Here is a 115,343-nt window from a genome sequence, read left to right as displayed (position 1 = left end):
AGGGTTTCAGATAAGAGCTTTTGTGTTTGTTCGATACCAGGATGCCGTCAGGGCTGGCCGCCACCACAAGGTCGGCAGTTCCTAACACTACCATCGGAATATCCAGCTCGTTGATGACATGGGTGTTTATAGCGCCTTCCCCGATCGTCACCGGACCGATCGCCGCTTCTTGCATTTCTTCCGTCAGCGTATTCCAGGTCCCCAGATCTTTCCACTTCTCCTGGTAGGGTACCATGGCTACGGAATTGGCCTTTTCTACCACCTCATAGTCAAAGCTGATCTTTTTTAAGCGCCCGTAATTCTGCCGGATTCCTTCGAAGGTGCTGCCCGCCTGGTATTTTTCCACGAGATTCATAAGATAGCCCAGTTTATATGCGAAGGCTCCCCCGTTCCAGAAAGCGCCTTCGGCAATTAACCTGCCGGCCTCTTCCTCTGACGGTTTTTCCGTGAACCGCTCTACCAGGTAAAGAGACCGGTTTTCCCCGTCCCCGGCGGCTTCCTGACCGCATGCGGGAATGATATATCCGTATTTGGCTGAAGGGTAGGTAGGCTTGATTCCCATCAGTACGATGTCCGCCGCATTTTGCTGTACGGCCTCTTCCATTCTTTGGATTACGTGGAAATATTCCAGCTCCGCGTAAGGGTCTACAGGAAGGACAAGTACCGATTCTTCGGGGTCCACCTTCTTTTCCAATGCCAGATAGGCACTGGAGAGCGCGATGGCGGGAAAGGTATCCCTGCGCTCGGGCTCTACTACAATATCGACGTTCTCTCCCAGCTGGGTCTTGATGAAATCCACCTGAGAATTATTGGTGGCTATGACGATATTTGCCTTGATGCCGGCTTCTTGGATCTGGCGGTAGACCCGCTGAACCATGGATTCATAGCTGCCGTCTTCTTTTTTTAATAATTTCAGAAATTGTTTGGATCTGTGGTCATTGGATAAGGGCCACAGTCTTTTTCCGGAACCTCCGGATAATAAGATAATATTCATGGAATGTCTTTCCTTTCTGTCTGGCAGTTCTCACATGATGTTACAGTTCTAATAATTCCTGTACCTGCTGCTGTATGGTCCGGAGCCTTTTTTTTGACTGGTCCCGGCCGCTGCCGCAGATAGAATAGTAAAATTTGATTTTGGGTTCCGTTCCGGAAGGCCTGGCGGCCATCCAGGAGCCGTCGGCCCAGAAAAATTTTAACACATCGGATTTGGGCAGCCCTTCCGTTTCCTGCAGATAGTCTGTCATTTTTATGGTACCCGGTATCGCGCGGATCCCTTCTTTCCGGAGCTTTGCCATGCTGTTTCGGATCTGTTCCACCCCTTTGGCTCCTTCCAGGGTATAGGAGGACAAGGCATCCAGAAAATATCCGTATTTCTCATACAACCGCTCCAGCTCATCGATCAGGGTACTGCCTTTTGCTTTGCAGGCGGCCGCCATCTCACTGATCAGCAGGGAAGCCACTACCGCATCCTTGTCTCTGGCATGGGTACCCACCAGATAACCATAGCTTTCCTCATAGCCTATGACAAATTTCTTTTCTCCTGTCCGTTCATATTCCGTGATCTTGTCTCCGATAAATTTGAACCCGGTCAGAGTATTTACCACCTGAAGGCCATAATCCGCAGCGATGCGGGCTCCCAGATCATTGGTCACAATGGTTTTGACCAGTGTACTGCGCGCCGACAGGGCGGAGGCATTCTTTTCACATACATAGGCCACCAGGAGCGCGCCGATCTGGTTTCCTGTGAGCAGGCGGTATTCTCCCTGGTGGAGCACTCCCACTCCGACTCTGTCGCAGTCAGGGTCGGTTCCCAGCACCAGATCCGCCCCTTCCCGCTCCGCCTGTGCAAGGGCCAGATTAAGCGCGTCCCTTTCCTCCGGATTCGGAGACCGCACAGTGGAAAAGTCACCATCCGGTTCTTCCTGGGCGTCCACTACAGAAACCTGCGTAAAACCTGCTTTTTTCAGAACTTTTCGGACAGGCCGGTTTCCGGTTCCATGCAGCGGCGTATATACGATGCGAAGAGCCGCCTTCGCTTCTCTATCTTTCAGACCGGATTGTTTCAGCACAGCTTCCAGGAAGGCTTCCAAAACCTCTTCACCCAACAGTTCGATCCGTCCGTCCTGAAGCGCTGTCCGGTAATCCGCATAGGGTATATTCTGCAGCTCCCTCACTTCTTCCACATAGCGGATCACATATTCGGCCTTCTCCGGAACCAACTGGCATCCTTTTTCGTCATAGATCTTGTAACCGTTGTATTCTTTTGGATTATGGCTGGCCGTGATTACGATGCCCATCTGACTGTTCAGATAGGGAACTGCGAAGGATAACACAGGGGTAGGCATCAGGGTGTTGAACAGGGTCACGTGTATTTTGCATGCAGCCAGCACTCCGGCTGCTTCCATTGCAAACTCCTCGGAATGGTTTCTGGAATCGTAGGCGATCACTGCCCGAAGAGGTGACCGGGCGTCTGCATAGCGGGCTTTCAACGCGTTTGCCGCGCCGCAGGTCGCCTTGCGGACCGTATAGCGGTTCATCCGGTTTGTCCCCGCTCCCATTTTTCCCCGCAGGCCGCCTGTTCCAAAGGCCAGGTCTTTATAGAAACGATCCTGTATTTCTTCTTCCGTCAGATTCTTCAGCTCCGTTTTTGTGTTCTCGTCGATGTAGGAGGCTTTCAGCCACTCTTCATAGATATTTTTGTAATCTCTCATTTTTACCTCCATGCTGATAAGGTATGGGGGAACACTTTTTTACCGTTCCGCCCTGACTTTACTATTTTTGAAATCTTCATAAGCCAGCCGGATTCCCTCTTCCAGTTCGGTCTGGTAGGTCCAGCCCAGCGCCTTGAGCTTGCTGACATCCAGAAGCTTTCTGGGTGTCCCGTCGGGTTTGGAGGGATCATAGGTAATCTTTCCTTTATATCCTACCGCTTCCTTCACCAGTTCGGCCAGCTGGGCAATCGTCACTTCTTTTCCGGTTCCCAGGTTGACCGTCTCATTGCCTGAATATGTGTTCATCAGGTAAACGCAGGCATCTGCCAGATCATCCACGTACAGGAATTCCCGCAGCGGTTCACCGCTCCCCCAGATTACCACCTCTTCTCTTCCCGCCTCCCTGGCTTCATGGAAACGCCGGATCAGGGCCGGAAGTACATGGGAATGCTCCGGATGGTAATTATCATTAGGACCGTACAGATTGGTAGGCATGACGGAAATGTAATCCGTTTTGCACTGCCGGTTCAGATACTCACAATATTTTAATCCTGATATTTTCGCCAGAGCGTAAGCTTCATTGGTCTGCTCCAGGGAACTGGTCAGCAGACAGCTTTCCGGCATAGGCTGGGGGGCCAGCCTGGGATAAATGCAGGAGCTCCCCAGAAACATCAGTTTTTTCACTCCACTTTCGTAGGCGCTGTGGATCACATTCATTTCCATGATCATATTATCGTACATAAAATCGGCGGGATAGCTTTGGTTGGCCATAATGCCGCCTACCTTTGCCGCAGCCAGAAATACATATTCCGGCTTTTCTTCTTCAAAAAAGCGCTCCACCTCGGCCTGCCGTCTCAGATCCAGTTCTTTTGAAGTTCTTAATACCAGGTTCTGGTAGCCCTGTTCATGCAGCCTGCGTACAATCGCAGAACCTACCATTCCATGATGTCCGGCCACATAGATCTTACTGTTCTTATCCATCAGTGTTCACCGGCCTCTCTGAATTCCTTTGCGCTGATTCCGGCAATTGTTTTCATATCCTCATCCACCATCATGGACACCAGTTTCGGGAAGCTGACCCGGCGCTGCCATCCAAGCTCGGTTTCGGCCTTGGTACAATCCCCCCAGAGGAATTCCACCTCAGCCGGCCGGAAGAACCGGGGATCCACATCTACCAGCAGCCGGCCGGTCTTTTTGTCAAATCCCTTTTCCTCAACACCGCTTCCCACCCATTCGATATCGATTCCAACTTCCGCAAAAGACAATTCCACAAATTCCCTCACCGTATGGGTCTCATTGGTCGCCAGCACATAATCGCCCGGTTTCTCCTGCTGCAGGATTCTCCACATTCCTTCCACATAGTCACCGGCATATCCCCAGTCCCGTTTAGCGTCCATATTGCCCAATGATAATTTCTCCTGTTTACCCGCCATGATAGAAGCCACGGCCAGCGTGATCTTCCTGGTCACGAAGTTCTCGCCTCTTCTGGGTGATTCGTGATTAAACAGAATTCCGTTGCAGGCAAACAGATCATAGGATTCCCGGTAATTTACCGTGATCCAGTAGGAATACAGCTTCGCCGCCCCATAAGGACTCTTCGGATAAAACGGTGTTTTCTCGCTCTGGGGGGCCGTCTCCGGCAGGCCGCCGAACAGTTCCGACGTAGACGCCTGATAAAATTTGCATTTCAGATCGCTTTCTTTTATAGCGTCCAGGATTCGGAGTGTGCCGATTCCGGTAACCTCCGCCGTATATTCCGGCACTTCAAAGGAAACCGCCACATGGGACTGGGCAGCCAGATTATAAATTTCCGAAGGACGGATTTTTTCCAGCAGACGGTTGAGACTGCTGGTGTCGGTCAGATCTCCATAATGAAGGAAAAAAGTTTTACCATTTATTTCAGGATCATTGATCAGGTGATCGATTCTCTCCGTACTGATACTGCTGTGTCTTCTGATAATGCCATGCACCTCGTACCCTTTTTCCAGCAACAACTCAGCCAGATAAGATCCATCCTGTCCTGTAATCCCTGTTATTAGCGCTGTGTTTTTCATCCTTTTAAAATCCTCCTTGATTGCAAAATCATTCTATTTTTCCATATTTGCAAAAGAATATTCTTATCTTGCGATATTTATTTTTTAACTTTTGCTTTTCTTTGTGAGTATAAAGTAGTATACTCGAATTGTATACGTGGAAAATTGACTTGTATAGGTAAAATATTGCTATCGCTAATGATTGGGCAATATTTTACCACACAAGCAAGATACTACTGACGCTGCCGAACGCCAATCTTGAACGCGTAAAACCGGCTTCCCCCTCATCCCGACCCCAAATACCAAAAATATTTCAAATAAATGGAGGCAATAATATGAGTACAGATGACAAAAACCCAGTCCGAAAAACGATGTTTGACTCCTATGCGACTTCCGATATCATAAAATCCCATAGGGTATTGAACACTCCCAGTGAATTCGCCCGGGGAAATCTCTTCTACGTTCAGGAGGTCGGGTATCTGAAAAGCCTGAAGAGCCACACCAGCCGCAGGGAGCACTTGAATTCCTATCTCTTTTTCACAGTCCTGTCCGGAAGCGGGCAGTTCACTTACTGCGGCCGGCAGCACACGCTGCACGCCAGCGATTGTATTTTCATCGACTGCAACAGGCCCTATTCCCACTGCAGCAGCGAATCCGATCCCTGGGAACTGATGTGGGTACATTTTAACGGCAGTCAGGCTTCCTGCTACTATAGTTTCTATGAGAGCATACTGCCCCACGCAGTGTTCCATACGCAGCTGCAGACTGATTTTATCACCACATTACAGACCGTTATCCAGCTTCAGAAAATCAATGATCTGCGCTCGGAATTCCTGATTTCAAAGCTGCTGACAGATCTTCTGACCCTTTGTATTACCCGCAATGACAGTCCCAGCAGCCAGGAAAGTACGGAAAAACTGGAACAGGTCCGGGATTATCTGGATATCCATTTTGCGGAAAAAATCTCTTTGGATACGCTGGCGGAAGAATTTTATATCAGTAAATTTTATCTTTCCCGGGAGTTTAAGAAATATTATGGCGTCACCATCGGTGATTATCTCCGTACCAGGAGAGTGACCCACGCAAAAGAACTGCTGCGCTTTACAGACAAGCCGATCGATGAGATCGCGGGGCTTTGCGGCATTCCAGACAGCAACTATTTTTCCAAAATGTTTCGAAAATCCGAAGGCTATTCCGCATCAGAGTATCGGAAGAAGTGGTAAAACCCAGTGCATGCCCTTCGGGCGGGCGTGCAGCTACGCTGCACGGCAAGGTATACCATTTCTGGCACCCCGCAATGCATGCCCTTCGGGCGGGCGTGCAGCTACGCTGCACGGCAAGGTATGAAAATCACAAAGACCGCAGATACTATGCTCGGAAAATATATCATATCGAATGGAGGAAATACCATGTCTTTAATAGGCAGAACTATTTGTGATTTTCAACTGCAGGCATATCATGACGGAAAGTTTATGGAAGTAAAAAAAGAAGATTTACTGGGGAAATGGAATGTCCTGTTTTTCTACCCGGCAGATTTTACATTTGTGTGTCCCACCGAACTGGAAGACCTGGCCGATCATTACAGCAAATTCAGAGAGCTGAACTGCGAGATTTATTCCATATCCACCGATTCCCACTTCGTGCACAAGGCCTGGCACGATGCTTCAAAGACAATTCAGAAAATCCAATATCCCATGCTGGCTGATCCAACCGGAATCCTGACCAGGGATCTGGATGTGTATATCGAAGAGAGCGGCATGGCGGAGCGCGGCACTTTTCTGATTAATCCGGAAGGCGACGTGGTCCTGTACGAAATAAACGCCGGCGGTATCGGCCGTAACGCGGAAGAATTGATCCGGAAAATTCATGCTGCACAGTTCGTGGCGGAACACGGGGACGAGGTATGTCCTGCCAAATGGCAGCCTGGCGCGCAGACCTTAAAACCCAGTCTGGATCTGGTCGGTATGATCTGACCGGGTGAAACGTATGAATAAAAATCCTAATTTTTATGATATGATCATCATCGGCGCCGGGCCGGCCGGCTTAAGCGCAGGAATATACGCCGCCCGGGCAAAATTTAAAACCCTGCTGATCGAAAAAGGGGACATCGGCGGTCAGATTACTATTTCATCGGTGGTTGTGAACTATCCGGGAGTGATCCGTACGGACGGGAAAAAGCTGACGGAAGACATGAGAAAGCAGGCGGTAAATTTCGGAGCCGAGTTTTTGAACGCTATTGTCCTGGATGTGGATTTTAAAAGCCCGGTTAAGAAGATCAAAACATCCGCCGGTGATTACGAAGCCCTTGGGGTCATACTGGCTACAGGAGCCAATCCCCGCACTCTGGGCTTCCCGGGCGAAGAAGAGTTCAAAGGACATGGTATCGCCTATTGCGCCACCTGTGACGGCGAATTCTTCACCGGAATGGACGTTTTTGTGGTAGGCGGCGGATACGCGGCTGCCGAAGAATCCGTATTTCTAACCAAATACGCGAAAAAAGTAACGGTTCTCGTGCGGGAACCTGAATTCACCTGTGCCAGGGGCGTAGCCGAGCAGGTGCAAAACCACCCCAAAATTGACGTCAAATTCCATACCGAAGTACTGGAAACCGGCGGCGATCACTGCCTTAGATGGCTGAAATACCAAAACAATGAGACCGGGGAGATCACAGAATATCATCCGGAAGGATCAGACGAAACCTTCGGTATCTTTATCTTCGTCGGATATGCTCCGGCCTCCGCACTCTTTCAAGGTAAAGTGGATCTGGACCGGCAGGGATACATTCTCACCGATCAGAATCTGCAGACAAATGTCCCCGGCGTGTTTGCCGCCGGAGACATCTGTGTCAAGCCTTTGCGCCAGGTAGTGACTGCCGTATCCGACGGTGCTCTGTGTGCCACGAATCTGGAACACTATGTGGAAGAAAGGTATCGGGCCCTTGGATGGAAGCGGGAAAATACGGATGCTGACGCCCCTGCGCGTCCCGGAGAAGCTTCGGAACCTGGAGATTCCCGGCTTGAACAGTCCGCAAATCCCCCTTCCGAATCTTCTGAGGGTTTTGTAGATGAAGAAATGCGCAAGTCCCTGATGGGAATCTTTGCTAAATTCAGCAGGCCTGTAACCCTAACCGCCTTTTTAGAAGAAACAGGAACACTTTCCCTGGAGATCCGACAGCTATTCTCCGATCTGAAAGGGTTGTCCGACAAGCTATCCCTGTGTTTATTCCAAAAAGGCGAAAAGCCCGCTTTGGAAAAGCAGGCTGCTGTGACACAGTATCCCTGTATCGCCCTTTTTAACCACGCCGGTGAATTTACCGGTATCAAATTTCACGGGGTACCGGGCGGGCATGAATTCAATTCCTTTATCATCGCTCTCTATAACACAGCCGGTCCCGGTCAGCCGCTTGACGAACCTCTGCTGCACAGAATCCGGAAAGTGACCGGGCCGGTAAATATAAAAATAGCGGTTTCCCTATCCTGCACCTTCTGTCCCGACGTGGTGACGGCCTGTCAGCGGATAGCTCTGGAGAACCCCTCTATTACGGCAGAAATGTTTGACATCAATCATTTTCCTGATTTCAAAAACAAATACAGCATTATGAGCGTCCCCTGCATAATCATCAACGACAACCGGACAGTGTTCGGCAGCCGCAGTATAGAAGAAATCGTGGAGTTGCTGGAAAAGGGATAAGGTCTGCCTAATTTCTCTTCCAGGTAGCCGGTTTGAATAAAATCAGCAGCGGAAACAGTTCCAGCCGTCCAGCCAGCATATCAAAGATCAGAACCAGCTTGGAGAACCCGGAGAACATCCCGAAATTCTGGGATGGTCCAACCATCTCCAGGCCGGGTCCGATATTATTCAGGGTGGCAGCTACCGCTGTAAAATTAGATGTCAGGTTGAATTCATCCACACTGATCAGTAAAACGGAAAATGAAAATACCATGACATAGGCGATCAAAAATACATTGACCGAACGAACCACCTCGTGTTCCACACTTCGCCCATTGATCTGTATTTTTTTAATGTTTCTGGAGTGAATTAAAGTATTCAGCTCTTTTTTTACCGTTTTCAGCAGAATTACGAACCGGGATACCTTAATACCGCCGCCGGTACTGCCCGCACAGGCTCCGACGAACATCAGCATAACCAGGATCGTCTTCGACATCTGCGGCCACAGGTCAAAGTCCACGGTAGAGAATCCTGTGGTGGTGATAATAGAGGCTACCTGAAAGGAGGCATGCCGAAAAGCGCTCTCCCAGTTGGGGAACAGCCTATGGATATCAAATGTCACGATCAGGATCGCCACCAGGATGATACCCAGGTAATATCTTATTTCCTCGAATTTAAACGCCTGCGCAAACTTCCGGATCAGCAGTAAAAAGTACACATTAAAATTGATCCCGAACAATATCATAAACACGGTAACAACGTATTGGAGGTAAGGGGAATAGGACGCAAAACTGTCATTTTTCACACCGAAGCCTCCGGTACCGGCAGTCCCGAACGTACTGCACAGCGCTTCAAACAGCGGCATTTTCCCTGCCAGCAGGAACAACACCTCAATGATCGTAATCACGATATATATTCCGTATAGAATCATTGCCGTAGACCGCACCTTGGGCACAAACTTGCCGACAGACGGACCGGGGCTTTCCGCCCGCATCAGATGGATATCATTTCCACCGCCAAAGGGCAGAACCGCCAGGACAAAGACCAGCACCCCCATGCCGCCGATCCAGTGAGTAAAGCTTCTCCAGAAAAGAACACAGCGGGACATGGATTCCACATCCGACAGAATACTGGCTCCGGTCGTTGTAAAGCCGGATACGGTTTCAAACAGCGCGTCTACGACTCCTTTTATTTCCCCGCTGATCAGAAACGGCAGGGCTCCAATGATACTCATCACAATCCAGCACAAGGCTACTGTCACAAAACCTTCTTTGGTATAAAATATCTTATTCGAAGGTCTCTTCATCGTCATGATCTGCCCCAGCAATAAGCTAAGAAGCATGACCAGCAAAAAGGCATACCCGCTCTTTTCCCGATAGATCACCGCTACCAGACAGGGAAGGGTCATAAAAACCGCCTCTATTTTCAGGACCATTCCCAGTATATAGGTTATCATTTTATAATTCATAGCGAACCTCTTCAGTGTTTTAATATGTCCTTTAAATCATTCAGGCCAGTGTTTGTGGTTACCACGATCACCGTGTCCCCCACTTCAATGGTGTCCTGTCCGTTCGGGATGATGATCCTTTGCTCCCGGTTAATACAGCAGAGCAGCAGGTTTTCCTTCAGATTCAGTTTTTCCAGCGGAATCCCCACTACCGGTGAGTTCTCATGCACACAGAATTCCAGCGCCTCCGCACGGTTTTCGATGATCCGGTACAGGGTTTCCACATTACTGCCGATAGAATTCTGCATAGCCCGCACGTACTGGATAATATAGCTGGCTGTAATGTATTTCGGATAAATAATACTGTCGATATCCAGCTGATCGATAATCTGATCGAAGGATATCCGGTTCACCTTCGTGATTAATTTGGCTTTCGACTGGCTCTTGGCATACAGGGCCAGCAATATATTCTCTTCATCCAGGTTCGTCAGCGCCACAAACGCGTCTGCCTGGCGGATTCCTTCTTCTAACAGAATACTCTGATCGGTTCCGTCTCCGTATATGATCGTTGCCTTCGGCAGCAGCTCGCTTAATTCCTCGCAGCGGCCCCTGTCCATCTCTATAATTTTAACAGATATCCCCATGGCTTCCAGCTGCTTCGAAAGGTAATAGGATATTTTCCCGCCGCCTACTATCATCGCATTCTTGATCCGGTTAGTGGCGATCCCGATTCGGTGGAAGAAATCGGCGGACTGTCTCGGCGGCGCCACGATGGACACGATATCCCCTTCCCGGAGGATAAAATTACCGGACGGAATAATCACATCGTCTCCTCTTTCCACCGCGCAGATCAGGATATCACAGCGGAATTTTCCTCTGATGTCGGTGATCCTCATCTGATCCAGATGATACTCCGGATAGATTTTGAATTTTAACAGCTCCACCTTCCCCTTGGCAAACGTATCGATCCGTATGGCTGACGGAAACTTCAGGATGCGGGAGATCTCCACGGATGCCGCGAACTCGGGATTGATCACCATGGACAGTCCCAGTTCCTCTTTTATGTACCGCACTTCCTTATTATAGATCGGGTTGCGCACCCGGGCGATGGTCTGGCAGTTTCCAGCTTTCTTGGCGAACAGACAGCACAGCAGGTTCAATTCATCAGATCCGGTCACTGCGATCAGAAGGTCCGCCGTCTCCACTCCGGCCTCCATCTGGGTACTGTAGCTGGCACCGTTTCCCGCCACGCCCATCACATCAAAGGTATTGGCAATCCGCTGCAGCTTGTCTGCGTCCCGGTCAATCAGGGTGATGTTATGTCCTTCCCGGCTGAGCTGTTCTACCAGCGTCACCCCTACTTTTCCGCCGCCTACGATGATAATTTCCATGATATCCTCCCATCAGATGTATACCCGTTACACGAAAATGATGCGGAATAAATTCCCACATCAAAAGGTATTCTTCATCTCTTATCAAATCGCTTACCTCTATTATAGCCCCCCTTTGTCCTAATGTATAGACTTAACAGACAGAGTATTTGACATTTTAGTATAATTTAGAACAATATTTGGCAAAATATCTCCGGTCTACTATTCTACTGCCAGCAATCTACTCTTCTTCCAGAATACCGACGATTCTGGCCATAGATTCCTCAAACTCTTCATCCGATGAATTATAGAACAGGAGCAGATCATCCTTCACCGTTGGATTATCCAGTTCCACCGGTATGTCAAAATCCACACCGGCAATATACTCATCCCAGTTCTCCAGTTTCCATGTGTCCCGGTCAGAATTTCGCGCGATCATACGCTGATGGCATACTTCAGGATCTGTCACCACCCATACGATCACTAACTTCGCATTGCGTTTTGCAAGCTTGCGTCCGAATTCATCGATATACTCCTTATCCCGAATCTCCTTTGTAAAAGGGGCATTGATTAGAACGATATCATCGTAGGTCAGCGCCTCCAGCCCGATATCGATGATTGCCTCATATTCATAATCCCGGATGTTTTTTTCGAAAAAATCAGAGCTTCTGTTTTTTTCTTCATTCGCCACCGCGAATATTTGATTCGACAGTACGATCAGGGTGTCCTTATCTAAATAGACGACATGTTTTAAATTCTCAGCCAGTTTTTTGGAAATGTAAGTTTTCCCGCAGGCAGGCGGGGAGGTGACGAGGATCATTTTTTTCATCATACGGCGTTCGCTTCCTTTCTCTTTATGGTGTTCTTCGATTCACTCTATCAACAGTATCTCCATGTTTCTTCCGAATATAGCTCATAATCCCAATTCCCGCAAAAATTCCTGCCAAAGCTCCCGCGCTGTCGATCAGAACATCCTGAAAACGCCCGCTGCGGCCCGGTATGAAACGCTGATGCAGTTCATCCGTACATGCATACAAAAAGCACGCCAGCTCACCTCGCCAGGCCAGCGGCCAGACCGGCCGCCAATATTGGGATAACGCAAGCAGCAGAGTCAGGGCAAGTATCGCATACTCGGTCATATGCGCTCCTTTCCGCACCACAAACTGCAGCCGTTCGTACAGCTCCTCCCGTTTTTCGGGGGCCATTGGACTATTTCCTTCCACGATCTTCAGAATCTGTTCCACTATAACTCCGCTGGTCGATCCGGAATCCTCCCCATCTGCTGCCGAAAACGAAAATATTAGAATCATAACCAGGGAAGCCGGAATCCAACGCAGAATCCTATTGCGCACAATATCCCTTCTCTCTGATTTTCTCCACCACCTGTTCCACATAATGCCGGCATATTTCCTGGGTTTTTGCTTCTACCATGACGCGCATCACAGGTTCTGTCCCGCTTTCTCTGACTAGGATCCGGCCGGTATCTCCTAATTCTTCCTCTATCGAGCGGATCAACTCCCGGATATCCAAATCCTGCTTAACGTCTGTCTTATTCCTGACCCGGATGTTCTGCTGCTCCTGCGGATAGATCGTCACCGGACTGATCAATTTGCTGAGCGGCATCTTCTTCTCCAGGATAACTTCCATAACCTTCAGCGCCGTGAGTATCCCGTCTCCTGTCGCCGCGTAACGGCTGAAAATTACATGGCCGGTCTGTTCTCCGCCGATACAGTAATCATTTTTTGCCATACTTTCATAGACATATTTATCTCCCACCTGGGTTTTGACAAATTCGATCCCCGCTTCCTCGAACGCTTTATACAGGCCCAGATTCGATACGATGGTGGTGGCCACCGTATTATTTTCCAGCATGCCGTTCTCCTTCATATAGACCGCGCAGACATAGAGAATCAGATCGCCGTTCACTACAGTTCCCTGATCATCCACGGCGATACAGCGGTCTGCGTCTCCATCAAAGGCAAAACCGGCATCTAATTGATTTTGTATTACGAATTCCTGCAATTCTTCTATATGGGTTGAGCCGCATTTTTCATTAATGTTGATACCATCCGGTTCCGCATGTATCACATATGTCTTGGCCCCCAACGCTTCAAATACACTCCTCGCTATCATCCAGGCGCTCCCGTTCGCACAGTCCAGACCGATCCGCATGTTCCGGTAGGACCTGGTGGCGAGGGATATCAGATAACCGATATACCGGTTCCGGCCAATGACATAGTCTACCGTACGGCCAATCCCGGCACCGGTGGCATAGGGCAGATCCGCCGGTTCTCCGTCCAGATAAGCTTCGATCTTTTCTGTCGTTTCTTCCTCCATCTTTTCCCCCTGGCCGTTTAAGAGTTTAATGCCATTATCATAGTAGGGATTGTGACTGGCGGAAATCATGATCCCGCAGTCGAAATCTTCTGTACGGGCCACATAGGAGATGCTGGGAGTCGTCGTTACGTGAAGCAGATAGACATCGGCGCCGGAGGCGGTCAGGCCTGCCACCAGTGAGTATTCGAACATATAGCTGGATCGACGGGTATCTTTACCGATTACCACTTTGCATGTTTTGCCCGGCTGATTGGAATAATACCAGCCCAGGTAGCGGCCCACTTTATATGCGTGTTCTACAGTAAGGGTGACATTTGCTTCTCCGCGGAAGCCGTCGGTTCCAAAATATTTTCCCATATGAGTCCTCCTTTTATGTTCCTTTATTTTATTGGTGCTGTCTTATCATCAATTCTATATAAATTTTGCCCTATTATATCATTTGAAGAAGTAAATTACCATGTTTTTGTGAGGATATAGTTTTCTGGATATAGTTTTCTGCCTATAGTTTTCTGATGTAATTTCTGTTGTAATAACCTGCTATAATTTTCTACGTAATTTCCGGATATAGCTGCCTTGTAATTGCAATTTAAACGTGTAATTAAATTCGCCATACGAAATTGCCCAGTGCTATTTAGTATTTCAATAGCAACGCCTCATTACATTCGACATTTTTCGACATTCTCTTGTTGCTTTTATGCCTATAAATTACTATACTTTTATTTATGTGATCCATTGACATTATAAAATTACGACAAAAGACAAGGAGGTTATAAAATGAAATTTCATTATCAATCCCAACAGGATTACCTGGAAAGATTCCTGACACACCTTACTGTGGTTCGGAATCTGTCTGAAGCCACTTTAAAAGCTTACCGATGTGATTTAAATGGTTTATTTACCTGGCTTGCGAGGGAGAATACTCCGGTATTGGATCAACAAACCCTGCTGCAGTATTTTGAAATGCTGCAGCAGGAGCGAAATCTGAAAGCAAAATCTTTACATAGAAAATTTATATCGATCCGGCAATACTGTGAATTCTTAAATCAGGAGAATATTTCCAATGAAACTTTTTTCCGCTTTAATTCCAGGAAATTCATTTTGCCAAAGGCACTGCCCAAAACGCTCTCCATGCGGGAAGTCCGCAATCTGATCGAGGCGACACAGGATGAATATGAGGCGCTGGAAAGCGAATATCACAAAAAAATCTGCCTCAGGGATTCGGTCATTCTGGAACTGCTCTTCTGCCTGGGCCTCCGGATCGGGGAAATCAGCCAGATGAATGTGGATGATTACAACCGCGACGAGGAAACCCTTCTGATACATGGCAAGGGTCGGAAGGAGCGGATGCTCTTCCTCTCCTCTCCCGCTGTGGTCAAGAAACTGATGGGATGGCTGAAATTCCGGGACTGTTTCCAGCCCAGCTGCAACGCACTGTTTGTGAATAAATACGGGGATCGTTTGTCTATCTACAGCGTGGAAAATATTTTCGAGAAATATAAAAGGAAATCCATGATCAATCCGATGGCCACCCCTCATTATCTGCGGCATTCGTTCGCTACCCAGCTTCTGAATAATGGCGCCACGATCCGGGATGTCCAGGAACTGCTGGGGCACAACAGTATCGTGAGTACCCAGATCTATACGGAGGTGTCTTACGCAAGGAAGAAAGAGGTAATGATGCGGTATAATGAGCGGAATTTTCTGTTTTAGACACGTTTGGAACGCTTATTTTTCTTCTTGCCTGCCGGCCGCATAAGCCGAAAGACAGCGGACATTACAAAATAGAGAAACCATCCCATGAATGTTCCAAGTGTGTTCATAATTAAGTCGTCCAGCTGAAAGAAACCTCTGTGTGTCAACAGCTGAGTGGTCTCTATAAACAGGCTGGCCGCCAGGCCTGTCGCAGTGCACAAAATGGGATTCCGGCACCGGCGGATGAGCAAAGGCAGGAGAATTCCCCAGGGAACGAATAAAAGGATGTTCTCGATGACGTAGGAATAGGCTCTGGGCGTGGCGGTTATGGTTCCGAAAACAGTCAGGCTTACTGCATCCCTGGAACCGGCTTCCCGTGAGAAAAGGGTCAGGTACAGGACAACAATAATATAAATGGTGTATAGGATACTCTTTATGATGGGTATCCTGTTTTTTTGCGCTTTTTTCCGGTGGATGTTGAACAGCAGCAGGAATATGGCTACCAAAAGGCCGATTAGGAGGCCTTGGGGAAAATATCGGAAGGCGTTTAGTACGTCTTTGATTACCAGGGTTAGGGTATCTGTGAGCAAGGGGGATGTCCTTTCTGGAATGTGTATTTGGTTTATTGAAATGGGGTTTTGGGGTTTCGTACTTGATATTGGGTATTTTAGCATTTATGGGGGCTGAGGGCAACGGGGGAAGGCTTATTATTTTCTTATTTTTGGGGTGGAAAATCTTAAGATTTTGGATGGTTTTGAGTTTCATATGGAGTTTCAAATAATAGCAATTATTTGGGAGGTCAGTTGATCGGCCTGTGTTTTTTGGGGTTATATTTAAGATTTTAATAGACGGAATATAATGCAGTATTTTATTAATATTTGCCTGTGATTATATGTAACGTCTTATAGCGCTTGGCAATCATTATACTTTGTAATTTGTGACTGGAATATGTAAGTTATCCGGGGAAAGATTAGATTTTACTATGTGTTTATACAATAAAAACTATCTTAGACAAGTAAATAAGCTCGAGATACCTGTATGCAATATTTTGGGAGTAAATATTGCCGCTATTAATATGGAATGGTTAATGAATTATTTAGAGAAACATATTACACCGGAACATTGCAATGATTTGTCCGGTGATTATATCTGTATTTCTAATGTCCATACCACTGTGACCTCATATGAAGATAAGAAATACTGCGCCATCCAAAATGGAGGTTTGATGGCAATACCGGATGGTGGTCCTTTGAGTACCGTCGGCCATTTAAGAGGATATAAAAACATGAGCCGCACAACGGGACCGGATCTTATGGGTAATATATTCAAGATATCAGCCGAAAAAGGATACCGGCATTTTTTCTATGGTTCTACTCCGAATACATTAACAAAACTATCCGACAAGTTAATGGAGAATTATCCGGGAATTGTGATAACCGGTATGTATAGCCCTCCCTTTCGCCCTTTAACGGATGAAGAGGATCAATACATAATTAATAGAATAAATTCCTTAAATGCAGATTTTATCTGGATCGGCCTTGGAGCTCCAAAGCAGGAATTATTTATGGCTGAACATCAAGGGAAGTTAACCGGGCTAATGATCGGTGTAGGGGCAGGTTTTGATTATTATGCCGGTAACCTAATGCGAGCGCCGCAATGGATGCAAAAAATGAATCTGGAATGGTTATATCGCCTGATTCAAGATCCATTCAGGCTGTTTTATAGGTATTTCCACACAAATAAGAAGTTTATATGGGAAGCAATAATAAGGGGGAAATAAGGAATTGCATTATGGAGACGAAGCTAAGAATTCTTATAGTTCATAATTATTACCAGATTCCCGGTGGTGAAGATATTGTTGTTGAAAATGAGAAAAAGTTGCTGGAAAATAACGGGCATGTGGTAATGCTGTACAGCAGAGATAATTCAGAAATAGAAAGTATGACTCTCTTAAAAAAAATATGCCTGCCCTTCTCAATGATATTTAGTTTTAGAACTTACAAAGAGGTCAAACAATTAATTCAGGAACACAATATCAATATTCTGCATGTCCATAACACCATGAATTTAATCAGCCCATCCGTTTATTATGCCGCCTTTCATTGTAATATACCAGTCGTACAGACCATGCATAATTTCCGGCTTTTATGTCCCGGAGCTACGTTTTACCGCGATGGACATATATGTGAAGAATGCATCGAACGTGGTCTGGGATGTGCGATTCAATATGGCTGTTATAGAAATAGTAAGCTTCAGACATTTATTTGTGTCCTGACGACTAAAATACATCGTTTATTAAGAACATATAAAAAAGTAAATTTTATTTGTTTAACGGAATTTAATAGTAAAAAATTATTGCAGTTAAACCGACCTGTAAAAAATAACATTGTTGATCCAGATAAGGTATTCATTAAACCTAACTTTACTTTTGCGAATACCGGTCAATTCTTCCAAGGTGAATACTATCTCTTTGTTGGAAGAATCGAAAAAATTAAAGGTCTGGATATTCTTATAGAAGCATTCTCACAGATTCCGGACCGGAAACTGTTAATTGCGGGAACTGGAACAGAATTAAATAAATATATGCTGCTGGCCAGAAGTTACAACGCCCAGAATATAAAATTCACAGGTTTTCTGAAACATGGGGAAGTAGGCAAAGCATATAACAGAGCCATTGCAGTTATTGTTCCATCCCAGTGGTACGAAACTTTTGGCATGATTATCGCCGAAGCATTTGCCAGCCATGTCCCTGTTATTGCGGGTGACATCGGTAATATTGGTAGTTTAGTTGTAAATGGTAAGAATGGACTTACATTTAAATATAATTCATGTGAAGCATTAATAAATACGATCGAGCATTTTGAGAAACTGGACAGGGTGTCTTATGGGGAAGCTGCTTACCAAACATACATAAACCAGTTTTCTCCCGAGAGCAATTACAAACAATTATTAAAAATATATGATCAGATTAAATAAATACAACAATTCTAGAAGAGTCAATGCTGCCCGAATCAGGGCTTGCTTACTCTTGGTAAGGAGATTTAGTTGAAAGATTCAGAAATATTAGAGCAGGCAGTAGATATTGAAGCTGTTTCACATAAAAACGCGACTCACTTTGCTTTATGCGATAAAAGCAGAATCCGTTACCTCATCTCGGTTAACGGTGGGAAAAAAAGGTTAAGCAGTAATCTCTCTACCTATTCCAATAAGCTTAGGTTTTTGATGTGGTATCTCGAATATTTCCCCTTATCTACGCTCGCGGCAGGCAGCCTTGGCTATTTTGTAAAGGCTACATTGCATCCTGCAATTATGGAAATATTCAGCAAAACGGATTCGACGGCTTGGAACATGATTGCCGGTACTTACAATGAAAAGCAAAAATTAGTGTTTCAATGTTTTAACTCTAAGCGAACAGCATCTTTATTTATTAAGGTGGGAAATAAAAATACTAACACCGAGCTATTAAATGAGATTGATTTTTTAAATGGAAAGCGGAAATATTCAAAATTTAATATCCCAAAGCTGGTTGACAGCAAAACATTAACAGATCAATTCCCGTTTAATATCCTGGTAACAAAAGAATTCGCAGGTGATAAAGTGAAACCTGTTATGACGGATGACATTTATGGAATCTACCACGAAATATCAGGAAGGCCTCTATACTCGGACGATATTGATTATGAATTCTCACATGGTGATTTTGCTCCCTGGAATATTAAAAAGGGTAAAGACCGTTATATTGTTTTTGATTGGGAACACTGTGGTGTTAGGTTTCGAGGATATGACCTGATCCATTATACTTATATGATTGAAAGAAAATTACATCATAAATCTGAGAAAGAAGCCATTCAAAATGCAATAAAAAAGGCTATTGAATATGATCCTTGGCTTGGAAACCAAAATTCTCAAGAACTTGCTGAGTTATTTTTTAATACCATGTACGGGGTGTTGGGATCCGTATAGATTATACTGATTAGATTGGGAGAATAATATGAATTCAAAGGATGTTTTCCATCATATAGTAAATACTTTTTGCTCTATGAATATAAAATTTGTAATATTGCACTCATATCAAAATCTACCCGAAGAGATTGATTCAGATATCGATTTTGCTATAAAAACAGATAAAATTGAAACAGCGATTCACTTGTTAGATTCAATACTGCAGGGAACTGGGTGGCGCATGATACAGTTTTGGAGACATGAATATTATGCTGCAGATTGTGTGATTTCCAATGATGAAGAATTTATTCAAGTGGATTTTTGTATACATTATGAAAGAAACGGCCGTATTTTAATTCCAATAGATGAATTAATTGCTGACAGAAAAAAGTATAATAATTTCTTTATACCATCAAGTCATACTGAATTTTCATATATTTTGATTAAAAAAATCTTGAAAAGAAACTTTTCAGAAAGAAGCAAGATACAATTGAATTCTCTATGGCTTGAGATGTCCGCTCAAGAAAGAGAACTGGTAAAATGCTTTTTGCACAGGTTCTTAAACACAGATAGTATTGAATCTGTTCTCACAGCCATAGAGCAAAAAACTTTTCAAAAGCTTAATATAGATTATTTGAGGAATGAACTGCTGCTGAAGTCATCTAATCTAAAATCAAATATTCATTATATTTTATTTGATATATTAAGAAAGATGGAACGGATTCTTCATCCTACCGGTATGTTCATAGTGTTGATGGGGGTTGATGGCGCAGGTAAGACTACAATTGCGGATGAACTGATTCATAAATATGAAACCGCCTTTCGACGCGTGAAGCATTATCATTCAAGAGTTCGAGTGCTTAACGATATCTCCCGGATCGGTAAGGGTAATACACCCATTGATGCCAGCGACCCCCACGGCAAAACTTTTAAAGCCGGAAGAATTCTATCTTTACTAAAGTTTGGATATTACTTCATTGACTACATGATTGGCAATCTTGTCATTACAAAAGCCAAAATACAAAGTTCCCTGGTCCTGATTGAAAGGTATTATTATGATTATTACGTCGACAAAATTCGATATAATATCAATTTGCCCACCGGTTTTCTCAAGTTTTTTAGCTGTTTCATGAAAAAGCCGGATGTTATTTTTATACTTACAGGTGATAGTCAAATACTGTTCAACAGAAAGCATGAAATTACGATAGAGGATATAGAAGCGCAAAAGGAAAAATTGGAGGAACTTTTTCTGAATAACAACAAAGCGTTTTTTATTGATACAACAGTAAATAGCGTAAGTGATTGTGTTAACCAGATGCTTACCATATGCAATGAAAAAATGAGAGGAAGAAGACGATGGTAAAGCCGGTTAAAAGACTTAGAATATTACTATCGGCATATGCCTGTGAACCGAATAAGGGTTCAGAGCCAGGAGTGGGCTGGAATTGGGCACTCCATTTGTCAGAAAAATTTGATGTGTTTGTTATTACCCGTTTAAACAATAAAACCAGCATTGAAGACTATATTGCGAAACACACAAATAAGCATCTCCACTTCTACTTCTATGACTGTGCAGAATATATGCTAAAGGTAAAACATTTACCAAACGGTGTTTTTATCTATTATAAAAAATGGCAGAAAGAAATTCTTACAATCGCCCGCAAAATAGTAATCGAAGAAAAAATTGATATCATACATCATATAACATTTAACGAATTCAGAACGCCTGGTAAGTTATATAAAATAAATGTTCCTTTTGTTTGGGGACCGATCGGGGGAGGACAATTTTACCGATCAGTTTTTAAAAAAGCTTATATTCATAAAAGAAATATAGTAAAAGAAATTATCAGAAACATTATAAATTATATTTACATATATTTCTCCAGGGATATTCACAATGCCATAAAAAGCGCTGCGGCAATTTTAATTGCCGACCAGTCCACAGAAAAAATTATGCCTTCATCCAGAAATTACGTACGGTTGTTAGAAACAGCATACAACCCGGAACGAAACCAGATTAAAGTTTACAGCCAATCCATGTCAGACACGATCAAACTTCTTTGGATTGGGGGTATATGGCCCCGCAAAGGTTTGAAAATTCTGCTTGATGCATTGGGACAATCTGATTTTAAGGATTTCTATTTAGAAATTATCGGGGATGGGGAAGACCGTCAGGCATGTGAGCGTCTTGTTAAAGTATATGGGCTGGAAGACAAAATACATTTTACCGGTTCTTTATCCTATCAGGATGTTAATGGGCACTATGATAATGCGGATGTTTTTATTTTTACCAGTCTGAGGGACACTTCCGGTAATGTTATATTAGAAGCTATGTCTCATGGACTTCCTGTTATCACTCTGAACCATCATGGGGCAGGCGAAATCGTTACCAACAGCACCGGAACTCTTATAGAAATTAGTGACTACGGTACTATAAAAAAAGATATTATGAAAGCCATAAAGATATATTCCAAAGACAGAAAACTGGTTGAATTGCAGGGAATATCAGCTCGGAAGCGTATCGAAACAATGTACTCGTGGGAGCGCAATATGCACATCATATCTCAAGTATATGAACGTGTAATGATTGATCTTGGAAAGGATGCAGCATATGTTGATCGCTAAATTGAAGAACCAGCTGGGTAATCAGATGATGCAGTACGCCGCTGTAAAATCAATAGCGGAGGATAAAAAATTCACATTCCAATATTACAGGCAGCCAATGGCGGAGCGGTACATAAATGACAGAGATACAAAATATGGCAATGATATTAGAACTCTGTTTCTCTTACCGGAGGAAGAGTACCTCCAAAGTATCCCCGCAGATATGGCAGTTTATAATGAAAATACCTATCGTATCGGTAATAGGGGAAAATTTTATTTCGATGAAGCAATAAACATAAATGATAATGTAGTTATGGATGGATTATTTGAATCCTTTCGATATTTTAAAAATAGGCGCAATGATGTCATAAAATGGTTTAAGTTTCAAAGTGATACGGTAAACCATGCCCAGAAAAAGTTAAATGAAGTACATAAAAAATATTATGGCCGGCCTGTTATCTCCGTGCATTTTAGGGTAGGTAAGGATTATACAACACACGGATTAACTTTAAAATCATCGTATTGGATGAACGCTGCGCGTAAAGCGCAGAAAGATTTTGAAAATCCTATATTTCTTTGCTTTTATGATACTAAGACAAGATCCGTCACTAAATTTATGAAAAAATTTGATTCGTTAGATGTACGTGGAAGCTTGATCGAGGATATGTGTCTGATCTCGATGTGCGATGCTCATATCATCTGTAACAGTACATTTTCAACTATGTCAGCCTTTATAGATCCAAAATTCGGTACCACTTATTGTCCGATCCGTTATCCCAGTTACTTATGTTACCGCAATAATGAGGATTGCTATTTAACTGAATGGGTTAACATCAAAGGGGGCAGCAGAAATCTTATGTCTAATTTCTTTACGGTACTGCAATTTATTGGAGATATATTCAGAGGTTAATTTTTATAAAATAATTTCAAACAGCATTAAGAACTATGAATAAAAACAGTGAAGGAATATTGTAAAAATGTCAAAGCTGTCTATTATTACACCGACTTATAACTGTGAAAAATATATAGAAGATTGTATATTGTCAATTAAAAACCAAACGAACCTGAATTACGAGCATATTATCGTTGATGGAGGTTCCACAGATGCAACACTGGATATCGTTAAACATTATTCCGGTACTTATAACATGCGATGGATTACAGAACCGGACAATGGAATGTACGATGCCATATGCAAAGGATTTAGCATAGCTACTGGGGACATACTTGCTTGGTTAAACGCAGATGATATGTATCGTCCTTATACCGTTAACATGGTTATAAATATTATGTCAAATCCTGACATACTTTGGCTTACGGGCTATCCTGTAATATACACGGAAAATGGAGTTATGTATTCTGCCAATACTATTCTGCCAATACCATTCCGTTTTTTTATGAAAATTGGGTATCCCGGAAAAGGTGGCTGCGGATTCCAGCAGGAATCTACTTTTTGGAAAAAATCGTTATGGGAATCTGCAAACGGTTCTGCTATACGAAAGTATAAATATGCAGGAGATATCCTGCTATGGAAAAAGTTTGCGCATCATAGTGATATCTATATTACAGATGTTATATTATCAGGCTTTAGGAAACATCCCGGTCAAAAATCAGAGGATAAAATAAGTTACAATAGAGAACGAGGCAAATGGAGTGTTATTAATATTTTCCTGAAAATTTTTCATATTCCAGAGTTCTGTTCTAATATATATGCATTACATGGAGGAAAACGCTTAATCAGATTGAAAAATTTAGTATAAACAGGTGAATAAGAATGGCAATATCAAAAAAGAAAATTAAATATTTATTTTTATTTTTCCCAATTATAAATATTTATTTTTATAATCAACCATTAATTAAAAGTATAAGAATTTTATATTTAATATTAATATTTACATATCTTTTTTTAGGTATCACAGTCTCCCTCATAAAAGGGAAAAAAAAGCTTACTTTCATTTCCTGCATAGTACTGTTGTTTATATTTGTCCAAAGCATCTCTACTTACCTGAACAATAGAGATTTAATATCTTATTGGGGTTCCTGTTTAGTGGTGCTAATATCAATTTTTATATTAGAACAATGTCCTAAAGAAGAATTTTACTATATGTTAGATGCAATTTGTTCTCTTTGTTTAATCTATTTATTTATAAACGCACTTTTGATTTTGGTGAATCCACAAGGATTTCTCACAATTACAAATGGTTTTGGATGGTCGGATCATATCTATTTTTTAGGGCAGACTTATAATTACTATTTGCTAATTTTATTAGCTTATTTTTTATCTTTTATAATGGCTCATTTATATCACAAAAAGTTATATATAAAAATGGCTAATGTATTACTCGTCTTATATATTTTCTACGGAATATTTATGTTTGACGACCGGGATATGACCTCTGTTGTTGTGCTCATGTTAATACTAGTATTTTATTATCTCGACCGAATACATGTATTAAATAAATTAAGAATTAATTCTTATGTTGTTATGGGAATCAGCATTGTGATATATTTTACTGTCACAGTAACAAATTCTTTATTAAACAGCTCCATCGTATCTTTTATTGTTGAGAATATCCTGCATAAAAGTATTACATTTTCTGGCAGGACCTATATATGGACTATTACTATGAGTAATATATTAAAATCACCAGTGTGGGGGTATGGTGTGGGTGCAATGGTTACAAGATATACGAATAGCGTCCTTATAAGTGAACACAATCAAATATTACATATATTAGTTGAAGGCGGTATCATTTCGCTTAGTGTGTTTTTATTATTAATAGTAACATATTGTCATAATCTAATTAAAATAAATGATCAAAATCTAAATAATTTTTCGATCGTTATATTTGTTTTATTTATGCTAACCTTTTTGTTTTATTCATACGGCATGGCCAGCTGTTGGTCTTTTTATTTTTTCCTGGTTTTATGCGGACACTTAATAAAAATGAAATCACAGGATTTTGTTAGGAAAGGAACAGACAACTAGTGAATTATAATAGTATCAGTAAAAAACAGACAGGCTTGAATTTGATGAGCAATACCGTTTCATATTCAGCTAATCTTATCATCTCTTTTCTTTTAACACCATTTTTAATTAACGCTTTAGGAAGAGAAACTTATAGTTTTTATCCGGTAGCAAATACGATCGTGAGCTATATGTCCATTCTAACTAACGCAATGAATTCGATGGCCAGCAGATTTGTAACTGTATCACTGGTTAAAGGGGATGATTTAGAAGCCAACAAATATTACTCATCCGTTTTAATATCAGATCTTATAATAAGTATCATTTTGTTGGTGCCAATGTTTTTGTTTGTATTTTTTATAGATGCTTTTATGGATATACCGATTAACTCTTTAGCAGCTATAAAAAGTTTATTTATTTTAGTGTTTTCATCAGCATTAATTAATATTCTTGCAACAGTATTTGGAATAGCCACTTTTGCTAAAAATCGAATTGATTTAAGATCTATTCGAGAACTAATTTTAGCAGGGTTGAAATTAGTTCTTTTTTTTGTTTTGTACAAATTTTTTATTCCATCTATTATTTATATTGGAATAGTCGCTCTGGCGATCTCCAGCTTAAATATTCTGATACAAATTAAATATACGAAAATGCTTTTACCTGAAATTAAAATTTCTAAAAACTATTTTTCCTGGAAACACATAAAAATTTTATTTACTTCCAGTATCTGGAATGCAATAAATACATTAGGCAATAACCTAATAGTAGGCATGTCGATTATACTTGCTAATATATACTATGGGGCGGGGGCCTCCGGAACATATTCAATTGCGAATACCATACCACAGTTTATAAATGGTGTTATTACAATGTTGATTGGTGTTTTTTTCCCAGTAATTACGTACAAATATGCATTGAATGATAGAAATGGATTAATAAAAGAAATTATTAATTCACAAAAACTGGTTGGAATTTTAGGTTGTACCATAATTTCGGTATTTATAGCTTTATCCTCAAATTTTTTCACATTATGGACTCCTGGTGAAGATCCCTATTATTTATCAACGTTATCACTAATCTCTATTTTGCCGCATTTTTTTATTACATGTACTTGGACCCTCGTGAATTTAAATGTTGTAATGAATAAAGTGAAAGTACCTGCTATTGTTACTATGTCATTGGGTATTTTAAATATCATAATTGTCTTTCTGGTAAATTACTTATTTAAACCGGATTTAATCTCACTGCCTTTTATAAGTTCAAGCATACAAATAATATCAGTTGGTCTTTTTATACCATTATACGCTTGCAAAAATCTAAAACTGAAATGGTATACATTTTATCCTACCGTTATTAAATCAATCCTATGCTCCTTAATTATTATATGTTTTCTATCCTATTTTAAAGAGTTTTTTGTCATAAAATCATGGTTTGCGTTAATCATATTCGCAGCTATCTCAGGTTGTATTGCTCTTTGTTTCATTTCATTAATAGTACTTGGGCCACTCAATATTTTTAAATTATTAAATAATTTAATTACTCGATTTTCAAAACATAAATGATTCAACCATGGAAATTCAAATATGCAAAGCAGGTGGATAATGAAAACTGAAAAATCAAACTTAAGCATAGTATCAGGAGATTATTTTAATAAAGCATACCATCTTAGTAACTATTTGATTGAAGAAACGATAAATAATCAGACTTTACCGGTAGCTGTTATATATTTTTCCTCAAGCGCTATATATTATCCTAATACAATCGACGCATTTAAAAAAGCATTTATTGATAGTGAAAATAAATTCGAATTTTATAAGTCTGATTTAAAAATAAAAGCTGATAAAAATATCTATATTCGGGATATAGCAAAGCAATTTTATATAACAGGTATTAACCATACTCTACCCAGCATGGACGCTGTATTAAGTTTTTTAAAAAAAGAAACGGATGGTTATGAGTTATATACCGTAGGATCTTCCGCAGGTGCTTATGCCGCTACATTAGCAGGAAGTATTTTGGGTGCAAAGTTAATTTATTGTTTTTCAGGATACTTTAATTTAAATGTTGTGGATTCTCAAACTTGGTTTTATATTGATAAGTTTAAAAATGATAAAAATAGATGTAAATATTATAATCTGATTGAGTATGTGAAAAACAGCTCATCTTATATTTTATATTTTTATCCCGGACGATTACCAAATGATGTTGAACAAAGTAAATATGTAAAAAATATAGATAATGTAATATCTGTTAAAATGTTTTCTAAAGTGCATGGTATGTGTTGTTCCCGAAGCGCTGTCAAATGTCTCATGAATATGGATTCAGATAAAGTGATTCGCATAATGAAAGATTTTAGTGCGAAATATTCCAATCAGGAGATTAAATGTTCTACGATTCTAAAATATTTATACAATAAAAAATGGTTTTTATATTATATGAAGGATATCGTTGACAAATATCTAAAACAAATAAAACGAATCTCGAAAAAATTATCATCTATCTGGTAAAAAAGACTTTAATGCGAGGTATGAAGATGAAAAGAAAACTTTTGATTTTTTTGTATTATGGCTTCGCCAGGAATCTGCCTTATCAACCGCTTCCGGGATACAAATTTGGGAACCGTCTGAGAAGTTGGATTTGCAGCCGGTTATTTAAATCTGCTGGAAAAAACATAGTTATTAAACATGGCGCATATTTTGGAGACGGCCGCAATGTTATTATGGGTAATTTCTCACAGTTGGGAATTAACTGTAAGATCGAAAACGATTTGGTTATGGGAGATTATGTCATTATGGGACCAGATGTTGTGATTTATTCGTCTATGCATGCTTATGATAAAACGGATACACCAATTATGCTACAGGGTGTAACAAAAAGTAATCCCGTCATAATTGGAAATGACGTATGGATTGGAATTAGATGTGTAATTATGCCAGGCGTGAAAATTGGTGATCATGTAATTATAGGTTCCGGCGCAGTAGTAACAAAAAACATTCCCGATTATGCCGTAGCAGGAGGAGTACCTGCTAAAATAATACACTTTCGAAATTCTGAAGAAACCAGGAACCAAAGCAATTGAAGGTGCTATAAAAAATGCCTCAAGGTATTGCGGATTTTGAGGCATTCTGTAAGAAAGCTCTTTAGTTTAGTATACGAAAGGCGTGACACAGGTAGCTATGTCGGCGCTCATTTTTACCGGTAATGATTTTAATAGAGTATTTTATAAAATGCCTATTTCACACGGCATAGGATAAGCGCCTATTCTTTTCCCGAATGTGTCCGCGATTTCATTATCTTCAACAAATACGATCTTTTTACCTGCCCTGTACGCATGCTCTAATTCAAAGGTTGTCGATACTCCGATATAATTATCATAATTACATGCGATAACAAAGTCACACTTATCAATCGCTTTTAAATGTAATTCTTCTACCGCCCATGTATTGTGATTCACAATAATATCATTTTTAAATAACACAAAGTCGTTTTCAGAACCAATTACCTCTGTACTCCGCGGACTTAAAACGGAGATATCATTCCGGTTTAGTTTTCGGATTAGATGATCTATTTGCCTCAAATGCTTGTTGAAGCTGCCGCAGATAACCACATGATTCGCTTCCTGAACATGAACACCGTCGATCAAATTAGAATCTGACGGAATGACAGTTTTAACTTTATAATATTGAAGGATCGCTTGCGCAAGTGCAGAACATGCTCTTGCGCCACCCATCCATTCCGGATTCTGCGGCATCATATTTTTAAGCTCGGTCATTGAAATTTCTGAAAATATAGCCTTATTTCGTTGAAAGTAATCGCTTGTGTGAATCATATACGGATGAACAGAATCTTCTATTATGGTGTTGGATATTAAGTTATAATCTGCACATTTCATATAAGACAATTCCCCACCTGTATATATTGCAATATTATAATCTATATTACTTGGAGGCAATTGGCTTTTCATATCTTCAAGTATATCTTTTACAACTGAGTCAACGGAATACTCACTATAAGTATCATTTATTCCAGGGTATTTTTTTAGTACTGTACCTACCCCAATCGTGAGTTTTTTAGGCTCATCTATCATCGTACCGTTTTCATACAGCAAAATTTCCGTTGTTTTCCCACCGATATTTATAACGATCATCCTGCCAATATTTTTACATGATTTATGAATCCATGCCCTCTCCAAATAGAACGCTTCCAAATCATGAGAAATAATATTAAAATATAGACCTGTCCGGGCAAAAAAATCTTCAACGAATAATTTTTTATTTATGATGTCGCGGAAAATACCGGTCGCATAAAGCTTCGTATTTCTGTTTGTTAAAAAATATTTTTTACTCAAGTAATTGAAATAATCAATTAATTCAGCTTTTTTACAAGCTGACAGCCCGTATTCAGTAAAACCTTCCTTGAATCCGATGGTCTTTTGTTCCATTAGCATTATTTTCTTATTTTCCTGTTTATAAAACTTGACAGTTGATGAGCCTATATCTATTAAGTATTTATTCATAGAAAAATCCTCCAACTTAATCTTCATTACCTTGTAAAAATCTCATTAAATTCCACCATTCCTCGTGCGGAATGTACTCTAACCGTTCGACATTATCCGGTTCTCTCCAAAATGCAATTGGCTTATTTAATAAATATGCCCCATATATTTCTCGGCCGGTTTGATCACCGATATAACCATCCTTATTGCTGATAAAAAGCAAATCACATTCTCTTATGGCACCCGCATGCCTTACATCGGTCGCAAGGGTTTGTTTTGACAGTTTTCCGTTCACGATTCGCGGGCTTAGCACTGTAGCCCCCATTTCTGTCATAAGCTTATGGGCTTCTATCATATATTTTGCCCTATCCCCTTTGGAGCTTCCGCTAATGGCTACATTAAATATGTATGCATTCAAACTCCCGTGAATACTTAATTCATCAGATGGTATGATTGTTTCCGTAGCGATACATTCAAAGATTGTTTCCAAAATAATATGGCCATTTTTAAAACCGTATAGTCGATTGGCGATTGATTTTTCAGAAGTTGCTGTATCCACCTCATTCCTATAATCTATACTGAATAAAAATTCTCGGTTAGCCTTTTTGTAATCTTCAAAGGTTATACAATCACATCCGCCTTCAAACTTTAATGGATATCCCAGATTCCGCATGAATTTCAGTTCATCTTTAATAATTACCACATTTTTCGCTTTGACGCGTCCGATCTCATCGATTAGATGATCCTTAATAAATGTCTTAATTTTCAAAATAGCTGATTCATTCCAAATTTCTGGAATAGCGTGTTTCGATACATAGTCCGATACATCTTTTAGTGTAAATTTTAAATTATACATATCGAATTTATTTCCATGTTTCACCAAAATGTATATAAATTGGGAACCGATATTTACAATCGCCGTGCCATTCTCAAGTTTTTTAAAAAGTCGTCTTAGATTTTCCTCGGTTTGTTTTTGGGATAATATATTAAAATACAAATTCGTTTCATTATAAAAATCCATAATAAACTCGTTTCTTTTTGCATCATTTATAAAAACTTCCGAAAAACATGCATCTGCAAATGTTTTTAAAAAAATCTGGTTATGATTTTTGTTTATGGATGGAAGAATCTCATTTCTTACATGTTCTATGATACCCTTTAAATATTTAGGGCTTTTGGGGTTAGATTCATCATAGCTTATAACCTTACATTCTTTTAAAACCCTTTCCCCCCTCAATACTTTAAATAATCTGCATGTGGTAATACCAAAGTTAATAAAATACCCAATAATATTTTCACGGTTATTTGTTTCCTCAAGATCTGCAGAACTATTATGACTGCTTTTTGTGTCTAATTTAGGAATTTTCTCAAATGCTTCCGGGCTGGTAAATATATGATTCAGAAACGAAACAGCGGATTCCGCCGCAATCATTTGATTCTGATTTTTATTCTCTGATTTTGTTCCATCAGCCCAGTCACATATAGCCTTTACAATAATCCATTCGTGTATATTTCTATTCCGGCAGGCACCATAAGCTCCCCGCCCCTCCATTTCCCCGCCAATGGCGCGGGGATACCTTTCAATGAGTTTCTCTTTAAAATTTCTATCGTCTACCACCTTATCTCCAGACAATATTATGCCGAACTCATAATTCGCTTTTCTTCCATTTATGTCAAATTTCCATGTTTTTGCATAATATTTGAAAGCTGATAGTAATTGTCTGCCGCTTTCGGCAACAAAACCATCCGATAAAACTTTTCCTTCTTTCATTTTTCCGCTTTCATAATCTGCAACCTTCTCTGAAATCAATACATCTCCAATTTTTTGACCCTTCGGACTATCCCTGAATTCCTTTCCGAATGCTATTCCCACAAGTATCACGGCGTCAGGGTGAAAGCTGTTTATCGCGGATACGATTGCTAATTGCGATGCATCTGAACCGACAGAACCTTGATCAGTTAGTTCAAAATGAACAATATCATAATGCCCGTATTTACCAATATTATAAAAAGCAGCATCGTTTGGATCATCAGACCGATCCGTTTTATATGTAAAGTCAGTATCATTCAGCAATGCTTTTGTTTCATTTTCATTAGCAGTTACTAATAACAAACGAATCCCTTTTCCCATATTCTACCTTCTCCATCCTACTGTATTTCTAAGAACTTCCGTTCCTCCCTTACCCCTGCATCCAGCACCAACCTCCCGGCAGAATGCGCAGGCCATTTCCGTTACCAGTTCACGGACAATGATGACGCCTTTCAATCGGGCCTACCGGACAAAGTCTTATTCCAGGTCGTAGGCGATGAGTCCTATGGACATTCCGCTACCCGATGCTCATTTCTAATATCGCTCAAAGTAACCTCTGTCCAACTCATCCACTCGGTCAACTACAATATTTTTCCGTATTACAAAACATTACCGGAATATTTACATTATTCTTTTAAACATATTATAACAAATACAATGATCACTGTATACCGTACATTGAAAATAGGCAATAGGATCAATAGTTTGAATATGAAACCTGGCGCTACTATTTTATATTCAATACGTACCTTGAATTCTTCCCCTTACCTTCCACTTTCAATTGTCCTCGTTCCACGAGCTGTTTCAAGATACGAAATGCTTTCGTTGATTTCGATCCCAGCAATTCTTCTGCAATCTTACGCGTAACATATCCCTTATTTCCTACATATTCAAGAAGAATCTGTTCACATGTGTAGGGTAATAATATTTCTCTGGGCTCTGTCTTAGTCTCTTCCTTTACGGATATGCTGGTCTCATTTTGGTTAGGCAAGGTTACCCGAAAAGCTCCCGGGGCCGTCTCAAATTTGGGTTTTTCCGTCCGATCATCATATAGACGCTGTATTTTCCCTATTCCAGTTCCGTAGCTTTCTATTAAGCGCATACGGTAGAAAACCGCCGCCAGGTCCGGATTCCTGGACTGGGATACCCCCATAAAAATCGCTTCCATAACAAGGCCAGGTACCAAACCGCCTAACGACACAAATTCCATACGATCATCGTAAATATGAATGAGCGAACTACCGCTGAAGGAATAATCCCTGTGAACAATACAGTTCAGCAAGGCCTCTCTGACCGCCTCCTCCGGATAATCCCGCGTATCAATTCTGTTCAGTCCAAAAAAAGTTGCTTTTGTCTTATTATATAAATTTATTAATTGATAGACCTCTTCCAGCTGTTGGAGCAAAGATCCAGTAAATTCCTTTCGGTCACGAAAAACCGCTTTGTCTGTTCCCTGGAAAACGGCCACTTTTATGGTGTGTTCACACTGGTCCGACAATAATAAAGCCAGATTCGTATAGAGTCCATCCTCTCCTATCATTCGCAGCGTCCGCATCTGGGCCGGGCCGGATTCCAGATTTCTTTCCCTCATTTCACGTTCAAATGAAAAGAATGTTAATTCTTGTATGAGGCTGCGTCCTCTCTCGAAAGACTTCCCGCTGGTCTGAACGATCATTTCGCGTATCCCCTCATCGCTTAGAGGTTGGGATGCACTCCCTCTGCGCACATATACACCGGCCGGTTTCAGGCCTTTGCTCTGCAGATAATAGGGCCTACCGGTTCCGGTCTGTACAGATATTTCAATAATTGGTTTTTGTTCTTTTTCAATTGTTTTGATCTGTACAAATGGCATGATATCCGGTCTGATACTGTCACGCAGCGCATTCGCCACTTGTAACATGACATGGTCAGGGTCTTCTACTCCTGCAATGGTCCCATCTTTACGTATTCCAACATATACCGTGCCGCCGGATGTATTCGCAAATGCAATAACCTCCTTTTTGATATCATCTACATAAATTTCTTTGAATTCAATATCCAGATTTTCATATGCTTTCATTGCAGCTCCTCCCTAATTATTATATTTAAATTTCTAACGCGTTCTTTCTCACTCATTCTAACTTTTTCTTTCCTCTCTTTGACAATATATCAAAAAGAGAGAATAGTCAAGGGGCTATCACAGTAAATGCCTTCTCCAGATTATCCGCGAGAAGGCATTACGCAAATATTTAATGAGAATACAACCTATAGAAAGCAAGCCGGAGTCTCATAACTTTATTGTATTAACTTTTTAGTACGAACGCTTCTATCGCCTGATCTACTTTTTCACGAATAAGGGATCTAAGCTGCCGGTCAGCCAGTTTTTTTCCCGTAACGATAAGCAGATCAATATCCCATCCGCAATACGACATGGAGCCCTCTTTTGTATCGATCCGGCAGAGGCAGTTCATTAATAGATACACTGTTTTGTGTTGCTTCCGCTTCGTTGATTAAAATCGTGATCAGCTCCTTTTTCTATATCTTTTCTATGATTTTATTACAAATACGAATCGTCTGCCATACTTATCCGCAATTATTATGCCTTCCTATTTTACTTCATCAATTCATATGGCGTTAATGCAAAAAAACATTTTCACCTTAATTGGAATGATATTTGTAGAAAGTAAAATGCCTTCTCCAGGGGAATTAGCGAGAAGGCATTACGCAAAGATTAATAGATTAAGGTATCTGTTATTGTTTATATCATAAATTGATAGATTTGTATATCCCCTAAATATCGTAAAAGTTTCTAAAAGATACTATTGTGTAGTTTATATGTAAATAGTAGCAATTATTTGGACGTTAGGGCAGATTAATACCATGAACATATGTACATTCCCTATATAAAGATCCACTTTTATGGTAATCAGATAATTTTATCAACATTCTCTCATTCTCCAAAAGATCTTATAAGGCAAAAGGTTATTCAGTGCTATGCACTAGAATTACGAACAGCAGGAAGACACAATGTTGCAGATGAAAAAAAGACTTTTAATATATGCACATTATTATGTGCCTGATACAGCATCCACAGGCCAGTTACTTAAAGAACTGGCTGAGGGAATGCTGGATACCTTTGATATTACGGTTATTTGTGTAGTGCCGAGTTACTTAGGTGTGATCGAAGAAAAATACAAAACTCATAAATTCTATAAAGAAAATATAAACGGTGTAGATGTGATACGTATCCGAGTGCCGGAGTTTCGTAAATCAAATAAGTTCAGCCGTATTAAGAATATTATTTCATATTTCTTTGGAGCTGTTAATGCCACTTTCAAGGTCGGAAAGCAAGATTACATACTCTCAATATCTCAGCCACCTATTCTCGGCGGTTTGATTGGCGTTTGGGGCAAGTGGCTTAAGCACGCCAAGTATATCTATAATATACAGGACTTCAATCCAGAACAGGTTTTAGCAGTTGGCTTCAGCAAGAATAGGATAATAACAAACTTCATGATGTGGCTTGATAAATTCAGCTGTAGAAGTAGCGACTTGGTTATAACAGTGGGACGGGATTTGATAGACACATTAAATGGTCGATTCAAAAAGAATCCGCCAATGTCTGTCCTGATCAACAACTGGATAGATGAAAAGGAAATCTATCCGCTGGAAACGAGCCACAAGAATGTAGAAGCCTTTAAGGAAAAATATTCTCTGGATGGTAAATTTGTTATTATGTATAGCGGTAATCTAGGGTTGTACTATGATCTTGAAAATTTAATGAAGGTCATTAAGAAATTCAAACCTGGAACTAAGGCTGCCGATGGCAGAGATGTTGTTTTTTCTTTTATTGGCGCTGGTGCGGTATTAGAGAGCCTTGTAGCATATAAAGAATCGAATCATATGGATAACGTAGTGTTTATTCCATACCAGGAAAAGGCCAATCTAATTTACGCTCTGAACGCTGGAGATGTCCATTGGTGTGTGAATGCAAAAGGGATTAAAGGTGTTTCCTGCCCCAGTAAATATTATGGTGTGGCCGCAGTAGGTAAACCGGTACTTGGAGTTCTTGCGAATGGGTCCGAGGTAAGATGTCTTATCGAAGCGTCAGACAGTGGACTTTGCTGTGAACCAGGAGAATACGAGAAAATTACAGAGAACATTCAATGGTTTATTGATAAGGCTGACCGCGATGAATTGAAGGCTATGGGCATGAGAGGTTATAAGTATCTGATCGAACATCTGACGAAAGAGAAATCGATATCCAGATATGTTGAGGAGATTTTGAAGTTATAGAGGAGAACATAGGGATGAACAGTAACTGGTTCAAAGCAGTGATGAAGTTAACAAGGGTTAAATACGGAAAAAACCTGTTACTAAAGGGAATGCCTGTTATCTTTAATAAGGCTGGGGCAAAAATCAGCATAGGTGATAACGTTACTGTTAAAAGCAGTTTCCTATCTAATCTTGTGGGCCTTTATAGCCGAACAATTATTGTGACAAGAGTCCCAGGCGCAGTTATTGAAATAGGTGATAATGTAGGAATTTCCGGTGTGACTATTTATGCGCGAAAAGGAATTTATATAGGAGAAAATACTGCGATTGGTGGTAACTGTAAGATTATTGATAACGACTTTCATCCCATTGACGCGGAGGATCGGTTAAAATTATTACAGGATGTTAATGGTGGTGATAGTGACTTGATTCCGTGCAAAGAAATTCATATCGGCCGCAACTGTTTTCTTGGATGCAATAGTATTATTCTGAAAGGTACCATCATAGGCGATGGATGTGTAGTAGGCGCTGGTACTGTAGTTGCCGGGAAATTTGAAGATAATTGTGTGATTGCTGGAAACCCAGCAAGAGTGATTAGAAAGATCTGAGGTAACAAATACAATGCAGCTACTATGGATTGGATGCCTTGAAAGCGACGAAGAGTTTATGAATAAGGTAAAAAAGGGGTATGAACTTGCATCAGCACAAGTATCTCAACAAAATTTAGTGTCTGGACTGGAGCAGGTGAGCGGATTATTTTTTGACTCGATTAATGGTAGTGTATTGCCACCGTATCCTTTATATGAGGATCGTATAATCGCACCGGTTACATGGAGCCATGTAACCGGTGCCTATGACATTAGTGTAGGATACAAAAATGATCAATACATTAACCGCATCAACTGTAAAAACGCCATGCTTAAGGCGGCAGATGATTGGATTGAGAAAAGGTACAAGCAGGATGAACTGATAGTGTTTGTATATTCGATGCGTTCTGCGCCTATGGCCGCAGCCTGTAGAATCAAAAAAAAAATTGATAAGGCAAAGATTTACCTGATCGTCTCAGATCTGCCACAGTTCATGGATTTGGGACAGAGCAGGTTAAAAGCGATGTTAAAGCAGGTTGACTGGATATTTATAAAAAAAATGTTGAAAGCATTTGATGGAGCAATTCTTTATGCGTCAAAGATGGCTGAATTCCTTAAGCTTCCAGATGATAAGTGGATCTTAATGGAAGGGAGTTTTGACCCTGGTGAGAAAATGGACATTGATGAAAGGGAGAAGAAACAGAGTAAAGCCATCATGTACTCCGGTAAACTGGACAAAGAATATGGTATTCAAATGCTTGTAGATGCTTTTATGCAGATCGAAGAGGAACAGATCGAATTGTGGCTCACGGGCGGCGGAAATGCAGAATTATATATTAAACAGTGTGCCCAAAAGGACAAGAGAATAAAATTTTATGGCTTTTTACCTACACGTGCTGATGTACTTAAGAAGCAAAAAGAAGCAGCACTTCTGATAAATATGAGATTACCATCCGAACAAGCTTCAGCTTATTGCTTTCCATCGAAGCTATTTGAATATATGGTTTCCGCAGTTCCGGTTATTTCATTTAAGTTAGATGGTATACCGGAAGATTACTTAGAGTATCTGATCATTGTAGAAGATGAGACAGAAGAATGCTTAGTAAAAACAATTAAGAAGGCACTTGATATGAGTTGTGAAGAGCGGGTATCTATAGGGAAAAGAGCAAATGCCTTCATTTATAGCCAAAAAAGTAATATCGCACAGAGTAAACTCATCTGTCGGTTTGTAAATTTGTAAGAATAAGAAACAGATAGAAGGTCTTAAGAGAATATTTTTTCATTACAAAAGTATCCCAAAAGAGGTTAGTCATAATGAATAGTTCCAAAGAAACGATCAAAAGTATAGCAAAGGATTTTGTATATTTCATTTTAATTTATGTAAGTAAAATTCTTGAGCTTTTCCCTAAAAATAAAAATATATGGGTATTTGGAGCGTGGCGAGGAAAGTTATATGCAGACAATTCCAAATATATGTTTGAGTATATAAACAATATCCATCCAGATATTAATGCTATTTGGATCAGCCGAGAAAAAAAAGTAGTAAAAGAAATACGCCAAAAGGGATACAAAGCATATCATCGGAATTCGCTGATGGGAATATCGTCATGTTTGCGGGCGCAAGTAGCATTCTTTACAGAAGATCGACACGATATCAGTAGAATTCTGATATCAGGGGCAACAATTGTTCAACTATGGCATGGGATGGGAATTAAAGACATAACAAGAATCTCACCGAAAGGACGTAGTGCTGTCCAGGAAAGATATGATAGGATTGTCCATTCACATCAAGATGAATATTGGATGGTAGCTTGTGAAGAAGCTGTGAATAAGTATTCGAATGCTTTTTCACTGTCTAGGCAACAGATGTTTATTACTGGGCAGCCGAAAGACGATACTTTTATCAACGTTGCCGGTAATAAGTTTATTGAACAAATCAGAAAATCGCATTCTAACTGCTTAGTAGCCGTTTACTTGCCAACACATCGAAACTTTGGTGAAAAAGGAACGTCTAATATTCTGAGCTACGATGTCCTGAAGGAGGTAAATAATAAACTTGCCAAGAAAAATATAGTCATGATTTTTAAACCTCATGCGCACGAATTTAAAAACTATGAGGGAATAAGTGTTGATTTGCCAAATATCGTTTTTGCTACAGATTCTCAGGTATATGGAGATATATATGAGTTTTTACCTGTGTGCGATATGATGATAACTGATTACTCTGGAGTAATGCTTGGGTATCTGGCAAGCAAAAAACCAATGATATATTTCGCTTACGATTTGGATGAATACATATCATCAGATGCCGGTTTTTGTTATACATATGATGAAGTTACTGCTGGACCGATATGTAAGACATGGGATGAAGTTATTGACGCCGTGTGGCAATTGGCTCAAAAAGATCTTTACGTAAAAAAACGAGAACAGCTCCGAAAGAGATTTTGTCCTATGGCAGATGGAGAAAGCTGCAGCCGCATATTTAATAAAGTACAAGAAATAATACAGGAGAATGTTTGAATGAAAAAGTATAAAGTAGGATATACACAGGGAGTATATGATATGTTTCATGTCGGACATCTGAATTTACTCCAAAATGCTAAAGAATATTGTGATTACCTGATTGTTGGTGTTAATACGGACTCCCTTGTACAAGATTATAAGAAGAAATCCCCTGTAGTTGCTGAAAAGGATCGTCTTGCCATAGTATCAAATATTCGATGTGTCGATAAAGCCATACTGGCCACAACACTTGATAAGTTAATAATCCAGAAAGAAATTGGATTTGACGTTATTTTCATTGGAGATGACTGGAAAGGAAATCCTAGATGGGAAACGACAAAGAAGGAATTGGAAAAAATAGGTGTCGACCTTGTTTTTCTTCCTTATACACAAGGCGTCAGTAGTACATTAATGCGCAGACAGGAAAAGGATGCTGTTTATGAATAGACACGATTTTTTATTGAGGCACTCTAAAATTGATTATTTGCAGCAGTGTCTGCGTCATTTTAATGACCGCGAATTTGTAGATACCGTGAATGCTATTAACCGTGATCCAAACTTGTTATATTTTGTAGCAAATGGTAATTTGTATCCAAATAATCTGTTCTATGATATATATCTGGATTATCCATCCAAAGGTTTCTTTGCATTGTTCATTCAAACCTTAGATGCCCTGCGCTATGCCGACCGTTTTCATCTGATTCCGATCGTGACTTGGAGCAACCGCTGCCTTTACAAGTCGGAACAACCTGTAAATGGAACGGATAATCCGTTTTGTTATTATTTTGAAGCAGTCAGCGATTTTGATCGGTTAGAATTAGCTGAGGCGATGCATGTTTTAAATTATCGGGATTCTCAAAGAGCTTTTGACAAAGAGCATCCCTTTGGAGTAGTTTCGAAGACAATTATAGAAAATGACTACTACGAAGAGTACATTAGTGAAAATGCTATTATCTATAAAAAATATATAAAAATGAAGAAGTCCTTACAACAGATGCTTACAAGCTGCTTGAAAGAAATTGGATTTCAAGGCAGAGTACTGGGTGTTCATGTTCGAGCCACTGACTTTAATAAGGGCTATGTAAACCATGCACTGGCTGTCGAGCGTAGTGAATATTTGGAACATGTTATGCATGCGCTGACGAATCAGCATTTTGATCATATTTTTCTGGCCACTGACGATGTTTCTGTTGTGGAAGAGTTTCAGTTGGAATTTGGATCTAAGGTCATTTTTTGCAAGGATGTTTGCCGTTCCTCTGATGGTACGGCTGTGCATTTTGGAAATAGTGATAACAAATACAAATTAGGATTAGATGTGATTCGTGATATGTATATACTTTCATCATGTGCTGGACTGATCGGCGGCTTATCTAATGTGTGTATAATGGCACAAATAGCCAAAAGAAGTTATGGATGTGAATATGAATACTTAGATATTATTAATAAGGGATTTAATACTGTAGGCAAAACAACTTATCAGGATCATTTCAAATAATGGGAAAGATTACATATGGATGTTTATACTAAAACAGCAATGAAAATAAAGGCATTAAAACAAAAAAGAATCTTAAAGGAGCGTGTGAAAATTGGACGCTGCGTGGTGATGGATGCTGCGGTAGAATTTGAAGGTGCAAATTCATTAGCGATGGGATGTACCTTTATAAGCTCCAAACTAGGTTTTGGTTCCTATGTTGCCTCAAACTCCTTTATAAGGCATACGGAAATCGGGAGATATTGCTGTATAGGCAAAAATGTGCGTGTGGTAGACGTCACACACCCGAGTAATACCTTCGTTTCTGTGCATCCTGCATTCTACTCAGTGAATAATATATCCGGAAAATCATATATAGAAAAAGAGAAATTTCAGGAAAAACTGAAAATCAATTCAGATTCCGATAGGGCGGTAATTATAGGAAATGATGTCTGGATTGGCGATGGAGTTCAGATCATAGGTGGGCACAAAATTGGTGATGGCGCAATTGTAGCGGCAGGTGCTGTAGTGACGAAAGATGTTCGCCCTTATGCCATTGTTGGCGGCGTTCCTGCTGGAATCATCCGCTATCGATTTGATGACGATGATATTTCTTACCTTATGCAGCTGAGATGGTGGGATAAAGATCAAGATTGGATAGAGAAACATGCTGTTTATTTTGAAGATATAAAACTTCTTAGGCGATACACTGCATTATAAATTAGGAGGATGTTTTTTTGAGTGATTGTATCATTGTCTATATGAAACGACTGTATCATATTTTAAAAAGGAACAAGATTCATAAATCAAAAAGACTAATTTGTACAAAAAAAGAACTATTGCAAAAGCATATATTTTACGATGATTACGTTGAAACAATATATAAAGAAATAGTAAAGTATCAGAAAACCTTAAAACATCAGTTGAATGAACCGTCAGTATATTTAAATGAGTTTAAGATTTTAAGCTATAACGGGGATAGGATGGGGAAAGTTCTGGGTAAGGACGGGAAGATTTATAGAGGTATTTATCCGGAAAGTGTCTCCTCTTTTCGAAAACTTTGGAATACGGGCTTGCTGCAAATTTTAGGAGAACATAATTTAATCCCCAGAACCCAAATTACAGATTATTATACTGAGGAATATCCGCTCATACTTGAACATCAATCTGTGGATATTTCTGTTTCCAGTTTATGGAATACAGAAATGATACGAGATGCTGCAATTTTAATTTGTCTGATTAAACAAATAGCTCAACGAGTGGGGTTTACTCTGCATGACGGTCATATTAATAATGTATCATTTGAGAAAGGAAGACCAATCTTTACAGACATAGGTTCAATCGTTGAAGATCAAGGACAGGCTACCATATGCGATAGAGAAATTTTATTTACTGCGGTTTATAGACTTCTATTCCATTTCCTTGGAAATTGCCTGCTAAGACATATCCAATTATATGATGAAACCAATAATGCAATCTGGGTAACCCCCAGGTTCTATGACGATTTGGCAAGGGAATATATACATGCCCTGAATGTGTATGAGAGATATCATTTGTTCCACAGTTCGTGGCAATGCAGCAGAATAATATATCGAATGTTTAGACGTTATGAAGTCCTTCCGGAATATATCGATTGTTTGTTTCCCATAACTGTGGAAAAAGAAAAAGAGTTAGATGAATCCACACATATGGATATAGATATATTGGCCGATGAGTGTGAGAAAGCGAATATAACGATCACATCTATAGTTGACGTGGGTGGGACTTCCGGAATACTTGTAAGGAAATTTCATGACAGATTTCAATGCAAGGCTATTGCATTAGAAAATGATGATGTCGGATCTGGAATTACTTACCGCCAATTTAGGAAAGATCAAATTCCAATAAATACGTTTGTGTTTCATTATTTATATGGAGCCAGCGACGAGAAAATAGAATCGCTTCGTGCGGACATGGCTGTTTGTTTGGATGTAACACATAGGATTGTGGCATTTCAGCGGTTTAAAGCAGATTCTATTTTTAACTCATTATGTAAGTTAAGTAATGAGTATGTTGCAATATCATACTATCCGAATAGGGAGAAAGCACTAAAATATGATCCGTATTTACGCAAGGATGGAACAGAAGATATCGAGATGTTCGAGAAGATATTTAGATCTTTTTATGATATGGTTATTCGAAAAGAGCTAAGCGGTCAAACCAGCATAAATTATAGGATTTTGTATGTCGGAAGGAAGAATGGATGATGAGATTTTTACGAAATATTTTTGCGAAATATGAAAAAATTTCAGCACCCGTAAAAGCTTCTGTCTGGTTCACTGTTTGTGGCATTATCCAGAGAGGTATTTCGCTTTTCTCAACGCCGATTTTTACACGTCTGCTAACGCCGGAACAATATGGAGTCTTTTCTGTATACAATTCATGGTATGATATCATTTCTATCTTTGCGACGTTAAACATATTTTATGGCGCGTATAATAATGCAATGACAAAGTTTCAAGATGACAGAAGCAGAATTACTTCCAGTATGCAAGGGTTGACTACGATATTGACTGTGATTCTCTTTGTTATCTATACCGTAGCCAGTGATTTTTGGAACAGAATATTGAATTTGTCTACTTTATACGTATATGCTATGTTTGCCGAAATGCTGTTTTTACCGGCATACAATTTTTGGGCCGCTAGCGAAAGGTATGATTATAAGTATAAGCGCCTCGTTATCATGACTATTGTAATTGCTGCAGGCAGCCCTCTTTTAGGTGTTATTGCGGTGATAAATACATCATATAAGGCAGAGGCACGTATCCTTTCCTATGTTTTCGTTCAAGTATGCGTTGGCTTAGCCTTTTATATTTATAATCTATGTAAGGGGAAAAGCTTTTTTAATAAACAATACTGGAAATATGCCTTGATATTGAATATACCGCTTTTGCCTCATTATTTATCAAGCACTGTGCTGAATCAAGCGGATCGAATTATGATCAATAATATGATTGGGTCCGGAGAGGCTGCAATTTACAGTGTTGCTTACAGTGTTGCCAGTATAATGACTATTGTCACTACAGCAATCAAAAATACATTTACTCCATTCATGTACAAATCACTGAAAAGCCAGAGCTATGAAAAACTGAGAAATATATCAAATTTTCTGATTGTTCTTGTTGGGGGCTTTACATTAATTGCAATGGTGATGGGGCCAGAGGTTATCTATTTCTTTGCCTCAAGTGCATATCATGATGCAATTTGGGTGATTCCTCCGGTCGCTTGTGCGGTCTTCTTTAAATTTCTTTATCCAATGTTTAGTACCGTTGAATTTTATTATGAAAAAACAGGATTTATACTTGTAGCATCTTGTGCGGGAGCAATCATCAATATAATTTTAAACTATTTCTTTATTAAACTTTATGGATATTATGCAGCGGGATATACTACGTTAGCTTGCTATATTCTATATTCAACCGGACATTTCGCATTTCAGAAATACGTATTTCGAAAATACGGAAACAATGGCAATAGCCTGTTCGATATAAAATTTATCCTTATATTTTCTCTATTTTTATTGGGCCTGATGGTGGGTGTTACATTCCTTTATCCCTATACTTTACCAAGATATGTAATTCTTCTTATACTTGTCGTTGTGTTAATAGTTAAACGGTCGGCAATCATGCGATTACTGGCTGCGATGAGGGGAAAAGAGTAGGAAGGTGAATCACTTCTTTTGAGGATAGGAAATACGTGTTTATTTATCATTGTTAATTTAAGGAGGAGTTCAATGAGTAGTCGTTTACGTTCTCGTCTTGTCATACATATACGCAAAACTGATGTTTTCTTTTTGATCGGTTGGTTTTTATTCTTTGCACCTCCCATTTTTTATCGTATATCAGGTATGGTTACTTCGATGCTAAGATATGGAGGATGTGCCTATATAATTTTATTGCTTTTATTAAATCGAAAACGTAGCATATATAAGATTAAGCCCCTATTTATGAAATGTTTTTTTGTATTTTTTATGTGGGCTACTGCCATGGTTGTCATAAAAAGTCCTGGTCAGATTACAACATTCTTTTATGAGCAGCTAATGCCCGTTATAGGGGTTATGTTGCTGATCAATAGCAGTGTGAATGATCGACATACAAATAAGTTGAACGGTCTTGTATCTTTATATTGGCTGAGTGTTATTTACATAGTTGCAAATTTTTTGACAATTGTTCTATATCCCAATGGTATATTTCGAAGTAATGTGGGGTCGTCTGTAGAAAGAGCGAATTGGCTGCTTGGTTCAAAGAATAATCAAAGTACTTACCTAATACTTGCGGTACTTATCATACTTTTGTTCATGAAAAAGAAAATAATGAGCCGATTTATGCAGGAAATTTTGATTATAATAGGCGCCCTATCTATTTGCAGCACAGGTGAAAATGGAGTTGAATTTATGGGCGGTTCATCCAGCGGTATGATCGCAATAGCCTTTTTACTTGTTATATCAATATTCATGCTTCTGGAAAAAAATATCCCTTTTACTAATTTAAAATTTAGATGGATATATCTTATTATCATAGCTGTCTATTTGCTTGTTATTACGGGTTCAACGATGCCCACAATCCAAACATTTGTGGAAAACGTATTGCATAAAAGTATGACATATAATAGCAGAACATTAATATGGCAACAGGCCTTATTATATATTGCAAGAAAACCCTTTACTGGATATGGTGAGATTCAAATTTGGTTATCCGTTCGTTTGTCAAGTTGGTTAAATGGCACAACTAATATATACAATCTGATTTTGAAGCAACTGTTTGATTTTGGAATTATTGGTTTGATCTTATTCTCAGTCTCCTTTATGACACTACCTAAATTTGATGACCGAAAATATCATATTGTAATTATTGGTATTATAGCCTTTTTCATTTTGGGCCTGATGAATGAAATTGATTGGAACTATCTTGCATTTTTCCCTTTTCTGATTGCGAAGGTATTCTGCAGTCAAAATAATGAGCCTGTAAAATGCTAAGGTTTTAGATATGTCCAGATCAGGTACTTTAAACCGCTAGTCAATTTAAAGGAGGCAAAGATAAATGGTTACCGGGAATAGGTATAGCAGAAATAAAGTGATTGATTTTTACAAAGGAATGCTAATGTTCGGGGTTATCTGGGGGCATACGATCACTGCTTTGCGCGCAGGGATGGGAGAAAGTGTGTGGTTATTGACCTTTTTCCGAACATATGATATGCCATTTTTTATGCTGCTGAGTGGTTTCTTCCTTGCACGTAGTATGGAGAAAAGAAGTTGGACTCACGAACTTGTTAATAAGGTTCGCCACCTTGCTATTCCGGTAATATTGTGGGAAATCCTGATCAATATTTGGGGGCCTGTTTTTGAATCCATTCGTAATTTGTTTTCTTTATGGTTTTTGTGGTCAGCAATTGGATGTTCCTTTATTATGATTATCCTTTGCGGAATCATTAAAAGAAAGCGCTGGCAAATTTTAATATCTATTTTACTTATTCTTGCATTCCACATGACCGATCTTATTCCGTTCAATTTAGGTTATATGTTCCCTTTTTTTGTGATAGGGTATTATCTTAAAGATTTATCTGATTTCATCAAGGGCAGAACAAGAAGAATTCTTATGATATGTGCTATGATAGGCTTTATTGTTTTGCAGTGTTTTTGGTCTGGGCAATATAATGTATGGAATGCGGGAACATCTTTGTTGAGTGGAATCGAAAATATAGAATTTATTATCTTCATGCGAGGGATGATTGGTATTACCGGCTGCATAACTATGAAGGTTGTATTTGATGCATGCTATTTATATCTAAGTAACAAAAATTCAGTGCTTATCGATTTTTGGGTCAAGGTTGGGCAAAATACGATGCCGCTATATATTTTGCAGTCTGTTATCATTGAGAATCTTCTTGGGAAATTTATCATGTTTTTATGTACTCAAATTGGATATAATCCTTTGGTTATAAACATGAAATTGTTAGGAGTAATGATTGCTCCATGTTTAGCTTTAGCTGCGATTGTACTAGAATTATATATAGTAAAGTTTATTAAGAAGATTCCTCGTATATCTGCCTGGCTTTTGTAAATATTCAAATACGAATATTAGATGCTATTTACAAAAAACAATACTGTTAAAGCGAAATACTTGCTTGTAGTAGGTGATAGGAACCGGATCTTATCACTCTGCTACAAGAGAATTTGGTTTTAAAGGATCGAATGATATCCATGTGTGACTATGAACTAATTGGCAGATGATAGATACCATCAGCGGAGCGAAATCTTCCGCTATCATTTACAGCCTTGCAGAAACAGCAAAGGCCAATAACTTAAAACCATATGAGTATTTCGAATACTTATTATCCGTCATCCCGGAACATATGGAAGATACAGATACCGGTTGTCTGGAAGGTTACTTCCCTGGTCGAAATCTCTACCGGAAAATATAAGAAAACCAAAACAGTAATATTATAACACAGCCGCATCATCGGCTTGTGGTCCGGGCAGAACACTGGGGCAAGATTTTGGAGGAATGCATGAACAGTGGCATGATAAAAATGTCTGATGCAAGGCAAATGGTATCTACATACACTATCAGAAGAACAGTTAACGGAAATCTTTGGTACAGTGGGTGGAAGAAGCCGCCGGACGAAATCTCGCACGATAAAAGCGTTAAATTATTCCGAAAATTTACCCAATTGGTTGGAATAATTAAACGCTTTTATCGTGCGAGATCAGTCTGTTAATATACCTTTTAAAATAAATAATTTCTGCAATTTCAAATGGCATTAATGCAATAATATTAGCCAAAATAACACCTGTCCAGCTGTTTAAGATCTTCACCAGGATAATGGCAATCGGGATATCTATAATAGCAGCAATCGTCATCCATATAAATTGAACTTTAAAATAAGACATTCCATTCCCAATGCTTGTATTTACACTATGCAAAAAAAAGATTGATGAAGAGACAGCTAATAAAACCGCATAAGCCGGAACCACTTCTATATAATTTTTACCTAACCAAATATCGATGATAGGCTGCATAAAAGGAGTAATGAGTAACTCTAGTAGCAAAACACCCGCACTTGCAAGCAGTAATAAATGATTTAATTTCTTTATCCAGGTATATCTTTTTTCACCGGCAGCTTTTGTCACAGCAGACCAGATCGGCGTTAATGCCAAAGCAAAAACTGAACTTACTGTATTAAAAATTTTATAATAAGCTTGAAATTCAACAACATGGGCGGCCGACGTTAGCTTCGTAATCAGTAATTCATTCGTACTCGATATTACCATGAATACGAGCTGAAGCCACAGTATAGCGACTCCAATGTTAAGTACTTCTTTGACACAGCGTATTGTAACATCCCGGATAGATGGTATCAAACTTCTTAGCTTATATCTAAACACCAATAAAGTAGCTACTAAATAGGGAACAATTGCTGCTATAACATTTATAACAGACATGCGGATTAGATTTTCATCACCATTTCCGCCGGGAGTAACGCTAACTAGGACAAGTGTAAAAACAGATATAACAAGAGATAATAAATTAACCAGCGCAGATTTTTGAATTGCATAAAGTATGGACGTAATGATTTTCAAAAAGAACTGTAGCATAATTCCAATAAAGACAATAGTAATAGCCATGCTTAGCCCCTTGGACGAAACGGTATTGCTATTAATGTTCAATACCGTATGCCAGTTTACATTCGGTATTAAAATAGCACCGATAATCCCCCATACGAATACAACTCCAAAGGTACCTGCATATGTTGCGGCTATATATGCTTTTCCGCCAGCCTCATCATGATTGGCTATACAAAGGGGTAATTTATTTCTAAGTCCGTTTCCCAATCCCAAATCGAAAGTAAATACCCAATTTAATACGGATAAAATTGTATACCAAATCCCCAATGATTCCTGGTTTGCAAAGAAATGAATATAGACTGGCATCGTAAATAGCGAGACAATCAACGATCCCCCTCTTACGATAAAGGCTCCTATAATATTTTTTAATACTGCTTTATTATTTTCCGAAGTTTTTAGTAAGTAATTGATTCGCATCATAGTATTTTCCTATTTCCAAAGAACTTTCCATAAGATGATTTATTCTTCCTCAATAAACGGTTCTATTTTGCTGCATATTTTTTCAACTATGTGGTTGGCATACTTATATAGTTTATTGTTTATGGGATCTGTTAATCTTTCCCGTACGTGATCTATAGCAACTGCAACCCCAAATAAAACAATGGCTAACAAAACAGAAAATATTGGATATAAATAAATACTGGTATTTTGAAATATGTTATTGCATAATCCAATCCTCAGTGGAATCATTATGTAATTGGATTGTATCAGATAACTAGCCAACGTATACTTTGCAAGGAAATTTATCTTCGGGCTAAAAATCTTTTTCTTTTCAAACCACAGGAACAAAGAACAAGAATTAATTAATTGCGTAAGTATATACTGACCCGCCAGGAAATTAATACCTTCTGAAAAGAAGGAAATATAGTTGGACAATAGAGAAAAAATGATGGAACCGCACCACATGATCCCTGTTGTTATTATAAAAATGTAACCGTGTGATAACATTCTCTTTATCTTGCCATCATATTTTCTAAAAAAAGCTGCTAATATATACAAAAATATAAACCATAGTAAATCGCTGTTATATGGAGTAAACGTTGTCATTGTAGGAATTATCGTTAATAAAACTAGCCCCACTACAATTAGCATACTATGTGCTTTTTTATCCAATACTGCCACTAATTTGTTAATAAACGGTGTCAGGCAGATGAGTCCTATATAACTGGTAATAAACCAGTAATGGTTTGTAATAATTGGTAATAAAGATTCTATTATACCTTTGAATGATATAGTTTCGGGTATAAATATAAATCCGACGATCAACAAGATAAATGTATAAAAAATTACCATTAAGTATAATTTTAAAATACGCTTCAGGTCAAAGCGTTTGTTATACATAAAATACCCTGTAATTAACACATAACAATTCACGCCTAATTTTCCACCGATAAAAAAGAATTGTGCGCAATAACGTATAAAAGTATTCGTATTTTCAATTCCGTAAGTTAATGATATATGACTAAGGGTAATGACAAGTATGGATACGATTCTCAATAATTCAAAATTTGATTTTCTAACCTGCTCAGACAATGCTTATCCTTTCTATAATTAAACTTTATCATATAAAAATCACAACAGTAATAACATAAGTAATGCAGGGTAAAATTCCCGCGATTGAGCTAAGGCCGTATTTAAAAACAAAAATACCAGAATATAAAACTGCAAATTGCTGATTCTATTTTTATAGGCCTTTTCAAAAAAATACCGTACAATTAAAAACATTGGTATGACGCCAACCTCTGCAGTAGTCATTAATATTTTTGCTCCTACAAAATATTCTCCTTTACTGGCAAAAAAATTATTTACATAAGTTAACCCATAACCTAATGGGTTATGGAAAATCAAATATAGGCACCAGGCTATAGTAAGTATTCGGACACTGCCGGTAGTTAATTGAGATGTTTTTATACCCGCGATTTTTCCAAGCAGACTTGTATATATAAGACTGTGACTTCCTTTAATTGCAAAATCGACAAATAAATATACGACTGCAATAGAAAGTAGCAGGATAAACACTATTTTTATATTACTTTTAACAGATTCATTTTTTGAAAATAATAAGCCTATTATTAAGATAATTACGCCGATGATACCTGTTGCTGATAAAGTAGTTAAAGAGGTAATCAGTAATATAAGCATCGTTATAGTTTTATGTTTCATATCAATTCTATTTGGATAAAAAATCAACAAATATATTCCAGAATTCAAAATTATTTGATAAAGACCCGGCTCACAAAACATACCTACATTACGCTGCAGTTCTACCGGCCGCAGGGCATAGAAAATATTACAATAATATTTCGTATATGTAATCCTTAGCCCCTCAACTTCTTTTAACAATCCGGAATGAATTAAGCCCGCAGAGTCAGCAAGACCCCAAACATAAAAAACAAGGCTGACGACTGCTAAAAATAAAACCAACTTTATATATCTTGTTATAAAGTGTTCTTTGTCGAAGTAATAAGTCACTAAAGTAAATAGAATAGGCTCGGCAAATTGGGTCATAAGATAAAAAGTATCCATGAACGCGGAACTGCCGCTAAAAACGAGTCCCATAATGAATGATGTCAGAGACATTAACAGGATAATGCATAAAACTTTAATATTGCGCATTCTTTTGAAAAAAAACATGAACATTAATGATATGAACAACGAAGTATATCTGAATAAAGATAAGTAAATCGAGTAGAACCATGTATTGTGTTGACTTATCATAATAAATAAAAGAAGGTATTGTATAAAACATATCGCATACCAACCTGTTTTATGCATTCGAAGTTTCACGTGTCAGCCTCCATAATACTGATTGATTTCAGCTTTTTATTTATATAATCCAGAATCGAGTATAATTTTGTCTTTATAATCTTCATCAAAACTTTTTTTAAACATTCGGGCGCAATAGCTTACCTGTGAATTACCTGCAATGAGATAATCTGCTTTAGAAAGTGTGATGATATCCCTTAAAATTTCTAATCCTAATTTGTAATGATGATTATTTCTTTGATCTTTAGAAAAATGTATAGGGCTGCCGTCTGAGGACCGATATACATCATCATAATATGTAACAGACGTGCCATAACGGTTCTGAAAAGATTCGATGATATTTTGCTCGTCAGTTGCTAAAAAAATACAGCTTACTGTTTTTTCTTTCGCAAGTATGCTGTCTATAACATCAAAATAATCGCGAACCGTTATTATTGCAGGATGATTTTTATAACCGGTATTGAAATCAGTACCACGGACATGAACGCCTATAACAATATTTTTCAAGTTCAGGGATTTATATGAATTGTTTAAATAGTCTTTTGTAAAAGCGTTTATATTTAAATGTTTTTTAATTATAAATGCCATATAGGTAATATATTCTTCTGAAACTGAATAGGAATCAATTTTGTATCCTAACTTATTCACTATTTTTCTGTGTTCTTCATTATAATAAATCCAATTATAGGAATATAAATTTTGGTCATTTATCATAGAAGGCTGTGTAAAGTAATATTCAAAAGGATTATTACATTCATTTATTTTTTCAGTTTCTCCATATAGAAAATCTTTTGTATATTCTACATAAGGGATAAATCCAAAATAATCCGCATAGGCCAATGCTTCTAAAGTTCTTCGCAACTGTGCTCCAAATCCTGAAAAAGCATTTCCAGTTTTAATATAGTAAACGATATTTTCATTACTTGGATTATTTGAATTCATAATTATATCCACGGTATTTATACTTTTCCCCCTTACATATTCACGAAAGTCCACTCTGGAATACCCTTTGATACATCCAATTATGTAGCTTAAAAAACTTGATTCTGCTGCCATAGATTTTATTTTTCCAATAATACTCCGCCGTCTCATAAATTGCTTATCCTCATTTTTAGATGGTAATCATTTAACTTATTATGGTCTTACCAACATTATTAATTTTATATTTCTCTTTAACCGTTCTTTTGCTATTTTAAAAAGATTTTTAAATTTATAATAATGATTCAATTTTTTCCACTTATAATATTCCTCATCTGCCCCCATCTTTAGTGCATATTCCCAAAATAACTCCCCTGCACCTTTTATATCTGTAAAGTCAATATTCCAGGGTTTTTCGCCATAATGAATAAATACTGCCTCACGAATGATTTTTGCACTTTTCTTATTATACGGATAAAAAAAGGGTCTGCAATTATATAGATTAAAATCCATATACTGAATATGATTTTTAAAAGTAGAGTTTAATACATCCTGATCATGAAAAATCAAACTTTCATAATGATCGGATATATATTGTTTAAATAAGCTTAAGCTATAATGCTCTCTAACATACTTAAGATTAATCAGCATTACTCCGGCATTAAAATAGGGATCATTCAGGTCAAAATTTATATTCTCATAAACTTTTTTTCTTATTTTATCTGCTATACATAACCCATAATCCTGACAAGCGACAGCAGCAATTTCGTCTTTAAATTTAGTATGATAAAATTCCGACCAGTCCCGATTAACAATTATATCTGTATCCAAATACAGAATGCGGTCAACAGAAAAAGGCAACGTTTCACACATAGCCATTCTAAAATATGTTTCAACCGTAATATAGGGATTAGTCGTTGCTTTTAACGGTACATCATGGAACAATTCCAGTGGTATAAATATAAAATGTATAGCACAATGGTTATATTTATTTACAAGGTTTGAATACTCCTCTTTGTGGACATCTGAGAGTTGATTATATGTAAAATATATAGTAACCTCATCATCAGATCGGTTTTCCAATAATGAGGTTAACATTACTTTTGTTCCAAATGCATAAGCATCGTTACCAGCTAATAAAATATTCATTCTTACACTCCCTCAAACGCCGTTTCAAGCTCCATTGCCAACTGGACAGTTACATCTGAATTATAATGCTGATGTTCCCCCCATCGTCCCAGGCCATAGATATGATGTTTCCTACTCCAATTCAGAAGTTTATCCATAATCTCAGGCTTTTTAATAGTATTCAATGGATAAGCATACCGATTCATGTATTTAAAATGATTATTATCTGCTATATCCTTAATTCTTTCACTATTCGTTTCCGTCCAATACCCCTTGCTGTTCGGGCAAAAATTATGACGGACCAGGATACGATGATAAGGCACTTTTAAATCCGGATAGTAGATCCAATGCGCTTCTGTATCCATACATTCTGGATTGTATTCCGTCTGAATGGAACTATACTTTAATTCTTTAATGGAATCCCTGATATGATCCGGCATCCCGATGATATGCTTGAATTCCAGCCATGGTATCGTCGTGATAATAATATCTGCCGTATATATCTCACCATCAGAAGTCGAGACAGTTCTATTAATAAAGTTAATACTATTGACAATTTTTTTGTACTGAATATGATCCTTAACTGCAGCAGCCATACGCATCCACAGTTCACCATAACCATATTTTTTAGGATAATAGAACTGGGCGTGGCCGGGTTGTGATCCATACGCCTTATGGGTTAGGCAAGAAAGAAGTGTCTCTTCAAAACTCACATCCGGCAGCTTTTCTAACCAATAGGTACCTAATTGACTCAACTCTTTGCTGAACATTTTTTGATTATAAGGTATCATATATTCATCAGCAATTTTCGAACCCAATTTCCAATAAATCCACTCAACAAAATCATTGGGCATGGCCAGACCTGTATTACATCCGGCAGCTGCGATAGACTTTAAGTACTCTACCTGATCTTCAAGCTTCATCTGCCAGATATTTGCTTCCATTGGATGATTAATTATAGTTCCGTTTATATCAATTCTGCTGTCACGATTGTATTTGTTCCATTCATCCTCAGGCATAAACTGAAAAAGAAATTTATTTACCTCCGGACGACGGACATCTAAAAAATGTCCTCCCCCAATATCAAACGGAGAACCATCTACTACCGTTGAGCGGCAAAGTCCACCAGCCTCAGATTCTTTTTCAATGATAAGAAAATCTCTGTTTCCCGATTCCTTTAATTTATTCGCAAATGTGAGGCCGGCCGGACCTGCGCCTAAAATAAGATATTTTAATCTAGACAATTTTTGCTCTCCCCTCTTACTTATCGCTTAAAACGTACTCTATAAATTCGCGGACCGCTCCATTTCCTCCATTTTTTGTACAGACAAAATCAGCTAAGTCTTTCACTTCAGGAGAAGCATCAAAGGGGCACCCAACAAGGCCCCCAGACATCTTTATCTCTTTCATACAGGATATATCATTGATATCATCACCTATATAGGCTGTCTCGGATAAGGAGCACTCATTTTGTCTCATTAGCCTATTTAGAGTATCTAACTTATTATGAACATTCTGATAAATTTCCGTTATTCCTAATTCCCGGCATCTGTTTTCCACGATTACAGACTGTCTTCCTGTAATTATGATGGGAATTACATTCTGTGGAATAAGAAGATCGTGAATCCCGCAGCCATCTTTTATGTCAAAGGCTTTGAAAAGTTCTCCGGTTTCGCCCATATATATTTTTCCATCGGTAAGCGTACCATCTACATCCATGATAAAGAATTTAATTTTCACGCTTGTCCTCCTTTTCTAATAAATCAATATCATATTTGGAGGGAGTGATAAATTCTATATCTTTTCCTTGTTCCCGGATGCTATTTATAAACTTTGTATAATATTTGTTTCTACGTTCGGCTTGTTCTGAATTTACAGGATGGCGCATATTGGGATCATAGTAGTTCTCATTAATATCAATTGAAAAACCATCAAATCCTGCAAGCATTATTTTTTTAACAGTACATGTTTTCAGTAGATTTAACGCGATAACAGATGACGAATCATGAGTTCCCTCGTCGATATCTATCCAATTACTGTAATTAAGAATTTTAACATTACCCCGCCCACCCTTGGAAATATTAGAGGACACTATAACATTTTTTCCTGCTGCTACTGCGATATCATAAATATCTTTTCTTGTAGTAAGTAAATAATCAAAATTAACATCTAATGTTGAATTTAAACCAATCGAAATCACATCGTCTTCCTTACAAATACTTTGTATTTCATGTCTGGATTCTCCGGCACTCTTTCCTGGGGCAACTAAAAGAATTCTCTTTTCACCAAATTCTTTTTTTAATTCGTTAACTGCGTTAGAATCATCAACTGCTTTGCTGGCATTATATTTGCGATATATTTCTTCCGCGTATTTCTTATCAAAGGATATTTTTTTATCATCCTCAATCAGACTGAGAAGTTCGCCGACCTGGTCGATTGGAAGCATATGTTTATTATAAAAATGGCTTGCATAACTTGGTGTGCAATGATACGCAGAGGAAAGATAATATTCCGGTGCATAACCCCAATAAAACTCAGAATGTAACTGATTAATTACTTTATCAATTACTTCTAATAAAGGACTAATAATGTAATTTTTCCCATAGTATAGATTTAAATGTTCAAGTAAAAGTTCCGTATTCAGATTTCCAGCACCCTTCCCCATTCCCATGATGGAACTGTCCAACATTAAATCCCTGTTCGTCGGAAACTGCAACATTGCTACCGCATTCGAATAGGACATTTGTAGATTATTGTGGGAATGAAACCCCAATGTCATCGATTGGATTAAATTATGATCGACTAAGCTTAGTATTCTGTTCATATCATTAGGGCGCATTTCACCAAAACTGTCTACAATATAAAATCCCGCTGCATCCGGCAGTTCAGAGTTGATTATCTTTATCAGTTCTAATAACTCTTCATCCTCATATCGGATCGTAATCATGGGCTGAATATAGAATTGGTACCCTTTTTCGATTATTTTTCTTCCTAAAGGAATTACATCCATATAGTCTTTTTTATGAAATGCCATACGAATCCCATCGATACCTTCTTCTGTCCTGGGCTGTAAATTACAGATATCGAATTTTCCGTAATCCATCATGGCGACATATGTTACCCCATCTTTTTTGTGCTTCAGGACATGCTGGGAAATCACCTGCTCATTTATGTACTGTGTACGACCATTTACTGAACCATGCCTAGCATCTATATATCCCAGTTCTATAACCTCAACACCGGAAGCCTCTTGAGCTGCCAATATTTTATCTATGTAAGTTTGTCCAAAATCAAAATCATTTACACAACCGCCATCGCGCAATGTGACATCCAGTACTTTTAAAGAATTCATATAATAATCCCCTTTCTGATATATATTTACTTTATAAGTTAATATCCACTAAAGCTTGTGCCAATGTAAAATCTTCCGGATTATTTATATCAACAGCTTCCTTAAAAGATACCTCTTTGACAAAGGGGGTTAACCCGATCCGTCTATGATGCACAACAAAGACTTCCCTTGTAAATACATAGACACCGGATGTTTCTCTGTATATAGGTTTTATATCCTGACTTCTGGGAATGTTAGCGGCATCAAAATTCATCGGCTCACCATCTTGCCATAGATAATCCTGAATTTTTGTAGCACAAAACGCAGAATCATGTTTTCCGGACTTTACAGCTTCGATACACTGTTTCATAGTTTCCGTAGTAATAAATGGCGCCGTTGCATGTGCATAGACATATATATCGGCTTCGACTATACTCATAAACTTTTCAAAAATCTGTGTAAAATTTGAGGAATTAAGATCCAGATACGTTGGACGCTTCATAAACTGAACCCCATCTGGAAGTAACGGTACAACTGCCTCATCGCTGCAAAAAACATGGATACTATCCAATAAGCCAGTTTCCAGGAGCCCCTCCAGTGCATATTGAAGAAGAGGCTTTTTCCCGAGTAATTTCGTATTTTTTCCCGGAAGTCTTTCATTGTTCAATTTTAATGGCATAACCGCTACAATTTTCATTCTATATCCTTCCTTTATCAATGGAATGTTTTGATTTGCTTGTATTATTAGATCCCCTTTATTTTTTTTGCGGGCGCACCTGCATAGAAATATCCAGACTCTAAATTACCTGTAACAACTGAATTAGCGCCGACAACCACATGATCTTCTATTACAACTCCTTCACAAATAACACAGCCCGTCGCAATCCACACATCAGATCCAATAAATATTCTTTTTTTCCTATAGCCTGTCTCATTTATTTTTAAACCATGTGCTTCGGTATAGGAATGACTGTGATCAAATATAGACACATTAGGTCCAAATAAATTATCATTACCAATTTCGATTGACAGTAAACTTTCGATATTTAAACCGTTATTAAAAAAATTGTTTTTACCAATCGTTATCTTGCCTCCGTCATGAGCTCCAATAGTGGCGTTTTTACTAAAATAGTTCTTGTAATCAAGTTCTATCAAAGAATTACCGGAAACAGAAAGATCAATATTTTTTCCAAAAAACTGAAAGGGGCTTTTTAAATAGAGCTTTTTTCCTAATTTAACTTTTATGAATAAGATTCGAAACAAACTAACGATGTATTTCGCTTTCATCTATCAACCACCTTAATTTCCTACAATATCATCCAAGTTCACTCTGTCGAACACTTCAAGCTTCCCGCCCCGTGTGGCATTAAATATTTTAATACCATGAAGTTTTGCAAACTCATTAGCAGCCACATAACAACGGGTGGAGACAAAACAATTATTTTTTGGAGTAATATTATTGCCTTTGAGCTGCTTATAAGGCCTGGCTCCTTTAAAATGATTTTCCGCATGTAATTTCGTATCTACTTCACCATTTTCATCCAGATATTGTGTGTAGTGGTGATCAACACCAATCAGATAAATTTCTTTTATCCCCATATAAACAGCCAATTGTATCATCATATATGTAACTGTTCCGCCGTTTGCAACACTTTTAAAAGGATTGGTGCTGAACTTTACCTTCTTTTTATCCGACAAACATAAATCATCTAAATAGAAGAAGCTATTCTTTTTATCCTTTTGCATTTCTTCACAGATAAAACGCTTCCTGTTAGATATAATAAACCGATGTTGCGCACCATCTTCCAGCTTTTCCACTTCAGAAGAAATCTCATCCAGCACAAAAAAATCTTGTATTGCATAGTACGTTGGCCGCCAATCTGTAAATGGATAAATATCATAGATTCTATTTGACCCAAAACTAATTTCATTCTTAATTAAATTTAAATCATCCGGGGTTAAGCTTGGACCATTTCCAATTATAAAGCAGCGTTTTCCTGGATGGCAGTTTTGGAATGATTTAATATTTTCTCTTCCTTTAACAATAAATTGAATATTTTTCAGATCTCGTATTTTATCTCTTATGTGAATGATCGGTATCATCAAATGCTCTCTTGTATTCTCATTATCATTTAACTTTCGGATTATTTTTTTAATATTATTCATTAAATCCCTCCAAGAATGAATGGTGTATCTGAGCGCATAAGCACTACTCCACTTTCCATCTAGATAATTTAATTGGATGATAATATAACACGTTATCCCCAAAATTTTTCAATAGATGGTTCAAATCACTATGATGTTCTGTTTCAAAATCTGTAATTTCATCTCGCCATTTTTCAACACCGTAATATCCATTCAGATTTTCTTCCAGTTTAATGCTATTGCATGCAAGAACCATCGCAACCGGAACGGCAGTTTCTACAAAAATCCCCATTGCTGCAAAAACTCCAGATAATCTGCAAAACTCATCCATAGATGATTTATCAATCACTAACATATCTGCGTATGATTTAAACAAAGGGTATGGCAGCTTTCTACCTTTGTTCATAGCCAATACAAATAACGTAAGCATTATATGTTTGGGTCCAAGGAACCCTTTGTGCAGGAAAAATGAAAGCGGGAATTTCTTTTGCACTTTTAACCCGTGTTGCCTGCACTTATTTACTGCTTCATCATACGAAGGAATTTCATTTTTATAGGAAACTCCCGTATTAATCCTGAATGCACTGATGATAGCGTAAAATTTATTGCTTTGATCCCCTACACTGTTTCCATACGGAGTAATATTTTTAATAAACGATTCGTTTTCCCCCAGATTCAACTCAGACAAAATATTATTTTCATTTAGCTTCGGATTCAATATTTGATCATCGCCTATAATAATGTAATGTGAATACTCATCATTTTTAATTCTTCTATAGGCTTGTGCAAAGTATCCTTGAAAGCAATAAGAAGTTTCATAAACAGGTATAATTTTTTCTTCCTGAATACCCGCCACCTTTTCCTGATTAAAGGGAACAATATAATAAATAGCATGAAACCTGTCATGATATAATTTTTCTAAAATCGGAATATTCCTATTATACTTATGGTTAAATACAATAACTAAACATACTTTACTCATGATATTGCTCCTGATATATCTCGATCAAGGTCTTGTAATTTATAGATTCTGTATATTTTTTCTCATACTCAGTCTTTGTTGTTTCATATATGTTTTCATAACCTGCTATTCGTTTTATAGCCTTTACTAAGTCTTCAGATGATTCCAGTTTGAACTTACTTCCGGTTATCCCTTCTGTTACCAAACTTCCTGCATTTCCCAGATCTGTGCAAACGACTGGTGTGCCGGCAGAAAATGCCTCCGCGATACTCATAGGGAATCCTTCATACCATCGAGATGGAAATATCAATGCTTTAGATATTGAGATGATCTCTTTCGCTTTATTATTTGGTACATATCCAAGCATTTTTATCTTATGCAGTGCATTATTTTTTATATATGTTTTACACCAATCCTCCATTGGCCCTATGCCGCATATGACAAGCTCACAATTTAATTCTAACTCGACTTTTTTCCAAGCTTTTAAAAGTATGTCAATACCCTTTAAGTGATCTAATCTTCCGACATATGCAAATTGATTTTTTCTTCCTTTATCGGGAATTATAGAAATATTTTCGTGAATAAAGTTAGGTTTTACATAAACTTTTTCAGGTCTAATTTGTTTGAATTTTACTAATTTGTTTTTATTAAATTCAGTTAAACAAATATAGCTGATTTTTCCATATACGCCCATAAGCCGATGAAATTTTGTATTAATCACACACGCTAAAGTTTGAAGTTTGCTATTTCTGTAACAATTATGCTTTACTGCACATAGTAATCCATTATCCATGCAGTCTTCGCAGATATGCCCATCTCTATAAAAAGTAGCGCCCGGACAAAGCAAACGATAATTATGAATAGTCTGCACAACTGGTTTCTTACATTTGAGAGCCGCGTAATAAACAGACGGGCTGATCAAATTCAGAGTATTATGAACATGGATAAGATTAATTTGATAAGTTTGAATTATGTTCTTAACATCTTTGTATGTTTTTATGTTAAAAATTGTCGTGAAAGGAAGAAAAATTTTCTGCAACATTTTCATGTTTTTGAGTTCTGAATTATTTCTAGTATATAAGATCACTTTATGTCCATGCTCTTCAAGCATTTTCTTCTCATTTTCAACTACAGTATCCTCACCACCAGGAATCTTATAAAAGTTATGGACTATTAGTATGGCAATATTGTCTGATTTAGTATTAGTGCTGGTTTTAATTACCATTTTTCATTTCCCCTTAATGATTGCATTCCAGACAAATTGGGCATTCGTATAAAAATACCTTGTGAATAGCCGTTTAGGATCCTGCAGCAATCGGTACAGCCATTCAAGATTTATTCTTTGCATCCACTTCGGTGCTCTCTTAATATTCTCGGCAAAGTAATCGAACCCGGCTCCAACACCTATCATCAATCCATCTATTTTACCTTTATGTTCTCCCATCCAAATTTCCTGTTTCGGAGCGCCAAGTCCAATCCAAATAAAATCAGATTGAGTTTCATTAATCTTTTTTATGATTTTCGCATCTTCCTCGGCAGTAAGTGGACGAAATGGCGGGCTATACATACCCCCGATTTGAAGACCCGGATATTTTCCTCTCAGCTTTTTTTCGAGACTAGTTAATGTTTTTTCCGTACTACCATAAAAAAAGTGTCTATATCCCTTCTTGGCAGAAATTTTAAAAATCTCATCCATCAAATCAGGACCCGTTGTTCTTCTCATGTTTTTGTATCCCCGTATCCTTCCTAATGAAGAAAGCGGACCGCCGTCGGGGATAGCCATTAATCCACCATTTTGTATCTCGCGATATTCCGGATTATTATAAGATGTAACTGTTGTGTGCACATTGGAAACACAAATATAGTCTCCATGCAAAGAAGCGATATTACTATTTAAATAATGAATAAGCCAATTCATATTAATGGCCGCCACCTTAACACCCATGATATTGCAAGTAGGAATTTGGTATCTATCAGATGAACCGGATTTTTTTACATATTTCTTATCCATTGTTTCCTTATTAAAATTCATTAATGACATACCCTCACTAATTCATCAAAACATGTCAGATAATATTTCATATGTAATAAGCTGTCTCGATAAAAGAACGATAAACTGATAGAGCACCGTTCTAAAAACCCATTATGAAATGAAATAAAAAAATTTCTGTTTACAACCTCCAAATAATTGCTATTATTTGGACGTTACATATACAGTTTCTCTCCCAATCTCATCCCATCATCCAGCCCCTCTATGTGTCAGCACCACCCAAACCGTCATCAAAATCAGCTTCACATCCACCCCAAGATTCCAGTTATCGATGTACTCATTATCCAGCTCAACCACCTTCTCAAAGTCCGTGACATCATTCCTGCCGCTGACCTGCCACAATCCGGTGATCCCAGGTTTGATACTCAGCCGTTTCTTATGTCTGATCTGATACTTCTCGAACTCATCCACCGTAGGCGGCCTCGTTCCCACCAGACTCATATCGCCCTTCAGCACATTCCAAAACTGCGGCAGTTCATCCAGGCTTGTCTTCCGGATAAATTTCCCAACCTTTGTTATTCTGGGATCATTATCCATCTTGAACATATTCCCCTGCATCTTATTCTTTGCCATCAGATCCTTCTTGCGCTCTTCTGCGTCCGCATACATGGACCGGAACTTATAGATCTTAAACTTTCTACCGTTCTTACCCACCCGTATCTGTGAGAAAAATACCGGTCCCCGGGACTCTATCTTGATCGCAGGAGCCAAAAACACAGTGGCAATTCCTGTAATCACCAACCCGACGATACTTCCAAATATATCCATTGCCCGCTTAATCAGCAGCTGCAGCTGGCTTCTTACATTGGCATCCGAAGTAATTACCGTAAACCCGCCGATCCGCTCGATGCGCTCATTGGGCAGCTTCAGCTCAAAATCCTGCAAATTAATATGTATCCGCACTCCCATGTCCTGGAATGTATTGACGACATCCTTCATATGTTCATAGTCATGGGGCATATCGATTAATACGTCATCCAGCACTCCCAGCCTGGCCGATTCGAACATTTCTTTATAACCGGCATTAACCGGGATACCATCGATCACCTCTCCGACCTGATCTTCGTCCAATATAGCCAGGGAATTAACCTGATAGAACCAGATATCCTTTCCCCTCATCTTACGGATCGAATCCACTGCTTTATCTTTCGTAGTCACAATCATTACTTTAGCGCTTACGATACTCCTTTGGTAACGCTCAACCAGATACCCTTTCAGTAGTACCCGCATCATATAAGTAAGAATTACATTCAATGTGAAAAAATAAAAGAAAACCATTCTTGAATATTCATCACTCTGTTTCGTAAAAAACAGAAAGGAAAGTAATACTACAAGCAGCGCCAGACTGCACTTTATTACATTCTTGTATTCCTGAAAATATCCCCGCCGCAAAATATCTCTGTAGGGTTCCAGTAAGTAGGAAGTGCAGATTATTGTAAGAAACAGCACGATAATCGAAGTTTTATAAACTGACGACTGCTGCCTTAAATCCAAACCATACCTTATAAAAAGTGCCAGGAAAAAAGAGCAAAAAGTACCTGCCATATCTACAATCATAAAATAAAGATATTGCGATTTACTATTCGATGAATTCATACTACACTCACCTATGATCCTTCACGTTTTCTTCTGCGCATCCCTATGGCTGCTTTCATGATTGACTCCTCCCACATCACCATACTATAGCACAATCCGCTATTTTTCACAAGTTTAACCTGTATTCTATGCATATTCTACATGATACCCGACATTTTTTGACATTTTAACCAAATATAGACATTTTGAAATTGTATCATATACAGCCTTTACATCTATCACTGATAAAGATACATGATAAAATATCAGTGTCAATACTAATGCTAAAGTCTCACTACACATCAAAGGAATGATATTTTTATGAGAAAAGCAAACAGGATCCGGGAACTAAGACTGGAAAAGGGAATTACGCAGGTACGCCTGAGTATGGAGCTTGGCGTCACACAGGAAACCATCAGTGCATATGAAGTTGGAAAACATCTTCCAAGCCTGACCACGCTTATGAAACTAAGTGAATTATTTAATGCCAGCATGGATTACATCATGAATCGCAGCGACGTAAGAAACCCGGTGAAAGAGGGAAGCCTTAACTCTGATGAAACCAGAATCATTACTTATTACCGCACATTTGACAAAACAGAGCAGCTCCGTTCCCTCGCTTACATACAAGGGTTGTCTGATTCCCACAAATAATTTTCTGGCCGATCGACATTGACTTCCTCATCTATTTCTTTATAATAGAAATAAAAACAGGTTTCACTTGTATCGGGAGAAAACAATGAAAGCATCGGCCTACCATAAAAAAAACAATGAGAAACAACCTATAAATAGGGAAGAACATCCCAGTCTCTACCTGATTTTGCCCTTTATATTTTCACTTACAATCATACTTTTCCTATCCCTGTCGTCAGGAATCTTTCACAGCTTTCGCGATAATCTATTTAAAATATCTTCCTCATTGCTGTCATCCGAACAACAATTAATGAGTTCGTCAGAATCGGCACAAAAAGCTACCGCTTTACAGCTGGCCGCTGCGCTGGATACTGCCCGCATTACCCGCGATACTCCCGCAGAAACACCTCTGCCGGAACCAGCCGCGATTTCACTTTCGGATATTGCAGTCCCAGAACATGGCGAGAAATTTGGGACAATCTCTTCTGATCATCTGGGCCTGAACCTGCCGCTTCTCTACGGAGATACCAACGCCATTTTAAAACAGGGCGCCGGCATGTATGAAGGGAGCAAGCTTCCCGGTTCCGCCGGGCAGACCATCATCTGCGCGCATAATACAGCAAAATATTTCGGTCCCCTGGAACACGCAGAAACCGGCGATATCATCCACATCCAAACCAGCTATGCCGAATACGATTATGAAATAGCCGAGATGAAAGTCGCCAGTATGTATGATACCTCCACCTATGATCTGGATACTACGGAAGAAACTCTGATCCTATATACCTGCTATCCCTTTTATGGGGCCCCCGGTAAAAAAGACCGGTTATTCATTTATGCTAAACGAATCGCCGGTCCTTCTCTCATCCCATAAGTACTCACTCTTATCAATGCTGGTGATCTGTTTTCCTGATATCACTGAACCGTCAGGGTCAGTTTTTCTCTGTTCGATTTATTCCCATCGGTATCTACCACATATAATTCCAGATGATACACGCCCGGATCGTTCATGTGAAATTCCCCGTCCATCTTAATACTCTTCCAGAGAATTTCCTGGCTGTCCTTATCATCCGTGATCTCCTCTACGAAATTTCTACGAACCAATTCCGTGCCGGCAGGTACGGTCACCTCTGCGGATTTTAATTTTATTTTGGGCGCACCTGGATTTAATGTTTCTTCCGGACTGTCTTCTTCCTGTTCCGAATCTTCCGAATCGTCCTGATTACTCTGGCCGGTATTCGCCACATGGCTGCCGTTAGCTGCCTGTGCGTTATTTCCAGTCTCGTTATCGCCCTGGTTTGCATTGGCTTGGGACCCCGGTTCCTTATCTTCATTATTTTCATCGGACGCATCCGTATGAGCTCCCGCCGGTCCATCGGCGACATAATTGACGATACGGCTTATCTTCGTAATATTGTTCTTCGAATCCTTCGCCGCATAGATGATCTTCGCCTTTTGATTATCGGATAGTATGATCATATTTTCGATGATCAGACTGCCGCTGACATCTCCGTCTTTTTCATCAATGGCGGTGACATCTTTCAGAAGCTCTTTCGTGTCATCACCTTCGTGATATGTGATCATTTCATCGGTATATTGAATGCCAGGTCCCTCCCGATCATCCGTCAGGAAGAAAAAGATAGATACGCCAATCATAATTATGATTAAGGCGGCTATACAGCTTACCGCAATTTTTTTACCCATAGACTACCACCCCGGTCCTATGTTTTTCTTTCGTCGTCTGATTTGATAACGCGATCAGTCTGACCCGTAGTTACCATAATACTTTCCGTAGTATTTTCCATAATACTTTCCGTAATATTTCCCGTAATAGCCATTTTCCCGGATATCTACTTTGTTCAATACAACCCCCAGGATTTTACAATTACTTTTCTCCAGCTGTTCCTTTGTTTTTTGAGCAAATTTATAGCTGATCTGATTCGCGGCGATTACCATCATGGCACCATCACACTGCTGCGCCACGATCGCACTGTCAATCACGCTCCCAAGAGGAGGCGTGTCAATAATCACATAATCATAAAACTCCGGCAGCTGCTTCAGCAGTGCGGTAAAATACCGGTTTCCCAGCAGCTCCGCAGGATTCGGCGGAACCGGGCCGGAGAATACGACAAACAGGTTCTCCACGTCCGTCGAACAGATCACCTGATCTATCGTATGCATACCTGTCAGGTAATGGGTCATCCCTTTGACCCCTTTACTGATCTTATATCGGCCTACCAATACCGATTTTCTCAAATCACAGTCCAGCAATATCACTTTTTTTCCGGACTCAGCCAGTGAAATTGCCAGGTTAAAAGCCACACTGGACTTCCCTTCATTCGGCATACAGCTGGTGACCGCGATCGTTTTGATATCATCTCCACAGAACTGAATGTTGGTCCGCAGGCTTTTATAGGCTTCATTTGTCCGGAAATCCAGACTCGTTCCTTCTTTGATGCTTACCTTCTGCACTTTGTTATTTTCAAAACTACTCTTATCTATCTGCATCCTATTAACCTCTTCTTGCCGTCTTGCTGGCATTTCCACTGGCTGACTTTTTCCTGGTGCCCTTTTTCTTTTTTTCATCCTCCTGTATGGGGATGACGCTAAGTACACTTAAGCCCAGATGCTTTTCCACATCGTCTTCTGATTTGATCGTGTCATCCAGCAGGAATACCGCCAGTATAATTAAGATAGACAAAAAGGCGCCAATTGCTCCGCCGATGACCGTGTTTTTCATGACGTTGGGGCTCACCGGAGCCATTGGGAGATCCCCCTGCTCGATAATATTGGCTTTTTCCGTCTCCATTACCGTTGCAATGGTGTCCACCGAAACCGTAGCCATCGCATCCGCAATACTTTTCGCCCGGTAAGGGTCCGTATCCCGTACAATTATTTTCAGAATCCGGCTGTCCTGGGGCGTCTCCACCGTGATTTTCTCTTCCAGCTGTCCATGGGTCATATCCAGATCCAGATCACTGATCACCTGTTCCGTAACCGGACGGCTGATCACCAACTCCTTATAATCCTTGGTCAACTGGGTTCCGGCGCTTAAGTCCGCACTGGAAACTTTTCCTTCCGTCTGGCGGTTGATGACATAGAGCTGGGTCGTGGACTCATATTCAGGCACAAGGAAAAATTTGCTGATCATCAGCCCCAGCAGGGCACAGCCGATTCCGCTTAAGATAATTATCCAGATCTTGTCCAGCAATACAAAGAATAGCTGGCGAAGATCAATCTCTATTTCATCGTTCGTGTTGTTCACGTTTGTGTCCATGTAAATAACTCCTTTTTCTATAGTTCCTCATTCCATATGATTTTCATCGGATTCTGAAACATCAGTGCCTTCGTGTAATCTTCCCCGTACTTCCTGGTCAGATAAGCGGCACAAGCCTGCATCCTGGGCGCTCTTGATCTGGTGCTGTGTGCATCGGTAGCTACAAAATGAACATAGTCCCTTTTCAACAGTTTTCTGGATATCTGCTTCAGCTGATATCCGCTTTCGCCCGTGATGCTGTCCGCATTCACTTGTATGCCGACACCCAGCTCCAACAGCTCTGCGATCTGGTCTAATTTCTTACATACTGCATGATACCGTTCCGCATGAGCCAGTACCGGACGATATCCCTCCAGTATTATTTTATATAAACCATCCCTGACAAAACTAAATTCAGAGGATACGGAAAATTCCACCAGTATATATTGGGAGCCGGCCAGCGTGCAGATCCTTTTCTCCTGTATCGCTTCCAGTGCTTCCATACCAAAATATATCTCATTCCCCTGTACCAGCTTAAGCTCAGGAAAGAAACGGCTGATCTCCTCCTGGGCCTTATTAAGCCTCGCCCGCAATTTCTCTTTCGGACACGCGAATCGTCCTGGCCGGAAGTGAGAAGTGGCAAATATGGTACGAATCCCTTCCCGATAGGCAATCTCCGCCATTTTGAGAGTTTCTTCCATATTACGCGCACCATCATCAACCCCTGGCAGAATATGGGAATGAATATCTATAAATTCCATCATTTAAGTTTTAACACCATCCTGTCCGCTATGCTCTGCCCTTCAGGAAATGAATGACTCCCAGTAAAACTCCTGTCGTCACGCACCATACGGCACCGATAATAGCAATACACATCAGTGCTCTTTCTATATAGGTTGATACAAATAAATAAAAATATTCCGGTTCCAGATTAATTCTCTTATAAAAACCATTCAGCAGCGCGACCAGAGGCGGTACCCCCGACATCAGAGCCGCTGCGATCGTACTGTAAGTTATAAACCGAACTCCCCTGTGTTTGAATCTCTGCATACGGATCAGTAAGAAAATACAGGCTGCCGACAGTATAAGCAGAGCCGGTACGGCAATTTTCATTACTTTTACACCTATATCCTTGATTTTGACAAAGTAATGCAGGAACGGTACTTTCGCGTCCTGTTCAAACTCGTCCGTAATCATTTTGATATAATCCGTTTTGTTCTGCTGCTGTTCCTCTGTCAGCACCAGATTTTCCTCTTCCAGATACGCTTCAATATTCGCATTCAGCTTGTCCTCCATCGTCTTGAGAGAAAAGCTGTAATCCTGGTTTTTGAAACAGGCATTCACGTAATTCTGTACTTCCTGATACACATATTCAAGCGGCGCGATCCCCTCGGTCACTTCAGTGGGAAGCCCGCTCGGCAGAGTCAGAGACTCCGCAGTATCATAAAAATATGACTGCACACTTTCATAATATCCGCTCTTATTCAAGTCATCCAGTATAAACGCCGGATTGAGCCCTCCTACATAAACGCCTGACAGATAAGATGCAAAAGTCAGGAGCACTGATAACAGAAAGCTTAAGATACTGGAAAGCAGGAATACTCTTCTTTTTCTTCTTTTTCGTTGATCTGCCATAGTTTCCTCCTACTCCACCACAGGCCCTGATATCTTATCCGCATAGACAAACAAACGCTCCTGTTTGGTAATCCCCACCAGCATTTCAAATGGATAACAGGTGTACATGATCAGCTGCTCCTTGTCCTGCAGCAGATCATAAGCGGTATCATCCAGATGATGCGCCACCCTGGTCCCCGTCACCTGATATTCATATACCCCGTAACTGGTCTTAATGGTCACCACATCACCCTCTTTAATTTCCTGAAGCGGCTTAAAATATGTCGTGTTATGGGCAGCCAAAAGAAGGGGTCTGCCGAATCCCGGGAAAAAGCTTCCGGTATACTGACCTACTCCTGCCTTCAAAATCTGATTTGTGTCCCCATAATAAAGTGGTCCGTCAAGTCCGATTCTCTCGCAGCTGATCTCGCCATACTGCTGCCCCACTCCCGGCAGCTGTAAGCTGTCAAAGGGGATTATATTTTCATCGCTTTGCGCTGCGGTCGGCTCTACATAGATCGAATTCAGTTCTCTGGAAAAATTCGGGACTTCTGAAGCCACGACCATGTTCGCCACCTGATAAGTCAGGTCTATCACCGGCGAAAGCGCTGTGATCACCAATACACAACCGATAACAGTAAAAATTAATGGCATATAAATATATGCCATTAATCTTTTCCATTTTTTTGCGATAGCCATAAAATTAAGCTTCTCCGTTTAACAGATCTCTTTTCTTCGCATATACGCCGCAAAGCACAACGCCTGCTACTAAGAGGATCATAACAGCTGCAGTAGCATTCAGATTCAGACCGGTCTGCTTGATAACGCTATCGGTGCTGATAGAGCTTCCGCTTCCGCCATTATCGGAAGAACTGCTAGATTTATCCGGGATATCTGCGAAGATTTTACCATTCGCATCTACTTTGACCGTGATACCTACATCCGTAGCTTTTTTTGCTAAGGTCTGTACAGTTGCAGCCTGATAAGCTGAATAATCAAATCCTTCTACATTCTTCAGATCTGCCAGCTTAGCAACACCATACTGATTCATCTGTGTTTTTGCATCTGTGGCAGCAGCACTCATCGCATTGGAAAGTGCCTGAATCTGACCGTCATTCAAACCATTTACTACCAGGAAAGCTTCAGCCTGGCTGTAAGCACTCTTGAATGCTGCAGAAGCGTCTGTGTCAACGCCGAGTGCTTTCGCATGAGCGACTGCCTCGTTTAATAACTTCTCTTCACCCTCGCTGATGCCTGCAGGTGCTGCAAATGCTGTCATACACATACCAACTGTCATGACAGCGGCTAATAAAAATACTGTAATCCGCTTTATACTCCTCACCTATCTCTACCTCCTTATTCATTTTGCCCAGCTGTTTCCAGCCGAATTATGTAAGTATAGGTTGTACTTGTATAATCAGTATTATAACCTCTAACCCCATTAAATTCAACCTAAATTTTTCAATTTTACCAAAATAACACATATTTATCTGTAAAATTTCACCAACTGTCGTTTTTTCATCACAATTGGAATGTGACTCTAATGTGATCCAATTCAATGCAATAATTACTTATAATCTTTCGGTGAAACCCCCGTGTGTTTTTTAAAAAAATGGGAAAAATATGTAGTATTTTCAAACCCTAACGCATCCGCCACCTCATAGATTTTCATATCTCCGCTGCTGAGAAACTCTTTCGCTTTCTCTATTTTCCGCTGGTTCAGGGTCTGTATGATCGTCCGCCCGGTGGCTTCTTTGAAGATGCGGCTCAGGTAACTGGAACTGGTGCCGATAGCCCTGGCGATCTCCGCTACAGATGCGCATTTTTCATAATGTCCGGCTATATAACTCTCACAGTCCATGATCAGACTGTTGCGCCGGTCTGCGGCCTGATGGATTCCATCGGCTGTATGGCGGATGATTCGTTCCATCAGTTGGATGTAGTCTTCTGCCAGCTGGCATTCATAGATCTGATGTGTGATGCTGTGAGGCAGCCCGGTGGCCTCATACAGGGTTTTTCCATAGCTGCTCAGATATTTCCGGCAATTGTTCTGAACCTGGATTCCTGAATTTTTGATCATATTCGCGGTGTATCCGCAGTCTTTCTGGCATTCCAGCACCTGGCGGAAGATCTTAAGCGCCTCATCTGCATGTCCCTTCTGTATTTCCCGGCACAGAAGCTCTGTTTTTTCTTCCGCCGCTGCACAAAGCAGCTCACTCCTGCCCGGTTCCTCCTGATAAAAATTTATTTTGATCCGCCGGTCCAGAAAATCTTTTCCAAGGGCGTATTCCGCCTCTTCATAGGCTGCTTTGATCCCGGCCGTACCCTGCCACAGGCGGCTGATGCCGATATACACCTGAAGTCCCATGAAGTTATCCATCATGTCGGTGATCTGCATACATTGCCGTCGAAGCTGCTCCTGATACTCTTTGCCCAGACCGCTTAAGAATACGGCCGCCATGTTCCTGCGGACCAGTACACCCTGGAGCAGCTGCCGGCCGAAGACCATCGCATAAAAATTCATGAGGCTGTGATATATCTTATCCCGCCGTTCCCGTTTTGCATCAGCTTCCAGACGATACTGAAGCACCAACACCACGAACTGCTCCATATGAATATCCAGTTTTTCCAATTTTTCAGCGATCTCCCGGGAGTCATAAACAGACCCGTCCAGAATTCCTTTGAACAGGTTTTCCGCCAGCGCTGTCCGGTCGGTCTTGCTAAGCATCTCACTGCGTTCTTTTAATGCCTGCTTTGCTTTTTCCACAGCTGCAATCAGTCCGTCAAAGGCTCCCGTTTTTGTCACATAATCCACCACATTATATTTTACCGCCGATTGTGCATAGGAAAAATCCGCATAGGCGGTCAGAATAATCACTTTTATGGGGAGTTCTTTCTCCATGATATATTTTGCCACTTCGATTCCGTCTTTCACCGGCATGCGGATATCCGTGACTACGATATCCGGCTTCTCCGATTCCAAATGGTCGATCAGCTCCTGCCCGTTAGCCGCCACATAGACCACTTCACACTGCAGCTCCTGCCAGTTCGTCAGCGTCGTCAGTGCTTTTCTCACGATCGGTTCATCATCTGCCAGCATTACCCGATACACCATGTCCGTTTCCTCCCTCCTCACCTTCCGGTTTTTCGTAAGGAATCCGGATTCTGATCCGGGACCCTTTCCCTTTTTCGGAGTAAATTTCTATACCATAGTTTTCTCCGTACATCAGCTGTATAATATGATGTACATTATTCAGGCCCACCCGGTTATGGCCTGCTTCCCTTCCAGTCTCCGGCAGAGGCAGCAAAATCCCGCCATCCTGGCCAAATCCCATTCCATTGTCTGTGGTATCGATCCAGATTTCATTCCCGCACTGATAGATTTCCACCCGCACAAATCCATTTTCGGCTTTTGGCTCAATCCCATGTACCACAGCGTTTTCCACAATCAGTTGTATACAGAGCTTAGGGATAAACATTTCCGTCAGTTTTTCATCCGACACCTGAATCTCATAGCGCAGCCGCTCCCCATACCGGAAACTCTGGAGATACAGATAATACTGTACATATTCCAGTTCCTGCTTCATCTGCACCTTCTCCGTGTCTTTCCGATAGATCTTCGCCTGTATCAGCTGGGAAAAGGAGGTAATCATCTGGAAGAGTTCTTCGTTCCGGTCCATCTTGGCCTGTAGGGCAATGGTATTCAGTACATTGAACATAAAATGCGGATTCATCTGGCTCTGCAGGAACTTTAATTCCATTTCCCGGATGGACAGCTGTTTTTCGTATACCTGGCTGATCAAATGGCTGACATAGCTGGTCATGTCATTGAAGGTGCGGCTGATCTCATAGAACTCCTCGGCTTCATAATCCGGCAGCTTTGTATCGAATTTGCCTTCCTGTACCAGCTGCAGGTTTCTGGTTACCTCCTTAAGCGGCCTGGTCAGCCGGCAGATAATGAAAAAAAACAGCGCCGCAGCCGCTATGGTAATCAGAAGGATGATACCCACATATAGTTTTACAGAATCGAACATCAGGGCAAAGGTCTGATTCTCCGGCATCCCCACTGTCATGCGCAGGTTCATCCCCAGTTCTTCGCTGTAGACACGGTAAGCCCTGCTGCCGATCACCGTACGGTACGGGACGTAATTCCATGTGTTCTGAAAATCGGACAGATTCTCCTTAGTGACCGCCCCCTGCTCCCCGGCGATCTGATTCCCGTTCCGGTCATAGACCATCCAAAAGGAGTTCTCGTATTGATGGATATCCTCCATCATCGTATCAAAAGAATCCTTTTGGATCACGTAGATCAGCGTACCTGCCGGATTCATATTCGCATCGTTCAGAAGAAAGGCCAGATAGATCCGGTCCCCGACGGTAACATAGGCATAATCCTCCGCCGGGCTCCTCTGTTCCTTATCAAAACGCGCAAAGACTCCGCCGGCCGCCTGCAGCCTGCTCTCAGCCTCCGAATAGATCATGGAATAGTAAGATGTCCGGAGCACGGTCTGGTTTTCGGAAAACAGATAAATCTCCTCTACAATGGGCAGATTGGCTCCATTCGTATTTTTCTGGCTGCTGATATCCGCCACTTTCCCGAATGTCCGCTCCACCTCCTGTCCGGCAGTTACATACCCGTTCGATTCATCCCCAGTCGACTCATCCTCGTTCGACTCATCCCCGTAAGATTCGTACCCGGGCCTTTCACCGGCGGACGCATTTTCTGCGGGCGCATGGCGATTCATTTCCAGGTACCCCATGATCTCATCGGAATCCCTCAGTTTTAATACCACCTGCTCCAGATATTCAATCTTGTCCGCCATATTATGACTGGTTTCTGTCAGGAAAAAATCAATATCATGATCAATATATTTACCCATAATCATCCAGACGGACACCGCAAATATAGCGCCGCACAGAACCAGCGCCGATACCGTGATCCCCAGATTGATGGATATCATCTTCGTCCGCAGGGACGTCCTTTTTTGTCTTTTTGCCATTACAGAAGATCCTCCTGGGCGGAACTACTATCTTCTATTCTATCATACCTGTAAACTGTGGCAAATAGATTTCGTTGGCCGAAAACATTTCATCCACCATCTGACGGATTTCTTCCATACTAAGCACCGCGCTGGTCAGCGGATCGCCCAGCACTGCATAATAAACCAGGCGCCGGTCTCCCCGGATACATCCCTTCACAGCCAGTTCCTCACTGCTGGCCGCCGTATGAATCAGCATAGCCAGCGGCTCGGGCAGCTCCCCCACCGGCCGGACATGAATCCCTCTCTCATCCGCCGTGACCGGCACCTCCACACAGCAGCCGTCGGGAAGATTGGTAATATACTGTTCGTTGCGGACATTGCCGTTAAAAGAAAACGCCTCCTGATCCCCGAACAATGCGTTGAAAATACAGGCCGCATATTCCTGGCCCCGCTTCAGATCCACCTGGTCTTTGGCAAGCCACTCCTGAATATCCTTTTTCCATTCATTGGTCCGTCTGAAATATTCATTCAGGATGCAGGCGTGTACCCCCGGATTCCAGCCTGTGGAATGGGTACAGTAAGTTTCCAGCAGATCCTTACGTTTGCGGAACCAGGGATAGTATTCCGAATTGTGGCCGGAGCTCTCCGTCGGATAGTAGCCCAGATGCAGGAATAATTCATTGCGCACCTGTTCTTCATTATAAATCCCGGGGCGCGCCACAGCCTCCCGGATCAGCGGATATGCATCCTGTCCGTCCACCTCATATTTCAGGTAAAAAGCCTGGTGATTGATACCTGCACACAGATAAGAGATCCTTTCCATGGGTATTTCGATCCAGTCCGCCAGCATTTTCGCGGTGTGCTGGACACTGTGGCAGAGTCCCGTAATTTTTACTTTTGTCATTTCCTGCAGGTAACGGCAGTTTAACGCCATGGGGTTCGTATAATTCAGCACATAGGCATCCGGGCAGTATTTCTCAATATCCCGGCAGATCTCCAGCAGTACCGGCGCTGTCCGCAGGAACCGGAAAATACCGGCCGGACCTCTGGTGTCGCCCACGCACAGATCCACGCCATACCGGAACGGAATCTCAATATCCGTCCGGAAAATTTCCGGCCCCGCGCTTAAGATGGTAATGATGACACCATCTGCCCCCTCGAGTGCCTGCCTGCGGTCCGCCGTCGCTTCGATCACCGCCTGATATCCCCCGGCCAGTTTGATCTTTTCACAGGCGGACCGGCTGAATGCAAGCCGCTGTTCGTCGATATCCATCAGACAGATCCTGGCGTCCTGAAATGCCGGGAACGTAAACAGATCTCGCACCAGTTCCCTGGTAAAATCAAAGCTTCCGGCTCCGATAAATGTAATTTTTTTCATAGGCTATATACCGCTCCTCATATATCTGGCTGTATGGATTTATGTTAATATCCCAGCACTTCAGTTTAATGTAATAAACGCATCCAGCCCCTTCGGCTCATCCGGGTTTCCGCCCAGCACCATCGCTTTTTCAAAAGCCAGTATCTGGCAGACGAAGATGAATGGGATTCCATTGGCGATCCACGAGATATCTCCGTCTATCTTCACATTTACATCCACTCCCGGCAAATCCTCTTTCAGCTCCGGCCGTTTTGGCGCCGACACCGTAACCACCGTCCCGCCATGCCGCAGCAGCTCCTGAATCAAATCCTTCTGGAGTTTTTCTTTCCCATCCTGGGCAAAGACAATGGTCAGCGTTTGTTCCCCGTTCAGGACCATTGGGCCATGCCGGTAGTCCAGCAGGTGAAAGCACTGTCCCGGCACCATGGCGATCTCTGTAAATGCCAGCGCACCTTCTTCGCCCAGACCATGTAACGGCCCGTCAGCCAGAACTACAGCGTGATTCCAGTTCTTTGCCGCGGTCTCTTTTAAAACCGGACGATACTGCCGCGTGTAACATTCATTTGCATCCACCACTGCCGCCAAGTCAGCCAGCAGCTGATCCTCCTGCCTATAGTAACCAAGCAGCATCGCCAGCGCCAGATACAGATTCGTTACAGTCCGGGTCTGGCAGACACTCTGATCGTAACACCAGTCCATCGTGAGATCTGCATCACTGTAAGGCATAATGTCATTCTGGTCCTTCATGGAAATGGACAGAACCGGATTACCGTATTGTTCTTTGATATGGGCTGCCGACCGCACGATCTCCGTGGTCTGACCCGACCGGGACAATGTTACAAGGATACTATCCCGCATCAGTTCTTTATAATATTCCGGATGGATCAGATAATCCCCTCCGGCCAACGCGTTCGCCGTTGTACCCGCACAAGCTCCAAACATACACTGAGCGCTCTTTGCCAGCATATAACTGGAACCGCAGCCCAGGAAAACAAACCTGCGCAGGGGATAGCGGCTGAAAAAATTCTCCAGCGCTTCCCTTCGCCCAGTCATATATTCCCATGTCTTTTTTAATGCCAGATGCTGGCTCATGATTTCATTTTCCGTCAGATACATGTGATAACCTCCGCATTTTTTCTTTCTGATTCCAATAATTCTGCCGTAAGCTTCCCGTCACCGAATGATGAGGCCAGCAGCAAAGCGCCGCAGGCCGGGTCCAGTCTGGGTGGAACCAGGGTGACCGGATACTCCGCCAGCTTCTTCTGAAATGGTACCATGATACAGTCCCCCGCCTGGAAAAGACCCCCGGAGCAGGAGACCAGGCAGGTTCGTTCGTCAAACAGCTGCCGGTATACCCCACCCACGATCAGGCTTAATTCCTCCGCTGCTTCCTCATAGAGATAGGATGCGGCCACATCTCCCGCCAAGGCAGCCTCCTTTAAAATCAGCTGCAGGGACGCCATTTTATCACGGCTGGGCACGTACTCCTCCTCAATCTTTTCGATAATCTCCACATCCCGCGTAAGCTGCAGATGCGCTCTCACCAGATAATACAGCGCTCCTTTGGGAAGCCTCTCGTCCGCTTCCTTTGCGAAATATTCAATGGTCCGTCTGCCAATCCAGTTACAGGAGCCTTCGTCGGAAAAGAATTCACTCCAGCCTCCGGCCTTAGCCGTCTTTCCCTCATCATTTACCCCGAATCCGATCGAACCGGTACCTGCCACCACATTGATCCCCGGCTGCATTCCCAGAGAACCGGCCCATCCGGCCTGGGCATCATTTACCACCCGGATATGGCAGGAGGCAAGCTCCTGTTTTATGTCATTCTCAATCTGCCGGTCATATTCCGGAAACTCTCCAAATAACGGCATTCCAAAGCACCCGTAGTATTGGGCACGCTCCTTTAGCCCCGCCTCTTCCAGCAGATCATGGATTCCCCTGCGCAGCAGCTCCACCACACCGGAGATCCCGATCTGTTTGTGGGAGGCACTGCCATACCGTTTGCGGGCCAGTATTTCCCCCGATTCATTGCAGAGGATAAAATCGGTCTTTGTCCCGCCGCCGTCGATTCCTATATAATAGCTCATAGTTCCTCCTCCCGCTATTCCGTACCGGGAATCCCAGTATGCGCTCACTCACACAGTTCCAATTCGATCACTGTGTCCGGTGACTCCTCTACCGAAAATGAGAAGCATTCCGGTGTCCCGTAATTCATAAATGCGTATCCGGGAAATTCCTTTGCCACCCAGGGTGTCATCAGCTGCATTTCGAATCCGTCTGATAAGCGTCTGGCTTTTTTTATTCTGCCTTCAAGCCCCGGGAGAGCGATTGGCCCGATACTTTCTTCCATAATATGGGCATAGATTTTACTGCCGTTTCTGGTATACCTGCCCCATTCGGGTTTCTCAAGCCCGGACATCCCGCAGCCGTAGATGCTCTTCGCATTTTTACGCATCCAGCGGCCCACTTCTTCCAGTATCTCCTGCTGCCTGGCCGGGATCTCCCCCATGGCATCCGGAGACACGTTGACAATCATATTTCCATTCTTGCTGGTGCATTCCACCAGTTTTCGGATGATCTGTCCGGCGCTTTTATAATGAAGATCGTTGGGTGCATATCCCCAGTTATTATTCAGTGTAAAACAGGCCTCCCAGGGAATCGGACGGCCCGAGGGCGTCTTAAGCCCATCCGGTGGAATAATCATCTCCGGGCATGCGAAATCTCCGGAAAATACCGTGGGCTCATCGGTCATGACCGATCCGTAATTCTCCCCGTTCGCTTCCAATCTGCCGTTTATGATAATGTCCGGCTGCAGCCCGCGTACCATTCGCAGAAGTTCCACGCCGTTCCAATCCTCTCCGGTGTGTCCTTCATAAGAAAAATCAAACCAGAGCAGATCGATCTTCCCATAATTTGTCATCAATTCTTCCACCTGGCGGTAAAGATACTCCAGGTACCGGTCGAACCGATGGTGTTTTCCCTTATATTCCTCATGGTTCCGGTCCGGATGGTACAGATCCGCATATGCGGGGTAATCCGGATGATGCCAGTCCAGAAGAGAATAATAGAATCCAACCTTTATTCCCTGTGCCCGGAATGCCTCTGTAAACTCCTTAACCAGATCCCTTTTACAGGGTGAATTCGTACTTTTATAATCCGTACAGGCGCTGTCAAACAGACAGAAGCCTTCATGATGCTTCGTGGTCAGCACCGCGTATTTCATACCGGCGCGTTTGGCTAATAACGCCCATTGTTCCGGATCAAAACGGACCGGATCAAACTCCCGGGCGTAAGTCTCGTATTCGGACTGCGTGATCTGTTCGTCGCTTTGCACCCACTCCCCTCTTCCGGGTATGCAGTACAGTCCCCAATGTATGAACATTCCAAACCGGTCATGCAGAAACCACTTCGTGCGCGCTTCCCGTTCTTCTATCCTCGTCATTTTCTTCTCCTTCTGACTATTTGTCGTCTCGATTACACTTCGATTTATGTCATTTTCGCCTCTCTTTTTGCCATGAATCACCTCTCGCAGCGTATTCCCGCTTTATGCCTTTCACATTTCACATTCTCTTCCGGATAGCATTAACCTTTCACCGCGCCTGCCGTCAGTGATTTCACAAAGGTCTCTGAAAGCAGACAGAACACAAGGATCGTCGGAACCACCGCAACAATGATGGCGGAAAACATCCCGTTCAGATTTTTGGAGTAAGCGGTGGTAAACTGTCCCAGCAGCGCCGGTATGGTCATTTTCTCCTTACTCTTAAGCAGAATAGATGCGAAATAGAACTCATTCCAGTTATTCAGAAATGCCATGATCGCCGCAGTGGACAATCCCGGCTTCGCGACCGGCACAATAATCCGGAAAAAGGTAGATGCATACCCGCATCCGTCCATCCTGGCCGCTTCCTCCATCTCCCTGGGAATCGTGAGAAAATAGCTGCGTATGATAAAAAATGTCACCGCAATTCCCAGCCCCGAGTAGATGAAAACCAGTCCGGTCCGTGTATCCTTCAATCCCAGATTCCCCAACAGCCGATAGATCGGAAAACTGATGGAAATCGACGGAATGAACAATGTGGCGGCGAACATCGCCGTAATCAGCCCCTTCCGTTTGAATTCCATTCTCGCACAGATATAGGCTGACATCGCCACGATCAGTACGCTGACTGCCGTAGATATGACCGTAATAAGAATACTGTTCAGAAAATAGGTCTGAATATCCAGTTTGGTAAATATGGTAATATAGCCATCCAATATCCATTCATCCGGCAGAGACAGTCCACCCGGATTTTTTTTAAAGGAGGAGAGAAATACCCACAGAATCGGGTAGACAGACAAAAATATTACGAAAGCCATCAGCAGATATTTTCCAAAGAACCCCAATACGCTGCCTGCCCTCCCCTTTTTTCCTGCTTCTGCTATTTTCTTCATCACATTTCCCCCTTCCTCAATCCGCTTTATTTGTGCGGAATACTTTATTGATCGCGCCCACCAGGAGAATACCCAGTGTGAACTGAATCACTCCGGCCGTATTGCCTCTGGCAAAATTCAGTTTGGTGCTGCCAAGCGCGGTCTTGTAGATATAGTAACTCAGACTGTATGTGGCGTTATCCGGTCCGCCGCTGGTAATCAGCGCCACCTCATTGTACAGCAGCAGTCCGTAATTCGCAGCCATCACAGCGATGGTCCCGATCATAGGGCGAAGCAGAGGCAGGGTGATCCTCAGGTCGATCTGGACTGCGGAGGCGCCATCCACCCTGGCTGCTTCATAGATGCCGGGATCGATGGAAAAGATCTGGGTCAGCAGCAGCAGGCACAGGGAACCGCCGAACAGTATGAAGGAAAATGTCACTCCCCAGAATGCGAAGTTTTCATTGGCCAGCACACTGATATTGGAGCCCGGCCATATTTTATTGCATAGCTCCGTAATAATCCCCCGGGACGGACTGTAAATATTTAAAAATATCAGCCCGATAGCCGCGGTGGAAATGATATTCGGGATAACAAATACATTTCTCGCAAGCTTCCAGCCCTTCGGCTTCTTCGACAATACCAGGGCCACCAACAGGGTAAAGGGCACCTGGATCACCAGGGTCAGCGCCACCCATTTTACCGTGTTCCACAGCGCCCGCTGGAAATTGGCGTCTACCGTAAACAGCTTGATATAATTGTCAAACATCTGTCCAAAGCCCAGAAATTCGGGGCTTACAAAGTTCTTATAGTTCCATTTGCAAAAGGATGTAAAAAAGATATTAACCAGAGGATAGGCATAGATGACAGCGAACAGCAGGATCCCTGGTAACAGAAACGCACAGATAAAGCCATTTTTTTTCGTGAGCCATTTTCGTTTTTTCAAGCTCAGCCCTCCTACAGCGGTAAAGGGCTGTCTCCTCCGCAGCCAGCCGATCGTCTGCTGCCGGTCTTGGAAGAAACAGCCCCGGGGTTCATATTCCATCAGTTACCTGTCATACTCCGGAACAGAGGGCTTACTCCGCTGCTTCCAGGAATTGATCCAGCTCTTTGACCACATCATCAACCGTTTTGGAACCATCTTTTAACCCTGCGTATTTCGCCTGGATCTCACCTTCTGCATCACCAAAGGTATTTCCCCATCCGAGTGCCTGGTAGTCCGCCTTCTGGCACAGGCCGCAGGCTTCCACCAACAGTTTCGCGTCGGCCGTATCCACAGAATCCGCCAGGGCCTGGTAATCCACAGCCGTGCTGGGGGCCATTCCGATACCCGCCGAGATAATGCGTTCGGCGATCTCCTCACTGGTCATATACTTAATGAACTCCACACATGCCTGCGTCTGCGCTTCATCCAGCTTATTAGATACAACGAAGCCGGTTCCCCCGGATAGCAAAGATGCTTTCTTGCCCGCTTCATTGGTCGGGAATACCGCTGGTCTGATGTTCAGAGCCCCTGCCTTACAGTCCACGGAACCGCCCGCATCCCATACCCCGTTGAACAGCATCGCCGTGTTTCCGTCGAAGAAGTCGGTGCGGTACTGCTCGTCATCATCCCCGCCGGGGCCGAAATTCGCAGCATCGATCTTCTGCAGCGCTTTCGTCTGGATAAAGCTCAGAGTTTCTTTAAAGGTGGGATCGTCAAAGCTGCTCACTGTCCTGCCCCCCTGATAGAACGTTCTGGAAGCGTCATCCCGCTGGGAATAGGCTGCCGCCAATATATTCGTCGGCCAACCGGCGTTCAGTCCAAAGGGAGTGATTCCGGCTGCCGTGAGTTTCTCCACCGCCGTGTCAAAATCCGCCCATGTCTGCCACTGATCCGGTGCAGCCGCACCGGCTTTCTCAAACAGCGCCTGATTATACCAGAAGCCCACGCCTTCGATCTGCTCTCTGACCGAATATATCTTGCCATCCTGTGTCAGATTCTGATCATAGCAGACCCCCACACCTGCTTTAAACGCCGCGTCCTCATCCAGGTAGGGTTTCAGATCCAGAATCATATCCGCGTTTGACGCCACCGGCACAATATCCCAGCCGCCAAAGTCTGCGATGTCATAAAATTCCCCGGCGCTGATATCGTTCAGAGCCGTATTATAAATCCCTTCCGCTCCGCTCTCGTCTGCGACGATCACAAAATTGAACTCATCCTTATGGGCGTCCGCAAATTCCTGATAGATCTTCCGCATCTCCCCCGCTGCCGCCCACTCCGATTCGTCATGATAATAACCGTGGGTAAAAGTGATCGTCGGAAGCTCACCGCCGCCTTTATTCCCTTGATCCCCTTTATCTGTCTGTTCCGCTTCGGTATTCTGGCTCTTATCCGCTTCGGACGATGCCTCGTTATCCGCCGTTCCCTCTGCCGGTTTGCTGCCGCATCCAGTCAATACCAGGGCCGCGGTCATAGCCGCCGCTAATGTTACACTCAGAACCTTCCTGTATTTCATCATAATCCTCCCTTTCTTCGAATCCTGCAGATTCCTGCTTCCGTTTACAAGATTACTTTATCAAACGGAAAGGGATTTCTGAATAAACAGAAGCCGCTAAAATATGATACATTTTTTACCGGCAGCCCTCATGAAAGATGTAAAAAATGCACTTATTTTACTGCGGAATCCTGCCCGGTAAAATAAGTGCAAAAAGGCTGTTGGGGACATGTCCATTTCAGTTTGGGACATGTCCAATCAGAATGGACATGTCCCAAACCGAAATGGACATGTCCCAAATCGTTTAATCGGCGTGCTTTTCATTCAGGCGGTTTATCAGCCCTAGTCTGCCCTCTTCGCTTTGGCATGCCTGCTGAAGCTGGCTTTTCAGGGTATCCAGCGCGACGGCATCCCACACCGAACTGATACTTTTAATCTGCAGATCAGCTCCATGGGCCGCCTCCAGCGCATTGCCCAGCAGCGGATACTTCTCCCTGATCATGGTGTTGTCCACATGGGGATTCGAGGGAGCCTGGCCGGTATCCGTCGCCAGACGGTTCTGTACCGCCGTGCTCAGCATATATTTCAGGAATTCGATACCGGCCTCCTTGCGCTTCGGATCTGGATTATCGTATAACACATAGCCGGATGACGGGGAAATATAGGACAGGGAAGCACCGCTTTCCGTGGGATATGCGGCATAGCCGATCTCCTCTTCGATATCAGTGCCGCGGAATACATCACATTCCCAGACCCCATTAAAATAAATCACACTGCGTCCATCCAGAAACGCCTGTCTCGCATTGTCAATGTTGTCCACATTCTGTGAGTAGGTATAAAGGCGCGCCACATCCTGAAGAGTCCGTTGAAAAGAGGGCGTATCAAAATCAGACGGCATGGCCGAAGCCATGGCGAAACCCTCTTCGGAAGCTCCGGCCAGCCGTGCCAGCAGGAAGTCTTCCACCACCTGAATATTCTCCAGCGCGAACACGGACATAGCGGAATTCTGCGTCTCACACCACGCATCCAGCTTGTCGCAGTCCTCGAAGAACTCATCCCAGGTATCCGGCAGCTTTACGTTTCCGTCTGCACCTGTAATACCCGCCTCCCGGAAAAAGGATTCATTGTACCAGAATCCCATCACCTCCAGTGCGTCCGGAAGCGTATAGAGCTTTCCGTCCTCTGTCGTCCAGCTTTCCAGCACAGAGGGATGGATGGAAGCCTTCAGTTCTTCATCTGCTTCTATGTATGGCATCAGATCCAGCGCCATCCCCTTGGACACCGCGTTCTGTACGAAATAAGAGAGGCCGTTGGTGCTGACCACATCCGGCATCCGGTCCACGGCCAGCATATCATTGGCCTTCTCCACCGCAATCGTGCTGTCGGAAGATGCCTGCTCATTTAAAATAACATCCGCACGCTGTGCGGAAAACTCCTGATAAATCTCCCGCACTGTTTTGTGTGTCTGCGCAGTACCTCCCCAGCCGTGTACCAGCGTAATTTCCACCGGCTGCACCTCCTCTTTCCCGGCACAGCCGCTAAGAAAAGCCAGACCGCAAAAAAAAGCCGGACCAATGAAGATAAGGATGGCACACAGCCATCCTGTTTTTTTGAAACGGCAGGGATCTGATTTCACCCTTGATTTCATACTCGGTTTCACCCTTGTTCTCTCATCCTTTGTATGGTTTCATTGGCAATCGCGTAGATTTCTTCCGGATCCGCGCCGATAGCAAAGGCACCGTCCTCGTACAGGATGCGTCCGTTGATCATGGTCATCTTCACATTGCACTTGCTTCCGGAGTATACCAGGTTCTTGGTAATATTGTTAATGGGCTGCATGTTGGGCTGATGCAGATCGATCATGATCAGATCCGCCAGCTTGCCTTCCGCCAGCGTATCACATTCGTCCAGATGCATCGCTTTGGCGCCGCCCACGGTGGCCATATAGAGAACATCATTGGCATCCAGTGCGGATGCGTCGTCCAGACTCAGCTTCTGGAGGGAGGTAGCCATGAACATCTCCCGGAACATATCCAGGCAGTTGTTGCTGGCAGGCCCGTCCGTCCCGATCGCCAGCTGAATCCCCATGTTCATCATTCTTTGAAGCGGAGCGATTCCGCTGGCCAGCTTCGCATTGGAGGCCGGATTCGTCACCACAAACATTTTACGATCACGGAATATCTCCAGATCGGCCTCAGACATGTGCACACAGTGATAACCGCCGCCGCCGTAATCAAACAGCCCCAGACTGTTCAGGAATACAGTAGGGGTCATTCCGTAGCGTTCCAGGCATTGTTCCACCTCAGGCCGCCCCTCAGAATTATGAGTGTATACCGGCGCGTGATGTTTTTTCGCCAGTGCGGCAAGTCCTTCCAGCAGAGAACGGTTGGTCGTATATTCCGCATGGAAGCCCAGCTGATAGCTGATTAACTCGTGATAGGAGTTGAATTTCAGATATTCTGCCTCTTCCTCCTCCACCGTCCCGCCGAAATCGTTCAATCCATTGGTCAGAACGGTACGAAAACCGGTATCGACGGAAGCTTTCGCAATCTGATCCCGGAAAAAATACATATCGAAGTTGGCGGTTATACCGCTGGTCAGGTATTCCATAATCGCCAGTTTGGATAAATGATACACATCTTCCGGCGACAGCTTGGCCTCCATAGGAAACACCTGCCTGTTCAGCCATTCCAGCAGCGGAAGGTCATCCGCATAGGATCTTAAAAAGGTCATGGCAGAATGTGTATGTGCATTTTTGAACCCCGGCATCAGCAAATTTTTCTTACAGTCGATCTCCCGGTCCCACTTTACCATATTCTCCACTGCGTCTTTGTCCTTGCCTGTCCCGATATAGACGATCCGGTTGGCCCTCACCCACAGTTCTCCCTCTTCGATCATGAATCCGTTTGCCATCGAAAGTATTCTGGCATTGTAAAAGCGTGTGTTCATTGTTCTCCTCCTTTTTTTATCTGATCCTGCCGTTTCAGATTCCCCGGGCCAAAGCCCACAGGAAGCAGATCCGCCAGTTTGTATTCCATCGTCTCATCTGCTGATTTTACCAGTATAACACGGAATTCCGCCGGATCACAAAATTCCATCATTACCTGCCTGCATACCCCACAGGGAGGACAGTAGTCTTCCGGTTCTTCTGCGGCGGGTCCTCCGGCTACCGCGATAGCCTCAAATTCCCTCTCTCCCGCACTTACCGCCTTAAAAAATGCGGTCCGCTCCGCACAGTTAGAGGGGCTATATGCCGCATTCTCTATATTACACCCGGTATAAACAGCCCCCGAGCTGCAAAGCAAAGCAGCGCCTACGCAAAAACCAGAGTAAGGGGCATAGGAATACTCTCTGGCCTTTAAAGCCTGTTGTATGAGTTGATTCGTTTTCAAATCTTTCCTATCCACATTTTTTATTTCCAGATTCTCTCTATCCATACGTTTTCTCCCCAATTAGCATAACAATACATTTGTGGTAAATCAACTATTGATTATAAATTCCTGTTGATTATACATTCCATCCTGTAAATACTATGTTACCATTTACAGCTAAGGATAGCAAATAGGTTCTTTCTGAGAATTGGGTATAGCCTGGTAATTGGAATGTCCGCAACCGGCTTAATGTATAAGTATGCGGGCATTCCGGTTACCAGACTATACCCCACTCACAGAAAGAACCAGTAAATACTGCCCGAGCCGCCCTTTGGCAAGTGTTCCTCTCTTCCCGTCCCTTGGTAAAAAAATCTTTATTCAGTTTTCGGACAGCCCCCCTCAGCGCTTCCCCTTCTCATAGATCTCCCCCAAAGCACGCGGCGGCTGGTTATGCCTGGAAAAGAACACCAGCAAAAGCAGCGTCAGCAAATACGGCAGAATCATCACCAGATCCGCATAGGCCCCTGGCATCTGCAGCAGCAGCACGATCTCATTGCCGCCGGAGCGCGCGAATCCGAACAGCAGGCAGGCACCGAGGGCGGGAAGAATCTTCCAGTTGCCGAATATCATGCCCGCAATAGCCAGATATCCATATCCCGCATAGATGGCGGAAGAAAAGTTGGCCGATACCGAATAGGCAAAACACATACCTGCGAATCCGGACAGTGCTCCGGATATCAGAACGGCCCATAGCCGGATCCGCTCCACACGCACTCCCGCTGCATCAACCGCCTGCGGATGATCCCCGCAGGCACGCAGACGAAGCCCGAATCTGGATTTGTACAGGACAAACCAGGCGATCACGGCCAGCAGAAGAATTAAAATCTCAAACGGATAAATGTCGGTAAAGACAGCCCCCAGCACAGGGATCTCAGAGAGCATGGGCACTGTGATACGCATGGAGACACCCAATTGAAATTTATCCGAAGGCGCGCCCGTCAGCACCGGATTCAGCTGTTTCGTCAGATAGGCAGTGACTGCCATCGCCAGAATATTGATCACGATCCCACTGATTACCATATTGGCCCGAAAACGGATGCAAAGTAACGCATGCAGAAGAGAATACACCGCTCCGCCGGCCATAGCTGCCGCAAAAGCCAGTAAAATCTGCGGCAGGGAGCCGGGTCTTATCACACCGGCGCTCATAATCACAAACAAGGATCCCGCAAAGGCTCCTACACCCTGAAACCCTTCCAGCGCCAGATTCGTGATTCCGCTCTGCTCGCTGTAGATTCCTCCCACGGCCATGATAAACAGGGGAAGCGCGAATGCCAGCCCGTCAATGATCATCCTGTTCATAACGACTGTGCCTCCCTTCTGTGTCTGATATAGGCGGTGCAGGCACTGGCCAGCAGCAGAATTCCCGTGATCACCGAGGCGATCTCTCCCGGCACCCCGGATCTGGAACTCATATACGTATTTCCCTTCTCCAGAATGGATATGAGAAGGGAGGAGAAAATCACACCTACCGGATTGGAATTCCCCAACAGGGCCACTGCAATCGCATCAAACCCGACAGCCGGCAGTACCTTCGGCCGGATGGAACCGAAATACCCCAGATAGTAGGTAACTCCGGCAAGACCGGAAAGGGCTCCGGATAACATCATGGACAATACCATATTTTTACCCACATGCATCCCCGCGTACCTTGCCGCCTCCGGACTCATCCCCGCCGCCCGGATCTCGAATCCGAATGTGGTACGGTTCAGAAGAAACCTCAGAAGAAACGCGATACCGATGGCCAGCAGCACACCCAGCGGAATATCAATTTTCATTCCCCCAGCCGATACATCCATCAATGTCAGTCTGGAAGCCTGCGTTACCGGGACGGACTGCCTGGATACGGGATTGATATACCACATGTGAATACAGAAGCTGACCGCATACAGGAGAATATAGTTTAACATAATGGTGGAGACCACCTCATTCACCCGGAACCGGTATTTCAGCCATCCTGCCAGACCTCCGGACAGCATACCCACAGCGATTCCCACCAGCAATACCAGGAATTTGGCCGGAAGGGAGGGCAGGCTGCCGGTATACCCTACCAGAACGGATGCCGCAAACCCGGAAATCAGCATCTGCCCCGATACCCCGATATTAAACAGTCCGGCCTTCAAAGCCACAGCCACAGCCAGCGAGGCAAACAGCACAGGCGTCCACGCATTCAAAAATCCGGTAAAATCCGTGAAACTGTTTTTGTAAGCCGCATAAGAGGGCTTCGGTAATATACCGCAGCCCTGCAGCAGATTCTGATAGGCGCTCAGAGGATTCGCGCCGGTCACTGCGATAATAACCATGCCGAACAAAAGACTGAGACAGATGGCAAAAAGCGGTATGGCAATCGGTTGTGTCTTTTCATTACCCAAGAGCAGGGTAAGGCCTCTTTGCAAGCAGCGTTTTCCCTTTTTCATGCGCCTTTTACCCCCATCATGTATGCTCCGATCTGATCGGCGGTCAGGCTATTTGCCTCTGCAATCCTGGTCATGGCCCCATTATAGATCACTCCGACCGTATCCGCCAACTTCATTATCTCGTCAAGTTCCAGCGAAATCAGCAAAATGGCCTTCCCTGACTCCCTCTCTTTTAGAATCTGCCGGTGTATTTTATCAATCGCACCGATATCCAGACCTCTCGTGGGCTGTACAAATATCAGCAGGGGGTTCTGCAGCTCGATCTCCCTTCCAATCACGGCTTTCTGCTGGTTTCCCCCGCTCATCGAACGGACCTGGGTACTTTTTCCGCGTGCGCTTCGGATATCATAGCGTCCGATCAGTTTCTCCGCGTACCTGCCGATCTCCTCCGGACGCAGAATCCCTCTGTGAGCGAACGGCTCCCCGCCATATTTTTTCAGTATCAGATTATCAGCCAGTGAAAAATCCAGTACCAGTCCGGTGGTCTGCCGATCTTCCGGGATATAAGAAATACCGGACAGAATACGCCTTTTGACACTGAACTCGCGGATATCCGTACCGTTCAGGAAAATGCTGCCGGATTTCGTCTTTAACAGGCCCGCGATGGCATCCGCCAATTCGACTTGCCCATTTCCCGCCACTCCGGCCACTGCGAATATCTCGCCGCCGCGGATGGAAAAGGATACATCACGGACAACCGGAAGACGGTTTTTATTTTCAACCGTCAGATGTTCCACACGCAATATCTCCTGGTTTCGCTCCCTTTCCTTCTTTTCCATGGCTTTTGGCAGTTCCCTTCCAATCATCAAACCGGCCATCTCTCTTGTGCTGGTATCTTTCACCTCCCGGACAGCCGTCAGTTTCCCATGGTTTAATACGGCGCACCGGTCGGCGATCTGCTTGATTTCCTCCAGCTTGTGTGAAATCAGCAGGATCGTCTTCCCCTGCTCCTTTAGTCCCTGGATGATCTTCAGCAGGAACTGGATCTCCTGCGGAGTTAATACGGCGGTTGGTTCATCGAAAATAAGGATTTCTGCCTGACGGTACAGCATTTTCAGAATTTCCACCCGCTGTCTGGCCGACACGTCCATATCGGAAATCCGTTCCTCAGGATCTATCTCCAGCCCATATCTGCGGGACAGATCCCGGATCTGCTGCCCGGCCTGTTTTTTGTCAAAGCATGGGAGCACGCCGAATAGTCTCTTAACCGGTTCTGTTCCCAGTACAATATTCTCGGCAGCAGTAAAATTCTGCACCAGCTTAAAATGCTGATGAACCATGCCGATATTCAGTCCGGCCGCCTGATTCGGAGAACTGATCCGTACTCTTTTTCCCCGTATCCATATCTCTCCTTGATCCGGCTCATACATTCCAAAAAGCATACTCATCAACGTGGATTTTCCCGCTCCGTTTTCTCCCAGCAGCGCGTAAACTTCATGAGGCCGAATCTGAATGGTAACATCATCGTTGGCCACAATACCTGGAAATCTTTTGGTAATATGTCTCATTTCCACCATATAATCCATCCCGGGGCCGCTCCTTTTTTCCTCTTATTGCTCTCTTTTGTGAATTTAGCGTCACATGGGGGCAGCCGCTGTCCGTGTCTGCCCCCATTGGTTATATGGATATTTCTGTTTTTTATTGATCTGCCGGATCAAGTCCCAGAAAATCATCCGGTGTGGTATTGCCGCCGTAGGAAGGCGGCACAATTGTCCCATCCCTGACCTGGGCATAGACCTGCTCAAGTGTTGGTATCGTATGATCCGAAAGCTGCTGCCGCCCCTTTTCAAATACGTAACCGGTGGAATCGCTGTCCGCCTTTAACAGATAATTGCCCCCGTGAAAGGTACCATCCGCGATGGCATTTAACTGCTTCTCCACGTTTTTGTCCATGATCTTTAACGCCGAGGTAAGGATAATATTCTGATCCCCATTGACGCCGTCATCGTATTGATCCACATCGCAGCCGATCACTTTCACATTCTGCGCCTCTTTGGCCGCTGTAAACACACCGTTTCCGGCTCCGCCCGCCGCCACGAAAATCACATCCGCGCCCTGGGCGATCAAAGCCTGGCCGATCACCTTTCCCTGGGCCTGGTCGGAAAAGCTTCCGGTGTAATTACCACCGATATTTTGGTTCGCCACATCCGTACCGGCATATGCGGGAATTTCCACACATTCCGCCCTGGCTCCGAGATTTTTTACCGCATAGTTGACGCCGGCTTCGAACCCGTACTGATAGTTGACATTGGAGGGAAAAGCCACGCCATTGACCACAGCCGTCTTACCGGTCTTTGTCTCCAAAGCCGCCGCCACACCTGCGAAAAAGCCGCCTTCCTGCTCCGCGAACTGCATGGCATAGACGTTATCCAGCTCTGTTTCCATCCCGTCTGCATCCGTTGGATAGGAGTCCACCAAAATAAATCTCACATCCGGGTTGTCCGCTGCCAGCTGTCCGATTCCCGAAAACTGGAATCCGGGGGTAATAATTACATCATAGTCCGCTACAATATCTGCCACTGCCTGTACGGATGCGGCATTGTCACCGGTTGGTTCATTGACCGGTGTCACACCGGAATCCGGATGCGTATTCAAAAATGCCTGTACACCCTCGAAATTGTTCTGGTTAAAAGAACCGTCATCCACGCCGGTCGGACTGGTAACGATCGCAATTTTCAAGCCATCCTTCGTGTCATTCCCGGCTTCAGGTACCGCCGGTACCTGCTTCTGACTGCTGCTGCAGCCGGTCAGGGCCACAAACGCACATACCGCCAACACAATCAGGGGTCTTTTCATAATGATCCTCCTTTTGTGAAGCGGAAAAATGCGACTGCTCACGGATGCTCAGACTTTGATCAAATATAGGGTGTATCAGATCCCTTTGTTCCTGAAAACTTCAGCCAGGCTGTCCGTGAAAGGTGGATAACAGATCCCTTCCTCCGTTACGATCGCCGTGATCAGGGTATGATCTGTAACATCAAAGGCCGGATTATAACATTTCACCTCCGGAAGCGCCATGGGCTCCTGATAAAACTTGGTCTTGATCTCATTGGTATCCCGCAGCTCGATGGTAATGTCTTCGCCGGACGCACAGTTTAAATCAATCGTGGAGCTGGGCCCCAGCACGTAGAAGGGAATCCCGTAATGTTTCGCCAGGATCGCCACACCGCTGGTCCCTATCTTATTCGCCGTGTCACCGTTGGCCGCCACCCGGTCACAACCTACAAAGCACGCCTGGACCCAGCCGTTCTTCATCACCAGGCTGGCCATATTATCGCAGATCAAAGTCACATCGATTCCGCCCCGGGCCAGTTCATAGGAAGTCAGCCTCGCCCCCTGCAGGAGCGGTCTGGTTTCATCCGCGAACACCCTGAAGTTCATGCCGCGCTCTTTCCCCAGAAATAAAGGTCCCAGAGCTGTTCCATACTGGGATGTGGCGAGAGGCCCCGCATTGCAGTGGGTCAGGATACCGTCTCCGTCCCGGATCAGCGAGAGGCCGAATTCCGATATGGCCCGGCACATCCGGATATCCTCCTCCTGAATCATACGGCTTTCCTTTTCCAGCAGTTTCAGGATCTCAGGAACCGCAAGGTGCGAATGGGCGGTTACCACATTTTCCATGCGGTTGAGCGCCCAGCTTAAGTTTACCGCGGTTGGGCGGGAGGAATCCAGATAATCTTTATATTTACGGAATTCCTCTAAAAACCGGTCATAATCTTGCGTTTCTATCTGTCTGGCCAGCACATAGATCCCGTACCCCGCACAGATTCCGATAGCCGGGGCTCCCCGGACCTTCAGTTCAAATATAGCCTCATAGATATCCGCAGCCGTGTTAAGAGTCAGATACTCCTCCCTGTTGGGCAATTTTGTCTGATCAATAATGATCACATTTTTTCCGTCTTCACTTAATTTTACATTTTCAATGTGAGTTGCTTTTTCCAGATTTTCCAATCCATTTTCCTCCTTTTCAGTATCCCCATATACGGCATCATTATTCGGCCGGCTTTCAATGGATCGTCCGTTTTTAATGGATTGTCACAGGATTTCTTTCGCAATGTTCACGATGGATGAGGTGATCAGCTTCTTGAACATCGGCGCCTTGCGGTCCGCCATCTCCTGGACCTCTTCGTGGGTCAGCGGCTGTTTTGCCGCATCGGCTGCCTGGTTGGACACACAGGAGATACCGCAAATCTTCATTCCCATATGGTTGGCCGCCACGGCCTCACAGGCGGTGCTCATACCTACGGCATCGGCACCCAGAGTTCTGCACATGCGTACCTCGGAGGGAGTCTCGAAGTTGGGGCCGGTCAGCTGGATGTATACACCTTCCTGGAGCGGGATGTTCTGTTCCAGGGCAGTCTGTTTGATGATCCGGCGGAGCTTGTAATCGTAGACATCGCTCATATCGGGAAACCTGGTTCCCAGCTCGTCGATGTTGGGCCCGATCAGGGGAGAAGGGACGAAATTCAGGATATGGTCCCGGATCAGCATGAAATCTCCCGCCTGATAGTTATAATTGATTCCGCCGGAGGCGTTGGTCAGGAATAGCACTTCGGCACCCATCATCCGCATGAGCCTGGTGGGAAGGACTACATCGGACATGTCGTAGCCTTCGTAGTAATGGACACGGCCCTGCATAATGACCACCGGTACGGTTTCTACGTAGCCGAAGAGGAAACGGCCTTTGTGGCCGGGTACGGTGGATACCGGGAATCCTTCAATGTCTGAATAATTAAGGACCGCTTCCACCTGGATGCCTTCGGCGTAATCCCCCAGGCCGGAACCCAGGATCAGCGCTACTTTTGGCTGGAAGTCTATTTTGGATTTTACGCTTTCATAGCATTTTTGTAATTTGTCATATACTTGGTTCATGGTGGTTCTCCTTTGCTTTTCATTATTATATCGTAGTGTTACATGGGGCTGGTGGCGGTATATTCGTGTTTTGGATATTTCTCAAGGTTTAGATGCTTGTGCTCTTTGGGGCAGCTTCCGGGGACAGGCACATTCCGCCTTTTGTTTGGTGCCGGCTGAATTGGAGGCGGAATGAGCCAGTCCCCTCTCAGAAGTAGATGACTTCTACGCGGTGGCCCATCTGCTCTACCACCGATTTGAGCTGGCCGATGAGATTCATGCGAAGATCTAAATCCATGGTGGCGTCATATGCCTGATTGACGGCTTTGCCCACAAAGAGCTTTAGTTCCGTGCATTCTTCGATCAGGATCTTGGCCAGCCTGGCGGCGCCGTTGTCCTCGTCCAGGGCCAGGAAGAAGTCCACATCTACCTCATCTCTTATATATTGTCTTAAAAGCTTCAACGCTTTATTCATGGTTATGATTCCTTCGGTAACCAGATCCATCCCTTCGATCTCTGCCATAGGCGGTACATCGCTGGAAGCGCTCTGGATCTGAGTTGTGATCGGTTTGTCCAGATATTTGGCGGCAATATTCGCGCTGGTGCCGCCGCATACGATCTTACAGCCGGATTCGCCCATGAACTGTTCCATCAGCTTACGGTCATCCCCGGGGTCCTCAGGCGGTCCCGTGAAGATGCTGACCAGCCGCCTGGGAATCACTCTGGTCACACAGACCGTAGTGTCATCCCCGGGTTTTTGCAGATAGAGATCGTCACAGGCTCTGCTTAACATGGCCGTGAGCCGGGAAGCCGACGTGGTGGTTTTCATACATTTGAGCGCATATTCGGCCATACTGTCTCTGGTCCAGCCCAGATTCAGGATCTCGCCGGCTCCCGCGTAGACCACACCGTCGCTCATCAGCACAAAGCAGTCGCCCATCTGCACCTGAAACCGCCATTCCCGGATATCCTTTCCCTCCAGTTCCCGGTGGGTGAAGGGGATATCCATCAGTTTTCTATCCCGGATCAAGACACATTCCGGATTGTCAAACTCCACCAGATATCCTTCCCCGTTATGGAAAATCTGCAGTATACTGAAGGTGGCATAGGCTACCTTCCGGACCTGGCAGATCGGCAGTGTCTTAACGATGGTCTCCACTGCATCCTCAATGGATGCTCCGTTCTGGAACATCGTTCCCAGTATCTTAGAGGTCAGCGTGGCCAGTATATTGGCCTTTACCCCGCTGCCCATTCCATCCGCCAAAATGGCGATATCCGAATCAGCCGTCTTGATGATTTCGACTTTATCTCCGCACAGCTCTTCATGAAACTTATTTAAACTTTTATAGGAAACTTCTACGCTGACATCCATGGTTTTCCCCCTATTCTTCCTGACCTTCGAATAAGATCGAATCCCTAAGCTTCGTCAGTGTGACCTTGGTCTCAGCCGTAGTCTCACCCAGCAGTCCGGCGATCTCCTGGGCAACCATCATCTGCTTGTCTATTACCTTCTGGGCCATCTCCACCGTCTCGACCTGAAGCTGGTAATGCTTTTTCTTATTATTTTCCTCTTCCGTCACGTCCTCGAAGATTCCAAGGACCGCGTCCTGCTCTTTGACATACACCAGCGTCTGGGTCGTATAAATCCCCAGGTCCTCATAGGCCACCCGCTTATGTACGATGGGCTCGTGGGTGTCATATACATACAGAAAATCCGTGTGATCGATCAGCTCGAACAGATATTTCTCCGCTGCCACAGACTTGCTCTGTTTAAACATCTTCTCAGCCGCTTTATTGAATTCCATAATCCGCATATCCTGATCAACCACCAGAATGGCGTTGGGTGTCTGCTCCATCACCGTGTTTGCCATAGAATTGGCTTTGTCAAACGCATACGGCAGGCACATACCCAGCTCAGCTTTTTCCTGGAATACCGCGATGGCCTTTTCCCTGCAGGAACCATATCCGCAGGCTCCGCAGTCCAGCTCATCTTCCCGGCTGTACTTACCGGTCTTGCGCAGGATACTCCTGATTTCCTCTTCCGTCGGCATCTTTTCCTTCTCTACCCGGGAATAGAACTGTTTTTCCAGATCCACCTCCGGCGGCACCTCCGGATAATCGGGACTGACATACTCGATCTGTTCCTCGATATCCAGCTTAGCCTTAAATCTGGAAACCTCCATTTTATTGATCGCAGGTCCCTTAATACAGCCTCCCTCGCAGACATTCGCCTCGATAAAGCAGTGCTCCAGTTCCCCATTCGCCATTCCCCGGAACAGATCGATACAATTATCCAGTCCGTCCACAAACAGCTTGCGGTATGTATCCTTCCCATTCTTGGCCACCACCGAGGTCATCACCCCGGAACTGACCGGATACAGACGGTTCACCTTCGGATCCGGATTATCCATAGGAGAAGGTTTCAGCGCCTTTACATCGATCCCTTCCTCTTCCATCCACTGCCCGACCTCGGAAAAATTAATCACCGCATCGATCCAGCCGGAAGTCCTCTCATCCAGCTCCGCTTCCTCCTTCTTAGCGATGCAGGGCCCCAAAAAAACCACCTTTGTATTCATCCCCAGCTGTTTCTTGATCAGCATCCCATGGGCTACCATCGGCGATACCACCGGTGCCATATAAGGGGTCAGGTCCGGAAAATATTTCTCTATCAGATCGTTGATACTGGGACAGCAGGTCGAGATCACATTCTTCATGCTGCCCTCCTCCAGAATCCGATGATAAGCGTTGGTCACATAGGCCGCCCCCTCGGCAGTCTCTCTAATCTGTTTAAATCCCAGCCGCTTCAAAGCGGTAACCACCTGGCCTGGCTGGCTGTACTTCATCACTCCCAGATAAGACGGCGCAATCGAAATAACCGTTTTCTGTCCCTGCCTCAGAAAACTCTTCACCCGGTCCAGATCACTGGAAAAAGTCTTAGCATTCTGAGGACAGACCTCCAGGCAGTGCCCGCACAAGATACAGTGCTCATTCATTATCTGAGCCTGTTCGTTCTTAATCCGTATCGCTTTCACCGAACAGGACCGGACACACTTATAACAGTTCCGGCAATTAGCTTTTTGAAAATCAATGACGTTCATGTGTGGCCTCCTTCAAGCCAGAATTTCCACGTTTTTTACAGCCGTGGCTAATGTTTATATTTTAACATAGGGTATATAGTTTGTCACTAGAGGTATAATTTTTGCGGGTTCTTATGGGATGGCTGGGGGGAGTAGCTAAGGGCCGGGATGAGGGGGAAGCGGCTTGCCCTTGGGAACCGGGCGGCTCCTCTCGCGGCGCCAAATCACTTCGACCGGACCTAAGAACAGGTAACTCCGAAGGCAGGAGAACCTCCTATTAGCAGGGCCTGAAACAAACTCGCCAAAGGACGGCTCGGACAGTGTTTCAGGCCCTGCGAGGTTCTCCTGCCTTCTGCGTAACCTGTTCTAAGGCCCGGTCTCAAGTGATTTGGTGCCGCGAGAGGAGCCGCCCGGTTCCCAAGGGCAAGCCGCTTCCCCCTCATCCCTTCTTTATAATAAGCCATTTTAGTACCATAAAAGTGTAGTTGTTAGAGAGTAATTAACTCTGTCATCTGCACTTATTTTATTTATTATAAGGGGAGTAACTGGTCTGACGTGAGCTTTTTTGGATCTTTGCATCCGTAAATAAAACCGTTAAAAAACCCTTATTATAAGCATTCGATTAAGCAGGTAGGGATTCGCTCCCGTGTAACCAACTAAACTGGATGGTAATAAGTGTGGCTGGAACAATTACGCATAACAGTTATGGGAGGTTACAGATGATAAGTGTAGGGATTGATGTGTCAAAAGGAAAAAGCACGGTCTGTCTGCTTAAGCCATACGGAGAGATCGTGTGCAGACCTTTTGAAATGCAGCATGTGGAGAAGGATTTAGAAGGCTGAAGCAGATTTCCCGCAAAGCAACAAATAATATATTTTTCTCTGCGCCCTAATTAGAGCCGGGCCTGATGGCTCCAGGTCGGGCGGGGGCGCCCGGCTTAGGGAGGGAAGTAATTCTCATCTTAGAAAAAGCATGGCCGAATAGCGGAGGGAGACTCAAGTGAGAATGGAGGCTCTCACGCCGACATTCTCACTGCTTTCAGAGGCTCCCGCAGCTGCTCATGAGGTTGCTTTTTCTAAGATGAGAATTACTTCCCTCCCTAAGCCGGGCGCCCCCGCCCGACCTGGAGCCATCAGGCCCGGCCCTTCCCCCCACCCCAGCAGACAAAAATCCAAAAAAGGCCCGGGACATACCATAAGCCGAATGGCAAGTTTGTCCCGGGCCCTGCGAATCAGGGGGTCATTAATTCACACTTCTCTTCACATAGCTGGTATGCAGAATTTCATGAGCCTTATGGCTTCCCGGCTCTCCCAGATACTCCGCGTACAGCTGTTTGATGGCCGGATTCTCATGGGATTTCCGGATCGGTTTTCCCGCATCCGCATCGTACAGAACCTTTGCCCGCAGCTCGCGGATATCGGTAAAGTTCCGGACGGACGCAGGCTGCTGGGGCTGTCCGCCGCCGTTTACACAGCCGCCGGGGCATCCCATAATCTCGATGAAGTGGTAATCCGCTTCGCCGTTTTTCACTTTTGTCAGCAGTTCCCTGGCATTGCCAAGACCGGAAGCAACCGCGATCTTAACATCCATGCCCGCTACGTTGTAAGTAGCTTCCTTGATTCCCTTCGTTCCACGAACATCGGTAAAATCTACGGATGCCAGTTCCTCGCCGGTCAGTGTCTCCACCGCGGTACGAAGAGCCGCTTCCATAACACCTCCGGTAGCGCCGAAGATTACGGCCGCACCTGTGGATAGTCCCAAAGGCTCGTCGAAGTCCTCATCCGGCAGATCCAGGAAACGGATGCCTGCGCGTTCGATCATTCTGGCCAGCTCTCTGGTGGTGATGGCGATATCTACATCCGGTACACCGGCTGCATCCTGATCGTCACGGCCGATCTCGAATTTCTTAGCGGTACAGGGCATAACACTGACCATAACGATATCCTTCGGATCGATTCCCATCTTCTCCGCATAATAGGTCTTCGCGATCGCTCCGAACATCTGCTGGGGAGATTTGCAGGAGGAGAGATTCTCCGTCATGTCAGGGAAATAGTGTTCACAGTATTTGATCCATCCGGGTGAGCAGGAGGTGATCATAGGCAGAACGCCGCCGTTTTGTACCCGGTCCAGGAACTCGTGTGCTTCTTCCATAATGGTCAGGTCGGCGCTAAAGTCCGTATCAAACACTTTATCAAAGCCCAGACGGCGAAGGGATGCCGCCATCTTGCCCTCTACATTCGTACCGATCGGAAGGCCGAAGGCCTCTCCCAGAGCCGCACGGACCGCCGGAGCCGTCTGCACCAGCACATGCTTTTTGGGATCTGCAAGAGCTGCAAATACGTCATCGGTAAAGTCTTTTTCTCTTAATGCTCCGGTAGGACATACGGCGATACACTGGCCGCAGGATACACAGCTGGTTTCCCCTAAGCCCATCTCAAACGCGGAACCGATATTGGTAACAAATCCACGCTCATTGGCGCCGATCACGCCGATTCCCTGCACATTCGCGCAGACTGCCACACAGCGGCGGCAAAGGATACATTTATTGTTGTCACGGATCATATGGGCAGCGGAATCATCGATATCGAAATCCTGCATTTCGCCCTCGTACATGTCCTCATTCTCCACCTTCAGGTCTTTACAGAGTTTCTGAAGTTCACAGTCACCGCTGCGGACGCAGGAGAGACATTTTCTGTGATGGTTGGAGAGGATCAGCTCCAATGTTTTCTTTCTGGAATCCAGGACTTTGGGTGTGTTGGTCCACACTTCCATTCCTTCATTGATCGGATATACACAGGAAGCAACCAGACTTCTCGCACCTTTTACTTCGCAGACACACATCCGGCATGCGCCAATTTCGTTGATATCCTTCAGGAAACAAAGAGTAGGAATCTCAATATTGGCAAGCCGGGCTGCTTCCAGAATGGTAGAGCCTGCAGGTGCTTTTACTTCTACACCATTTATTTTTAATGTAATATTTTCCATTTTTGAATCCTCCATTACTCTTTATAGATAGCGCCGAAGCGGCATTTTTCCATACATGCTCCACATTTTACGCACTTGCTCTGATCGATTGCGTGAGGTTCTTTGACCACACCGATAATCGCGTTGTTCGGACATGTTCTGGCACAAAGTGTACAACCCTTACATTTATCCGCATCGATCTTGTAGGACAACAGAGCCTTACAGACACCGGCGGGACATTTCTTATCCACAACGTGGGCGATATATTCATCCCGGAAATAACGAAGCGTGGATAATACCGGATTGGGGGCTGTCTGTCCCAGTCCGCAAAGGGCGTTCTCTTTGATGTAGTAACAGAGTTCTTCCATCTTGTCCAGATCTTCCAGGGTCCCCTGGCCTTTGGTGATCTTATCCAACATCTCGTAGAGACGTTTGGTACCGATCCGGCAGGGAGTACATTTTCCGCAGGATTCATCTACGGTGAACTCAAGGAAGAATTTGGCGATATCAACCATACAGTTGTCTTCATCCATAACGATCAGACCGCCGGAACCCATCATGGAGCCGATGCTTAACAGGTTGTCATAATCGATCGGAATATCAAAGTGTTCCGGAGGGATACATCCGCCGGAAGGTCCGCCGGTCTGCGCCGCCTTGAACTTCTTGCCGCCGGGGATTCCGCCGCCGATCTCTTCCACCACTTCACGCAGCGTGGTTCCCATGGGGATCTCCACCAGGCCGGTGTTGTTGATCTTGCCGCCCAGAGCGAATACTTTGGTTCCTTTGGACTTCTCGGTACCCATGGAAGCGAACCATTCGGGTCCGTGCAGGATAATCTGAGGAATATTGGCATAGGTCTCTACGTTGTTCAGAATCGTCGGTTTCGCGAACAGACCCTTCAGTGCCGGGAAAGGAGGCCTGCATCTGGGTTCCCCGCGGTTTCCTTCGATGGAAACCATCAGCGCGGTCTCTTCCCCGCATACGAAAGCTCCTGCGCCGAGCCTAAGATCGATATCAAAGCAGAAATCCGTTCCAAAGATATTCTTGCCCAGCAGACCATATTCTCTGGCCTGATTGATGGCAATGTTCAGACGTTCTACGGCGATGGGATATTCCGCACGCACATATATGTAACCCTGGGTCGCACCAATGGTATAGCCGGCGATCGCCATGGCTTCCAGCACTACATGAGGATCGCCTTCCAGAACCGAACGGTCCATGAAAGCACCGGGATCACCCTCATCGGCGTTGCAACAGACATATTTCTGATCGGCATCGTTGGCCTTCGCCAGCGCCCATTTTCTTCCGGTGGGGAAGCCGGCTCCGCCGCGGCCTCTCAAACCGCTGTCCAGCAGGACATTTATCACATCATCGGGAGTCATCTCTGTCAGCACCTTGCCCAGAGCTTCGTATCCGCCGGTCCCGATGTATTCGTCGATATTTTCAGGATTGATGACGCCACAGTTTCTCAGTGCGATTCTGTGTTGTTTCTTATAAAAATCCGTATCATTTAATGCGGTTACTCCATGGTCCGTTACCGTCTCATCATACAGAAGTCTGGTAACAACCCTTCCTTTTAACAGATGTTCCTCTACGATTTCGGGAATATCCTCTGCCTTTACCATTGCATAAAATGCTGCTTCCGGGTATACGATCATGATCGGTCCCAAAGCACACAGGCCGTGGCATCCGGTCTTTACAACAGCCACCTCATTTTCCAGGCCTTTATTCTTAATTTCTTCCTCTAGTGTCGTGATGATTTTTTCACTTCCGGAGGAAGTGCATCCGGTTCCACCACAAACCAATACGTGTGAACGATACATAGTCACTGACCCTCCTATTTAATATTTTCAGCGTTCAAAGTATATTTCTGTACAACCTGACCACGGATCAGATGTTTTTCCAATACTTCCAGAGCTTTCTCCGGATTCATCTTCACATAAGTCACTTTATCCTTACCGGGTTCCATCACTTCCACGATGGGCTCATACTGGCACAGACCGATACATCCTGTCTGGGTTACCGCTATATTATCCAGATGTCTTTCCTGAACCGCGTCGGAAAGGGTGGTTAATACCGGTCTCGCACCGCTGGCGATACCGCAGGTTGCCATACCTACCACTACTCTGGTCTGGCTTGCGTCCTCTGAGCGAAGACCAACCTGTCCCTGCATTCTCTCACGGATTGCTTTCAATTCTTCCAAAGACTTCATATCGAGATCCCTCCATCTGTCTCTTTTTTGTTTTCCGTTAAATATTCCTTAATATATGCGGATACCTCCGGTTCATCAAAGGGTACATCCCCCAGAACCTCCCGAAATTCTCTGGTATCCAGCGTAAAGCTTCTGCCGTCCACTTCATATGTATATCGAAAATCCATATCTTTATGAAATATGATAAGCGTGTGAATCGTACTGGTCATATCTCCCAGGGGCATTCTGTCAATATGGGACAATCCGAATACCGCTGTTACGCATGTCCCGGCTCCGGGCTTCGATTCTATGGAAAAATCTCCGCCGGCAGCCAACGCCGCCATTTTAAAAAACGGAACTCCCAGGCCGACCTTACGGGTCGTTCGGGTTGTAAAAAACGGGTCCTCCACATGGGCCAGCTGCTCCGCCGTCATTCCGCAGCCATCATCCTTGATCTTAATAACCAGAGTATCCGCCTTTGTATCCGCCGCTACGGATATCTCCACCAGCGATGCTTTCGCTCTGGTAGAATTCTCGGCCACATCCAACACATTCAGTGAAATTTCAGGCATCATAGGCTATTCGTATTTAGCCAGAATGTCATCGATGTCATCCACTGTCAATCTTCCGTAAACCTCACCGTTGATCATCATAACAGGTGCCAGACCACAGGCGCCCACACACCGGCATGCATCCAACGAAAAACGTCCGTCTGGAGTACATTCTCCGCCGACAATACCTAACTTCTCCATCAACTTATTGTAAATATCACCGGAGCCCTTAACATAACAGGCTGTTCCAAGACAGACAGAAATCTGATACTTACCTTTGGGATTGAGGGAAAATTGAGAATAGAAAGTCGCAACACCATAGATCTTCTCCAGGGGAAGCCCGGTTTCATTTGAAATGATGGTCTGAACTTCAATCGGCAGATAGCCATAGATATCCTGCGCTTTTTGCAGAATGGGCATCAAAGAACCTTTTTCGTCTTTGTGCTCGGCAATGACTTTTAACAGGTCCGCTTCCTGCTCTTTCGTTCCCTGAAACGGAACGGTTTGCTTTTTGGCACTCATCTAAAAACCTCCTTGTAATTAAACCTATAAGTATGACTATTTTATCACAAGTCCGTTAAAAAATCTACAAATAATTCCATTTTTCACACGAAATAAGAGGAGGCGATGATTGGTAAGTGTGGTGATATTGACGAAAGGGGCCGGGGCGGGTGTTGGAAGGTGCGGACTCCGGGGAAGGGGGACCCAAAGTATCGGGGGCCAAATCGCTTCGGCCGGGTCTAAGAACAGGTAACTCCGAAGAGGCCGAAACCTCCGATTAGCAGGACCCGGGGCAAACTCGCCAAAGTACGGCTCAGACAGTGCCCCGGGTCCTGCGAGGTTTCGTCCTCTTCTGCGTAACCTGTTCTAAGACCCGGCCTCAAGCGATTTGGCCCCCGATACTTTGGGTCCCCCCTCCCCGGAGTCCGCACCTTCCAACACCCGCCCCTACTTTGGTGATATCTGAGGTTCTTTTTGTTTTGGATACGTATATCTGGGAAGTCCTTTGCTGTGTTTGCCGTATTCAATCGCTTCTTTCGGACAGCGGCAGATACAAGCCATACAGTGTGTGCAGTTGTCCGCCCAGTCCGGCTTGCCGTTTACAAGCTGTATATTGCCAAGAGGACAGACCTTTTCACATAATCCGCAGGAAATACAGGTTTCTGTCGCATAGAATTTCTTTGCATGCACCAAAAGAGGATAAAAGAGACTGTTAATCATTCCGCTATTCATTTTGTCACTTAAAGAAAGCTGGGGTTCGGGAATGTGTTTGCCCGCTTTTATATAATCAATCGCTTTGTTGATTTCGCTTTCTGCTTTTTTAATAATTGCGGCGGCTTCGTCCTTTGTTGGAGTGGTAAACAGTGCGATATAGTTTTCGGGCATAACAATTTCAAAACAGCCCAGGTATTGCATTCCCTTTTTGGAACAGAAGGATCTGAGATACTTTCCCGCATTGCCGATACTGCCGCCGCAGGTCATCACAAAATAGATATCCCTGCTTCCTGATAATGCTGCTTGTTCCATCCATTTTTCTAAAATATGCGGTATTCTCCATGCGTATGTCGGAGCAACAACAACCCACGGCTGATCGGAGTGCATCTCTGAATAATCTTTCTTTCTTATTCTTTGAAAAAGATTAACGGCTTCTTCTCCTGTTTCTTTTGCTATCTTTTCGGCAACATACTCACTGTTGCCCGTTCCTGTAAAATATAGAATCATTGTATTTTCTCCTGACTGATGTGCTGAACACCTTCATATATTATATTGACCAACCCTGCAATATCTTTCCATTTCGTTTCGTTTGCGCTCAGGTAATAGTAGTTTTTCGTTCCTTCCCGCCGCATAGCCACAATCCCTGCGTCCTTCAATATTTGCAGATGATGCGATACTGAAGGTCTTGTTAAATGTGTTTTCTTCGCAATCTCGCCGACTCTTATGCCTGGCAGGCCGTTTTCTAACAGAACCAGCAAAATACTCTGTCTTGTTTCATCCCCGATCGCTGTAAAGGCACTTCTGTGTTTTTGAAAACCGTCAATAATGCTCTGTAATCTTTCCTGACAATCCATAACTTCCTCCTCACATATACCGGACATCTAAATTTTCCCGGTGTACCGAACGCAGATATTTCACTTTCGGATACCCCAGCACAAGCGTTGCCGCAACCTTTTTCCCACTTGGTATCCGCAATGCTTTTTTTATTTTGGATGAAGCGTTAGCCGCCATTGAAAAAAATCCGCTGAATAAAACGCCGAGTCCGTATGCTTCCGCAACGAATTCCATATTCTGTGCGGCCAGCAAGCCATTTGTCCTGTCCTTTGCCATAATTACGATTACAATCGGAGCTTCAAAAAAGAAAAAATGGCCGGTAATTTTGTTTCTCCTTGCCATAGGGCTTACCAAATCCGCAAAAGGTTTTACCCTTTTGAAAAAGGAAACCGCCAATTTCTCAACATTATCTTTCTCCTTATCAAGTACAGCAAAGGAAACATCCTGCAAATTTTTAGCCGTATGTGTAAGTCTGCCGGCTTCTAAAATCTGTTCTATTACCTCATACGGAATTTTTTTCTTTTGAAATTGTCTGATACTTCTTCGGAAACGGATAACCTCCAAAACCTCCAGAGGATTCAGTCGTACCTCCGAAGTTTTCTCGATTTGCTTATCCTCGTATCCCGTAGCGGATACAGCTTTTTTCGGACAAACAGCAGTACAGTGACCGCACATCACACATTCCTCAGATATAATATTTGCCTTACCATTATACAGATCAATATTATGTGCAACACAGCTTTTGGCACAAAGTCCGCAGCCAATACACAAATCTCTATCTATCTTAATTTGATGAGTTCTCATACAGCAGTTCCTTTCGTTAAAGTTCTTTAACCATTATACAAAAAACCCCCGTTAATAACAACATTGGTAAAGAAAATTGTTACCATTCATTTTATTAAAACAAACCATATATTCGTCCCCCTCCGTTACAATACCCCGACAAAAACCACCCTCAACAGCTAACCCGGCATGCAAAACCGCAAGAAGAAAGCCACCCGGCATTCACCAAAGCAGGGAAGGACCCTGGGAGGCGGGAGGCCGACGGTATGACGGCGCAGGCCGCCCGGTGTCCGTTCCGTACGGATGTGCCCTATGGGGCGCCTGGCAGAAAGAGCAGTGTCTGTTGTCCTCTTCCTCACATAAGGCGCCCGTGTGAAATCTTAATGAAATCGGCCCGGCAGGTTTGCGGCGAAAGACTGCGTTCCCTGCAGTCTTTCGGTGGCTGCTGAACCGCGAATGCATCGGCATTCGGGGTGAATCAGCCACGAACCGCGAACCTGCCGGGCCGATTTCATTTAGATTTCACCGGGTAACAGCCTTAAGTGAGGAAGAGGACAACAGACACTGCTCTTTCTGCCAGGCTCCCCATAGGGCACATCCGTACGGAACGGACACCGGGCGGTCTGCGCCGTCATACCGGTCCGGCCTCCCGCCTCCCAGGGTCCTTCCCGGCCCTCCCCAATTCCCGGCCCTCCCCAATTCCCGGCCCTCCCCAGTCCCCGGCCCTCCCCAGTCCCCGGCCCTCCCCAGTCCCCAGCCCTCCATCACCTCATCGCCGGGCCCCCCCGCCCTACATTTAGGTTGAATCTCTACCTGATAAATGTTAAACTGAGGTTATATTATCCAGTTGAAAAAGGGGGTTTTTCATTGAAGATAAAAGATATACAGGGCTTGCTGGAAGCTGTACTGGTCGTGGACGGCGGAAATACGGATCTGGATATCCATTATGCCTGCGGTGCGGATATGATGAGCGATGTGCTGGCTTACCTGCATGAGCATTCGATCCTGCTGACAGGGCTGTGCAACCCGCAGGTGGTGCGCACCGCGGAAATGATGGATATCGAGTGTATCGTGTTTGTCCGCGGAAAACAGCCGGACGAGAATATGAAGTCCATGGCAAAGGAACGCAATCTCACGTTGATGGTGTCCGAATACCGCATGTTCACTGCCTGCGGTAAACTGTATGAGCAGGGGATGCGCGGAGGTGATGTGCGTGGACGATAAGATTATTTTGCACTATGAAGTCTCCGGGGATGATTTTACCAGAGCCGGGGAAGCCAGCAGCGATGTGAAGAACAAACTAAAACAGATGGATGTCAGCCCTGAAGCGATTCGAAAGGTTGCGATCGCCATGTATGAGGGCGAGATCAATATGGTGATTCACGCATACGGCGGTGATATTACGGTAGAGATCTCTCCGGAAGAGATCTTGATGGTGCTTAAGGATACCGGCCCCGGTATTCCGGATGTGGGTCTGGCTATGCAGGAAGGTTATTCCACCGCCAAGGAAGAGATACGTTCTCTGGGGTTCGGCGCCGGCATGGGACTCCCTAATATGAAGAAATATTCTGACACGATGAAAATCGATACCATCGTGGGTGTCGGTACTACAATCACGATGACGGTAGCTATGTGACCGGAAAAGAAGGTGTATTCATGGATAAATTTTATCATTCCGTGCGTCTGCAGCAGGATTTGTGCAAGGGTTGTATCAACTGTATCAAACGCTGCCCCACTTCGGCCATCCGGGTGAGGAACGGTAAAGCCCGGATTACCAGCAAGTTCTGTATCGACTGCGGAGAATGCATCCGCATCTGCCCTCACCATGCGAAGGTGGCTACTTATGACCACCTGGATGCTTTAAAACAATATAAATATACGGTGATCCTGCCGGCTCCCTCTTTGTATGCCCAGTTTAATAATCTGGACGATACGAATATTGTGCTGACCGCACTTTTAATGCTGGGGTTTGATGATGTCTATGAAGTAAGCGGCGCCGCAGAGCTGGTATCGGAGGAATCCCGTACCTATATCAGAGAGCATATGGATAACTGGCCTTATATCAGCACGGCCTGCCCTTCGGTGGTTCGCCTGATCCGGGTCCGGTTTCCGAACCTGTTAAGCCATCTGCTCCCGGTGAAGCCTCCGGTGGAGGTGGCAGCGCAGCTGGCCCGGAAGAAAGCCGTGAAACTTACCGGCTATAAGCCGGAGGAGATCGGCGTGTTTTTCCTGTCCCCCTGTCCTTCGAAGGTGACGTATTCCAAGACTCCGCTTGGTGTGGAAAAAAGCGAGATTGATCATGTGCTGGCGATCAAGGAAATCTATCCTCTGATGCTGCCCCTGATGAAAGAGGCACAGCGAAGCCCCAAACAACTGTCGATCTCCGGTAAGATCGGTATCGGCTGGGGGGGGCAGCGGAGGTGAAGCCAGCGGCCTGATCAGCGATAATTATCTGGCTGCCGACGGAATAGAGAATGTGATCCAGGTGCTGGAGGATCTGGAGGACGAAAAGCTTCCGAACCTGCAGTTTATTGAACTGGACGCCTGTGCCGGCGGCTGCGTCGGCGGGGTCCTGACCGTGGAGAATCCCTATGTGGCTGCTGTTAAATTAAAGAAACTGCGCAAGTATATGCCGGTGTCCTGTAATCATCTGGGGGATGAACCTGCGGAAAATCTGTATCTCACCCAGGATATCAACTATGAACCTGTGTTCCGTCTTGGGAATGATTTAAAGAGCAGCATTCTGAAAATGAATCAGGTGGAGCGGCTCTGTCAGAAATTTCCGGGGCTGGACTGCGGCTCCTGCGGGGCTCCGACCTGTAAGGCTCTGGCGGAGGATATCGTCCGGGGCGAAGCGAAAGAAAATGATTGTATCTATCTGTTCCGGCAGGATATCCATGAACTTTCCGATGAGATCGCGGCCATTACGAACTCTTTGCTAAACGGCGACGGCGATGGTAAGGCCGGCATCCATATGCTCCAGGATTATATTCACGATTTTTCCAGCCGTATGGCCAGGCTGGACCCTTTGACGCAAAAGGAGAATGATGATGACAGTACAAGATCTGATTAATACAAACCGATTTACAGTCATAAACGCCGGAGAAAATCCGGGGCGTGAAATAACCAAACCTTTCTGCTGCGATCTGCTCAGTGTTGCCATGAGCAGAGCACCCGAAGGCTGTGCCTGGGTAACTGTGATGGGGAACATGAATACCCTGGCCGTAGCGACGCTCTCCGATTCCGCCTGTATTATCCTGGCGGAAGGTATGCTGTTAGATGAGGCGGCCGCGGCCAAAGCGAATACACAGGGTGTCACGGTTCTTAGCACACCGGAGCCGGTATTTGAAACCGCCCTGTTGATCTACAGGCTGATCCATGGTGAATCTATATTATGATTTACATATCCATTCCTGCCTGTCCCCATGCGGCGATGATGACATGACTCCCGCCAACATCGCAGGAATGGCTATGCTCAAAGGGCTGGATGTTATAGCCGTCACCGATCACAACAGCTGCCAAAACTGCCCGGCCGTATGTAAGCTTGCCGCAAATTACGGAATACTTGCGCTGCCGGGTATGGAACTGACCACGGCGGAGGAAGTGCACGCGGTCTGTCTGTTTTCCTCCCTTTCGGACGCGCTGTCATTTGACAGCTATGTTTCCGAACGGCTTCCTCCTGTCCCGAACCGGGAAGATATCTTCGGAAAACAGCAGATCTACAATGACCAGGACGAAATCACCGGTACCTTACCCTATCTTCTGATCAACGCGACTGCTATCTCCTTTGAAGGTCTTTGGGAACTGGTTGACCGCTATCACGGCGTCATGTTCCCCGCCCACATAGACAAGCCGGCTTTCAGCCTTATCTCGAACCTCGGTTTTATCCCGGAGGACAGCCGGTTTCCCTGCGCGGAAGTAAAGGATATGAAAAAACTCCACGAACTTCAAAAATCCAATCCTTACCTGGACCAATGCCGGATCTTAAGCAATTCGGATGCACACCAGCTCGAGTTGATCCACGAGCCCTATTACACCCTTTCCGCAGAAGCCAGATCTCCTGAAGCTGTCATCGCGGCTCTGAAAACCAGACCGGAGGGATGACCATAAAGCGGCAGTATCAGTCAGGCCTGTTTTCCGGATATACCGGTGCCGGCGGATGCTGTTGTCACAGGTACTTCTTTGTCCGGGTTTTTGCAAAATCATGTCGAATCCATGTTATAATCTACCATAAACTTATGCCAAAACTCTATGTTTTATTGTGCAAAACGAATAAAATAATTGACAGATTTTTCATTCTGTGATACTCTTTATTTGTGTTGCAGAGGGCAACGAAACACTAACATTTTTTAATTTTTTGGAGGTATCATCATGAGTAAAGGTACAGTAAAATGGTTTAACAACCAAAAAGGTTACGGATTCATTTCAGACTCTGAAGGCAACGATGTATTTGTGCATTACACAGGCCTCAACATGGACGGCTTCAAATCTCTGGAAGAGGGACAAGAAGTTGAATATGAGATCGTAAATGGAGATAAAGGCCCCCAGGCTGTTAACGTAACCAGACTCTAATCAAATCGTTTTCCATGTGCCTTATTCTTTAATAAATAGAATATTGCGACTCTATTAGGAAGAAAGCAAGGTAGAATAACGAGATTACAAAAGAGAGCCATCTAAGGATGGCTCTCTTTTGTTCGATAGGAAAGTGCTGCTTCTGGTTCGTTTCATTCATTACTGGTTCAGCAATTCTTCCAGAATCCGGTTCACGATCCCCGGATCTCCTTTCCCTTTCAGCTCTTTCATAGTCTGGCCCACCAGATAACCCATGGCTTTCTTCTTTCCGCTATGGAAGTCCTCCACGGATTTGGGATTTTGGCGGATCACGGTTTCTATCACTTTCTTAAGAGCCCCCTCATCCGTGACTGCTCCCAATCCTTTCTCCCGGACGTACGCTTCCGGGTCCACATCCCGGTCAAAAATCTGCTCAAATACCTCCTTGGCAACCGTACCGTTGATGGCTCTGTCGTCCACCAGTTTAATGAGCTTTGCCAGATGGTCCGGCGTAAAATGGATCTCCTGCGGATCCATTCCCTTTTCCTTCAGCAGACGCATAGTCTCCCCCATCAGCCAGTTCGATACCTTCTTCGGCTGACGGCACAGCGCGGTGGTCTCCTCAAAGATATCCGCCATATGCTTGGATGACGTGATGATATCTATATCATATTCCGGTATGTCATATTCCTTTTTATAGCGTTCCTGCTTTTGGGTCCTGAATTCAGGCTGGGCGTCTTTTATGGCCCGCAGCCATTCCTCACTGATCTGTACCGGCACCAGATCCGGTTCCGGGAAATACCGGTAGTCCTGGGCATCTTCCTTTGACCGCATGGCATAGGAATACTCCTTGTTATCATCCCAACGCCTGGTCTCCTGAACCACAGCCTTCCCTTCTTCGATCCGCTCGATCTGCCGCTTCGTCTCCGCGTCGATCGCTCTGGATATGGCTTTAAAGGAGTTTAAGTTTTTCATTTCCGTCCGGGTTCCATATTCACTGGCGTTCACCTCCCGGACAGAGAGGTTTACATCCGCACGCATGGAGCCTTCCTGGAGTTTGCAGTCGGAAGCACCCAGGTATTGTATCAGGAGCCGCAGCTTTTCCAGATACGCGATTACTTCCTCCGCATTTCTCATATCCGGTTCAGAGACGATCTCGATCAGCGGTACGCCGCTTCGGTTATAATCCACCAGGGAACAGTCCTCCCACTCATCGTGAATGAGCTTTCCGGCATCCTCTTCCATATGGATCTCGTGTATTCCGATCTTTTTTTTCTGTTTATCCGGCCCGGTTTCGATCTCCACATAGCCATCGCGGCAGATCGGGAGATACAGCTGGGAGATCTGATAATTTTGCGGATTATCCGGATAGAAGTAATTCTTACGGTCAAACTTGCAATACTGATTCATCTGACAGTTGGTGGCCAGGCCCACAGCTGCAGCGTACTCCACCACTTGTCTGTTGAGTACCGGCAGGGAACCCGGCATCCCTGTGCATACCGGGCAGGTGTGGGTATTGGGAGCGCCGCCGAACTGCGTGCTGCAGGAACAGAAGATCTTTGTTTTCGTAGCCAGCTCCACGTGGACTTCCAGTCCGATTACGGTTTCATACTGTTTCGCCATTTTACTTCTCCTCCTCTCGCAGCGTTGCTGCAGATGTACAGGAACATTCCCATGTGTAGGCCGCCCGGATCAGGTCCTTCTCCCGGAACAGGTTCCCGATCAGTTGGAAGCCGATGGGCAGTCCTTTTGAATCCATGCCGCAGGGAACACTGATCCCCGGCAGGCCCGCCAGATTCACAGCCACCGTGTAAATATCTCCCAGGTACATTTTAATCGGATCACTCAGCGATTCCCCGATCCGCGGCGCAGTGGCAGGTGCCGCAGGCCCCAGAATCAGATCATATTTTTCAAAGGCCGCGTCGAAGGCTTTTTTAATCAGTGCTTTGGTGCGCAGCGCTTTCAAATAATAAGCGTCGTAATAACCGGAGCTTAGCACAAAGGACCCCAGCATAATCCGCCGTTTTACTTCCGCGCCGAATCCCTCCGAGCGGGTTTTTTTATACATATGGTGCAGGCCTTCATACTCTGCCGTCCGGTATCCGTATTTTACCCCGTCAAAGCGGGCCAGGTTAGAGCTGGCTTCCGCGCAGGCGATCACATAATATGCCGGAATCGCGTATTCCACCAGGCTTAAATCAAACTCTTCCACGACCGCTCCCCTGGCCGCCAGCTCTTTCGCGACCGTCAGCACCGCATCTTTTACTTCCCCCTGTAAGCCTTCTGTAAGATAATCCCGGGGAATCCCGATCCTCATCCCCTTCACATCCTCATACAGTGCCGAAGTAAAATCACAGTCATCCCGTTTTACAGAGGTACTGTCCTTGGGATCATGGGAAGCGATAGTTTCCAGCACCGCCGCACAGTCCGATACATTCCGCGCGATCGGCCCGATCTGATCCAGGGATGATCCATAGGCTACCAGACCATAGCGGGAAACCGTGCCGTAAGTTGGCTTAAGCCCCACAACACCGCAAAAAGAGCTGGGCTGTCTGATCGATCCCCCGGTATCAGATCCCAGGGCATAAAAGCATTCCATTGCCGCCACGGCCGCGCAGGACCCGCCGGAGGACCCGCCGGGTACGTGTTCCGGGTTATGCGGATTCCTGGTGATCCCATAAAAAGAAGTCTCCGTAGTGCTGCCCATAGCGAATTCGTCCATATTGGTCTTTCCGAGAACCACAGCCCCGGCCGCTTCCAGATTGCGTACTGCTTCGGCCGTATAGGGCGGGATAAAATTTTCCAGGATTCTGGAAGCACAGGTTGTTTTAAGCCCTCTGGTACACAGATTGTCCTTGACAGCTGTGGGAACACCGGCCAGCGGTCCGGTCAGTATCTTGTCGTCGATCTGCTTTTGTACCGCGGCGGACCTCTTCTTTGCCCCCTCCTCATCGATGGTCAGATAACAGTGATACTGAGGTTCCTTTTTTTGTATCTGTTCCAGAGAGGCCTGCACCGCCTCCGCCACGGAGATTTCCCGTTCTTTTATCTTTCTGCCCAGTTCCAGGGCGCTTAATTCATAGATTTCCATCGTATCCCCTCCCTTAATCCACTGTCTTCGGTACTTGAAAGCTGCCGTCTTTTTGCGCGGGGGCATTGGCCAGAATATCTCCCCGGTTATCCTGATCAGATGGGATATCCTCCCGAAATACATTGCACACAGGAAATACATGGGACATGGGCTCCACGCCCTCGGTGTCCAGTCCGCCCAGCAGATCAATATAATCCAGCATTTTTGCCATGTCTTTTTTGGCCTGTTCCCGTTCCTCTGGAGATAATTCCAGTTTTGCCAGAATGCCCACATAGTCGATGATCTCGTCAGTAATCCTATTTTTCATTTTTTCCTCCATTCTCGCGTTTCCCGCATCTATAGACTGTGAACCTTCGCTTTCCTCTATGGTTCCAGCCTGCCCAAATCTCTGGGGAACAATGTGGTTTCCCGTACGTTGGTCTCCTCCAGCAGTTTCATGGTGAGACGTTCCAGTCCGATTCCTAATCCGCCGTGCGGGGGCATTCCATATTGGAAAATCATCAGATAATGTTCCATTCCCTCCGGGCTCATTCCCCGGCTCTTCATCTTATCCAGAAGCATTTGATAATCATGAATCCTCTGTCCGCCGGTAGTTATCTCCATCCCGCGGAACAGAAGGTCAAAGCTTAAGGTGTATCTGGCATCCGCCGGATCATCCATCGCATAGAACGGGCGTTTCTTGGAGGGATAATGGGTTACAAATACAAAATCCGCATCGTACTCTTCTTTAAAAAAGCGGCTGATCAGCACTTCCTCCTCCGGTTCCAGATCATAAGGGTTTCTGATTTTCCTGTCATACTTCTCAGCCGCCTTCTGCTTCGCCTCATCAAAGCGCACGGCGGGAATCTGGTCTGTCTTAGGCAGACGGATTCCCAGTATCTTTCGCTCTTTTTCATATTCCCGCTCCAGCAGAGTCATGGTATACTGCAGAAACCCCGTCTCCATAGCCATCAAGTCCTCAAACCCATCGATGTAGCCCATCTCAAAATCCAGGCTGGTATATTCATTGAGATGGCGGGGCGTGTTGTGCTTTTCCGCCCGGAATACCGGTCCCGTCTCAAACACCCGGTCATAGACACCTACCATAGTCTGCTTATAAAACTGAGGACTCTGTGCCAGCTCCGCCTTCTTGCCGAAATATTCCAGTTTGAAAATGTTGGAGCCTCCCTCCGCTCCTTTGGCGGTAATCTTAGGGGTATGCACTTCGGTAAATCCTTCCCCATACAGAAAATCCCGGAATCCCCGGACAATCCCCTCCTGGATCTTAAACTTTGCCCTCTCCCGGATGTTCCGCAGGGAAACCGGGCGCAGGGAAAGCATGGACTCCAGGGACACGTTCATTTTCCATTTGCCGATCGGAATTGGCATAGGCAGATAAGGCTCCGACAAGATACGAATGCCCGTCAGCCGGATCTCGAATCCATTGGGTGCCCGATCCTCAGCCGACACTGTCCCTTCTGCCACCACCGTGGCTCCTTCCCTGATCTCCTGTAAGGAAAACGGCGTTACGCCTTCCTCATAAACACATTGTACCAGCCCTTCACTTTTGCGCAAGACAAGAAATGTAATTTCACCCATATCCCGGATCGTATGCACGGTGCCGTTGATCCGGATCTGCCTTCCGGTATAGTCATTGGCCATCAGGTCCCTGATTTCCAATGTGTTCTTTTGTTTTACACCTGTCATAAATTCCATCCTGTTTTCCTCCTTTTTTCCAGCATGGTCTGTTCTCCAGCCACTGCTGTTCTGATTAGGTAAGCTTTCTATGAAATAAAAAAATCCCGGAACATGCTTCCACATATTCCGGGACGGGATATCATCTCCCGCGGTACCACCCGCATTGAATTCACAAGTATTTTGCAAAACGCTTATGAATTCCTCTCTCACGTGTATAACGTTCACGACCCGTACCGGCCTACTGCTGTTTCAACCGGTCTGCTCCAGAGTGTTCCCTTAGTCCCGTTCCATATGGATGCGCTCTCAGTCGGTGACGCGTCCTTCCTGTTAAGTCCCATGGACCAGAGTCTCTTTCTCTGCATTTACACTATCGTATTACATATTCTGAATTCTTTCAATCGCCGCCAGCGTGTTTTCGTAGCTTCCAAATGCTGTCAGCCGAAAATACCCTTCCCCGCTGGGACCAAACCCGGACCCCGGGGTTCCGACTACATTGGCATGTTCCAGCAGATAATCAAAGAATTCCCAGGAACTCATACCATTCGGAGTCTTCAGCCAGATATAAGGTGCATTCACGCCGCCGGAGACCGAATATCCCGCCTTCTTCAAACCCTGATAGATCACTTTTGCATTTTTCATATAGTAAGCGACCTGCTCCTGCACCTGTCTGCGCCCCTCCGGCGTATAGACGGCCGCTCCGGCCTTCTGAATAATATACGGGGCGCCGTTATATTTCGTTCCGTGCCGTCTGGCCCATAGTCCATGCAGGGAAACATCCCCGCACTTCAATTCCTTCGGGATAACGGTAAACCCAAGCCTGGTGCCCGTAAATCCTGCATTCTTAGAAAAACTCCGCAGTTCAATGGCACAGCCTCTGGCCCCGTCACACTCATAGATGGAATGAGGTACGTCATCCTCCGAAATATACGCCTCATAAGCCGCGTCGTAGATGATCACCGCGCCGACCCGGTTCGCATAATCCACCCATTCCTGAAGCCTCTTTTTAGAAACCGCAGCCCCGGTCGGATTATTCGGGAAACATAGATAAATGATATCCGGCGTCTTTCCGGGCAGCTCCGGTGCAAAATCATTCTCAGCCGTACACGGCATATAGATCACATCGCTCCAGATCTCCGACTCCGGATCATAAGTTCCGGTTCTTCCCGCCATCACATTCGTATCCACATACACCGGATACACCGGATCACAGACCGCAATCTTATTATCCAGACTGAAAATCTCCTGAATATTCCCTGAATCACATTTCGCCCCGTCCGAGATAAACACCTCATCCGCCGCGATGTCACAGCCCCTGGCCCTGTAATCTCCCTTGACAATCGCATTTCTCAGGAACTCATATCCCAGATCCGGCGCATATCCGTGAAATGTCTCCTCATGAGCCATCTCATCCACAGCCGCATGCAGCGCATCTATGACAGCCGGAGCTAAGGGCAAAGTCACGTCGCCGATCCCCAGACGAATGACCGGCTTTTCCGGATGCGCAGCCGTAAAAGCATTTACTTTTTTCGCAATATTCGAAAACAGATAGCTTCCCGGCAGCTTCAGATAATTCTCATTAATCCTGAACATAAAATCATTCCTCCAGTTTCGTCACATCGATCTCTCCATAATATACCGTGGCCGCAGGTCCGGTCATAAACACCGTATCCCGCTTCGTGTCCCATTCCACTTCAAGACAGCCGCCAAGCAGTTCTACCGTCACACAATCCTTCGTAAAGCCATTCAGCACCGAAGCAACCACTGCCGCGCAAGCACCTGTTCCGCAGGCAAATGTCTCACCTGAGCCCCGTTCCCAGACTCTCATCCGAATCCGGTTCTCATCCAGCACCTGGATAAACTCCGTATTCACTCTATTCGGGAAACAGGGATTCCCTTCAAACTGAGGACCTAACTCCTCCAGATTCAGATCTTCCACATGTTCCACAAACACCACCGCATGCGGATTCCCCATGGATACACAGGTCATCCGGTATACGGCATTCCCTGCGTGGATCGGTTCATCAATCACCTGTTCCTTCTGGCTGATCACCGGCACATCTGCAGCCCGTAAAACCGGAGCTCCCATATCCACCCGGACGCTTTGAACCTTCCCCTGTTCCACAAACAGCTTCAGTTCCTTTATTCCCGCCAGCGTCTCCACCTGAAGCTCCGTTTTCTCAGTCAGCCCCTGGTCATACACAAACTTACCGACGCAGCGGATCCCGTTTCCGCACATTTCACCTCTGGAGCCATCCGCGTTATACATCTCCATGGTAAAATCAGCTTTATCAGACGGCTTAATTAAAATCAGCCCATCCGACCCGATCCCAAAATGCCGGTCACTGATCCGTCTGGCGATCTTCGAAGGATTTTTCAGCATCTCCTTCGTACAGTCCACATAAACATAATCGTTACCCAATCCATGCATCTTAACAAATAACACGGCCGTTCCTCCTATACGATTGAATAAAAATATGCCCCCAGTATAGCAAAAATTTGAAGCCGTTGCAACGATTTCCTTTTCCTCTGTC

105 protein-coding genes and 2 pseudogenes (1 of these 107 cut by a window edge) are annotated in these 115,343 nt (G+C 43.8%); 36 read left to right on the top strand and 71 right to left on the bottom strand.

The annotated features are described in order from the left end of the window. The 4 genes in view from ABC831_RS03635 to gmd are tightly spaced (at most 40 nt apart) and all read right to left on the bottom strand, a layout consistent with a single transcriptional unit that may run on beyond the window. Positions 1–994, bottom strand: partial view of a sugar phosphate nucleotidyltransferase gene (locus ABC831_RS03635; protein ID WP_343246876.1) — the 5' portion only. It extends 365 nt beyond the left edge of the window; 994 of the gene's 1,359 nt are visible here — the first part of the coding sequence; it begins with the start codon at positions 992–994; the stop codon falls past the left edge of the window. 40 nt (positions 995–1,034) lie between these two features. Further along, positions 1,035–2,711 carry a phospho-sugar mutase gene (locus tag ABC831_RS03630; RefSeq protein WP_343246875.1) on the bottom strand — a complete coding sequence of 559 codons (1,677 nt, stop codon included), beginning with the start codon at positions 2,709–2,711 and terminating at the stop codon, positions 1,035–1,037. A 39-nt stretch (positions 2,712–2,750) separates the two neighbouring features. Further along, positions 2,751–3,692, bottom strand: a complete 942-nt coding sequence (locus tag ABC831_RS03625; protein WP_343246874.1) for a GDP-L-fucose synthase family protein — start codon at positions 3,690–3,692, stop codon at positions 2,751–2,753. Further along, positions 3,692–4,765: a GDP-mannose 4,6-dehydratase gene (gmd, locus tag ABC831_RS03620; protein ID WP_343246873.1), complete on the bottom strand. Its 1,074-nt coding sequence runs from the start codon at positions 4,763–4,765 to the stop codon at positions 3,692–3,694. The genes ABC831_RS03625 and gmd overlap by 1 nt, the downstream gene beginning before the upstream one ends. Before the next feature lie 314 nt (positions 4,766–5,079). Between gmd and ABC831_RS03615 the strand changes: the two genes are divergently transcribed. The 3 genes from ABC831_RS03615 to ABC831_RS03605 all read left to right on the top strand — a co-directional run bounded on the left by ABC831_RS03615 (position 5,080) and on the right by ABC831_RS03605 (position 8,434). Next, positions 5,080–5,967, top strand: coding sequence for a helix-turn-helix transcriptional regulator (locus ABC831_RS03615; protein WP_343246872.1), 888 nt, complete (start codon positions 5,080–5,082; stop codon positions 5,965–5,967). Between the two features lie 186 nt (positions 5,968–6,153). Next, positions 6,154–6,717: an alkyl hydroperoxide reductase subunit C gene (gene ahpC, locus ABC831_RS03610; protein ID WP_343246895.1), complete on the top strand. Its 564-nt coding sequence runs from the start codon at positions 6,154–6,156 to the stop codon at positions 6,715–6,717. A 13-nt stretch (positions 6,718–6,730) separates the two neighbouring features. Next, positions 6,731–8,434, top strand: a complete 1,704-nt coding sequence (locus ABC831_RS03605; RefSeq protein WP_343246871.1) for an FAD-dependent oxidoreductase — start codon at positions 6,731–6,733, stop codon at positions 8,432–8,434. Positions 8,435–8,441: 7 nt separating this feature from the next. On the opposite strand, the gene ABC831_RS03600 is transcribed toward ABC831_RS03605, so the two are convergent. The 5 genes from ABC831_RS03600 to glmM form a co-directional block, all read right to left on the bottom strand. After that, complete coding sequence (locus ABC831_RS03600) at positions 8,442–9,881, bottom strand: TrkH family potassium uptake protein (RefSeq protein WP_343246870.1); 1,440 nt, start codon at positions 9,879–9,881, stop codon at positions 8,442–8,444. 11 nt (positions 9,882–9,892) lie between these two features. Beyond that, on the bottom strand, positions 9,893–11,251 hold the full coding sequence (gene trkA / locus ABC831_RS03595) for a Trk system potassium transporter TrkA (protein WP_343246869.1): 1,359 nt from the start codon (positions 11,249–11,251) through the stop codon (positions 9,893–9,895). Positions 11,252–11,471: 220 nt separating this feature from the next. Beyond that, entirely contained in the window at positions 11,472–12,101 is a 630-nt protein-coding gene (locus tag ABC831_RS03590; RefSeq protein WP_425524557.1) for a P-loop nucleotide/nucleoside kinase family protein, read from the bottom strand. Further along, a complete protein-coding gene (locus ABC831_RS03585; protein ID WP_343246867.1) occupies positions 12,085–12,624 on the bottom strand; it encodes a VanZ family protein in 540 nt (179 codons plus the stop codon). The genes ABC831_RS03590 and ABC831_RS03585 overlap by 17 nt, the downstream gene beginning before the upstream one ends. Further along, a complete protein-coding gene (gene glmM / locus ABC831_RS03580; RefSeq protein ID WP_343246866.1) occupies positions 12,572–13,924 on the bottom strand; it encodes a phosphoglucosamine mutase in 1,353 nt (450 codons plus the stop codon). The genes ABC831_RS03585 and glmM overlap by 53 nt, the downstream gene beginning before the upstream one ends. A gap of 417 nt (positions 13,925–14,341) precedes the next feature. On the opposite strand from glmM, the gene ABC831_RS03575 reads away from it, so the two are divergent. Next, entirely contained in the window at positions 14,342–15,277 is a 936-nt protein-coding gene (locus ABC831_RS03575; RefSeq protein ID WP_343246865.1) for a tyrosine-type recombinase/integrase, read from the top strand. Here ABC831_RS03575 and ABC831_RS03570 read toward each other — a convergent pair. Beyond that, a complete protein-coding gene (locus tag ABC831_RS03570; protein WP_343246864.1) occupies positions 15,274–15,849 on the bottom strand; it encodes a VanZ family protein in 576 nt (191 codons plus the stop codon). The genes ABC831_RS03575 and ABC831_RS03570 overlap by 4 nt on opposite strands. 458 nt (positions 15,850–16,307) lie before the next feature. On the opposite strand from ABC831_RS03570, the gene ABC831_RS03565 reads away from it, so the two are divergent. The 11 genes from ABC831_RS03565 (at position 16,308) to ABC831_RS03515 (ending at position 27,852) form a co-directional block, all read left to right on the top strand. Then, positions 16,308–17,039 (top strand): WecB/TagA/CpsF family glycosyltransferase, encoded by a 732-nt coding sequence (locus ABC831_RS03565; protein WP_343246863.1) that lies wholly within the window; start codon positions 16,308–16,310, stop codon positions 17,037–17,039. 11 nt (positions 17,040–17,050) lie between these two features. Next, complete coding sequence (locus ABC831_RS03560; RefSeq protein ID WP_343246862.1) at positions 17,051–18,235, top strand: glycosyltransferase; 1,185 nt, start codon at positions 17,051–17,053, stop codon at positions 18,233–18,235. A 69-nt stretch (positions 18,236–18,304) separates the two neighbouring features. Beyond that, a complete protein-coding gene (locus ABC831_RS03555) occupies positions 18,305–19,222 on the top strand; it encodes a protein kinase family protein (RefSeq protein ID WP_343246861.1) in 918 nt (305 codons plus the stop codon). Between the two features lie 28 nt (positions 19,223–19,250). Beyond that, the gene (locus tag ABC831_RS03550; RefSeq protein WP_343246860.1) at positions 19,251–20,564 is read left to right on the top strand and encodes a nucleoside/nucleotide kinase family protein; all 1,314 of its coding nucleotides are present in this window, start codon (positions 19,251–19,253) and stop codon (positions 20,562–20,564) included. After that, a complete protein-coding gene (locus tag ABC831_RS03545; RefSeq protein WP_343246859.1) occupies positions 20,558–21,826 on the top strand; it encodes a glycosyltransferase family 4 protein in 1,269 nt (422 codons plus the stop codon). Before ABC831_RS03550 ends, ABC831_RS03545 begins: the two co-directional genes overlap by 7 nt. Beyond that, a complete protein-coding gene (locus ABC831_RS03540; RefSeq protein WP_343246858.1) occupies positions 21,813–22,715 on the top strand; it encodes an alpha-1,2-fucosyltransferase in 903 nt (300 codons plus the stop codon). Before ABC831_RS03545 ends, ABC831_RS03540 begins: the two co-directional genes overlap by 14 nt. 67 nt (positions 22,716–22,782) lie before the next feature. Continuing rightward, the gene (locus ABC831_RS03535) at positions 22,783–23,565 is read left to right on the top strand and encodes a glycosyltransferase family 2 protein (RefSeq protein WP_343246857.1); all 783 of its coding nucleotides are present in this window, start codon (positions 22,783–22,785) and stop codon (positions 23,563–23,565) included. Between the two features lie 14 nt (positions 23,566–23,579). Next, a complete protein-coding gene (locus tag ABC831_RS03530) occupies positions 23,580–24,794 on the top strand; it encodes an O-antigen ligase family protein (protein ID WP_343246856.1) in 1,215 nt (404 codons plus the stop codon). Continuing rightward, on the top strand, positions 24,794–26,335 hold the full coding sequence (locus ABC831_RS03525; protein ID WP_343246855.1) for a lipopolysaccharide biosynthesis protein: 1,542 nt from the start codon (positions 24,794–24,796) through the stop codon (positions 26,333–26,335). Before ABC831_RS03530 ends, ABC831_RS03525 begins: the two co-directional genes overlap by 1 nt. Positions 26,336–26,374: 39 nt before the next feature. Next, a complete protein-coding gene (locus ABC831_RS03520) occupies positions 26,375–27,280 on the top strand; it encodes a hypothetical protein (protein ID WP_343246854.1) in 906 nt (301 codons plus the stop codon). Positions 27,281–27,306: 26 nt separating this feature from the next. Next, on the top strand, positions 27,307–27,852 hold the full coding sequence (locus ABC831_RS03515; RefSeq protein ID WP_343246853.1) for an acyltransferase: 546 nt from the start codon (positions 27,307–27,309) through the stop codon (positions 27,850–27,852). 141 nt (positions 27,853–27,993) lie between these two features. Here the strand turns inward: ABC831_RS03515 and ABC831_RS03510 are convergent, their stop codons facing one another. From ABC831_RS03510 to ABC831_RS03495, 4 genes are all read right to left on the bottom strand, one after another. Beyond that, positions 27,994–29,289, bottom strand: coding sequence for a Ppx/GppA phosphatase family protein (locus tag ABC831_RS03510; RefSeq protein WP_343246852.1), 1,296 nt, complete (start codon positions 29,287–29,289; stop codon positions 27,994–27,996). 16 nt (positions 29,290–29,305) lie between these two features. Continuing rightward, a complete protein-coding gene (locus ABC831_RS03505; protein WP_343246851.1) occupies positions 29,306–31,399 on the bottom strand; it encodes a 5'-methylthioadenosine/S-adenosylhomocysteine nucleosidase family protein in 2,094 nt (697 codons plus the stop codon). Between the two features lie 406 nt (positions 31,400–31,805). Continuing rightward, positions 31,806–33,137 carry an RNA-binding domain-containing protein gene (locus ABC831_RS03500; protein ID WP_343246850.1) on the bottom strand — a complete coding sequence of 444 codons (1,332 nt, stop codon included), beginning with the start codon at positions 33,135–33,137 and terminating at the stop codon, positions 31,806–31,808. A gap of 223 nt (positions 33,138–33,360) precedes the next feature. After that, entirely contained in the window at positions 33,361–33,540 is a 180-nt protein-coding gene (locus tag ABC831_RS03495; protein WP_343246849.1) for a hypothetical protein, read from the bottom strand. Between the two features lie 544 nt (positions 33,541–34,084). Between ABC831_RS03495 and ABC831_RS03490 the strand changes: the two genes are divergently transcribed. The 12 genes and pseudogenes from ABC831_RS03490 to ABC831_RS03435 form a co-directional block, all read left to right on the top strand. After that, positions 34,085–35,353, top strand: a complete 1,269-nt coding sequence (locus ABC831_RS03490; RefSeq protein ID WP_343246848.1) for a glycosyltransferase family 4 protein — start codon at positions 34,085–34,087, stop codon at positions 35,351–35,353. A gap of 14 nt (positions 35,354–35,367) precedes the next feature. Continuing rightward, complete coding sequence (locus tag ABC831_RS03485; RefSeq protein ID WP_343246847.1) at positions 35,368–35,940, top strand: acyltransferase; 573 nt, start codon at positions 35,368–35,370, stop codon at positions 35,938–35,940. A gap of 13 nt (positions 35,941–35,953) precedes the next feature. Then, positions 35,954–37,159, top strand: coding sequence for a glycosyltransferase (locus ABC831_RS03480; protein ID WP_343246846.1), 1,206 nt, complete (start codon positions 35,954–35,956; stop codon positions 37,157–37,159). Between the two features lie 74 nt (positions 37,160–37,233). Beyond that, entirely contained in the window at positions 37,234–38,439 is a 1,206-nt protein-coding gene (locus tag ABC831_RS03475; protein ID WP_343246845.1) for a CDP-glycerol glycerophosphotransferase family protein, read from the top strand. Then, positions 38,440–38,868, top strand: a complete 429-nt coding sequence (locus ABC831_RS03470) for an FAD synthase family protein (protein WP_343246844.1) — start codon at positions 38,440–38,442, stop codon at positions 38,866–38,868. Continuing rightward, complete coding sequence (locus ABC831_RS03465) at positions 38,861–39,916, top strand: O-fucosyltransferase family protein (protein WP_343246843.1); 1,056 nt, start codon at positions 38,861–38,863, stop codon at positions 39,914–39,916. The genes ABC831_RS03470 and ABC831_RS03465 overlap by 8 nt, the downstream gene beginning before the upstream one ends. Positions 39,917–39,931: 15 nt before the next feature. Further along, positions 39,932–40,612, top strand: coding sequence for a CatB-related O-acetyltransferase (locus ABC831_RS26460; RefSeq protein ID WP_425524556.1), 681 nt, complete (start codon positions 39,932–39,934; stop codon positions 40,610–40,612). Between the two features lie 17 nt (positions 40,613–40,629). Next, complete coding sequence (locus ABC831_RS03455; RefSeq protein ID WP_343246842.1) at positions 40,630–42,138, top strand: hypothetical protein; 1,509 nt, start codon at positions 40,630–40,632, stop codon at positions 42,136–42,138. Further along, a complete protein-coding gene (locus ABC831_RS03450; RefSeq protein ID WP_343246841.1) occupies positions 42,135–43,592 on the top strand; it encodes a lipopolysaccharide biosynthesis protein in 1,458 nt (485 codons plus the stop codon). Before ABC831_RS03455 ends, ABC831_RS03450 begins: the two co-directional genes overlap by 4 nt. A gap of 72 nt (positions 43,593–43,664) precedes the next feature. Continuing rightward, positions 43,665–44,906 (top strand): O-antigen ligase family protein, encoded by a 1,242-nt coding sequence (locus ABC831_RS03445; RefSeq protein WP_343246840.1) that lies wholly within the window; start codon positions 43,665–43,667, stop codon positions 44,904–44,906. A 64-nt stretch (positions 44,907–44,970) separates the two neighbouring features. Beyond that, positions 44,971–45,990 carry an acyltransferase family protein gene (locus ABC831_RS03440; RefSeq protein ID WP_343246839.1) on the top strand — a complete coding sequence of 340 codons (1,020 nt, stop codon included), beginning with the start codon at positions 44,971–44,973 and terminating at the stop codon, positions 45,988–45,990. Positions 45,991–46,147: 157 nt separating this feature from the next. Beyond that, positions 46,148–46,368: pseudogene (locus tag ABC831_RS03435) on the top strand (transposase domain-containing protein); the annotation flags it as partial. Positions 46,369–46,613: 245 nt separating this feature from the next. Here the strand turns inward: ABC831_RS03435 and ABC831_RS03430 are convergent. From ABC831_RS03430 to ABC831_RS03360, 15 genes are all read right to left on the bottom strand, one after another. After that, positions 46,614–47,975 carry a lipopolysaccharide biosynthesis protein gene (locus tag ABC831_RS03430; RefSeq protein ID WP_343246838.1) on the bottom strand — a complete coding sequence of 454 codons (1,362 nt, stop codon included), beginning with the start codon at positions 47,973–47,975 and terminating at the stop codon, positions 46,614–46,616. Between the two features lie 39 nt (positions 47,976–48,014). Then, positions 48,015–49,088: an acyltransferase gene (locus tag ABC831_RS03425; protein ID WP_343246837.1), complete on the bottom strand. Its 1,074-nt coding sequence runs from the start codon at positions 49,086–49,088 to the stop codon at positions 48,015–48,017. A 39-nt stretch (positions 49,089–49,127) separates the two neighbouring features. Further along, a complete protein-coding gene (locus ABC831_RS03420; protein ID WP_343246836.1) occupies positions 49,128–50,081 on the bottom strand; it encodes a hypothetical protein in 954 nt (317 codons plus the stop codon). 297 nt (positions 50,082–50,378) lie between these two features. After that, positions 50,379–51,377, bottom strand: coding sequence for an O-fucosyltransferase family protein (locus tag ABC831_RS03415; protein WP_343246835.1), 999 nt, complete (start codon positions 51,375–51,377; stop codon positions 50,379–50,381). Between the two features lie 78 nt (positions 51,378–51,455). After that, the gene (locus tag ABC831_RS03410; RefSeq protein WP_343246834.1) at positions 51,456–52,388 is read right to left on the bottom strand and encodes a glycosyltransferase family 8 protein; all 933 of its coding nucleotides are present in this window, start codon (positions 52,386–52,388) and stop codon (positions 51,456–51,458) included. 2 nt (positions 52,389–52,390) lie between these two features. Next, entirely contained in the window at positions 52,391–53,611 is a 1,221-nt protein-coding gene (locus ABC831_RS03405; RefSeq protein ID WP_343246833.1) for a protoporphyrinogen/coproporphyrinogen oxidase, read from the bottom strand. Positions 53,612–53,627: 16 nt separating this feature from the next. Further along, positions 53,628–54,107 (bottom strand): KdsC family phosphatase, encoded by a 480-nt coding sequence (locus ABC831_RS03400; RefSeq protein ID WP_343246832.1) that lies wholly within the window; start codon positions 54,105–54,107, stop codon positions 53,628–53,630. Further along, the gene (locus ABC831_RS03395; protein WP_343246831.1) at positions 54,097–55,719 is read right to left on the bottom strand and encodes an aldolase catalytic domain-containing protein; all 1,623 of its coding nucleotides are present in this window, start codon (positions 55,717–55,719) and stop codon (positions 54,097–54,099) included. Before ABC831_RS03395 ends, ABC831_RS03400 begins: the two co-directional genes overlap by 11 nt. Positions 55,720–55,750: 31 nt before the next feature. Beyond that, positions 55,751–56,395, bottom strand: coding sequence for an acylneuraminate cytidylyltransferase family protein (locus ABC831_RS03390; protein WP_343246830.1), 645 nt, complete (start codon positions 56,393–56,395; stop codon positions 55,751–55,753). A 47-nt stretch (positions 56,396–56,442) separates the two neighbouring features. Further along, on the bottom strand, positions 56,443–56,985 hold the full coding sequence (locus ABC831_RS03385; RefSeq protein WP_343246829.1) for an acyltransferase: 543 nt from the start codon (positions 56,983–56,985) through the stop codon (positions 56,443–56,445). A gap of 12 nt (positions 56,986–56,997) precedes the next feature. Then, complete coding sequence (locus tag ABC831_RS03380) at positions 56,998–57,864, bottom strand: 6-hydroxymethylpterin diphosphokinase MptE-like protein (RefSeq protein WP_343246828.1); 867 nt, start codon at positions 57,862–57,864, stop codon at positions 56,998–57,000. A 43-nt stretch (positions 57,865–57,907) separates the two neighbouring features. Next, positions 57,908–58,825, bottom strand: coding sequence for a hypothetical protein (locus ABC831_RS03375; RefSeq protein WP_343246827.1), 918 nt, complete (start codon positions 58,823–58,825; stop codon positions 57,908–57,910). Continuing rightward, positions 58,818–60,029 (bottom strand): glycosyltransferase family 4 protein, encoded by a 1,212-nt coding sequence (locus ABC831_RS03370; protein WP_343246826.1) that lies wholly within the window; start codon positions 60,027–60,029, stop codon positions 58,818–58,820. The genes ABC831_RS03375 and ABC831_RS03370 overlap by 8 nt, the downstream gene beginning before the upstream one ends. A gap of 3 nt (positions 60,030–60,032) precedes the next feature. After that, positions 60,033–60,815, bottom strand: a complete 783-nt coding sequence (locus ABC831_RS03365; protein WP_343246825.1) for a WecB/TagA/CpsF family glycosyltransferase — start codon at positions 60,813–60,815, stop codon at positions 60,033–60,035. A gap of 228 nt (positions 60,816–61,043) precedes the next feature. After that, the gene (locus ABC831_RS03360; RefSeq protein WP_343246894.1) at positions 61,044–62,399 is read right to left on the bottom strand and encodes a sugar transferase; all 1,356 of its coding nucleotides are present in this window, start codon (positions 62,397–62,399) and stop codon (positions 61,044–61,046) included. A gap of 351 nt (positions 62,400–62,750) precedes the next feature. Between ABC831_RS03360 and ABC831_RS03355 the strand changes: the two genes are divergently transcribed. After that, complete coding sequence (locus tag ABC831_RS03355) at positions 62,751–63,083, top strand: helix-turn-helix transcriptional regulator (RefSeq protein ID WP_343246824.1); 333 nt, start codon at positions 62,751–62,753, stop codon at positions 63,081–63,083. Positions 63,084–63,372: 289 nt separating this feature from the next. Continuing rightward, positions 63,373–63,936: a class D sortase gene (locus ABC831_RS03350; protein WP_343246823.1), complete on the top strand. Its 564-nt coding sequence runs from the start codon at positions 63,373–63,375 to the stop codon at positions 63,934–63,936. 41 nt (positions 63,937–63,977) lie between these two features. Here ABC831_RS03350 and ABC831_RS03345 read toward each other — a convergent pair whose 3' ends face one another. The 27 genes from ABC831_RS03345 to ABC831_RS03215 form a co-directional block, all read right to left on the bottom strand. Next, positions 63,978–64,766, bottom strand: coding sequence for a hypothetical protein (locus ABC831_RS03345; RefSeq protein WP_343246822.1), 789 nt, complete (start codon positions 64,764–64,766; stop codon positions 63,978–63,980). Positions 64,767–64,820: 54 nt separating this feature from the next. Continuing rightward, positions 64,821–65,570 carry a polysaccharide biosynthesis tyrosine autokinase gene (locus ABC831_RS03340; RefSeq protein ID WP_343246821.1) on the bottom strand — a complete coding sequence of 250 codons (750 nt, stop codon included), beginning with the start codon at positions 65,568–65,570 and terminating at the stop codon, positions 64,821–64,823. Between the two features lie 4 nt (positions 65,571–65,574). Then, complete coding sequence (locus tag ABC831_RS03335; RefSeq protein WP_343246820.1) at positions 65,575–66,339, bottom strand: YveK family protein; 765 nt, start codon at positions 66,337–66,339, stop codon at positions 65,575–65,577. 17 nt (positions 66,340–66,356) lie between these two features. Further along, positions 66,357–67,082 carry a CpsB/CapC family capsule biosynthesis tyrosine phosphatase gene (locus tag ABC831_RS03330; RefSeq protein WP_343246819.1) on the bottom strand — a complete coding sequence of 242 codons (726 nt, stop codon included), beginning with the start codon at positions 67,080–67,082 and terminating at the stop codon, positions 66,357–66,359. Positions 67,083–67,107: 25 nt separating this feature from the next. Then, complete coding sequence (locus ABC831_RS03325; RefSeq protein WP_343246818.1) at positions 67,108–67,953, bottom strand: hypothetical protein; 846 nt, start codon at positions 67,951–67,953, stop codon at positions 67,108–67,110. A gap of 9 nt (positions 67,954–67,962) precedes the next feature. Then, entirely contained in the window at positions 67,963–68,586 is a 624-nt protein-coding gene (locus ABC831_RS03320; RefSeq protein ID WP_343246817.1) for a class D sortase, read from the bottom strand. A 49-nt stretch (positions 68,587–68,635) separates the two neighbouring features. Beyond that, complete coding sequence (locus tag ABC831_RS03315) at positions 68,636–69,274, bottom strand: hypothetical protein (RefSeq protein ID WP_343246816.1); 639 nt, start codon at positions 69,272–69,274, stop codon at positions 68,636–68,638. Positions 69,275–69,499: 225 nt separating this feature from the next. Further along, positions 69,500–71,047, bottom strand: a complete 1,548-nt coding sequence (locus tag ABC831_RS03310; protein WP_343246815.1) for a response regulator — start codon at positions 71,045–71,047, stop codon at positions 69,500–69,502. Continuing rightward, complete coding sequence (locus ABC831_RS03305; protein ID WP_343246814.1) at positions 71,019–72,932, bottom strand: sensor histidine kinase; 1,914 nt, start codon at positions 72,930–72,932, stop codon at positions 71,019–71,021. The genes ABC831_RS03310 and ABC831_RS03305 overlap by 29 nt, the downstream gene beginning before the upstream one ends. A gap of 34 nt (positions 72,933–72,966) precedes the next feature. After that, positions 72,967–74,292: an alpha-galactosidase gene (gene melA, locus ABC831_RS03300; protein WP_343246813.1), complete on the bottom strand. Its 1,326-nt coding sequence runs from the start codon at positions 74,290–74,292 to the stop codon at positions 72,967–72,969. Positions 74,293–74,352: 60 nt separating this feature from the next. Continuing rightward, positions 74,353–75,408 carry an SIS domain-containing protein gene (locus ABC831_RS03295; RefSeq protein WP_343246812.1) on the bottom strand — a complete coding sequence of 352 codons (1,056 nt, stop codon included), beginning with the start codon at positions 75,406–75,408 and terminating at the stop codon, positions 74,353–74,355. After that, positions 75,399–76,379, bottom strand: a complete 981-nt coding sequence (locus ABC831_RS03290; protein WP_343246811.1) for an N-acetylglucosamine kinase — start codon at positions 76,377–76,379, stop codon at positions 75,399–75,401. The genes ABC831_RS03295 and ABC831_RS03290 overlap by 10 nt, the downstream gene beginning before the upstream one ends. A 44-nt stretch (positions 76,380–76,423) precedes the next feature. Further along, a complete protein-coding gene (locus ABC831_RS03285) occupies positions 76,424–77,767 on the bottom strand; it encodes an alpha-L-fucosidase (RefSeq protein WP_343246893.1) in 1,344 nt (447 codons plus the stop codon). A gap of 107 nt (positions 77,768–77,874) precedes the next feature. Then, positions 77,875–78,723: a carbohydrate ABC transporter permease gene (locus tag ABC831_RS03280; protein WP_343246810.1), complete on the bottom strand. Its 849-nt coding sequence runs from the start codon at positions 78,721–78,723 to the stop codon at positions 77,875–77,877. 16 nt (positions 78,724–78,739) lie between these two features. Beyond that, a complete protein-coding gene (locus ABC831_RS03275) occupies positions 78,740–79,648 on the bottom strand; it encodes a carbohydrate ABC transporter permease (RefSeq protein WP_343246809.1) in 909 nt (302 codons plus the stop codon). Positions 79,649–79,778: 130 nt separating this feature from the next. Further along, complete coding sequence (locus ABC831_RS03270; RefSeq protein ID WP_343246808.1) at positions 79,779–81,203, bottom strand: ABC transporter substrate-binding protein; 1,425 nt, start codon at positions 81,201–81,203, stop codon at positions 79,779–79,781. A gap of 283 nt (positions 81,204–81,486) precedes the next feature. Next, positions 81,487–82,830: an ABC transporter substrate-binding protein gene (locus tag ABC831_RS03265; RefSeq protein WP_343246807.1), complete on the bottom strand. Its 1,344-nt coding sequence runs from the start codon at positions 82,828–82,830 to the stop codon at positions 81,487–81,489. A gap of 8 nt (positions 82,831–82,838) precedes the next feature. Further along, positions 82,839–84,131 carry an amidohydrolase gene (locus ABC831_RS03260; protein ID WP_343246806.1) on the bottom strand — a complete coding sequence of 431 codons (1,293 nt, stop codon included), beginning with the start codon at positions 84,129–84,131 and terminating at the stop codon, positions 82,839–82,841. Further along, the gene (gene cdd / locus ABC831_RS03255; RefSeq protein ID WP_343246805.1) at positions 84,128–84,619 is read right to left on the bottom strand and encodes a cytidine deaminase; all 492 of its coding nucleotides are present in this window, start codon (positions 84,617–84,619) and stop codon (positions 84,128–84,130) included. Before cdd ends, ABC831_RS03260 begins: the two co-directional genes overlap by 4 nt. 333 nt (positions 84,620–84,952) lie before the next feature. After that, positions 84,953–85,912, bottom strand: a complete 960-nt coding sequence (locus ABC831_RS03250; RefSeq protein WP_343246804.1) for an ABC transporter permease — start codon at positions 85,910–85,912, stop codon at positions 84,953–84,955. Then, on the bottom strand, positions 85,909–87,027 hold the full coding sequence (locus tag ABC831_RS03245; protein ID WP_343246803.1) for an ABC transporter permease: 1,119 nt from the start codon (positions 87,025–87,027) through the stop codon (positions 85,909–85,911). Before ABC831_RS03245 ends, ABC831_RS03250 begins: the two co-directional genes overlap by 4 nt. Continuing rightward, a complete protein-coding gene (locus ABC831_RS03240) occupies positions 87,024–88,553 on the bottom strand; it encodes an ABC transporter ATP-binding protein (protein ID WP_343246802.1) in 1,530 nt (509 codons plus the stop codon). The genes ABC831_RS03245 and ABC831_RS03240 overlap by 4 nt, the downstream gene beginning before the upstream one ends. Before the next feature lie 112 nt (positions 88,554–88,665). After that, positions 88,666–89,823, bottom strand: coding sequence for a BMP family ABC transporter substrate-binding protein (locus ABC831_RS03235; RefSeq protein ID WP_343246801.1), 1,158 nt, complete (start codon positions 89,821–89,823; stop codon positions 88,666–88,668). Positions 89,824–89,898: 75 nt separating this feature from the next. After that, entirely contained in the window at positions 89,899–90,978 is a 1,080-nt protein-coding gene (gene mtnA, locus ABC831_RS03230) for an S-methyl-5-thioribose-1-phosphate isomerase (protein ID WP_425524555.1), read from the bottom strand. An 84-nt stretch (positions 90,979–91,062) separates the two neighbouring features. Next, positions 91,063–91,899: a purine-nucleoside phosphorylase gene (locus ABC831_RS03225; RefSeq protein WP_343246800.1), complete on the bottom strand. Its 837-nt coding sequence runs from the start codon at positions 91,897–91,899 to the stop codon at positions 91,063–91,065. 187 nt (positions 91,900–92,086) lie between these two features. Further along, positions 92,087–93,250 (bottom strand): SpoIIE family protein phosphatase, encoded by a 1,164-nt coding sequence (locus tag ABC831_RS03220; RefSeq protein ID WP_343246799.1) that lies wholly within the window; start codon positions 93,248–93,250, stop codon positions 92,087–92,089. Between the two features lie 10 nt (positions 93,251–93,260). After that, positions 93,261–94,976 (bottom strand): [Fe-Fe] hydrogenase large subunit C-terminal domain-containing protein, encoded by a 1,716-nt coding sequence (locus ABC831_RS03215; RefSeq protein ID WP_343246798.1) that lies wholly within the window; start codon positions 94,974–94,976, stop codon positions 93,261–93,263. A gap of 698 nt (positions 94,977–95,674) precedes the next feature. Here ABC831_RS03215 and ABC831_RS03210 point away from each other — a divergent pair. Next, positions 95,675–95,797, top strand: a complete 123-nt coding sequence (locus ABC831_RS03210) for a hypothetical protein (protein WP_425524558.1) — start codon at positions 95,675–95,677, stop codon at positions 95,795–95,797. Between the two features lie 400 nt (positions 95,798–96,197). On the opposite strand, the gene ABC831_RS03205 is transcribed toward ABC831_RS03210, so the two are convergent. From ABC831_RS03205 to ABC831_RS03170, 8 genes are all read right to left on the bottom strand, one after another. Beyond that, on the bottom strand, positions 96,198–97,940 hold the full coding sequence (locus ABC831_RS03205; protein ID WP_343246797.1) for an NADH-dependent [FeFe] hydrogenase, group A6: 1,743 nt from the start codon (positions 97,938–97,940) through the stop codon (positions 96,198–96,200). Between the two features lie 14 nt (positions 97,941–97,954). After that, complete coding sequence (locus ABC831_RS03200; protein WP_343246796.1) at positions 97,955–99,742, bottom strand: NADH-ubiquinone oxidoreductase-F iron-sulfur binding region domain-containing protein; 1,788 nt, start codon at positions 99,740–99,742, stop codon at positions 97,955–97,957. Between the two features lie 14 nt (positions 99,743–99,756). Further along, positions 99,757–100,131: a (2Fe-2S) ferredoxin domain-containing protein gene (locus ABC831_RS03195; RefSeq protein WP_343246795.1), complete on the bottom strand. Its 375-nt coding sequence runs from the start codon at positions 100,129–100,131 to the stop codon at positions 99,757–99,759. Beyond that, positions 100,128–100,685, bottom strand: a complete 558-nt coding sequence (locus ABC831_RS03190; protein WP_343246794.1) for an ATP-binding protein — start codon at positions 100,683–100,685, stop codon at positions 100,128–100,130. Before ABC831_RS03190 ends, ABC831_RS03195 begins: the two co-directional genes overlap by 4 nt. A 3-nt stretch (positions 100,686–100,688) precedes the next feature. Continuing rightward, the gene (locus tag ABC831_RS03185; protein WP_158349870.1) at positions 100,689–101,183 is read right to left on the bottom strand and encodes an NADH-quinone oxidoreductase subunit NuoE family protein; all 495 of its coding nucleotides are present in this window, start codon (positions 101,181–101,183) and stop codon (positions 100,689–100,691) included. A 426-nt stretch (positions 101,184–101,609) separates the two neighbouring features. Next, the gene (locus ABC831_RS03180) at positions 101,610–102,383 is read right to left on the bottom strand and encodes an EFR1 family ferrodoxin (protein ID WP_343246793.1); all 774 of its coding nucleotides are present in this window, start codon (positions 102,381–102,383) and stop codon (positions 101,610–101,612) included. Next, on the bottom strand, positions 102,380–102,730 hold the full coding sequence (locus tag ABC831_RS03175) for an ArsR/SmtB family transcription factor (protein WP_343246792.1): 351 nt from the start codon (positions 102,728–102,730) through the stop codon (positions 102,380–102,382). Before ABC831_RS03175 ends, ABC831_RS03180 begins: the two co-directional genes overlap by 4 nt. A 10-nt stretch (positions 102,731–102,740) precedes the next feature. Continuing rightward, positions 102,741–103,514 carry a nitroreductase family protein gene (locus ABC831_RS03170; RefSeq protein WP_343246791.1) on the bottom strand — a complete coding sequence of 258 codons (774 nt, stop codon included), beginning with the start codon at positions 103,512–103,514 and terminating at the stop codon, positions 102,741–102,743. Between the two features lie 846 nt (positions 103,515–104,360). Here ABC831_RS03170 and ABC831_RS03165 point away from each other — a divergent pair. The 6 genes and pseudogenes from ABC831_RS03165 to ABC831_RS03140 all read left to right on the top strand — a co-directional run bounded on the left by ABC831_RS03165 (position 104,361) and on the right by ABC831_RS03140 (position 108,065). Continuing rightward, positions 104,361–104,717, top strand: a complete 357-nt coding sequence (locus ABC831_RS03165) for a DRTGG domain-containing protein (RefSeq protein WP_343246790.1) — start codon at positions 104,361–104,363, stop codon at positions 104,715–104,717. Then, positions 104,707–105,129 carry an ATP-binding protein gene (locus tag ABC831_RS03160; protein WP_343246789.1) on the top strand — a complete coding sequence of 141 codons (423 nt, stop codon included), beginning with the start codon at positions 104,707–104,709 and terminating at the stop codon, positions 105,127–105,129. Before ABC831_RS03165 ends, ABC831_RS03160 begins: the two co-directional genes overlap by 11 nt. 20 nt (positions 105,130–105,149) lie before the next feature. Then, a pseudogene (locus ABC831_RS03155) lies at positions 105,150–106,566 on the top strand ([Fe-Fe] hydrogenase large subunit C-terminal domain-containing protein). Beyond that, positions 106,544–106,891 (top strand): DRTGG domain-containing protein, encoded by a 348-nt coding sequence (locus ABC831_RS03150; RefSeq protein WP_343246788.1) that lies wholly within the window; start codon positions 106,544–106,546, stop codon positions 106,889–106,891. The pseudogene ABC831_RS03155 and the gene ABC831_RS03150 overlap by 23 nt, the downstream one beginning before the upstream one ends. Further along, positions 106,872–107,597, top strand: coding sequence for a PHP domain-containing protein (locus ABC831_RS03145; protein WP_343246787.1), 726 nt, complete (start codon positions 106,872–106,874; stop codon positions 107,595–107,597). Before ABC831_RS03150 ends, ABC831_RS03145 begins: the two co-directional genes overlap by 20 nt. 267 nt (positions 107,598–107,864) lie before the next feature. Then, positions 107,865–108,065: a cold-shock protein gene (locus tag ABC831_RS03140; protein ID WP_158342928.1), complete on the top strand. Its 201-nt coding sequence runs from the start codon at positions 107,865–107,867 to the stop codon at positions 108,063–108,065. Between the two features lie 159 nt (positions 108,066–108,224). Here ABC831_RS03140 and gatB read toward each other — a convergent pair whose 3' ends face one another. The 7 genes from gatB to dapF form a co-directional block, all read right to left on the bottom strand. After that, complete coding sequence (gatB, locus tag ABC831_RS03135; RefSeq protein WP_343246786.1) at positions 108,225–109,667, bottom strand: Asp-tRNA(Asn)/Glu-tRNA(Gln) amidotransferase subunit GatB; 1,443 nt, start codon at positions 109,665–109,667, stop codon at positions 108,225–108,227. Position 109,668: 1 nt separating this feature from the next. Further along, positions 109,669–111,135, bottom strand: a complete 1,467-nt coding sequence (gatA, locus tag ABC831_RS03130) for an Asp-tRNA(Asn)/Glu-tRNA(Gln) amidotransferase subunit GatA (protein WP_343246785.1) — start codon at positions 111,133–111,135, stop codon at positions 109,669–109,671. Positions 111,136–111,148: 13 nt separating this feature from the next. Continuing rightward, positions 111,149–111,442, bottom strand: coding sequence for an Asp-tRNA(Asn)/Glu-tRNA(Gln) amidotransferase subunit GatC (gene gatC / locus ABC831_RS03125; protein WP_343246784.1), 294 nt, complete (start codon positions 111,440–111,442; stop codon positions 111,149–111,151). 56 nt (positions 111,443–111,498) lie between these two features. Next, the gene (gene aspS, locus ABC831_RS03120; protein WP_343246783.1) at positions 111,499–112,830 is read right to left on the bottom strand and encodes an aspartate--tRNA(Asn) ligase; all 1,332 of its coding nucleotides are present in this window, start codon (positions 112,828–112,830) and stop codon (positions 111,499–111,501) included. Positions 112,831–113,033: 203 nt separating this feature from the next. After that, positions 113,034–113,174, bottom strand: coding sequence for a hypothetical protein (locus ABC831_RS03115; RefSeq protein ID WP_343246782.1), 141 nt, complete (start codon positions 113,172–113,174; stop codon positions 113,034–113,036). A gap of 13 nt (positions 113,175–113,187) precedes the next feature. Continuing rightward, positions 113,188–114,402 (bottom strand): LL-diaminopimelate aminotransferase, encoded by a 1,215-nt coding sequence (locus ABC831_RS03110; RefSeq protein ID WP_343246781.1) that lies wholly within the window; start codon positions 114,400–114,402, stop codon positions 113,188–113,190. 4 nt (positions 114,403–114,406) lie between these two features. Continuing rightward, a complete protein-coding gene (gene dapF / locus ABC831_RS03105) occupies positions 114,407–115,255 on the bottom strand; it encodes a diaminopimelate epimerase (protein ID WP_343246780.1) in 849 nt (282 codons plus the stop codon). Positions 115,256–115,343: the final 88 nt, after the last annotated feature.

The sequence above is a fragment of the Diplocloster hominis genome, assembly GCF_032380655.1.
GTDB lineage: Bacteria > Bacillota > Clostridia > Lachnospirales > Lachnospiraceae > Diplocloster > Diplocloster hominis.
This window is presented reverse-complemented; position numbering and strand designations above follow the sequence as displayed.

Coding starts and splice junctions, on each gene's coding strand:
- ABC831_RS03630 (WP_343246875.1), bottom strand. CDS start 2,711: ATGAGAGATTACAAAAATATCTATGAAGAGTGGCTGAAAGCCTCCTAC.
- ABC831_RS03625 (WP_343246874.1), bottom strand. CDS start 3,692: ATGGATAAGAACAGTAAGATCTATGTGGCCGGACATCATGGAATGGTA.
- gmd (WP_343246873.1), bottom strand. CDS start 4,765: ATGAAAAACACAGCGCTAATAACAGGGATTACAGGACAGGATGGATCT.
- ABC831_RS03615 (WP_343246872.1), top strand. CDS start 5,080: ATGAGTACAGATGACAAAAACCCAGTCCGAAAAACGATGTTTGACTCC.
- ahpC (WP_343246895.1), top strand. CDS start 6,154: ATGTCTTTAATAGGCAGAACTATTTGTGATTTTCAACTGCAGGCATAT.
- ABC831_RS03605 (WP_343246871.1), top strand. CDS start 6,731: ATGAATAAAAATCCTAATTTTTATGATATGATCATCATCGGCGCCGGG.
- ABC831_RS03600 (WP_343246870.1), bottom strand. CDS start 9,881: ATGAATTATAAAATGATAACCTATATACTGGGAATGGTCCTGAAAATA.
- trkA (WP_343246869.1), bottom strand. CDS start 11,251: ATGGAAATTATCATCGTAGGCGGCGGAAAAGTAGGGGTGACGCTGGTA.
- ABC831_RS03585 (WP_343246867.1), bottom strand. CDS start 12,624: ATGTGGAACAGGTGGTGGAGAAAATCAGAGAGAAGGGATATTGTGCGC.
- glmM (WP_343246866.1), bottom strand. CDS start 13,924: ATGGGAAAATATTTTGGAACCGACGGCTTCCGCGGAGAAGCAAATGTC.
- ABC831_RS03575 (WP_343246865.1), top strand. CDS start 14,342: ATGAAATTTCATTATCAATCCCAACAGGATTACCTGGAAAGATTCCTG.
- ABC831_RS03560 (WP_343246862.1), top strand. CDS start 17,051: ATGGAGACGAAGCTAAGAATTCTTATAGTTCATAATTATTACCAGATT.
- ABC831_RS03550 (WP_343246860.1), top strand. CDS start 19,251: ATGAATTCAAAGGATGTTTTCCATCATATAGTAAATACTTTTTGCTCT.
- ABC831_RS03545 (WP_343246859.1), top strand. CDS start 20,558: ATGGTAAAGCCGGTTAAAAGACTTAGAATATTACTATCGGCATATGCC.
- ABC831_RS03540 (WP_343246858.1), top strand. CDS start 21,813: ATGTTGATCGCTAAATTGAAGAACCAGCTGGGTAATCAGATGATGCAG.
- ABC831_RS03535 (WP_343246857.1), top strand. CDS start 22,783: ATGTCAAAGCTGTCTATTATTACACCGACTTATAACTGTGAAAAATAT.
- ABC831_RS03530 (WP_343246856.1), top strand. CDS start 23,580: ATGGCAATATCAAAAAAGAAAATTAAATATTTATTTTTATTTTTCCCA.
- ABC831_RS03520 (WP_343246854.1), top strand. CDS start 26,375: ATGAAAACTGAAAAATCAAACTTAAGCATAGTATCAGGAGATTATTTT.
- ABC831_RS03515 (WP_343246853.1), top strand. CDS start 27,307: ATGAAAAGAAAACTTTTGATTTTTTTGTATTATGGCTTCGCCAGGAAT.
- ABC831_RS03510 (WP_343246852.1), bottom strand. CDS start 29,289: ATGAATAAATACTTAATAGATATAGGCTCATCAACTGTCAAGTTTTAT.
- ABC831_RS03505 (WP_343246851.1), bottom strand. CDS start 31,399: ATGGGAAAAGGGATTCGTTTGTTATTAGTAACTGCTAATGAAAATGAA.
- ABC831_RS03500 (WP_343246850.1), bottom strand. CDS start 33,137: ATGAAAGCATATGAAAATCTGGATATTGAATTCAAAGAAATTTATGTA.
- ABC831_RS03490 (WP_343246848.1), top strand. CDS start 34,085: ATGTTGCAGATGAAAAAAAGACTTTTAATATATGCACATTATTATGTG.
- ABC831_RS03485 (WP_343246847.1), top strand. CDS start 35,368: ATGAACAGTAACTGGTTCAAAGCAGTGATGAAGTTAACAAGGGTTAAA.
- ABC831_RS03480 (WP_343246846.1), top strand. CDS start 35,954: ATGCAGCTACTATGGATTGGATGCCTTGAAAGCGACGAAGAGTTTATG.
- ABC831_RS03475 (WP_343246845.1), top strand. CDS start 37,234: ATGAATAGTTCCAAAGAAACGATCAAAAGTATAGCAAAGGATTTTGTA.
- ABC831_RS03470 (WP_343246844.1), top strand. CDS start 38,440: ATGAAAAAGTATAAAGTAGGATATACACAGGGAGTATATGATATGTTT.
- ABC831_RS03465 (WP_343246843.1), top strand. CDS start 38,861: ATGAATAGACACGATTTTTTATTGAGGCACTCTAAAATTGATTATTTG.
- ABC831_RS26460 (WP_425524556.1), top strand. CDS start 39,932: ATGGATGTTTATACTAAAACAGCAATGAAAATAAAGGCATTAAAACAA.
- ABC831_RS03450 (WP_343246841.1), top strand. CDS start 42,135: ATGATGAGATTTTTACGAAATATTTTTGCGAAATATGAAAAAATTTCA.
- ABC831_RS03445 (WP_343246840.1), top strand. CDS start 43,665: ATGAGTAGTCGTTTACGTTCTCGTCTTGTCATACATATACGCAAAACT.
- ABC831_RS03440 (WP_343246839.1), top strand. CDS start 44,971: ATGGTTACCGGGAATAGGTATAGCAGAAATAAAGTGATTGATTTTTAC.
- ABC831_RS03430 (WP_343246838.1), bottom strand. CDS start 47,975: ATGATGCGAATCAATTACTTACTAAAAACTTCGGAAAATAATAAAGCA.
- ABC831_RS03420 (WP_343246836.1), bottom strand. CDS start 50,081: ATGGATACTTTTTATCTTATGACCCAATTTGCCGAGCCTATTCTATTT.
- ABC831_RS03415 (WP_343246835.1), bottom strand. CDS start 51,377: ATGGCAGCAGAATCAAGTTTTTTAAGCTACATAATTGGATGTATCAAA.
- ABC831_RS03410 (WP_343246834.1), bottom strand. CDS start 52,388: ATGAATATTTTATTAGCTGGTAACGATGCTTATGCATTTGGAACAAAA.
- ABC831_RS03395 (WP_343246831.1), bottom strand. CDS start 55,719: ATGAATTCTTTAAAAGTACTGGATGTCACATTGCGCGATGGCGGTTGT.
- ABC831_RS03390 (WP_343246830.1), bottom strand. CDS start 56,395: ATGAAAATTGTAGCGGTTATGCCATTAAAATTGAACAATGAAAGACTT.
- ABC831_RS03385 (WP_343246829.1), bottom strand. CDS start 56,985: ATGAAAGCGAAATACATCGTTAGTTTGTTTCGAATCTTATTCATAAAA.
- ABC831_RS03380 (WP_343246828.1), bottom strand. CDS start 57,864: ATGAATAATATTAAAAAAATAATCCGAAAGTTAAATGATAATGAGAAT.
- ABC831_RS03375 (WP_343246827.1), bottom strand. CDS start 58,825: ATGAGTAAAGTATGTTTAGTTATTGTATTTAACCATAAGTATAATAGG.
- ABC831_RS03370 (WP_343246826.1), bottom strand. CDS start 60,029: ATGGTAATTAAAACCAGCACTAATACTAAATCAGACAATATTGCCATA.
- ABC831_RS03365 (WP_343246825.1), bottom strand. CDS start 60,815: ATGGATAAGAAATATGTAAAAAAATCCGGTTCATCTGATAGATACCAA.
- ABC831_RS03360 (WP_343246894.1), bottom strand. CDS start 62,399: ATGGCAGGTACTTTTTGCTCTTTTTTCCTGGCACTTTTTATAAGGTAT.
- ABC831_RS03355 (WP_343246824.1), top strand. CDS start 62,751: ATGAGAAAAGCAAACAGGATCCGGGAACTAAGACTGGAAAAGGGAATT.
- ABC831_RS03350 (WP_343246823.1), top strand. CDS start 63,373: ATGAGTTCGTCAGAATCGGCACAAAAAGCTACCGCTTTACAGCTGGCC.
- ABC831_RS03345 (WP_343246822.1), bottom strand. CDS start 64,766: ATGGGTAAAAAAATTGCGGTAAGCTGTATAGCCGCCTTAATCATAATT.
- ABC831_RS03340 (WP_343246821.1), bottom strand. CDS start 65,570: ATGCAGATAGATAAGAGTAGTTTTGAAAATAACAAAGTGCAGAAGGTA.
- ABC831_RS03335 (WP_343246820.1), bottom strand. CDS start 66,339: ATGGACACAAACGTGAACAACACGAACGATGAAATAGAGATTGATCTT.
- ABC831_RS03330 (WP_343246819.1), bottom strand. CDS start 67,082: ATGATGGAATTTATAGATATTCATTCCCATATTCTGCCAGGGGTTGAT.
- ABC831_RS03325 (WP_343246818.1), bottom strand. CDS start 67,953: ATGGCAGATCAACGAAAAAGAAGAAAAAGAAGAGTATTCCTGCTTTCC.
- ABC831_RS03320 (WP_343246817.1), bottom strand. CDS start 68,586: ATGCCATTAATTTTTACTGTTATCGGTTGTGTATTGGTGATCACAGCG.
- ABC831_RS03310 (WP_343246815.1), bottom strand. CDS start 71,047: ATGGTGTATCGGGTAATGCTGGCAGATGATGAACCGATCGTGAGAAAA.
- ABC831_RS03305 (WP_343246814.1), bottom strand. CDS start 72,932: ATGGCAAAAAGACAAAAAAGGACGTCCCTGCGGACGAAGATGATATCC.
- melA (WP_343246813.1), bottom strand. CDS start 74,292: ATGAAAAAAATTACATTTATCGGAGCCGGAAGCTTTGATTTTACCAGG.
- ABC831_RS03295 (WP_343246812.1), bottom strand. CDS start 75,408: ATGTATCTGACGGAAAATGAAATCATGAGCCAGCATCTGGCATTAAAA.
- ABC831_RS03290 (WP_343246811.1), bottom strand. CDS start 76,379: ATGAGCTATTATATAGGAATCGACGGCGGCGGGACAAAGACCGATTTT.
- ABC831_RS03280 (WP_343246810.1), bottom strand. CDS start 78,723: ATGAAGAAAATAGCAGAAGCAGGAAAAAAGGGGAGGGCAGGCAGCGTA.
- ABC831_RS03270 (WP_343246808.1), bottom strand. CDS start 81,203: ATGAAATACAGGAAGGTTCTGAGTGTAACATTAGCGGCGGCTATGACC.
- ABC831_RS03265 (WP_343246807.1), bottom strand. CDS start 82,830: ATGAAATCAAGGGTGAAATCAGATCCCTGCCGTTTCAAAAAAACAGGA.
- ABC831_RS03260 (WP_343246806.1), bottom strand. CDS start 84,131: ATGAACACACGCTTTTACAATGCCAGAATACTTTCGATGGCAAACGGA.
- cdd (WP_343246805.1), bottom strand. CDS start 84,619: ATGGATAGAGAGAATCTGGAAATAAAAAATGTGGATAGGAAAGATTTG.
- ABC831_RS03250 (WP_343246804.1), bottom strand. CDS start 85,912: ATGAACAGGATGATCATTGACGGGCTGGCATTCGCGCTTCCCCTGTTT.
- ABC831_RS03245 (WP_343246803.1), bottom strand. CDS start 87,027: ATGAAAAAGGGAAAACGCTGCTTGCAAAGAGGCCTTACCCTGCTCTTG.
- ABC831_RS03240 (WP_343246802.1), bottom strand. CDS start 88,553: ATGGATTATATGGTGGAAATGAGACATATTACCAAAAGATTTCCAGGT.
- ABC831_RS03235 (WP_343246801.1), bottom strand. CDS start 89,823: ATGAAAAGACCCCTGATTGTGTTGGCGGTATGTGCGTTTGTGGCCCTG.
- ABC831_RS03225 (WP_343246800.1), bottom strand. CDS start 91,899: ATGAACCAAGTATATGACAAATTACAAAAATGCTATGAAAGCGTAAAA.
- ABC831_RS03220 (WP_343246799.1), bottom strand. CDS start 93,250: ATGGATGTCAGCGTAGAAGTTTCCTATAAAAGTTTAAATAAGTTTCAT.
- ABC831_RS03215 (WP_343246798.1), bottom strand. CDS start 94,976: ATGAACGTCATTGATTTTCAAAAAGCTAATTGCCGGAACTGTTATAAG.
- ABC831_RS03210 (WP_425524558.1), top strand. CDS start 95,675: ATGATAAGTGTAGGGATTGATGTGTCAAAAGGAAAAAGCACGGTCTGT.
- ABC831_RS03205 (WP_343246797.1), bottom strand. CDS start 97,940: ATGGAAAATATTACATTAAAAATAAATGGTGTAGAAGTAAAAGCACCT.
- ABC831_RS03200 (WP_343246796.1), bottom strand. CDS start 99,742: ATGTATCGTTCACACGTATTGGTTTGTGGTGGAACCGGATGCACTTCC.
- ABC831_RS03195 (WP_343246795.1), bottom strand. CDS start 100,131: ATGAAGTCTTTGGAAGAATTGAAAGCAATCCGTGAGAGAATGCAGGGA.
- ABC831_RS03190 (WP_343246794.1), bottom strand. CDS start 100,685: ATGATGCCTGAAATTTCACTGAATGTGTTGGATGTGGCCGAGAATTCT.
- ABC831_RS03185 (WP_158349870.1), bottom strand. CDS start 101,183: ATGAGTGCCAAAAAGCAAACCGTTCCGTTTCAGGGAACGAAAGAGCAG.
- ABC831_RS03180 (WP_343246793.1), bottom strand. CDS start 102,383: ATGATTCTATATTTTACAGGAACGGGCAACAGTGAGTATGTTGCCGAA.
- ABC831_RS03175 (WP_343246792.1), bottom strand. CDS start 102,730: ATGGATTGTCAGGAAAGATTACAGAGCATTATTGACGGTTTTCAAAAA.
- ABC831_RS03170 (WP_343246791.1), bottom strand. CDS start 103,514: ATGAGAACTCATCAAATTAAGATAGATAGAGATTTGTGTATTGGCTGC.
- ABC831_RS03150 (WP_343246788.1), top strand. CDS start 106,544: ATGACAGTACAAGATCTGATTAATACAAACCGATTTACAGTCATAAAC.
- ABC831_RS03145 (WP_343246787.1), top strand. CDS start 106,872: ATGGTGAATCTATATTATGATTTACATATCCATTCCTGCCTGTCCCCA.
- ABC831_RS03140 (WP_158342928.1), top strand. CDS start 107,865: ATGAGTAAAGGTACAGTAAAATGGTTTAACAACCAAAAAGGTTACGGA.
- gatB (WP_343246786.1), bottom strand. CDS start 109,667: ATGGCGAAACAGTATGAAACCGTAATCGGACTGGAAGTCCACGTGGAG.
- gatA (WP_343246785.1), bottom strand. CDS start 111,135: ATGGAAATCTATGAATTAAGCGCCCTGGAACTGGGCAGAAAGATAAAA.
- gatC (WP_343246784.1), bottom strand. CDS start 111,442: ATGAAAAATAGGATTACTGACGAGATCATCGACTATGTGGGCATTCTG.
- aspS (WP_343246783.1), bottom strand. CDS start 112,830: ATGGAATTTATGACAGGTGTAAAACAAAAGAACACATTGGAAATCAGG.
- ABC831_RS03115 (WP_343246782.1), bottom strand. CDS start 113,174: ATGCAGAGAAAGAGACTCTGGTCCATGGGACTTAACAGGAAGGACGCG.
- ABC831_RS03110 (WP_343246781.1), bottom strand. CDS start 114,402: ATGTTCAGGATTAATGAGAATTATCTGAAGCTGCCGGGAAGCTATCTG.